Origin of the sequence: Moorella mulderi DSM 14980, from assembly GCF_001594015.1 — a bacterium.
GTDB classification, from domain to species: Bacteria; Bacillota; DSM-521; order Neomoorellales; family Neomoorellaceae; genus Neomoorella; species Neomoorella mulderi.
Genome location: NZ_LTBC01000008.1, coordinates 1 through 98,975, shown reverse-complemented (window position 1 = coordinate 98,975; position 98,975 = coordinate 1). Strand labels below are relative to the sequence as shown.

94 protein-coding genes, 3 tRNA genes, 1 pseudogene and 2 riboswitches are annotated in these 98,975 nt (G+C 50.2%); of the genes and pseudogenes, 83 read left to right on the top strand and 15 right to left on the bottom strand.

Going from position 1 to position 98,975, the window contains the following annotated elements:
• Positions 1-93 precede the first annotated feature (93 nt).
• Together MOMUL_RS10480 and MOMUL_RS10475 are read left to right on the top strand one after the other, a co-directional pair.
• Positions 94-645 carry a hypothetical protein gene (locus MOMUL_RS10480; protein ID WP_062284733.1) on the top strand — a complete coding sequence of 184 codons (552 nt, stop codon included), beginning with the start codon at positions 94-96 and terminating at the stop codon, positions 643-645.
• 11 nt (positions 646-656) lie between these two features.
• Complete coding sequence (locus MOMUL_RS10475; protein ID WP_062284727.1) at positions 657-1,049, top strand: hypothetical protein; 393 nt, start codon at positions 657-659, stop codon at positions 1,047-1,049.
• A gap of 755 nt (positions 1,050-1,804) precedes the next feature.
• Here MOMUL_RS10475 and MOMUL_RS10470 read toward each other — a convergent pair.
• The 3 genes from MOMUL_RS10470 to MOMUL_RS10460 all read right to left on the bottom strand — a co-directional run bounded on the left by MOMUL_RS10470 (position 1,805) and on the right by MOMUL_RS10460 (position 4,612).
• Entirely contained in the window at positions 1,805-2,023 is a 219-nt protein-coding gene (locus tag MOMUL_RS10470; protein ID WP_062284726.1) for a hypothetical protein, read from the bottom strand.
• Positions 2,020-3,066 (bottom strand): mechanosensitive ion channel family protein, encoded by a 1,047-nt coding sequence (locus MOMUL_RS10465; protein WP_062284744.1) that lies wholly within the window; start codon positions 3,064-3,066, stop codon positions 2,020-2,022. The genes MOMUL_RS10470 and MOMUL_RS10465 overlap by 4 nt, the downstream gene beginning before the upstream one ends.
• Before the next feature lie 646 nt (positions 3,067-3,712).
• Complete coding sequence (locus MOMUL_RS10460) at positions 3,713-4,612, bottom strand: isocitrate lyase/PEP mutase family protein (RefSeq protein WP_062284725.1); 900 nt, start codon at positions 4,610-4,612, stop codon at positions 3,713-3,715.
• A gap of 513 nt (positions 4,613-5,125) precedes the next feature.
• Here MOMUL_RS10460 and MOMUL_RS10455 point away from each other — a divergent pair.
• The 13 genes from MOMUL_RS10455 to MOMUL_RS10395 all read left to right on the top strand — a co-directional run bounded on the left by MOMUL_RS10455 (position 5,126) and on the right by MOMUL_RS10395 (position 20,631).
• Positions 5,126-6,484 carry an MmgE/PrpD family protein gene (locus tag MOMUL_RS10455; RefSeq protein ID WP_062284723.1) on the top strand — a complete coding sequence of 453 codons (1,359 nt, stop codon included), beginning with the start codon at positions 5,126-5,128 and terminating at the stop codon, positions 6,482-6,484.
• A 279-nt stretch (positions 6,485-6,763) separates the two neighbouring features.
• Entirely contained in the window at positions 6,764-8,110 is a 1,347-nt protein-coding gene (locus MOMUL_RS10450; RefSeq protein ID WP_062284721.1) for an MmgE/PrpD family protein, read from the top strand.
• Between the two features lie 17 nt (positions 8,111-8,127).
• A complete protein-coding gene (locus tag MOMUL_RS10445; protein ID WP_062284719.1) occupies positions 8,128-9,177 on the top strand; it encodes a tripartite tricarboxylate transporter substrate-binding protein in 1,050 nt (349 codons plus the stop codon).
• A 72-nt stretch (positions 9,178-9,249) separates the two neighbouring features.
• Positions 9,250-9,690, top strand: coding sequence for a tripartite tricarboxylate transporter TctB family protein (locus MOMUL_RS10440; RefSeq protein ID WP_062284717.1), 441 nt, complete (start codon positions 9,250-9,252; stop codon positions 9,688-9,690).
• An 18-nt stretch (positions 9,691-9,708) separates the two neighbouring features.
• On the top strand, positions 9,709-11,229 hold the full coding sequence (locus tag MOMUL_RS10435) for a tripartite tricarboxylate transporter permease (RefSeq protein ID WP_062284715.1): 1,521 nt from the start codon (positions 9,709-9,711) through the stop codon (positions 11,227-11,229).
• Between the two features lie 34 nt (positions 11,230-11,263).
• Positions 11,264-13,126, top strand: a complete 1,863-nt coding sequence (locus MOMUL_RS10430) for an NAD(P)/FAD-dependent oxidoreductase (protein WP_062284714.1) — start codon at positions 11,264-11,266, stop codon at positions 13,124-13,126.
• A 32-nt stretch (positions 13,127-13,158) separates the two neighbouring features.
• On the top strand, positions 13,159-14,418 hold the full coding sequence (locus MOMUL_RS10425; protein ID WP_236713076.1) for a 3-isopropylmalate dehydratase large subunit: 1,260 nt from the start codon (positions 13,159-13,161) through the stop codon (positions 14,416-14,418).
• 3 nt (positions 14,419-14,421) lie between these two features.
• Entirely contained in the window at positions 14,422-14,919 is a 498-nt protein-coding gene (locus MOMUL_RS10420) for a 3-isopropylmalate dehydratase small subunit (protein ID WP_201786509.1), read from the top strand.
• Positions 14,920-14,967: 48 nt separating this feature from the next.
• The gene (locus tag MOMUL_RS10415; RefSeq protein ID WP_062284710.1) at positions 14,968-16,131 is read left to right on the top strand and encodes a 2-methylaconitate cis-trans isomerase PrpF family protein; all 1,164 of its coding nucleotides are present in this window, start codon (positions 14,968-14,970) and stop codon (positions 16,129-16,131) included.
• Between the two features lie 171 nt (positions 16,132-16,302).
• On the top strand, positions 16,303-18,234 hold the full coding sequence (locus MOMUL_RS10410) for a sigma 54-interacting transcriptional regulator (RefSeq protein ID WP_062284709.1): 1,932 nt from the start codon (positions 16,303-16,305) through the stop codon (positions 18,232-18,234).
• Between the two features lie 232 nt (positions 18,235-18,466).
• The gene (locus MOMUL_RS10405; RefSeq protein WP_062284708.1) at positions 18,467-18,961 is read left to right on the top strand and encodes a hypothetical protein; all 495 of its coding nucleotides are present in this window, start codon (positions 18,467-18,469) and stop codon (positions 18,959-18,961) included.
• Positions 18,962-19,252: 291 nt separating this feature from the next.
• Positions 19,253-20,143, top strand: a complete 891-nt coding sequence (locus MOMUL_RS10400; RefSeq protein ID WP_062284706.1) for a radical SAM protein — start codon at positions 19,253-19,255, stop codon at positions 20,141-20,143.
• 170 nt (positions 20,144-20,313) lie between these two features.
• Positions 20,314-20,631: a zinc-ribbon domain containing protein gene (locus MOMUL_RS10395; protein ID WP_062284704.1), complete on the top strand. Its 318-nt coding sequence runs from the start codon at positions 20,314-20,316 to the stop codon at positions 20,629-20,631.
• A gap of 70 nt (positions 20,632-20,701) precedes the next feature.
• Here the strand turns inward: MOMUL_RS10395 and MOMUL_RS10390 are convergent, their stop codons facing one another.
• Entirely contained in the window at positions 20,702-21,784 is a 1,083-nt protein-coding gene (locus MOMUL_RS10390; RefSeq protein ID WP_062284702.1) for a hypothetical protein, read from the bottom strand.
• Positions 21,785-21,929: 145 nt separating this feature from the next.
• Here MOMUL_RS10390 and MOMUL_RS10385 point away from each other — a divergent pair.
• Both MOMUL_RS10385 and MOMUL_RS10380 read left to right on the top strand, forming a co-directional pair.
• Positions 21,930-22,005 (top strand) — tRNA-Ala (locus tag MOMUL_RS10385).
• 12 nt (positions 22,006-22,017) lie between these two features.
• Positions 22,018-22,092, top strand: a tRNA-Val gene (locus MOMUL_RS10380).
• A gap of 453 nt (positions 22,093-22,545) precedes the next feature.
• Here MOMUL_RS10380 and MOMUL_RS10375 read toward each other — a convergent pair.
• Positions 22,546-22,992 carry an Hsp20/alpha crystallin family protein gene (locus MOMUL_RS10375; RefSeq protein WP_062284701.1) on the bottom strand — a complete coding sequence of 149 codons (447 nt, stop codon included), beginning with the start codon at positions 22,990-22,992 and terminating at the stop codon, positions 22,546-22,548.
• A gap of 228 nt (positions 22,993-23,220) precedes the next feature.
• Here MOMUL_RS10375 and MOMUL_RS10370 point away from each other — a divergent pair, with 228 nt between their 5' ends.
• The 16 genes and pseudogenes from MOMUL_RS10370 (at position 23,221) to MOMUL_RS10300 (ending at position 39,899) form a co-directional block, all read left to right on the top strand.
• Positions 23,221-23,493, top strand: a complete 273-nt coding sequence (locus MOMUL_RS10370) for an AbrB/MazE/SpoVT family DNA-binding domain-containing protein (protein ID WP_062284699.1) — start codon at positions 23,221-23,223, stop codon at positions 23,491-23,493.
• Between the two features lie 162 nt (positions 23,494-23,655).
• Positions 23,656-23,793 carry a helix-turn-helix domain-containing protein gene (locus tag MOMUL_RS17340; protein ID WP_330219202.1) on the top strand — a complete coding sequence of 46 codons (138 nt, stop codon included), beginning with the start codon at positions 23,656-23,658 and terminating at the stop codon, positions 23,791-23,793.
• A 46-nt stretch (positions 23,794-23,839) separates the two neighbouring features.
• Positions 23,840-23,947, top strand: a pseudogene (locus MOMUL_RS15820) (transposase); the annotation flags it as partial.
• 370 nt (positions 23,948-24,317) lie between these two features.
• A complete protein-coding gene (locus MOMUL_RS10360; protein WP_161485006.1) occupies positions 24,318-25,028 on the top strand; it encodes a transposase in 711 nt (236 codons plus the stop codon).
• 183 nt (positions 25,029-25,211) lie between these two features.
• Entirely contained in the window at positions 25,212-26,081 is an 870-nt protein-coding gene (locus tag MOMUL_RS10355; RefSeq protein ID WP_084785592.1) for a MurR/RpiR family transcriptional regulator, read from the top strand.
• A 130-nt stretch (positions 26,082-26,211) separates the two neighbouring features.
• Positions 26,212-27,255 carry an ABC transporter substrate-binding protein gene (locus MOMUL_RS10350; protein ID WP_062284693.1) on the top strand — a complete coding sequence of 348 codons (1,044 nt, stop codon included), beginning with the start codon at positions 26,212-26,214 and terminating at the stop codon, positions 27,253-27,255.
• Positions 27,256-27,291: 36 nt separating this feature from the next.
• Positions 27,292-28,965 (top strand): ABC transporter permease, encoded by a 1,674-nt coding sequence (locus tag MOMUL_RS10345; protein WP_161485005.1) that lies wholly within the window; start codon positions 27,292-27,294, stop codon positions 28,963-28,965.
• Between the two features lie 12 nt (positions 28,966-28,977).
• Positions 28,978-30,045, top strand: a complete 1,068-nt coding sequence (locus MOMUL_RS10340; RefSeq protein WP_062284690.1) for an ABC transporter ATP-binding protein — start codon at positions 28,978-28,980, stop codon at positions 30,043-30,045.
• A gap of 16 nt (positions 30,046-30,061) precedes the next feature.
• Complete coding sequence (locus tag MOMUL_RS10335) at positions 30,062-30,868, top strand: sugar phosphate isomerase/epimerase family protein (RefSeq protein WP_062284688.1); 807 nt, start codon at positions 30,062-30,064, stop codon at positions 30,866-30,868.
• 390 nt (positions 30,869-31,258) lie between these two features.
• Positions 31,259-32,320, top strand: a complete 1,062-nt coding sequence (locus MOMUL_RS10330) for an ABC transporter substrate-binding protein (protein ID WP_064774388.1) — start codon at positions 31,259-31,261, stop codon at positions 32,318-32,320.
• 19 nt (positions 32,321-32,339) lie between these two features.
• A complete protein-coding gene (locus tag MOMUL_RS10325) occupies positions 32,340-34,019 on the top strand; it encodes an ABC transporter permease (protein ID WP_062284686.1) in 1,680 nt (559 codons plus the stop codon).
• A 3-nt stretch (positions 34,020-34,022) separates the two neighbouring features.
• Positions 34,023-35,186: an ABC transporter ATP-binding protein gene (locus MOMUL_RS10320; RefSeq protein WP_062284685.1), complete on the top strand. Its 1,164-nt coding sequence runs from the start codon at positions 34,023-34,025 to the stop codon at positions 35,184-35,186.
• Positions 35,187-35,328: 142 nt separating this feature from the next.
• Positions 35,329-37,434 carry a phytoene desaturase family protein gene (locus tag MOMUL_RS10315; protein WP_201786508.1) on the top strand — a complete coding sequence of 702 codons (2,106 nt, stop codon included), beginning with the start codon at positions 35,329-35,331 and terminating at the stop codon, positions 37,432-37,434.
• Between the two features lie 30 nt (positions 37,435-37,464).
• A complete protein-coding gene (locus tag MOMUL_RS10310; RefSeq protein ID WP_201786507.1) occupies positions 37,465-38,253 on the top strand; it encodes a nitroreductase family protein in 789 nt (262 codons plus the stop codon).
• 312 nt (positions 38,254-38,565) lie between these two features.
• Positions 38,566-38,904, top strand: coding sequence for an ATP-binding cassette domain-containing protein (locus tag MOMUL_RS10305; protein WP_084785591.1), 339 nt, complete (start codon positions 38,566-38,568; stop codon positions 38,902-38,904).
• A gap of 185 nt (positions 38,905-39,089) precedes the next feature.
• Positions 39,090-39,899: a hypothetical protein gene (locus tag MOMUL_RS10300; protein WP_062284680.1), complete on the top strand. Its 810-nt coding sequence runs from the start codon at positions 39,090-39,092 to the stop codon at positions 39,897-39,899.
• Positions 39,900-40,390: 491 nt separating this feature from the next.
• Here the strand turns inward: MOMUL_RS10300 and MOMUL_RS17885 are convergent, their stop codons facing one another.
• Positions 40,391-40,690 (bottom strand): DUF1670 domain-containing protein, encoded by a 300-nt coding sequence (locus MOMUL_RS17885; protein WP_407937691.1) that lies wholly within the window; start codon positions 40,688-40,690, stop codon positions 40,391-40,393.
• A 291-nt stretch (positions 40,691-40,981) separates the two neighbouring features.
• On the bottom strand, positions 40,982-41,266 hold the full coding sequence (locus MOMUL_RS15815) for a tyrosine-type recombinase/integrase (protein ID WP_201786506.1): 285 nt from the start codon (positions 41,264-41,266) through the stop codon (positions 40,982-40,984).
• 69 nt (positions 41,267-41,335) lie between these two features.
• On the opposite strand from MOMUL_RS15815, the gene MOMUL_RS15400 reads away from it, so the two are divergent.
• The 4 genes from MOMUL_RS15400 (at position 41,336) to MOMUL_RS10275 (ending at position 44,037) form a co-directional block, all read left to right on the top strand.
• A complete protein-coding gene (locus tag MOMUL_RS15400; RefSeq protein WP_084785588.1) occupies positions 41,336-41,806 on the top strand; it encodes a helix-turn-helix domain-containing protein in 471 nt (156 codons plus the stop codon).
• Between the two features lie 170 nt (positions 41,807-41,976).
• Positions 41,977-42,351 carry a nucleotidyltransferase family protein gene (locus MOMUL_RS10285; protein WP_062284677.1) on the top strand — a complete coding sequence of 125 codons (375 nt, stop codon included), beginning with the start codon at positions 41,977-41,979 and terminating at the stop codon, positions 42,349-42,351.
• A gap of 376 nt (positions 42,352-42,727) precedes the next feature.
• Positions 42,728-43,345, top strand: coding sequence for a hypothetical protein (locus tag MOMUL_RS10280; RefSeq protein WP_062284676.1), 618 nt, complete (start codon positions 42,728-42,730; stop codon positions 43,343-43,345).
• Between the two features lie 254 nt (positions 43,346-43,599).
• The gene (locus MOMUL_RS10275) at positions 43,600-44,037 is read left to right on the top strand and encodes a GatB/YqeY domain-containing protein (protein ID WP_062284674.1); all 438 of its coding nucleotides are present in this window, start codon (positions 43,600-43,602) and stop codon (positions 44,035-44,037) included.
• Positions 44,038-44,062: 25 nt separating this feature from the next.
• On the opposite strand, the gene paaI is transcribed toward MOMUL_RS10275, so the two are convergent.
• From paaI to MOMUL_RS10260, 3 genes are all read right to left on the bottom strand, one after another.
• Complete coding sequence (paaI, locus tag MOMUL_RS10270; RefSeq protein WP_054936121.1) at positions 44,063-44,485, bottom strand: hydroxyphenylacetyl-CoA thioesterase PaaI; 423 nt, start codon at positions 44,483-44,485, stop codon at positions 44,063-44,065.
• Between the two features lie 32 nt (positions 44,486-44,517).
• The gene (locus MOMUL_RS10265) at positions 44,518-44,760 is read right to left on the bottom strand and encodes a hypothetical protein (protein WP_062284673.1); all 243 of its coding nucleotides are present in this window, start codon (positions 44,758-44,760) and stop codon (positions 44,518-44,520) included.
• Between the two features lie 61 nt (positions 44,761-44,821).
• Entirely contained in the window at positions 44,822-45,964 is a 1,143-nt protein-coding gene (locus tag MOMUL_RS10260; RefSeq protein WP_062284671.1) for a glycerate kinase, read from the bottom strand.
• 108 nt (positions 45,965-46,072) lie between these two features.
• A riboswitch (M-box (ykoK) riboswitch) is annotated at positions 46,073-46,238 on the top strand.
• 68 nt (positions 46,239-46,306) lie between these two features.
• Between MOMUL_RS10260 and MOMUL_RS10255 the strand changes: the two genes are divergently transcribed.
• Together MOMUL_RS10255 and MOMUL_RS10250 are read left to right on the top strand one after the other, a co-directional pair.
• Positions 46,307-48,028, top strand: coding sequence for an ABC transporter permease (locus MOMUL_RS10255; protein WP_062284668.1), 1,722 nt, complete (start codon positions 46,307-46,309; stop codon positions 48,026-48,028).
• An 8-nt stretch (positions 48,029-48,036) separates the two neighbouring features.
• A complete protein-coding gene (locus MOMUL_RS10250) occupies positions 48,037-48,795 on the top strand; it encodes an ABC transporter ATP-binding protein (protein ID WP_062284666.1) in 759 nt (252 codons plus the stop codon).
• Between the two features lie 167 nt (positions 48,796-48,962).
• Here MOMUL_RS10250 and MOMUL_RS10245 read toward each other — a convergent pair whose 3' ends face one another.
• Positions 48,963-50,315, bottom strand: coding sequence for a citrate/2-methylcitrate synthase (locus MOMUL_RS10245; protein WP_062284664.1), 1,353 nt, complete (start codon positions 50,313-50,315; stop codon positions 48,963-48,965).
• Between the two features lie 314 nt (positions 50,316-50,629).
• Between MOMUL_RS10245 and MOMUL_RS10240 the strand changes: the two genes are divergently transcribed.
• Both MOMUL_RS10240 and MOMUL_RS10235 read left to right on the top strand, forming a co-directional pair.
• Positions 50,630-51,112: an AAA-associated domain-containing protein gene (locus MOMUL_RS10240; RefSeq protein ID WP_062284662.1), complete on the top strand. Its 483-nt coding sequence runs from the start codon at positions 50,630-50,632 to the stop codon at positions 51,110-51,112.
• A 59-nt stretch (positions 51,113-51,171) separates the two neighbouring features.
• A tRNA-Ala gene (locus MOMUL_RS10235) sits at positions 51,172-51,247 on the top strand.
• 106 nt (positions 51,248-51,353) lie between these two features.
• Here MOMUL_RS10235 and MOMUL_RS16920 read toward each other — a convergent pair.
• Together MOMUL_RS16920 and MOMUL_RS16675 are read right to left on the bottom strand one after the other, a co-directional pair.
• Positions 51,354-51,593, bottom strand: coding sequence for a hypothetical protein (locus MOMUL_RS16920; RefSeq protein WP_169802191.1), 240 nt, complete (start codon positions 51,591-51,593; stop codon positions 51,354-51,356).
• Positions 51,594-51,865: 272 nt separating this feature from the next.
• The gene (locus MOMUL_RS16675) at positions 51,866-52,060 is read right to left on the bottom strand and encodes a hypothetical protein (RefSeq protein ID WP_161485004.1); all 195 of its coding nucleotides are present in this window, start codon (positions 52,058-52,060) and stop codon (positions 51,866-51,868) included.
• 171 nt (positions 52,061-52,231) lie between these two features.
• Between MOMUL_RS16675 and MOMUL_RS10230 the strand changes: the two genes are divergently transcribed.
• From MOMUL_RS10230 to MOMUL_RS10210, 5 genes are all read left to right on the top strand, one after another.
• Positions 52,232-52,585, top strand: coding sequence for a nucleotidyltransferase family protein (locus tag MOMUL_RS10230; protein WP_062284660.1), 354 nt, complete (start codon positions 52,232-52,234; stop codon positions 52,583-52,585).
• 108 nt (positions 52,586-52,693) lie between these two features.
• Positions 52,694-52,918, top strand: coding sequence for a hypothetical protein (locus MOMUL_RS10225; protein ID WP_062284658.1), 225 nt, complete (start codon positions 52,694-52,696; stop codon positions 52,916-52,918).
• On the top strand, positions 52,915-53,337 hold the full coding sequence (locus tag MOMUL_RS10220) for a type II toxin-antitoxin system VapC family toxin (protein ID WP_062284657.1): 423 nt from the start codon (positions 52,915-52,917) through the stop codon (positions 53,335-53,337). The genes MOMUL_RS10225 and MOMUL_RS10220 overlap by 4 nt, the downstream gene beginning before the upstream one ends.
• Before the next feature lie 459 nt (positions 53,338-53,796).
• Positions 53,797-54,534, top strand: coding sequence for a DNA/RNA nuclease SfsA (gene sfsA, locus MOMUL_RS10215; RefSeq protein WP_062284655.1), 738 nt, complete (start codon positions 53,797-53,799; stop codon positions 54,532-54,534).
• Positions 54,535-54,689: 155 nt separating this feature from the next.
• A complete protein-coding gene (locus tag MOMUL_RS10210) occupies positions 54,690-54,932 on the top strand; it encodes a sulfurtransferase TusA family protein (protein ID WP_330219200.1) in 243 nt (80 codons plus the stop codon).
• A gap of 63 nt (positions 54,933-54,995) precedes the next feature.
• Here the strand turns inward: MOMUL_RS10210 and MOMUL_RS10205 are convergent, their stop codons facing one another.
• Positions 54,996-55,889, bottom strand: a complete 894-nt coding sequence (locus MOMUL_RS10205; RefSeq protein WP_062284651.1) for a LysR family transcriptional regulator — start codon at positions 55,887-55,889, stop codon at positions 54,996-54,998.
• 78 nt (positions 55,890-55,967) lie between these two features.
• Here MOMUL_RS10205 and MOMUL_RS10200 point away from each other — a divergent pair, with 78 nt between their 5' ends.
• The 13 genes from MOMUL_RS10200 to MOMUL_RS17880 all read left to right on the top strand — a co-directional run bounded on the left by MOMUL_RS10200 (position 55,968) and on the right by MOMUL_RS17880 (position 70,126).
• Complete coding sequence (locus MOMUL_RS10200) at positions 55,968-57,155, top strand: YeeE/YedE family protein (protein ID WP_153018351.1); 1,188 nt, start codon at positions 55,968-55,970, stop codon at positions 57,153-57,155.
• 264 nt (positions 57,156-57,419) lie between these two features.
• A complete protein-coding gene (locus MOMUL_RS10195) occupies positions 57,420-59,591 on the top strand; it encodes a molybdopterin-dependent oxidoreductase (RefSeq protein ID WP_062284647.1) in 2,172 nt (723 codons plus the stop codon).
• 6 nt (positions 59,592-59,597) lie between these two features.
• A complete protein-coding gene (locus MOMUL_RS10190; RefSeq protein ID WP_064774386.1) occupies positions 59,598-60,293 on the top strand; it encodes a 4Fe-4S dicluster domain-containing protein in 696 nt (231 codons plus the stop codon).
• Positions 60,286-60,963, top strand: coding sequence for a formate dehydrogenase subunit gamma (locus MOMUL_RS10185; protein WP_062284645.1), 678 nt, complete (start codon positions 60,286-60,288; stop codon positions 60,961-60,963). Before MOMUL_RS10190 ends, MOMUL_RS10185 begins: the two co-directional genes overlap by 8 nt.
• A gap of 130 nt (positions 60,964-61,093) precedes the next feature.
• Positions 61,094-63,205: a PIG-L family deacetylase gene (locus MOMUL_RS10180; protein WP_062284643.1), complete on the top strand. Its 2,112-nt coding sequence runs from the start codon at positions 61,094-61,096 to the stop codon at positions 63,203-63,205.
• Positions 63,206-64,192, top strand: coding sequence for a glutamate--cysteine ligase family protein (locus MOMUL_RS10175; protein WP_062284642.1), 987 nt, complete (start codon positions 63,206-63,208; stop codon positions 64,190-64,192).
• Positions 64,186-64,902: a phosphatidylserine decarboxylase gene (locus tag MOMUL_RS10170; RefSeq protein ID WP_062284640.1), complete on the top strand. Its 717-nt coding sequence runs from the start codon at positions 64,186-64,188 to the stop codon at positions 64,900-64,902. The genes MOMUL_RS10175 and MOMUL_RS10170 overlap by 7 nt, the downstream gene beginning before the upstream one ends.
• Complete coding sequence (locus MOMUL_RS10165; RefSeq protein ID WP_062284638.1) at positions 64,899-65,510, top strand: DedA family protein; 612 nt, start codon at positions 64,899-64,901, stop codon at positions 65,508-65,510. The genes MOMUL_RS10170 and MOMUL_RS10165 overlap by 4 nt, the downstream gene beginning before the upstream one ends.
• A 42-nt stretch (positions 65,511-65,552) precedes the next feature.
• A riboswitch (cyclic di-AMP (ydaO/yuaA leader) is annotated at positions 65,553-65,682 on the top strand.
• A 141-nt stretch (positions 65,683-65,823) separates the two neighbouring features.
• The gene (gene eam, locus MOMUL_RS10160) at positions 65,824-67,053 is read left to right on the top strand and encodes a glutamate 2,3-aminomutase (protein ID WP_062284737.1); all 1,230 of its coding nucleotides are present in this window, start codon (positions 65,824-65,826) and stop codon (positions 67,051-67,053) included.
• Between the two features lie 246 nt (positions 67,054-67,299).
• Positions 67,300-68,523 (top strand): amidohydrolase family protein, encoded by a 1,224-nt coding sequence (locus MOMUL_RS10155; RefSeq protein ID WP_062284636.1) that lies wholly within the window; start codon positions 67,300-67,302, stop codon positions 68,521-68,523.
• A 73-nt stretch (positions 68,524-68,596) separates the two neighbouring features.
• A complete protein-coding gene (locus MOMUL_RS10150; protein WP_153018350.1) occupies positions 68,597-69,367 on the top strand; it encodes a prolipoprotein diacylglyceryl transferase in 771 nt (256 codons plus the stop codon).
• Positions 69,368-69,473: 106 nt separating this feature from the next.
• Positions 69,474-69,632: a hypothetical protein gene (locus MOMUL_RS16670; RefSeq protein WP_161485003.1), complete on the top strand. Its 159-nt coding sequence runs from the start codon at positions 69,474-69,476 to the stop codon at positions 69,630-69,632.
• A 371-nt stretch (positions 69,633-70,003) separates the two neighbouring features.
• Entirely contained in the window at positions 70,004-70,126 is a 123-nt protein-coding gene (locus tag MOMUL_RS17880; protein WP_169802192.1) for an Hsp20/alpha crystallin family protein, read from the top strand.
• Here the strand turns inward: MOMUL_RS17880 and MOMUL_RS10140 are convergent.
• Positions 70,118-72,496 carry a GGDEF domain-containing protein gene (locus MOMUL_RS10140; protein WP_062284631.1) on the bottom strand — a complete coding sequence of 793 codons (2,379 nt, stop codon included), beginning with the start codon at positions 72,494-72,496 and terminating at the stop codon, positions 70,118-70,120. The genes MOMUL_RS17880 and MOMUL_RS10140 overlap by 9 nt on opposite strands.
• Before the next feature lie 240 nt (positions 72,497-72,736).
• Between MOMUL_RS10140 and MOMUL_RS10135 the strand changes: the two genes are divergently transcribed.
• From MOMUL_RS10135 to MOMUL_RS10025, 24 genes are all read left to right on the top strand, one after another.
• Positions 72,737-74,677, top strand: coding sequence for a methyl-accepting chemotaxis protein (locus MOMUL_RS10135; protein ID WP_062284629.1), 1,941 nt, complete (start codon positions 72,737-72,739; stop codon positions 74,675-74,677).
• A gap of 159 nt (positions 74,678-74,836) precedes the next feature.
• Complete coding sequence (locus MOMUL_RS10130) at positions 74,837-76,486, top strand: alkaline phosphatase (protein ID WP_062284628.1); 1,650 nt, start codon at positions 74,837-74,839, stop codon at positions 76,484-76,486.
• A gap of 173 nt (positions 76,487-76,659) precedes the next feature.
• A complete protein-coding gene (locus MOMUL_RS10125; protein ID WP_062284626.1) occupies positions 76,660-77,358 on the top strand; it encodes a response regulator in 699 nt (232 codons plus the stop codon).
• A gap of 136 nt (positions 77,359-77,494) precedes the next feature.
• On the top strand, positions 77,495-78,613 hold the full coding sequence (gene pstS / locus MOMUL_RS10120) for a phosphate ABC transporter substrate-binding protein PstS (protein ID WP_201786505.1): 1,119 nt from the start codon (positions 77,495-77,497) through the stop codon (positions 78,611-78,613).
• A 227-nt stretch (positions 78,614-78,840) separates the two neighbouring features.
• On the top strand, positions 78,841-79,944 hold the full coding sequence (gene pstS / locus MOMUL_RS10115) for a phosphate ABC transporter substrate-binding protein PstS (protein ID WP_062284624.1): 1,104 nt from the start codon (positions 78,841-78,843) through the stop codon (positions 79,942-79,944).
• Between the two features lie 215 nt (positions 79,945-80,159).
• A complete protein-coding gene (pstC, locus tag MOMUL_RS10110; protein WP_062284622.1) occupies positions 80,160-81,104 on the top strand; it encodes a phosphate ABC transporter permease subunit PstC in 945 nt (314 codons plus the stop codon).
• On the top strand, positions 81,101-81,949 hold the full coding sequence (gene pstA, locus MOMUL_RS10105) for a phosphate ABC transporter permease PstA (protein WP_062284621.1): 849 nt from the start codon (positions 81,101-81,103) through the stop codon (positions 81,947-81,949). Before pstC ends, pstA begins: the two co-directional genes overlap by 4 nt.
• A gap of 7 nt (positions 81,950-81,956) precedes the next feature.
• Positions 81,957-82,715 (top strand): phosphate ABC transporter ATP-binding protein PstB, encoded by a 759-nt coding sequence (gene pstB, locus MOMUL_RS10100; protein WP_062284619.1) that lies wholly within the window; start codon positions 81,957-81,959, stop codon positions 82,713-82,715.
• Positions 82,716-82,796: 81 nt separating this feature from the next.
• Entirely contained in the window at positions 82,797-83,036 is a 240-nt protein-coding gene (locus tag MOMUL_RS10095) for a hypothetical protein (RefSeq protein ID WP_062284618.1), read from the top strand.
• The gene (locus tag MOMUL_RS10090; protein ID WP_062284616.1) at positions 83,026-83,457 is read left to right on the top strand and encodes a PIN domain-containing protein; all 432 of its coding nucleotides are present in this window, start codon (positions 83,026-83,028) and stop codon (positions 83,455-83,457) included. The genes MOMUL_RS10095 and MOMUL_RS10090 overlap by 11 nt, the downstream gene beginning before the upstream one ends.
• A gap of 251 nt (positions 83,458-83,708) precedes the next feature.
• Positions 83,709-84,746, top strand: coding sequence for a LacI family DNA-binding transcriptional regulator (locus MOMUL_RS10085; RefSeq protein ID WP_062284615.1), 1,038 nt, complete (start codon positions 83,709-83,711; stop codon positions 84,744-84,746).
• A 47-nt stretch (positions 84,747-84,793) separates the two neighbouring features.
• Positions 84,794-85,600 carry a sugar phosphate isomerase/epimerase family protein gene (locus MOMUL_RS10080; protein WP_062284613.1) on the top strand — a complete coding sequence of 269 codons (807 nt, stop codon included), beginning with the start codon at positions 84,794-84,796 and terminating at the stop codon, positions 85,598-85,600.
• A gap of 114 nt (positions 85,601-85,714) precedes the next feature.
• Positions 85,715-86,845, top strand: coding sequence for a substrate-binding domain-containing protein (locus MOMUL_RS10075; protein WP_062284612.1), 1,131 nt, complete (start codon positions 85,715-85,717; stop codon positions 86,843-86,845).
• Between the two features lie 192 nt (positions 86,846-87,037).
• On the top strand, positions 87,038-88,561 hold the full coding sequence (locus tag MOMUL_RS10070; protein ID WP_062284610.1) for a sugar ABC transporter ATP-binding protein: 1,524 nt from the start codon (positions 87,038-87,040) through the stop codon (positions 88,559-88,561).
• The gene (locus MOMUL_RS10065) at positions 88,536-89,507 is read left to right on the top strand and encodes an ABC transporter permease (RefSeq protein WP_062284608.1); all 972 of its coding nucleotides are present in this window, start codon (positions 88,536-88,538) and stop codon (positions 89,505-89,507) included. The genes MOMUL_RS10070 and MOMUL_RS10065 overlap by 26 nt, the downstream gene beginning before the upstream one ends.
• A 24-nt stretch (positions 89,508-89,531) precedes the next feature.
• Positions 89,532-91,481 carry an oxidoreductase gene (locus tag MOMUL_RS10060; RefSeq protein WP_062284606.1) on the top strand — a complete coding sequence of 650 codons (1,950 nt, stop codon included), beginning with the start codon at positions 89,532-89,534 and terminating at the stop codon, positions 91,479-91,481.
• 17 nt (positions 91,482-91,498) lie between these two features.
• Complete coding sequence (locus MOMUL_RS10055) at positions 91,499-92,467, top strand: electron transfer flavoprotein subunit alpha/FixB family protein (RefSeq protein WP_062284604.1); 969 nt, start codon at positions 91,499-91,501, stop codon at positions 92,465-92,467.
• Positions 92,467-93,765 carry an FAD-dependent oxidoreductase gene (locus MOMUL_RS10050; RefSeq protein WP_062284602.1) on the top strand — a complete coding sequence of 433 codons (1,299 nt, stop codon included), beginning with the start codon at positions 92,467-92,469 and terminating at the stop codon, positions 93,763-93,765. Before MOMUL_RS10055 ends, MOMUL_RS10050 begins: the two co-directional genes overlap by 1 nt.
• Before the next feature lie 3 nt (positions 93,766-93,768).
• Positions 93,769-94,038, top strand: coding sequence for a ferredoxin family protein (locus MOMUL_RS15810; RefSeq protein WP_084785584.1), 270 nt, complete (start codon positions 93,769-93,771; stop codon positions 94,036-94,038).
• 27 nt (positions 94,039-94,065) lie between these two features.
• Positions 94,066-94,893, top strand: coding sequence for an electron transfer flavoprotein subunit beta/FixA family protein (locus MOMUL_RS10045; protein ID WP_084785583.1), 828 nt, complete (start codon positions 94,066-94,068; stop codon positions 94,891-94,893).
• A gap of 16 nt (positions 94,894-94,909) precedes the next feature.
• The gene (locus MOMUL_RS10040) at positions 94,910-96,076 is read left to right on the top strand and encodes a Gfo/Idh/MocA family protein (protein WP_062284599.1); all 1,167 of its coding nucleotides are present in this window, start codon (positions 94,910-94,912) and stop codon (positions 96,074-96,076) included.
• Between the two features lie 20 nt (positions 96,077-96,096).
• Positions 96,097-97,068, top strand: a complete 972-nt coding sequence (locus MOMUL_RS10035; RefSeq protein WP_062284597.1) for a sugar phosphate isomerase/epimerase family protein — start codon at positions 96,097-96,099, stop codon at positions 97,066-97,068.
• Between the two features lie 20 nt (positions 97,069-97,088).
• Positions 97,089-98,057 (top strand): ROK family protein, encoded by a 969-nt coding sequence (locus tag MOMUL_RS10030; RefSeq protein WP_064774389.1) that lies wholly within the window; start codon positions 97,089-97,091, stop codon positions 98,055-98,057.
• A gap of 302 nt (positions 98,058-98,359) precedes the next feature.
• The coding region (locus tag MOMUL_RS10025) for a DUF1670 domain-containing protein (RefSeq protein WP_153018349.1) at positions 98,360-98,975 on the top strand (616 nt) is incomplete at its 3' end.

The following is a 98,975-nucleotide window of genomic DNA, read 5'->3' as shown; positions in this document are numbered from 1 at the left end:
GGGTTTCCCATAGTGCTTGCCGTTCGGCTTTGGTCATAACAAAAAATCCTCCTCAGCTTGTGTTCTGAAGAGGATTATCCCCTATACTTGCGATTGGTGCCAAGGTGGGCTGTATTTGACGCTTACGTTCTTATTCATTTCGAACCTTTTATGATCGAAATAAGAACACCTATGCAGGATACAAAAAAATTTAAGTCGGCTGTTTTAAAAGCCATGGGAATTACTAAAAGTACATTTGAAGAAGAAGTAACTTGGGAGCAAATTACTAAGCTTACCGATAAAGAAGCGTTGGAGTTAGCTATAATCTTAAGAGCCAAGTTACGTAATGCTAAACACCAAATGTTGGAAGGCATTTACGCAACCAAAGAAGTAACAGCTAGCCCAACGGTTAAAGACCTCAGTAAGGAGGAAGAATACCTTAAAGAATTTAAAGATATACCATGCAAAAAGAGGGTATTTAATTTTTTGTTTGAGCATAGTTATGGACTTAAAGAGGATATAAGCTATCAGATAACAGATCAGGGTTTAAATTTTATTACACCAGTCTCAGAAGAAGTAATAAGCTTTGTGTTGGACAAAATAATTCAAATAAGGAAGAAAGCTTGGGGCAGTGGTTCTGAGAACTTTCCTAAAACGGGAACTTAGGGGGATGCAAAATGAATACCTTCGAAATTGATGATGTCCTTGAAGAAATGGCATTAGAAGGTAGAAGGCATTTTGCTCCTCATTATGTTTGCCAAAGATTGGGGATATCTGAAATTAAAGGCGTTACTAATTACCTTTTGTCCCTAGTAGGAAGTAAATTAATACCATCTTTTGAGGTTGAATGTCCAAATGGGGATATTGATTTTGCGGTTAATGACCCCAGGTTGATCTCTAAAGAAACCAGAATATGTCATATCTGTGGGGAAGAATATGAGCCAGATCCGGAAAGAACGTGGTTAGCTTTTGATTTTACAGAGAGATATCTCTTACACGTAAAAAAAAAGAAAGCCCTTCGCGGAAAACGGAACTCTGTTGCTGCTCTCAATTCTTTTGTCCTAAGTTAAATCTGACTGAAGCGCAGCAACTTCCTAACTATAAAACCGTCTTTAATGTAAATATTTATAGTGATGGGGGCAATGTTAGCATAACTTATAACGAAGCTACTAGGATTGTTGAAGAAAAATATCCTGAGGTTAGTAGAATACTAGCTCAAGCACCTGAAATTAAAGAACTTAAAGAGGTAATTCACCAACTAACTTTAGGAATAGCCCAATTAGCAGCAAGTCAGGAAGAGAATAAAAAAAGGAATCCTAGCTACTTTCTAGACATTGCGAGTAAAGTTGCCACATTAATCACAGCATATCCCTACATAATGCCTTGGTATAATACTTTAAAACAATGTGCAGCAAGTTATGGTATACACCTTCCATAAAGGAAGTGGTTGGATTATCCAGCAAGACTTTCCTTCCACCCCTCCAAGCCGTGACTCTCCGGCGGACAGTTATCTGCATTATGGATTTGAAAAAGTATATTCTCTACCAGATAGTAATTCAAATGTGGCTGGTCGAAAAGTTAATGGAGCAAAAAGGACGGTAATTTTTCATTACCATAATGTTGGTTATGCCTTATGTTACTGATTTGAATTGTGGATTTGAAAGTATGCGCCCCGCCTCCACCAGCCTTATAGCATTACCTCAATCCAAACTTGATAAACCATAATTTTGTGGACCAGACGGTCCACTATTTTTTTAAATTCAATGGGGTTATCCTTGTCTATAATTATGGCCTTAATAAAATCAGAGGTTTACAATGCTGCCATTCAGTTAACATTTTTTGTTAGGGTTTTATTCTGGATACCCAATTCATCCAGCCGGTTGATCATAGCTTCCCAGGAAACATCAAATTTTTCTTTCAGCTTGTCTATGGTACCGTCGTAGAGGTTGGCCGGGGTAACCTTCCACCGTGGTGAGCCGCGGGAATTCTCCATGGCTACGGGTGTGGCTGGGACGGTGAGACCGGGGTCCGTCCCGTCATTCATGCGCCGCTTTTCTCCAGGAACAGGGTCTGGGTCGGATAGGCGAATTCGATACCCTCTTGGGCAAAGCGCCGGTAGATCTCTAGGTTGATGGCCTGCTGGACGTCCATGTAGACGTTGTAATCTGGGACTGTTACGTAGTACACCACCTCGAAATTCAAGGAGAAATCCCCGAACTCCTTGAAGTGGGCCCGGTCAAAACGGGTATGGGGCTGGGATTCGATGATCCCCCGAATGATCCCCGGGATGGCCTGCAGCTTCTCGTAGGGAGTTTGGTAGGTCACGCCAATGGTGAAGAGAATCCGGCGCTCCTGCATCCGCTTGTAGTTCCGTACCCGGCTTTGGAGCAGGTCGCCGTTGCCAAAGATGATCTGCTCGCCGCTCAGGCTGCGAATGCGGGTGCTTTTGAGGCCGATATGCTCTACTGTGCCCATCAGATCATCGACAATAATGAAGTCGCCGATAACAAAGGGTTTGTCCAGAACGATAGAGAGGGATGCAATGAGGTCGCCAAGAATTTTCTGCACCGCCAGGCCTACCACGATGCCACCAACGCCGAGACCAGCAATTAGCGTGCCCAGATTCAGATCGGCGATGTTTTGCAGCGCCAAAAGGCCCACGATGGTCCACAGCAGGACCCGGCCAATGACGCCGATGGCTGAGAGGGTGGTGGCGGCGACCGCATCTTGGTCCAGGAGCTTCCGGGCGTAACTGTTAATCCAATTGGTGATGAGAGCGTTGCCCCACAGGGCTACCTGGAGGAAGAAGGCTCCGATCAGAACCTTCCTTAGGACAACGTAAGTCTCACCCAGCTCCAAAACCTGCGATCCGGCCCAGATAGCAACGGTCAGGAGAAAAAAACCACTGGTTTTGTCTAATAGCTCTACTGCCATATTGTCCAGCTCAGTAGTGGTCCGTTCGGCTACAGCCTTAAGCCGCCGGACTGCAATCCGCAGCAGGACCCGCTGGCTCAGGAGTGTTGCTATGGTGATGCCCAGGGCCAGGCCCCAGTCCATCCAGTAATTGCCATAAATTAACCATTCCATACCGAACAAGCCGGACGCCTCCTTGCTGGTTTCCAATCCTAATTATCCAGGTGCGGTAAATTTATCATACCATATAATCACTTCAGCTAGGAAGAGGCGTTTTCCTTCCTGGGATAGAACTGGTAAAAAGGGGCGCGCTTTTTTCAACATCTCCAGGGCGGCTGTCCGTTCCAAAGCTCCATTGGCCAATGTTGCCATGGCGCCGAGAATAACACCGGAGCGAACATCGATCAGGTTGTGGGCCAGATAGCTGAGTTCGCTTCCTTACCAGGACCCTTGCGGAAGAGCCGGGCATCTCACCCAAGGGCTGTTCCGCTTCTGGCAGGTGCTCCATAACATTGCGTTTCTTATACCCGCAGTGCTGAATGAAGGCTTTGATGAAGAAGTCCTGGAACTGGCTGGCAAATATAATGCTGTTTTGGTTACGTCGGAAATCATTAGAGGAAAGTCTTGCATCGTGCAGAACTATTTTACCCTCGGTATATGATTACACCCTATAGTGGCTCTTTAGAATAAAGCCCAGCCGGAGTAAAACTAGCGCATCCTGAATGCGCTTCTCTACCAGCTGGGCTGTATCATAATTTAACGCACATCATTAAATGTAAGCACTTTATTAAAGGATTTTATGGATACAAGAACGGGGATATTAATGACCTTCCGGTATATCCGCAAAATTCCTACCGGTAGAATATTTCTTTTCTATTTTACGAATTTCCGGCAATCCGATTAGTTTATTAAACTCTTCAAAAGCAATCATTCTATCGAGGAAGTTTTTAGTAGTCCCATCAGCTTTTAAAGTCCTCATAAGCTCGGTGACAGCTTTTGCGGTTACAAAGGTAGATGCCACACAGAATATAACAAGATTATATCCTATTTCCTGTAATTCTTTTACACTTAGAAGCGGCGTTCTACCATGTTCGAGCATATTGGCAAGCACGGGGACCTTGAAGCTGCTTGTAACCATTTTCATTTCTTCTACTGATTCAACTGACTCAATAAAAATTATATCTGCTCCTGCTTCCTCATATGCTTTACCTCTCTCTAAAGCCTCTTGTATCCCAAAATTGGTGCGGGCATCAGTTCTGGCCATTATCATAAAATCAGGATCACGTCTTGCATCACAGGCTGCTTTAATCTTTCCTACCATTTCTTCTGTTGATATAACTTCTCGTCCCAACATGTGACCACACTTTTTAGGAGCAACTTGATCTTCAAGTTGAATACAAGCAACACCAGCTTTTTCATATTCTCTCACAGTTCTTACCACGTTTACTGCATTGCCATAACCTGTATCTCCATCGGCAATAACTGGAATATTTACTGCTTCAGCCATATTTCTAGCTCTTTCAACCATCTCGGTCATTGTCAAAAGCCCTACATCCGGTTTACCCAATACACTGGCAGAAGTACCGTATCCAGTCATATAAACCGCTTCAAATCCCTCATTTTCTACTATCCTAGCTGTTAAAACATCATGTGCTCCAGGTGCCACCAGGATTTCATTTCTTTTTAAGAGATTGCGTAGCCTTGTAGACATTTTTTCCATATTTATAACGCCTCCATATATGTTGTTTTTAGATTTCGGATATTTCTTATTGCAAATTCTGTGCCAACCTGTAAGTCTGCAATTGTACTCATTTTCGCATAAATTTGTTTCAAAAAATGTTACAATTGTGCTTAATAGTCGGTTTCGTTTGTTACATACACCGGTGAGCTTGCCACAAAAAATCACGCTATGCAAAACAAAACTTGGCTATATAGGCCAGAGGGTTTTGACGAAAGTGTTACAAAAGGCCACTTAACTTTGTGAGGAAAAATTAGCAAGAACCCAGAAGAATAATTAGGTACACGGTAATATCAATCAAAGACTTGAAACTCATGAAACATATTAAACATTTCCTGAAACGTTTTTGTTTCTTATGAACTACATAAAAAGACTTTCTCTTTAAATTATGGGTTGGTACGCTTTTTGCTAATGCATTATTTTAGGGCGCCCTTATATGATTAGCTAAGTGAAAATCTTCTTGATGTATAAATCAATAATGAAAGGGGATTTAAGATGCCTTTCGATCATAGTATTGAGGTTATGGCCGATTATGCATATTCTTTGACCTATGAAGATTTACCCGAAAGTACAGTCAGAAGTGCAAAGTATAAGTGGATCGATTCTATAGGTTGTGCCTTGGGTGCTTTTCATGCGGAACCTTGCAAAATAGTCCGTAGGCTCTGCTTTGATACGGGAAACCCGCTTACTGCCCGTGTTATTGGTACTCTAACCAGAACCTCCCCGGAAATGGCTTGCTTTGCAAATTGCGTTATGGTGCGGTACCTGGACTTCAATGATTCTTTACGCATTAAAGATGCTGGTCACCCAAGTGATACTATCCCGGCCGTCCTGGCAATAGGCGAGGCTCTCCACGTGGATGGCAAAAGCCTGATAACGGCAACTGCATTGGCTTATGAAATATGTTACCGCTTCATTGCCCAGACGCCGCTGGATAAACTAGGTTGGGACCAGACCAATTATATTGGTGTCGGTAGCGCTCTTGCAGTGGGGAAACTTATGGGCCTGAACAAAGAGCAATTAGCCAATACTGCTGCCCTCGCCTTGACAAATACCGTTGGAACATACCAGTGCCGCGTGGGCGAACTCTCAATGTGGAAGGCATGTTCTGCCGGCATGGCTTGCTATCAAGGCATCCTGGCAGCCATGATGGCTCGCGAGGGCATGACCGGGCCAGAGGAAGCCATGGAAGGCGAGTATGGAATGATGAATATGGTTACTGGTAAAATTAGCATAGAACCCTTAAGCAAGGGGACACCATTTGGGATAGAAAAGTTTATGCTAAAGAAGTATCCAGTGCGGGATTCCTGCCAAATGCCCATTGACACTGCTCTTGAATTGAGAAAAAAGGTAAACCCGAACGAAATCAAGTCTTTGAAAGTAGAGATGTTTGAATCGGCTATGCGGACGGCAGTAAACAGGAAGCAATTATGGCAGCCTAAGACCCGCGAAACAGCTGACCATAGTATTCCTTTCTCAATAGCTGCAGCACTCCTTGACGGTTATGTTACGCCTGAAACCTTTGCCCGGGAAAGGTTCTTAGATCAAGATGTGCTTGATTTGTTGAGCCGTATGACCATTGAGGAAAACCCGGAATTCACTAAGCAAACTCCGGGGAAACGGAACATACGTATGGAAGCTACTACGTATTCCGGCGAAAAGATAGTTGTCCACAATTGCTGGACTCTAGAAGACGTTGGTCGGGAGTGGCCACCTGAGCAACTTGAGGCCAAGTTTGAGGGTTTGGCTCGCGACATCTTAACGCCTAAACAGACGAGGGATACCCTTGATATGTTGTGGCATTTAGAGGACTTGGATGATGCTGCCCGTATCCTAGATAACCTGCAGGCATAAGTTCACCAAAATTAATGCGGTTACCTGGGAACTTCACAAATCAGTGTTCTTACGGAAATAGCACCCGGAAGGCTAGCAGCCTGTGTGAATAAACCTTGTAAAATTTTTGTTATAGAAACCTCTTCTCTTAGTAAGGGATAGAAGGAAGATTGCTCGTAGCAAAGGTGCCCTAACTCAAATCTTGTTACTCATACAGGCTGCTAGATTATTATAAATCGTTTTGCGTCCTTAAAGACTTTTTCAGGAGCAAGACCTATTAAAAATATTAGGTGGGGGATTATGGGTACGCCTGGAGAAATTATTGCGGAATATGTTTACTCCGTTAATCTCGACGCTATACCAAAAGAAGTAGTTGAAAAAACTAAAGCTTGCTTACTTGACACCCTTTGCGTAGCGGTCGCCGGTTCGCAAAGTAAAGAGGCACTAATCGTCCAAAAAGTAGTATCGAGATTAGGAGGAATACCTGAGGCTACGGTAATAAATTCTCATGTTAAACTTCCGGCTCCAAATGCAGCGTTAATAAATGCTACCATGGCTCATTCTATTGAGCTTGATGATACCGATAGGTTTACATATTTTCACCCAGGCGCACCGATTGTAATGGCTGCATTGGCGATGGCAGAGGCTACGGGGTGTAGCGGGAAGAAACTGTTAGAAGGAATTTTGGTTGGTTATGAAACATCCATTCGCATTGCCGAAGCCATTAATCCATCCCATCGCTGGAGAGGTTTTCATACTACGGGAACGGTGGGTACTTTTGGTGCCGGTATCGCCAGTGCTAAAATTTTAGGTTTGGAGCCCCCCAAAATAGAGAGCACATTGGGTATTAGCGGCACACAGGCGGCGGGGTTATTTGAATTTCTTCAAGACGGCAGTATGATTAAGCGTTTCCATCCTGGTAAAAGCGCTTGGAATGGTATTATGGCTGCTTATTTAGCCGAAAGCGGGTTTACAGGACCGGCATCAATCCTGGAAGGAGAAAACGGTTTTCTGAAGGCTACTAGCGATAGAGCCGATGTTGCTAAGCTGACAGAGAATTTGGGGAAGTTTTATCGAATTTTGAGGGTAGGAATTAAGCGTCATGCTGCTTGTCGTTACTGCCATACTGCGATTGACGCAGCCTTAGAAATCAAATGTTGCAATGACATCAATATAAAGGAAATTGACAAAGTTATTGTCTATGTAAGTAAGCTTTGTGCTAAACAAACAGGTAACACCAACGTTTCAACTTTATTGGGAGCACAATTGAGTACGCCTTATGCAGTTGCCTTAGCATTGGTAAAAGGTGCAACCAGCATCAACGCATTTATTGAGGGACTTTCTGATCCTGAGGTTCTTTCTTTTATGCAAAAAGTGGAGGTTAAGGAATATGAAGAATTTGGCGAAACCGGCCGCCAGGCCGTAGTAAGCATTAAGACTAAAGAAGGGAGGTCGATGGAAAAAAAGGTAGATTTAGCCAAAGGGGAACCGGAAAATCCATTAACGCCTATGGAACTGAAGGAAAAAGCTACAGAACTATGTAAAAGTGTTTTAGGTAAGCAGAGGGCTGAACAACTATTAACCAGTATTGGGAATGTGGAGAAAATGAAATCTATAGATGGAATATGTGGGATACTAAGGGCTTAACTGAAAGGAGGCTGCTTATGGTTCGAGAAATTAAGAAACCCTCGAAACTACTTTTTTTAACTATAACTTTCATAATGTTACTAAGCTTGTTCTTGTGGGGTTGTGGACAAAAGAAGACAGAAACGGGTGGCCAGGAAGCTAAACAGGGAAATGAAAAATTCCCGGAAAAAGATATTACCATGATTGTCCCCTGGAACCCGGGTTCCACCAGTGACCGCAATGCCAGAACCATGAAACCTTACTTTGACAAGGTGGTAGGCAGGCCGTTATTAATCGAAAATATCCCCGGTGGCTCCGGTCTTGCCGGCTGGACTGCCTACATGAATAAACCGACAGATGGTTATACCTTTGTCTTTACCAACTGGCCGGTTCTCTACCAGCAAATTGTTATGGGCGAGGCCAAGTATAAACTGGACAACTTTTATAACCTGGGCGGCATCAACGACGATCCTATTCTGTTTCTGAAAAGGAAGGACGACAACCGCTGGAAAAACTTCGCCGAATTTATCGAAGACTGCAAGAAGAACCCCAACAAATACAAGGTGTCAATGACCGGCCCCAACTCTTTTCAGAATCTCGTGGCTTACTATGTTATGGATGTCTTTGGGATTAAATTCCAGATAGTAAACTCCCCCGGGGGTGCCAATGAGGCCAATCAGCTCCTTGCGGGGGGCCATGCAGATCTTTGTCTTACCAACTCCTACTCTGGTTATTTAATCCGTGATGTTGCATACGCTTTAGGCCTGATGGCCAATACCAAAGTACCCAATATGTGGCCTGAAGCCACACCTATTTCGGAGCAGACCGGCAAAAGTGACCTGGCCGAGCTTACCGTTCTTCGCGCTTTCTCAATAAACAGTGAAGTCCAGGAGAAACACCCGGAAAGGGTAAAGTTCATTGAGGAAGCGCTGGCCAAAGCTTGTACTGATCCCGAATTTGTTAAACAGTTAAAGGACAACGGAGAGGCTGATGTGAGCTTCTGGATACCCAGGGAACAATTTGAGAAGAAGCTCAAGGGTTCTCTGGAAATAGTAGATAAATATAAGCAGTTCTTAGTTAAAAAGTAATATAATCGTTCCCCCGGGCAAGGCTAGCTTACCTGGCCAGCCCGGGGGAATAGAAATGGTGAGGTGATGAAAATGAAAGACTGGGCATTTGTAACAGGTTTTCTAATCTTCGCCCTATTTCTCACCATAAGTTCATGGAATTACCCCTTTGTTTCGGCAATTTACCCGAGACTGCTGCTCATCTGTGGCTTTGTTTTAAGCATTATCAAGATTGTAATCAAATTAAGAAATAGGGCTCCAGAGCAAGTTCCTGAGGAAACCGGGACCTCTAAAAACCTGAAAAAAATGTGGATTTATCTTGGAAACGGTATCCTGTATGTACTTTTGATGCCTGTTCTGGGTTTTACCCTAAGCACTTTTGTTATTTTGATTGCCCTTTTGAGCCTGTTTGGCATCAGGTTTAAAACTACCCTTGGAGTAGCCATATGCAGTTCCGCGATCCTCTATATCGTATTTGTTGTTTTGTTAGGGATACCCTTGCCCCGGGGCATATTTGAAGAACTGCTAAGTTAAAGTTGGGGGAGAAGAAGCATGATTTTAGATGTTTTATTAATCGGCCTTAATCATTTTTTTACTCTAAACAACTTCATAGCCGCTTTATCGGGTTGCTTTTTAGGGATGATTTTTGGCGCTCTTCCGGGCTTCACCGCCTCCATGGGTGTAGCCATACTCCTTCCTGTAACTTACGGGTTATCACCCGACACCGGGCTGGTTCTTTTGGCCAGTGTGTATGTGGGGGCCATGTACGGCGGCTCTATTCCCGCCATCCTTATGCATACACCGGGGACACCTGGGGCAGCAGCTACGATCCTGGACGGTTATCCTATGGCCCAAAAAGGCCAGGCGGCAACGGCCATCGTAACCAGTGCCACTTCTTCCGCTGTAGGTAGCTTTTTGGCAGGACTTGTTCTCGTTGTTACCGGACCTATACTGTCTTTTTACGCTGCCAGGATCAGCCCGGCCGAGATTTTTCTGGTGTCTATGTTGGGGATTATTGTTCTTGGCAACCTGGCCGGCAGTGATCCCATTAAGGGATTTCTGGGGGGGATAACCGGGTTGTTACTGGGTACAGTGGGCGCCGACTTTGTTATCGGGTATAACCGCTTCACGTTTGGTTTTTACCAGCTATACGAAGGTATCCCACTGGTACCGGCCCTGGTGGGGCTTCTGGCGCTGTCAGAGTGTTTTGTCATGGTCCAGCATAAGAGTGGTGAGATTTTAGCTACCCAGCAGGTGAAGTTTACTTTAAAAGGCGTATTGGTAGATATATGGGAGGTAATCGGCAAGCGTTTCGGTGAAGTTATACGAGCCTCAGCCATTGGCGCCGGGATAGGTTTTGTACCGGGCGAAGGTGCGGCGGTAGCCAATTTTGTGGCTTATGACCAGGCCAAACGCGCTTCACGTAACCCCAAATTATTCGGGACAGGGATTCGCGAAGGCGTTATTGCTTCCGAGGCCAGCAACAATGCTGTAGTGCCAATGGCTCTTTTGCCTGCACTTGCTTTGGGTATTCCGGGCAGTTCTACCGCGGCCCTTATTTTATCAGGTGTCATGATGCACGGGCTACGTCCCGGGCCCGGAGTTTTTGAGCGCAGTCCAGAGGTAATGGGCACCTTTCTAGTAGGGCTTCTGGCTTCCAGTTTGTTAATTGTGCTGATAGGTATAATTATCGTCGGTCCCGCCTGCCAGGTGGCTAAAGTTGATTGCTCTGTCCTTGCCGGCGTCATACTGGTCCTGGCGGTTATAGGAGTATATGCAGTACGGAACAGCTTCTTTGATGTAGGTGTGATGCTCGTATTCGGCTTGTTGGGCTATGCCTTGAAATACTGCGGTTGTCCCCCGGTTACTGCCGTCGTCGGCTTCGTCCTGGGCCCGATATGCGAGAAATCATTTACTACTGCGATTTCTGTTTCAGGCGGGAGCGCAGCTATATTTTTCTTCCGCCCCGTAGCGGCAGTGTTATGGGTTATAATCATCTTTTCTCTCTTCTTGCCCCGGTTGATGAGTCAAAGGCAAAAGAATGCTACCAAGGAAAATGCAGAAGCGTTGTAAGAGATTTTTATAAAGGGAAGGGTCGGTTTAAAAGATGGTCTCGCTGGGCGATAAAGGCGAAATTGGCGGCTTAAAAGTCAAAAACAGGATAATCATGCCTCCCATGGGTACTAATCTAGCCCACGCCGACGGCAGCGTTTCACCAGAAATGTTAGCTTACTATGGCCGGAGGGCAAGAGGGGGCGCGGGCCTGGTAATAGTTGAGAGCAGCGCTGTTGATTATCCCTGGGGCTCCGGTGGGGCGGCCCAGCCACGCGTTGATGAGGATAAGTTTATACCAGGTCTATGTCGCTTGGCAGAGACAATCAAAAAATACGGCGCCAGGGCAGTGATACAACTCAACCATTCCGGGCGGAACAGGTCAGGGGGCTGGGCTCCGTCAAACATGGATCAGGCTGAACTGAAATTACTGGCCGGCAAGTTTGCTGAAGCTGCTGCGCGGGCAAAAGAAGCAGGCTTTGATGCAGTTGAGATTCACTCTGCCCATTCCTATTTGTTGGCCAGGTTTCTAAGCCGGGCGTATAATTACCGGAACGATCAATACGGCGGTTCTTTGGAAAATCGACTTCGTTTTCCATTAGAGGTGTTGCAAGAGGTTAAGCAAAGAGTTGGGTGCTATCCCATTATAGTTAGGATTAATGGCAAGGAATTCCTCGAAGGTGGTATTGAGTTAGAGGAAAGCAAGGTGATAGCATGTGCCCTGGAAGATGCCGGTGCACATGCTATCGATGTAAGCTGTGGGCCGGGCAAAACACGTTATAGCCTGGAGCCCTGGGACGCACCCCAGGGATGGCGGATACCTTATGCTGCGGCTATAAAAGCTGCTATTTCCATCCCGGTAATAGGTGTGGGGTGTATCCGTGAACCAGCATTTGCGGAAAAGATCCTAAATGAAGATAAAGTGGACTTTATAGCTGTAGGCCGGGGTATGATCGCCGACCCTGATTGGGCGCGGAAAGCTTTACAGGGGGGGAAAATCAGGCCTTGTATCGGCTGTAACTCGGGATGTGTCAAGAGGAGGGTCTTTGGCAAGCTACCCATCCGCTGCGCCGTCAATCCCGAGGCTGGCAATGAAGCGCAAGTAGAATCTAGAATGCCTGGGAAAAAGAAAAAGATTGTCATAATAGGTGGGGGTCCGGCAGGAATAACTGCTGCCCTTGCAGCAAGAAAGGGTGGCCACGACGTAACCCTATTTGAGAAAAAAGATTACTTGGGCGGAAAGGCCCTGCTAGCTTCAATTCCTCCAGGTAAAGAGAGGATTAAGCAATGGGTAGATTACCTGAAAAACGAAATAAAGGATAGTGGAGTTCAAGTTGTCTTTAACGCGCATCAAAATAGATACCTTGATTTAAACGCTGATGTCCTGATTATAGCAACAGGAGCAATCACGCTCCTCCCTGAAACTTTGCTAGTAAAAAAGGAAAAATTAGAACTCGAAATCTTAACTGCGGAAGAATGCTTTAGGAAAATAAACGCCATGGCGGGGAAGAAAATCACGGTTGTGGGCGGAGGGGGTGAAGGATGCGAATTATCCCTGGCTCTTAGTGAGAAAGGTGCTAAAGTTACCTTAATTGAACTGTTAGACGACGTTGCCAGTGACCTTGATCCCATAACCCGGCAGGCGTTAAAGGAGATGATGCTTACAGCGGGTATTTTACTAAAGACTAGTACAGCATTTAAGGATTTAGAAGCAAACAGGGTAATTGTTACGAGTAAATCGGGGCAGGAGTTTTGGGAAGCAGAGGTGGTGGTATTCTGTTGGGGACAAAAATCTTGTATCCATAACGGGGTTAACCCGGGGAAAAATGCTGAAATTTACGTTATTGGTGATGCTGAGGAGCCTGGCAACTTTATGAAGGCTACATGTCAGGGTTACTGGGTGGGTAAAAGTTTGTAGGGATTAATCCGGGGAGGTGTGGTAGCGTGGGAATGACGCTAACAGAAAAAATTCTTGCTGCAGCAGCTGGAAAAGAAAAGGTTACACCGGGTGAAATAGTAAGTGTAAAAGTAGATGTAGCCATGATGGATGATATCCTTGGCCCGCGGATTGAAATTGCGGAAAGGTTGGAGGAGTTAGGTGCTAAGATATGGGATCCAGAAAAAGTAGTAGTAATATCTGACCATTATACACCCCCGGCCACAATCCGTCAGGCAGATATCGTCAAATTTACTCGAGAATGGGCCCGAAGTTGCGGTATCCGTAGATACCATGAATACGAAGGGGCTTGTCACCAAATATTGGCAGAAAAAGGATACATTAGACCAGGTATGATTGCCGTAGGTACGGATTCACATACCTGTATGGGTGGCGCAGTAGGGGCTTTTGCCACCGGCATAGGCTCGACTGATATGTTGGGAGTTTTGGTTACTGGCGAGATCTGGCTTAAGGTTCCGGCCAGCATCAAGGTGTTTTGGGTAGGAAAGCTTGGTCCAGGAGTGATGGCCAAAGATATAATCTTAAAGACTTGTGGAATAATCGGCCATGCTGGAGCAACATACCGGGCTGTAGAATTCGTTGGTCCGGCGATAAAAGAACTTCCTATGGATGAACGCTGGTGTATAGCCAATATGGCTGTAGAGATGGGGGCTAAAAATGGCATCATAGAAGCCGACGCTATTACCGATGCTTTCTTGGAAGCGTTAGGTTTAGATAAAGGCAAGCATTTCTCTAGCGATCCTGATGCCGTCTACGTACGTGAAATTAGCTTGGATGCTAGCCAGCTTGAGCCCCAGGTGGCTTGCCCGCCGGCCGTAGATAAGGTTTGTCCTGTGAATGAAGTGGCAGGTGAGAAGATTAATCAGGCATATGTCGGTTCTTGTACCGGCGGACGGATTAACGATTTAATGATGGTTGCAAGGATTCTTCGCGGCAGGAAGGTAGCAAAAGATACCAGGCTTCTGGTCTCCCCGGCCTCGAGGGAAGTTTATCAGCGTGCCCTGAAAGCCGGCTTCTTGGAGACGATAGCTGACGCCGGGGGAGTTATTTTGGCTCCTACATGCGGGGCCTGCGTGGGCGCGCATAGCGGGCTTCTGGCCGGTGGGGAGCGCTGCATTTCCTCTACCAACCGCAATTTTGTCGGGCGTATGGGAAGCCCGCAGGCAGAAATATATTTGGCTTCGCCGGCAACGGTAGCAGCATCAGCACTAGAAGGCCGCATTGCTGACCCAAGACCGTATTTGGAGGGATGACAGATGCCGCATGGATTGTTGCGGGGAAAAGCATGGAAGTTTGGCGATAACATAAATACTGATCTCATATCTCCAGCTCAATATATGGAGATGAATTACGAAGAGATAGGCCGCCATGCCATGGAGGGAGTGATGCCTGGATTTAGCGATCGTATTTGCAAAGGAGATTTTATTGTTGCCGGGGAAAACTTTGGTTCGGGTTCTAGTAGGGAGACGGCCCAAATTGCTTTAAAGTACGCGGGTGTGGGGGGTGTTATTGCTAAGTCTTTTGCCCGTATCTTTTTTCGAAATTCCATTAATACGGGATTACCAGTCCTGGAACTAGAGGAAATTAATAAGATTGAACAAGGGGACGAATTGGAAGTAGATTTGGGAGCTGGTATAATAAAAAATTTAAGTAAAAATGAGAGTTATGTTGTGCCGCCGTTACCGGCCAACGTTAAAGAATTGGTAGAAGCGGGAGGGCTTATTCCTTATCTTAGGGCAAAACATAAAAAATAAACTTATGATCTCCAGCAATTTTAGAATGAGACAAAGGAGGATAATAAAATGCATCCGGAAATGGTTTCCCTTCATTGCACAATTATGCGGGGCGGCACAAGTAAAGGGATCTTCCTCTTGAAAAATGAGCTCCCCAAAAACCCTGATTTAAGAGATAAGGTTATTAGAGCGGTTTTTGGAAGTCCAGATATTCGCCAAATTGATGGGCTTGGTGGCGCTGATATTTTGACAAGTAAGCTGGCAATTATTGGACCGCCAACACGAGGAGATGCAGATGTTGACTACACTTTTGCTCAAGTAAGTATCGATACCAGCAAGGTGGATTTTAAAGGTAATTGTGGCAATATCTCTTCTGCTGTAGGACCTTTTGCTATAGATAAAGGGTTTGTCCAGGCCACTGAACCTATTACAACCGTCCGCATTCATCAAACTAATACCGGCAAAATAATTATTGCCGAAGTTCCTACTAAAGACGGGAAAGCCTTGGTAGATGGAAACTATGCGATAGATGGCGTTCCCGGCAGCGGAGCTAAAATTAACCTGGACTTTTCGGATTCAGAAGGTTCAGTTACGGGCAAGCTTCTGCCAACTGGCAATGTAAAGGATAAGCTTGACGTACCTGGCCTGGGCAAGATTGAAGTTTCAATAGTTGATGCCGCCAACCCTGTAGTTTTTCTTAAAGCCCAGGATGTAGGGATGAAAGGCACGGAAACACCACAGGAAATGGATGGAGATAAAGAACTACTTGACCGCATTGAAAGAGTACGAGGGAAGGCCACAGAGAAAATCGGTTTGGTGAATAATTGGCAGGAGGCAGCAACGGAAAGCCCTTATATCCCCTTCATTGTTATGGTAAGTCCTAGCGCCAGCTATGAAACCTATAACAAAAAATTTATAGATGAAGATGAAATTGATTTTGTTGCCAGGCTTTGTTTCATGCTTAAAACCCACAAAGCCTATGCTATCACCGGCACAATCTGTACTGGAGTGGCAGCCAAAATTCCAGGAACAGTTGTCTATGAAGTCCTTAAAGAAGAAGCTAAGAAGCGTAAAGAACTGGTTTTCGGCCATCCAGCGGGAAAAATAGACGTTGAGGCTCAGGTGGACGATAGTGGCGGCAAGTATGTAATACGACGGGCTGCTGTTGGACGTACAGCGCGAATGATTATGGATGGCTGCGTTTATATAAAGAAAAATATATTGTCGCAATAGGTAGGGCTGAATTTTGAGAAAACTTGAGTTTCGGCGAAATCCGCATTCAAAGCGCGGATTTCGCCGAAACTTTGTGTACACAAATAAGAAGGAAATTCCATGTTTAGTTGGAAAATATTATATATAGGTTAACCTTATCTTACTTTAATAAATGAGGATAGGGTGGAAGTTATGAAGCCAAGAGTTGTTGCTATTAGTTATGGAAAGTTGACGGATATAATAAAGGGGATGAAAAGTGTTTATGAAAGTATAGTCGAATTACATGTAATTGATTCTCAGTTAGAGGAGGCTTTGAACATTGCCCGCCGTTTAGAACGAGAGGAAGAAGTGGAGGTTTTTGTAACAGGAAATAGTAACGCCAGGCTTCTGAATAATAATTTAGAGACTCCTATTGTCGCCATCAACGCTGGTGCAAGTACGGTGTTAGAACTAGTTTACCAGGCTGCTAAAGCTTACGGTGAGCCGGTTGCTGTCATGAGTTTCCGTGAACCAATTTCCAAACTCAAAGCACTTTTACAAATAGTAAAAGTGCAAGCAGAGGAATTCATTTTTAACGATAGTAGCGATGCTGAAGAGTGCATCAAAACCCTTCAGAGCCGCGGGTTTCAGGTTGTAGTAGGGGCGGGGCGAGTATGTAAGCTTGCTCAAAAGTATAACTTTCCTTTTGTTTTTAGATATCCCCGGGAGACTGTCCGTGAGGCCCTGGATATTGCAGTCCAGCTGGCCGTTTCCCGCTGGCATGATAAATTAAAGAATAACCAGCTTAGAGTTATTTTAGATAATATTCAAGACGGTGTGATAGCCGTCGATCGTTCAGATATGGTAAATCTCTTTAACACTTCGGCGGAAAAGATATTAGGAATTGCAAGAGGGGTAGCAGTTGGAAGAAATGTAACTGATGTCTTGCCGGGAGAAAAATACCATGAAGCAAAAGAACTCAAAAAACCTGAGATAAATTGTGTTAAACGTTTAAACCATAACGAACTGGTTTTCAATTATATTCCGATTATAGAAAAAAACCAAGTTGAAGGGATGGTCGTTACTTTTAATAATTTAACCCACCTTCAGGAGTCAGAGTATGAAATTAGGAGAAAGTATAGAAATAAAGGGTTTGTCGCCCGGGCAAGTTTTGATGATATAATTGGTGAAAGTACTTCCATAAAACAGGCCAAAAAGTTTGCGGAACGATTTGCTAACAGCGAGGGAACCGTACTTATAACCGGCGAGTCAGGCACGGGTAAAGAGCTTTTTGCCCAGAGTATACATTTGGCAAGTAAACGTTCAAACGGTCCTTTTGTGCCTATTAATTGCGCTGCGTTACCTGAAAATTTACTTGAAAGCGAGCTTTTTGGTTATGAAGAAGGTGCTTTTACCGGTGCTAAAAAAGGCGGTAAGGCCGGGTTATTTGAGCTTGCTCATGGTGGCACTTTATTTCTTGATGAAATTGGAGAGATATCCCTAAATTTACAAACGCGTTTGCTTAGAGCTTTACAAGAGAGAGAAGTTATGCGGGTGGGCGGCTCAAGGGTAATACCAGTAGACGTGCGAGTAATTGCCGCCACCAATCGTAATTTAAAACAGGCTATAAAAGAAGGTCGTATGCGGGAAGACTTTTATTATCGTATAAATGTCCTCAATCTGCATATTCCTCCTTTGAGGGCAAGGCTTGAAGATATAGTTTTATTATCAAAGCATTTTATGTTAAAATTATTTAACAAGATGGAACTTCCTGCCAGGTCTCAAAGAGCGATATTGAATTACTTAAAAATAGTGGAGCCTAAACTTAAGAAATATTCATGGCCGGGAAACGTACGCGAACTAGAAAATTTTTTAGAGAGATTTGTTATTATGGTTTTAAACGAAGAAAAGTTAGAACCAAATGAGATATTATACCTGGCAGAAAAGCTACTTGACGTAGAGGTAGACATTTCCACATCTCAGGATTTAATAGAGAACAAGGGAAATAGTACCTCGGTTGAAGAGCGAGAATATATATTAAGGGTATTGAAGGAATCCGGGGGTAAAAAGAAGCTGGCAGCAGAGCGCCTGGGTATAAGTCGGGTTACCCTTTGGCGCAGGCTTAAAGATTTTAAGGTTATTTAGGCTTTGATTTGAAGGATTTCTCACAGCACTTCCAGGAGGCGTGTAAGGTAGCAGCCATATCGGTTAAGGTAGTGAACAGAACTTTATATCCAGTCTGGCAGGCTTTAAAACCCAGGCCCAGGGATATATAGTTTTACTCACCTGCAAACTACCATGAGGATTACGCTGCCAGCTGAAACAGCTTTGTATATTAATAGATTTTCCGGGGAAAATATCCTTGAGGTGATGGTAAATGGTTTTAGAAGGTCTGGCGGGACCAATTGTTTTCCTGGGCGGGTTGATTCTCATGTTCCTGGTTGTGCCCTGGGAGCGAGTTAAGGAACTGGCCCTCGTCGGGCTGGTGGGCGGATTAGTCCTGGCTTTCGTGGTAGTTTACCTGATGCAGAACTACTTTGGTTTCTGGGCCTTCCGCCGTGTCGACCTGGTTAGTATCAGCGGGATACCCCTTTTCCTGGCGGCAAGTTGGTTTCCCCTAATAATTGTCTTCAGCCATCTCCTGGCCCAGTACAGGAGCATCCTGCCGGTGGTACTTATCTTGCTTGCTTTTCCTCTGGGTGCCACCTTGCTCCATTTACTCCTGCGGGCCAATGGCATGCTGTTTTATCGCAACTGGAACCTGCCCTTAACTTTCATTCTCTCTTTAGGCATCCACCTGGTGATCATGTTTTATCTTTATGCGACGGGCCGGCTGGAGAACTTGCGTGGACTCGCCCAAACTCAAACTTAAGGAGAGCCTGGTATTTTCACCATAACCGACCCCCCAGAAAAGCAGGGCATAATTTCCATCCTGCACTGGTAAATTAAAAGGTCAGCCCGGGTAGAAAGGCTGACCTTATTTTATCCTTTTCAGCTTAAGCAGCAAACCTTTAGTTTGATTGCATACCCTGGCTAGCCGGGAAGCTGGAAAGAGGATTCCCCTGTGCTGCAGCGAATATAAACTGCAGCAATACTTCCGCGATGGGCAACAGGTTCCACTGGCAACCTGCTCCGCTCTTATTTTGCCTCAACCGGAGGAGAGATGCGGCAGGTGGACGTGTTAAAACATTGCAATCTCTGTCCCCGGGCCTGCGGGGTTAACCGCCTGGCCGGCGAACGCGGTTTTTGCCGGGCTGGAGCCCGGCCAAAGGTAGCCAGAGCAATCCTGCATCACTGGGAAGAGCCCTGCCTGAGCGGCAGCCGGGGATCCGGTACAGTCTTCTTTTCCCACTGCAACCTGCGCTGTATCTTCTGCCAGAACTACCGCATCAGCTGGCAGGGCAGGGGCCAGGAAATGGCGGTGGAAAGCCTGGCGGCCCTTTTCCTTGATCTCCAGGCTCAAGGGGCCCATAACATCAACCTGGTATCTCCGACACCCTACAGCCCCTTTTTAGTTCCCGCCCTCCGGGAGGCAAGGAAACAGGGACTACAGATCCCGGTAGTCTATAACTGCAATGCTTATGAAAGCATAGACTCCTTACGGTCCCTGGAAGGCCTGGTGGACATTTATTTGCCGGATCTTAAATATCCAGATCCGGAACCTGCCGGGCGTTACAGCCATGCGCCTGACTATTTTAATGTAGCTACGGCAGCCATCCTGGAGATGCAGCGCCAGGTAGGCACTCTGGACCTCGATGATGACGGCCTGGCGCGGCGGGGTCTTTTAATTCGCCACCTGGTTTTACCCGGCCAGGTCAGGGCTGCCTGCCGGGTGCTGGACTGGATAAAGGCCACTTTACCCCGGGAGACGCATATCAGCCTGATGGCCCAGTATGTGCCCGTCTGGCAGGCCGGGCGCTGCCCCGAGATTAACCGCAAGCTTACGGCTGCCGAGTATGAAACTGTCCTCGATTACTTTGAAAACCTCGGTCTCGAAAATGGCTATTATCAGGAGCTAGAGGCAGCTACAACGGCCTATATCCCTGATTTTTAAGATTACAGGTTTAAATGGAGTTGCAAAATTTTAGGAGGTGCGCTATACTAAAAGAGCCTCTAAAGAACGTTGGCCTGGCCTACTACTAACTATCTCCCCTGGGATAGCCCTGGTAAGTATGGTACATGCCCCGTTGGCTTTAGGGAGACTATCTTGTGGGGAGAAGTAAGATGTTTTACCAGGACAAAACGTTAACGTGCAAAGAATGTGGCAGAGAGTTTATCTTTACGGCCGGCCAGCAGGAATTCTTCGCTGAAAAAGGTTTTACCAACGAACCGTCCCGGTGTCCCGATTGCCGGGCCGCCCGGAAAGCTCGCCAGGGCGGTGGCCAGAGGCGCAACGATTTCCGTTTCGGTCCCCGGCAGATGTATAAGGCCATCTGCAGCCAGTGCGGTTCCGTGACGGAAGTGCCCTTTGAGCCCCGGGGCGACCGGCCGGTATACTGCCGGGATTGCTACAGCAGCATGAAGGTCAGGAATTACCGTTAGCTTGGGAAGCCTCTTAAGGGGCTTTATCTGAAACCCGGCTTAGCACTTAAGCCGGGTTTCGTGCTGGTTGCTATCTTTCCAGGACCAGAACCATCTCTCCCGGTTCCAGGGATATATTTTTAAACTTTAAACCATAATCCGGTGGCGGTAAATTGAGGACCAGCTTGTCCCGCGGCAGGAGTTCAGTCCAGGTGGAGGGGTCAAGGGGCAGGCCGGCGAAGGCCACATTTTGCGGAATAAACAAGAGCTGGTGGGGGCCATAAACCTGGAGGGTACCCTGGACCTCAAAGTCAGGTCCCAGGATTTTTATAACTCCCCCTGGCAGGACCAGGCGGATGTCCCGTAGTTGTGCTTGCGAACTCAACAGGGTTGTATTGAGGTTTTGCTGGCTGAAGGCAGCTACTACCTCTCCCCGGATTAAATCAACCTGAATGGAATCCGGCCGTAACTTCTGCCAGGGCAGGGCTGGCAACTGCTGCAAGAGATACTGCAAAGCCGGCAGGGCGCCGGACCAGGCCTTTTCCAGGGCCAGCAGGTCCCGGGCCCAGGTGGTATTCTGCTGGCGCAACGCATTAAGCTTCTTTTGCTGTTCTTCCTTTAGCGCTGCCAGGATTTTCTGAGCCGCCAGGCAGGCTTCCCGGGCCTGCTCCAGTTCCTTTTCTTTGGCAGCCACCAGGTTGCTTTTTTCGCGGGCCAGCCTGGCCAGGGCCAGGTTATGACGGACGATACCGTAGAAATGACCGGCCAGGTGCTTTAGTAGCTCCCAGCGTATAAAGAAATCGGACCAGTTGGTACTAAACAAGGCGGCCGTTATAAAAGGGGAAGAGCCATAGGTGTAGAAAAAGCGTAAACTGCGGCCAAAATCTTTGCGCCCGGCAGCCAGATCAGCTTCCGCCCTGGCCTGTACCGCACGGGCAGCCCGCAATTCTTCCTGGACAGTTTCCAGGCGTTTTACTAACTCCTGGTTCTCGGCAGTGGTTTTTTGTAACCTGGCATCCAGGCGCAGGATATCCTGTAGGATACGACTTTCCTGGTTCTGGCTGTCCTGGAGGCGCTGCCTCAAGGTATCTTTAATATCCACGGCCCTGGAGGTCGGGATATAAACGGCCATTAAAAAAAAGAAAATCGTAAGCCAAGCAATCTGGCGGCGCATTTTTTTCCCTCCCCGGGCATAATATTCGCCAGGGAAGGGTTAAATCCTGCTGGTAATGGTAAAAGATGTAAAATTTAGCATCGATTCAGCTTCGGCTTGACAGGCTTATGCTAAAAGATTATAATAAAATCTGCATCAAGGGGAAGGGCGTGTAGCTCAGTTGGGAGAGCGCTAGAATCGCACTCTAGAGGCCAGGGGTTCGAATCCCCTCACGTCCACCAAAGAATTCTTATGGGCGCGTAGCTCAGTGGGAGAGCGCTTGACTCACATTCAAGAGGTCGCAGGTTCAATCCCTGCCGTGCCCACCAGGATAGTTAAGCAGTTGCAAGGGTTTAAAATGCCGTGAACAGCTTCCTGTAGGGAGAAACAGGAAGCTGTTCGCATTTTGTTCACCTGCAACCTCCAGGGCCGGTAGTCATGAATTATAGACACTAGAACAACCAACATTTGGTTATTAGAAACGACAAGAGGCTTTCATAATTATATAAACCCTTAACTCGGGGAATTTTTGAGTAATTTTCACCGGCAATTCTGTTGAGGCAAAGTGGGACTTCGAGGGGTAAAGTTTAATTTGATGGCGTAAGCAGAAGTATCATGTTGTTAAGTATGCTGCACAACAAAAAATATACTACCTGGCTTTATTGATAAAGACGCTCTCAATAATGTATAATACTAGAGGCGGTTCCCTTATTGAAGAGAACCGCCTCTATATAAGAAAATGAAGAGCTTAGGGAGTTGTACCCCACATTAAGTCATGGGTATCAATCTTCAATAGGAATATGTTTGCCGCGTTTTAACCCTGCTTCTTTCTTTGGCAGTTTTACTGTTAACAGGCCGTTTTTGTAAGTAGCGGAAATTTTTTCTTCTTCCACGCCTTCCAGGAAAAATCTGCGCTCAATGCTGCCACTCCTCCGCTCTTTGCGAATGAAGTTTTCCCTTGTTTCATCGATAATTGTATCCTGTTTGACAGAAATATTGAGCGCACCATCGTCATAAGTAATTATAATATTTTCTTTTTCTATTCCCGGCAATTCAGCTTCCACAATATACTCATGTTCTGTTTCCTTGACGTCTGCCTTAAAGGGTTGTCCGAATACAGGGACCCAAAACAAGTCTTCGTTAAACACCCGTTCCATGAAATTCTCGACATCAGAGAATATTGGCCTCAAGCTTTTTCTCCTGCCATAAAAAGGTATCAGCCCAAACATTGTACCATACCCCCTTTAAGTTTTATTGTAGTTTCACTTTTATTTTAAGAAGATAGTCAGGTAAAGTCAAAGTCAAATTTGGTCAAAATAAGGTCAAATTTTGTCAAGAATTTAATGTTATAGCTTATTGGCGCCAAATTTAACAGTAATTAGCATGTTTTTACACGCCATTATTGCTTACGGTAAGTATTCCTAGTATCATATTTAAAGAAGAAAGGAGGCTTACTTATGGAAGAACAATTCATCAAACCTACTGAACGCAGCCAGGTAACTATACCCAAAGAAATGCGGGAAAAACTCCAGATCAACCAGAATACCAGACTGCGTATTTATGTCGATGGTAACAAAGTCGTCTTGGAACCGGTTTCCCCTTTAGACCTTATTTTTAAGGAGCTTGAGGTTGAGGCCCGGGAAAAAGGGTTTACCAGGGAGGAACTGGATGAACAAATAGCCACAGTACGCGAGCGCCTTGTGAAAGAGCTTTATGGTGAAGGCCAATGAGGATAATGCTCGATACTAATATCCTTATATCCGGGATGGTCTTTGTAGATCGTAAAATAGAATTGACCCCCAATCGTCAAGTAAAACTGACCCACCTTATGATAAAATCTCCCTCGAGAGGGGGAGACAAAAGAGGTAGTCAGCATGTACAAATGGTAGCCCATCAAGGCACTGCATGCCCAGAGGGTAAGCATCAAGAAAATAGCCTGGACAGTGGGTGTATCCAGGAATACCGTCAGGAAGTATCTTAAAGAGACCAATCCACCACAGTTTAAAGCCAGGGAGTACGAAAAAATATAATGGACCCAGAAAGCTAGACACAAAAACAGGGGGTCCTAAGCGTCAAATGAGCGTACGGAAAAAATATCCAACTGATTTTAAAGCAAAAGTTGTGCTGGAAATTCTTAAAGAGGAGGAGTCTGTTTCCCAGTTATCCTCTGAATACGGTATTCACCCATCCTTAACCGCTGGAGAAATATGGTGGTAGAAAAGTTGTCATCCTTCAAAAAGGGCCTGACCGTTTTCATCAACAAAGTCTATGACTTGAAGGTGGCAACTGGACTTAATTACCTTCTGGAGAAACTCCTTTCTTTCTAATAACGGTTTAGAGGTGAGATTGGCTTTACTGGCGTAATGCCATTAGTAACTCGGAGAATTGGCTACGGCTTTCCATGTGCCGCTTTTTGTGCGTCTCGTGTTGGCATACCTTTTCCCTCTTGCCTTCTTTCCTCCTGCCGTATTACCAGTATTCCCTAAGATTTATTCTCGAGTGCCTCTGGAATTTTTTCTCCCAGGCCCACCTCCTTATTTACTACCATTTTTCTTTGCAGAACACCTATACCCTTATTCGTACCGCTATCCGCAAGTTGCTGCACTCCCTGACCAGGAAAGCCGACTTTGATTCCCAGCTTCTTGCCGGGCTGAAACTGAATTACCAGGAGAGGAAGAAACCGGCCATTGACTGGAGTAATGCTGAGGCCCGGGAAGCGCTTCTCAACGATTTAGTTAACGATGCCCTGCGGGTGCTGGAGGTGACGGCCACCCTTCCCCTCACGGAAACCGAACCAAAGCTCCGGACTATCTTAGAAAAGGTCACCTTCCAGGATATCGACCCCAAGGCAGACGGTAAAGAATTTCAAATCAAAATGGGTGTAGCTGAAGATCGGCTCATCTCCACGGTCGATCACGATATGCGCCATGGTAGAAAATCAGCGGCCCGTACCTTCAACGGGTATAAGACTCATATTGCCATGGTTCAGGAGTTCGAGTTCATTGGCGCGGTGGAAGTAACCCCCGGTAACATCTACGACGGCCAGGTGGCCAAAGACCTCATTGACCAGCAACCCGAGGACCGGCGGCCCCAGCGTATGATAGGGGACCATTGCTATGGCGCCGGCCCCATCTGTAAAGGCATGGAAGAACGCCACATTGAGGTGGTGGACCCAGTAACCGAAGCCAGGGACCCCCGGTGGTTCTCTTCAAGAAAATCGACTTTCAAATGGACCTTGAGGCCGAACCCTGCCGTCTCCTTATAACGTTCATCGCGCCTTCCTCAAGGCTTCGCGTAAGCATCCCACGCCTCGCGATTATTTAATCTTCTTTTACCTAAAATTAACCTTGGTTTCCTAATTTTTTAACATGGATATGCTATATTCTTTTATGAAAAAAATTTTTCATAAAGTATTTGGTCGTGAAATACAGGGAGGACAAGTTTAAGTATGGCTCAAGATCAACTAGATTTGGAAAGATTGTTGAAAAGCCACTACGATGAGCTAAGCCCCAGCGAGCAGAAGATAGCGAGGTTTATCCTGGACAATTATGAGGACGCCGCCTTTTTGAGTATTTCCCAACTGGGTGAGGTCATACAGGTGAGTGAGTCCACTCTGAGCCGTCTGGCCCGTCACCTGGGATATGCCAGCTATGCCCAGTTCCAGCAGGGCATCCAGCAAATCCTGCGCCGCCGTCTCACGCCCCAGGTTAAGATGAGCCAGACCATTACTAAACGCAGCACCGATGCCTTTTCCTTAGCCATGGCCGTCCAGGAAGATGCCGAGCACCTCCGGGCCTTCGTAGGGGTGAATGCCGAAGAGGATTTTAAGAAGGCCGTGAATTTTGTTAGCAGTGCCCGCAAGGTATTCCTGGCCGGAATGGGCATTTCTAAGAGCTTGGTTTATTTTTTGGAGTTCCGCTTGCGCAGGAGCGGGCTACTGGTAGAGAGTCTGACTGCGGGCGGCAGTTCCATGTTAGAACAACTGGCAGGCCTGAAAGGAGAGGATACCCTGGTGACCCTCGGCTTTTTCCGCATCTACCCGGAGCTTGTTGCCGCACTGGAATGGAGTCGAGTGCAAAACGCTCCTTCGGTGGCCATAACCGAGAGCCTGGCGTCTCCCCTGGGAAGGCGGGCTACCGTAACCCTGGTAGCTAAAAGAGGACCGGTGGGGGAACTCAATTCTCTGGCGCTTCCTATGGTGGTAGCCAACGCCCTAGCCGTAGGAGTGGCCCTAGCCCGTAAAGAAGAAACATTGGAGCACATGGAGCGTCTGGAAAAGCTGCATAACCTGCATCAAGCCATACTCTTGGAAGAGTAAAACGAAGCTAATAAAACTAAATAGGAGGAGGTGTTGGCGAAGGCGAGTTGGCGGTAATCGGGTTGCGCTTAGGGAAAGGGAAAATATTGTCTAGTACTAACAAAAATTTTTTGAAACGGAGGAAGAGATCATGTTTAATAAAATGAAGTTTTTTCTACTGGTTTTGGTTTTAAGCCTGCAACTGGCAGCCTGTGGCGGCCAGCCGGCCCGGGAGCAGTCTAAGCCTAACAGCAATGCCCTCGAAGTGGCGGAAGCCAAAGGTGTAGTCAATATCTATACTTCGGTACCGGAAGACCTGATCAATGAACTGGTGTCGCGCTTTCAACAAAAATACCCGCAGCTTACGCTAAAAATTTACCGAGCTGGTACCCCTGAAGTCATTGCCAAAATCGAAACCGAGGCCAGGGCCGGTGCCGTACATGCCGACGTGGCCTGGATAGCGGAAACTACAGCGGCTGAAGACTTAAAAGAGAAGGGTTTGCTCCGCACCTATAACTCCCCGGAAGCGAGCAACATTCCAGCTAACCTTAAAGACCCCAGCGGCTACTACTACGGCTCCCGCCTGATAAACATGGTTCTGGCTTATAACACCAAACTGGTAAGTCCACCACCCACCAGCTGGAAGGATCTGTTAAGCCAGGCCCATAAGGGCAAGATCGGGATACCCACTCCGGCCAGTTCCGGCTCCGCCCTCTATGCCGTAGGTTCCCTGGTCAATCACTCAGATTTTGGCTGGAAGTTTTTTGAGGATATGCGGTCCAACGGTGGTGTGCAATTGAAGAACAATAGCGAGGCGGTGCAAAAGGTGGCTACGGGTGAATTGCACTTGGCGGTAGCCCTTGATTATCAGGTCAAGAACTTGCGCGATAAGGGTTCGCCCATCGACTATGTGGTTCCGGCGGAGGGCCTGGTAATGGTAGCCAGCCCCGTAACCCTATTGAAAGATTCTCCTAACCCCCGAGGCGGAGAGGTTTTTCTTAACTATGTAATTTCCAGGGAGTGCCAACAGTTTATGGCCGAGAACCAGAGCGTGGTGCCCGTGCGCACGGATGTAAAACCCCCTGCTGGTATACCTTCTCTCTCAGAGCTAAAAGCCATGAAAAGCGACCCTGTTTTTATTAAAAAGAATAAGACCCAACTAGTAGAACAGTTTACCAGGATCTTTACGAATTAAGGTAAGTTGCGGTGATGAACTTTGCGCTGGAAAAACTTGTTACGAGGACAGCCTTTAAAAGGCCTCATCCTCATTCTCATTCTGGGTTTGATGGCCGGTTATCCCTTGCTGCGCCTTTTGGGAGAAAGCTTCATCTATGATGCCCATCTCTCCCTGGAGAACTATCGCCAGATTGCTACCCAACCCGCCAACTATATAGCCCTGGGTAATACCCTGAGTGTTGGTATTGTGGTTACCGTCCTGGCCACCGCTGTCGGCACTATTCTCGCCTGGCTGGTGGCCAGGACGGACCTCCCTGGCAAGGAGTGGTTTAAACCCTGGTTATTGCTTCCTTACTTGATCCCTCCCTTTATCGGCGCCTTTGCCTGGACCCAGCTTTTGGGGCCGGTTGGCTACCTTAATAAACTCTACCAGGCTTTTAGCGGTAGCGAAGAGCCCATTGTCAATATCTATGGGTGGGGAGGGATAATTTTGGTGCTGGTTATGCACAGTTACCCCCTGGTTTATCTCACTTCCATTGGGGCTTTTGGTCGTATTGATACTACCTTGGAAGAGGCAGCCCGGGTTGCTGGAGCTACCCACTGGAGGGTGCAGCGGGACGTTACCCTGCCGTTGATGACGCCTGCCATATTAAACGGGGCAATTTTAGTCTTCTCCTACACGATCTCCAACTTCGGGGTGCCAGCTACCCTGGGTTTTTCCGAGGGGTGCTATGTACTTACTACCTGGATCTATGACCTCATCAAAAATGCCAGCCTTAGCAATCACTTGGCCCTGGCAGCGGCCCTTTCCGTAATCTTGGGCCTCCTTGCAGGGGCTAGCCTGTTGGGAGCCAACCTGGTGATGCGGGGCAAGAACTACGCCGTAATCATCGGTAAAGGTGGGGGTGCCAGCACCATCCCCTTGCGCTGTTGGCGTCGGCCCCTTGCCTTGGCGGTTGCCCTTTTTGTTCTATGTTTTTCCTTGGCGCCGGTCCTGGCTATTTTGTTGACTTCCTTTATCAGGGCCTATGGATTAGAACCGGTGCCGGACAATCTGACCTTGGAGCACTATCGCTATGTTCTCTGCGGTATGCCGGTGGCGCAAAGGGCCCTTTTCAACAGCGCTATTTTAGCCCTGGCCGGGGCTACCCTGGCTATGATCCTAGGCGGGATCACGGCCTATGTGTCCTTAAAAAGCGGGTGGCGGCAGCGGTCTTTTCTGGAATTTCTCTCCAGCCTGCCCAATAATGTACCTGGGACAGTAGTGGCCCTGGCCATGATCATAACTTACAGTCAGCCTTTACCCCTGACAGGCTGGCGGCTCTACAACACCCTCTGGATTATCCTTCTAGCTTATATAATTCGTTATCTTATTTTCCCAGTCCGTAGCACCGCAGCCACCCTCAGCCAGGTAGCTGGTAGCCTGGAGGAAGCTGCCCGCCTGAGCGGGGCGCGCTGGTGGCAGGCCATGCGAGATATCATTGTGCCTTTGGCCTGGCCGGGGCTGATGGCGGGGTGGTTTTTGGTGCTGATCCCGGCCATGCACGAGCTTACTGTTTCCGTGCTTCTCTGGTCAGTGGGGAACGAAACTCTGGGGGTGGCGGTATTTAACCTCCAGGAGGCTGGCAGCGTCCCAGCTACTGCCGCCCTGGCGGTAGTGACTATCGTCCTGGTGCTCACTGTCTACTTTTTGTTCCGACGGATGGCCAAGGTGGATACTGGGTTTTGAGGTGAGATAGAAGTGGCGCAATTGGTTTTGGAAGGGGTAAGTAAAAACTTCGGGCGCACCCCTGTGCTTGAGGGCCTCTCCCTGGAGGTGGCCAAAGGGGAGTTCCTCTCCTTTCTCGGACCATCGGGCTGCGGCAAGACTACGGCCCTGCGGCTCATTGCCGGGCTTCTCGAGCCGGACACCGGTAGTATTGCTATTGGCGGGCGGTGCGTCTGCCAGGCAGGGCGAGGTTATAGCCTGCCGCCTGAGGAACGACAGGTAGGTATGGTGTTTCAGTCCTATGCTCTCTGGCCGCATATGCGCATCCGGGAGAACGTGGCTTATCCTCTAAAGCTCAAGGGCTACCCCCGTAAGGAGATCGAGGAACGCGTACAAAAAATGCTGGCTTTGGTGGATTTGCAGGGGCTGGAAGACCGCTATCCCCATCAGCTCTCCGGAGGGCAACAGCAGCGGGTGGCCCTGGCCCGCGCCCTTATTGCCGAGCCCCTGGTCTTACTTCTCGATGAACCCTTGAGCAATCTGGATGCTAAGCTCCGTGAAAAGATGCGCTTGGAGATAAAGGATATCCAGGAGCGGGTAGGGGCCACTGTTATTTACGTAACCCACGACCAGGTTGAAGCCCTCACCATGTCTGACCGGATAGCCATTTTATGCCAGGGAAGGCTGCAGCAGTTGGATACGCCGGTAGCCATCTACGAACGACCTGCAAATACCTTCGTGGCTGATTTTGTAGGCAGCAGTAATCTCCTGCCGGCTCGGGTGGTAAATACGGATGGCCGCCTGCTTTTGTTAAACGGCCATCCCGACGCCTTTCTCCAGTTGCCCTTACCTGCAGGCATAAGCAGCGGGCAGGAGGTGAAGGTGGCTTTGCGTCCAGAAGCCCTGCTGCTTAAACCCTGGCGGGGCAACGGCGGACTTCAGGGCCGCGTGCTGCGCAGTTTTTACCGGGGCCGGGAGGTAGAATGTTTTGTAGCCGTAGGCAATCAAACCCTCCGGGTGCTGATGCCGGGGAAGACAGCCTGGGTCCCAGGGCAAGAGGTTGAAGTAGAGGTTAAAGAGGGATTGGTGTTGGTAGCTTAAAGAGAGGTGGAGAAGGTTGCAGATTGGTGTGGCTTCGGAATTATTACGTTCACTTAGTTTGCCGGCAGTTATTGACCTGGTAGCAGCTACGGGATTTCAAGCCATAGAGGTGTGGCTGGATCACTGGCAGCGCAACGGCTTGAAACCAGCACAGCTTTTGCGGTACTTGTGTTCTAGCGGCCTAATCTGGACCGTACATGCTGACATGCGCGATTTAAATCTTATCTCAACCAACACCGGCATCCGCCAGGAATCGCTTCGTCAGGTTAAAGAAGCTATCCACCTAGCAGCGGCCATTGAAGCCCAAGTACTAACCATCCATCCAGGACGATTGAGCTCTAGTAAGGACCGGCCGGAAGATTTCTGGCCGAAACAAGTTGAGGTTTTTCATCATTTAGCGGAAACGGCTGCCGTTGCCGGCGTGCAATTAGGAGTTGAAAACATGGAGCCGCGCGCAGGTGAGTTTGTGGTTGGCCTGGACGATTTAGAGCGCCTGCTGGCGGCGGTGGACAGTCCTAACCTCGGAGTGACCTTGGATCTTGCCCATCTCTTCGGGCAGCCAGAGGCGAGAGAGTTCGTTGGCCGGGTACCGCACCTAGTTAATGTCCACTTGAGCGACGCCGCGCCAGGCCGTTGCCATCTTCCCCTGGGCCAAGGAGAGTTAGACTATGAGGGGCTTTTGGATACCCTACGCCAGCGCTACGATGGCCTGCTAATCTTGGAGGGCTATACCCCTGGTCCCCTTGGCCGGGAAAGGGAAATTCTCGCTTACCTGTATGGGAAATGGCAAGAATATATGGTTCAAAAGATGATACCTCAATAGCCATAGGAGAAGGTTTGGCTTTTTTAATTAAAACGATTTCCCCGCCTGCGTTTATAGGGTCCAGAATTTAGCAGGTGTTTACACAAACTTTAATCTTCTTTTAAACCTGGCTAACCTGCCCTTAACTGTATGGCAACATTTTTACCGTAAAATAAACCAGTAAGCAAAGGCAGTAGAATAAAAAAGTGAGCAAGGAGGGAGAACATGATAAATTGCAAGGAACATTAAATCTGGCAAGGAAACTGGGACAGGTTGCGGCTCAGGCAACCTGGCGCAAGGAGCCGGTGGAGGAGCTCCGACGCAAAGTAACCCCAATTGAATAGTTGTATATCAACTCGAAAAACCTTGGCGGACGGCCGCCGGCTAAGTGATTTAGTAGGAGGATGATCCATGGCTAATGTTTTTAAGTACGGCAAGAAGGCTCTAATGGCAGCTCTCTTATTAATCCTGATAGTTGTCACTTCTGCCTGTTCAAGTAAAGTTCCGGCCCAAGGAGAAAATAATAACCCTGGCATGGGGGATTCTAATTCTTTCGGCAAAATGGTTCTCTATACTTCACAGCCCCAGGATGATGTTACCAAGTTATTAGACGGTTTTAAGGCCAAATACCCGGGGGTCGACGTGCAGGTGTTCCGTTCCGGCACTGAAGAGGTGATCTCTCGCTTTACTATGGAAGCCCAGGGCGGCAAACCCCAGGCCGATGTCCTGTTCCTGGCCGATGCCCCCACTTTCCAGCGCTTAAAAGACCAGGGCTTCCTGGAAGCCTACACTTCCCCCGAACTGAACGAAATTAACCCGGACTTTGTGGATCCAGACCATATGTATACCGGCACCAAGTTGATAGCTACCGGCATTGTTTATAATACTTCAGCTCCCAAACCTGAAGCCACCTGGCAGTTCCTGCTCTCGGAGCAGGCTAAAAACAAGGTAGTTATGCCCAGCCCCTTTTATTCTGGTGCGGCTGCCTTTAACCTGAGTGTTCTTACCCGGGAAAGTTTCGCGGGCTGGAATTTCTTTGAGAAGCTAAAGGCTAACGGGGTGCAGATTGTTAAAGGCAACGGGGATGTCAAAAAGATGGTAGCTAGTGGTGAAAAGCCTTACGGCATTCTCATTAACTTTGAAGCCCTCAAAGCTAAAAAACAGGGATCACCCGTGGATTTTGTCTACCCCAGGGAGGGCCTGCCGGTTATTACCGAACCGGTTGCTATTGTCAAGGGGGCACCTCACCCGGAAATGGCCAGGAAGTTTGTTGATTTTGTACTTTCCAAGGATGGGCAACAATTAGCAGCGAAGATAGGTTTTTACATGCCTGTTCGTAAAGATGTACCACCTCCGGAGGGTTACCCGCCACTGAGTGAAATTAAGTTTTTACAACGGGATCCTAAAGAACTAGCCCTGGTCCGGGAGGATGACAAAAAGAAATTCGCCGATCTCTTCAATCTACCCAAATAGGTGGGGGTAATAAATTGTGATGCGCCTTGCAACTGAAGAAAAGCCGGTTACCCTGGCTGTGGTGGGCGCTGTTCTGGCCCTCACCACAGCTTACCCTTTAATCCGTCTCCTTTTGGCCGGTTTTTTCACACCTACTGAGGGGTTTACCTTGGCGCCCCTGCTTCAGGTAGTGTTTCAAAAAGCCACCTGGACGGTTCTCTATAACACGGTGGTGGTTTCCCTGGCAGCTACAGCTATTTCCTCGATCCTGGGGATAACCCTGGCCTGGCTGGTGGTTAAAAGTGACTTGCCCTGTAAAAGCGTGATTAATATTGCCACACTGCTATTTCTTTTTTTGCCGCCGTACGTTCAGGGTTTAGCCTGGCTCCAGCTCTGGGGTCCCGTGGGCTGGTTTAACCAGTTAGCAAGCTTTATCGCAGGTAAAAAAATAGTACTCTGGAATGTCTATGGCTTGGACGGTACGATTCTTCTCTTGGGACTCCTGCATTACCCCTTTGTTTACATGTCGACTGCCACCGCCTTGGGGAATATTCCCCCGGAAGAAGAAGAGGTGGCCTTCACCTACGGGGTAAGCCGGAGTCGCGTTGTACGACGGGTTACATTACCCCTGGCCCTTCCCGGTATTGCCGCCGGGAGTATACTGGCCTTTGTAAGCTCCGTGGGTAATTTCGGTATCCCCGCCCTGGTTGCCCTGCCTGCCGGCAAAATACTTCTTACCACTTATATTTTTCAGCAGGTAGTCGGTTTTAGCAGTATTTCCTTTGCCAGGGTGTCTCTACTGGCTACCCTGGGAGCCATGCTGGCGATAACCGGTATAATGGTGCAAAATTTGTTTTTAAAACACCAGCATTTTACAGTTTTGACCAAAGAGACAGCCCCTTTGTGCTACTCCCTGGGGCGGGTCCGCATTCCCCTGGCGGTATTCCTTTATTCTTTTCTGGCCTGCGCCACAATAGCTCCTTTAATAGCCATGTTTTTAAACTCCCTTCTTCCTGCTTATGGCGTACCCCTCACCCTGAAGACAATCACTTTAAAAAATTACCGGTTTATTCTGGCCGACTTGAATGCTACCCGGCGGGCCATTGCCACCAGTTTTATCCTGGCAGGCGGAACTACCTTAATAACTATACCTCTAAGCTTTGTTGTAGCCCGGGGAATAGCGGAAAAGCGAAGTAAATTCTATCTCTGGGTGGACAGGTTGGGAACAATACCCTATACCCTGCCTGGTACAGTACTCGCTTTGGCAGTAATACTGGCCTGGGTGGACCCCTGGATCCCCATTCCCATTTACGGCAGTATAGTAATGATTTTGCTGGCTTATATAGCCCGCTTTTTTACCCTCGCCGCGCGTAACCTGACCGCCGGTTTTGCTCAACTCAACCCTTCTTACACCGAGGTTGCCCGGGTCCTGGGTATCCGGCCCTGGCAGTGCTTGTGGAAAATTTCCCTGCCCCTCCTGCGACCCAATATCCAAAATGCCGCTCTGCTGGTTTTCATTACTGCCCTTACCGAACTGACGGTGTCAAGCCTGCTCTGGATATCAGGCTCGGAGACTATTGGAGTTACGATTTACAACCTTGAAGCGGCGGGGTATACCACTTATAGTACCGCCTTTGCCACCCTGGTGGTCCTCTTTTTTGGCGTGTTCTTCCTGCTGTTAAAAAGAACCAGGCTGCAGACTTTTTTACCCGGGAGGTAACTCATGTCTAAACTTATAGTTGATGGTATTCATAAAAACTTTGGTAGCGTGACGGCCTTGCAGAAGATTAGCCTGGAAGTGGCTGAGGGGGAGTTTATCTGCCTCCTTGGTCCCAGTGGTTCCGGGAAAACAACCCTTTTACGTATAATTGCCGGCCTGGAGCAGGCTACTAGCGGTAAGATTATCCTCGACGGTAAAACCATTACTCGGGGAGGGTGGCACCTGCCGGCAGAGCAACGCCAGGTAGGCCTGGTGTTTCAAAATTATGCCGTATGGCCTCATATGACGGTGGAGGAAAATGTGGCTTTCCCCCTGGCAAGTCTCCCTTTGAACCGGGGGGAGAAAGAAGAAAAGGTAAGGAGAACTATCCGTGCAGTTGGTCTGGCCGGACTAGAAAAGCGCAGCCCCGCCCAACTAAGTGGCGGGCAACTTCAACGGGTGGCCCTGGCCCGGGCTTTAGTTACCAATCCGCGGGTAATGCTCTTTGACGAACCCCTCTCTAACCTCGATGCCAGGCTGAGGGATGAGATGCGCTCCCAACTCCGCACCTGGCATCAGGAGTTAAAGTTGACTACTGTTTATGTAACCCATGACCAGGCTGAAGCTATGGCTATGGCCGACCGCGTGGCTGTTATGGCGGAAGGCAGGCTCCAGCAGATAGGCGGCCCGACCGAGATTTATCGCGAGCCGTGCAACCATTTTGTGGCCCGGTTTCTTGGTAAGGCTAATTTTAGTGCGGGAATGGTTCTTCGAAGTGTTGGCAGCGGCGAAAACCACAGCTACTTGATAAAGAGCTTAATGGGGGAGATAATTGCCCAGAGCAGAGAGCCCCTAACCCCTGGCACGCAGGTGGAGGTTGTAATCAGGCCTGAAGATGTGGAAATACTTCCTCCTTTTGCCAGGCAAAAGGGCGGTAACTGGCGAGTAACGGAGGTTGAATTTGGAGGTCCAATGACTACTTATCGCGTAAACTTCGAGGAAAGCGGGGTAAGCTGGTATGTTATGGCCCTGGGACAGCCCCGGTATCCGGTTGGTAGTGAAGTTGCATTAAAGGTGCGGGATGCCTGGGTACTGCCCACGGCCGTTGAGCAGGGGCAAATCATGGAGGATAGAAGAAGCTCAGGCATTTCCCCCAGGCCTCAGCCGGTAGCTGTTGGTTCAGCGTAATAACTGCGACTATATTAATCAAAGGCCGTGTGGAGAGCCCATGTTTATTTTTGTTCACAAAGCAACTCCCTCAAGAATAGTGTAATTGCAGCCCCTTGTATACGGGAAGAAAGTGAAAGAAATGGCCCTACGGCTACCGGGAATGGTCTGGATCTTCTTCGCCTTTGTACCCTGGATCCTGTACTGGGCGCTGTCCGGCCTGGGGCTTTGGACGGCGGCCATTACGGCCGGCCTGGCGTCGGCTCTGGCCTTAAACGCCTTGCGCCTGGCGCGGCGGCAGGGGAAGACGATGGAACTGGTGACGCTTGGTTTCTTCGCCGCCCACTTCGCGGCGACCGTCGTCCTGGGGTCGCCCTTCTTCAAGGTCTACGACGCCGTGCTGGTCGGCGCCACCCTGGCGGCGATGGCCTGGGGGACGCTCCTGGCCGGCAGCCCCTTCACCCACCAGTACGCCCGCGAGGACTGGCCGCGCGAAAACTGGCGCCATCCCCTCTTTTACCGCACCAACGCCCTGATTACGGCAGTCTGGGGTGCGATTTTTACCTTCAACGCCGCGCTGGGTGTGCTGGCGCTTGCCTGGCCGGAGGCCCGCCTCTGGCTCACCGTGGCCGTCCCCAACGCCGCCATCGGGGCCGGCATCGCTTTTTCCCTTTTCTTCCCCAGCTGGTACCCCAAGCACATTCTGGCGCGGGAAATAGCCGTCCGCGAGCCGTACCGGTGGCCGGACCCGGTCTTCGGCCCCGCGCGGCCGGCCGGTGAAGCCGAACACGACGTCATCGTCGTGGGCGCCGGCATCGGCGGCCTTACGGCGGAGGCCCTCCTGGCGCAGCGGGGCCTGAAAGTGCTGGTGGCGGAGCAGCACCACCGGCTGGGCGGCTTCTGCACCTCGTGGGAGCGGCACGTGCGGCGGGACGGCGAGCGGCTGCGCTACGTTTTCGATGCGGGGGTGCACGACGTCAGCGGGCTAGGACCGCGCGGCCCGGTGACCAATCTTTTGCGCCGGCTGGAAATCGGCGACCGGCTGGAATGGCGGCGGGTGGGCCACGAATACGTGCTGCCCGGCTTCCGGCTCAAGGTGCCCGGCACGGCAGAGGAACTGGTCAGGGCTCTGCAGGCGCGCTTTCCCGCGGAACGGGAGGCTATAGCTGCCTTTTTCGCCGAGATGGAGGGCGTATACCGCGACCTCTACGCCGGCGTGGAGCGCACCGGCGGCGTGCCGTGCCCGCCGCGCACGCCGGGGGAGATGCTGGCCTACCCGCGCACCCACCCGTATGCCTTCCGCTGGATGGATCTTCCCTACACGGTCATGCTGGAGCGGTTTTTCCAGGATGCATCTCTGAAACGGTTCCTGCTCCTCCTGACGGGCTACCTGAGCGACCGGCCGGAAACGCTCACCGCCGCCCAGATGGCCCCCCTTTTCGGCTACTACTTCGACGGCGGCTGCTACCCTGTGGGCGGCTCCCAGGCCCTTGCCGACGTGCTGGCAGACGTGATCGAGGCGCACGGCGGCCGGGTACTCCTGCGCGCACCCGTAGAGCGCACCCTCATCGAAGGAGGCCGGGCCGCGGGCGTAATCCTGGCCGGCAGACAAGTCTACCGTGCCGGGGCCGTCATCTCCAACGCCGACGTCCGCAAGACCTTCCTGGAACTGGTGGGGCGGGAACATCTACCGACCGACTTTGTGCGACGCATTGAAGACCTGGAATTCTCTACTTCGGCTTTTGCGGTCTTCCTGGGCGTCGACTTCGTGCCGGACCTTGAGCCGGTCACCCTGGTTCACACCGAAGACGGCCGGGGGCTTGGCATAATGACCCCCTCCAGGGTCGATCCCGGCCTGGCGCCGCCCGGACACGCCGCCATCACCCTGCTGACCCTGGTTCCCCGAGCAAAGGCAACAACCTGGGACCGCCGGATGCCCGATTATGCCCGGCGCAAAAGAGAGTTCGGCGACACGTTGATCACCCTGGCGGAACTGGTGCTGCCCGGCCTGCGGGAGCACATCGTCTTCCTGGAGGAGGTCAGCCCGGCCACGTTCGCCCGCTATGCCTGGACGACGGGCGGTGCCATCTACGGCCCCGCCGCCGGTCAGTGGCGGCCGCCGGCCAAAAGCCCCGTGGAGCGGCTCTACCTGGCTGGCGCCGGCGTTTTCCCGGGGGCGGGCATCGAGGCGGTGGTCATCTCCGGCACCCTGGCTGCCGACGCCCTATATCCTGACGTCAGAGCCAGAACTCCCGGTACAGGCACCTGAAAACGCGTGCACAAGAAGGAGGCTTACATGGTGACCCTTTTAAACAGAGAATGGTACCAGACCATTGCCAGGCGCCGGTCGCGCCGGCTCTATGAGGCGCGGCCGGTGGCGCCCGCCACCCTGGAGCAACTGGACAGGTTCTGCCGGGAATTCAAGCCCTTCCCCGAGGCGCGAGCGGTACTGGTGTCCGCCCCGGGGGAAGAGCTTTTCCGGGGCATTCTGGGGCATTACGGAAAGATTAAGGGCGCCCCCGCGTTCATCGCCTTTATGGGTCAGGTGGAAAGTCCTTACCTTTACGAGCGGGTAGGGTACCTGGGCGAGGGCGTAATCCTGGAGGCAACCTGCCTCGGCCTGGGCACCTGCTGGGTAGGTGGCTTTTTCCGCCCGGAGGTGGCGGCTCGCCTGGTCGGCGCGCGCCCCGGCGAAAAGGTGGTGGCCGTGACACCCGTAGGGTATGCCGCCGGTAGGTGGTCGGCTGAGGAAAAGCTCATGACCGGTTTCGGGCGCAACCACTGGCGTAAGCCCCTGGCGGAACTGGTCACCGGGCTTGACCAATCTTACTGGCCGAACTGGGTCAAAGTGGCGCTGGAGGCGGCCCGCCTCGCCCCCTCGGCAGTGAACCGGCAGCCCTGGCGGTTCGAGGTGGGGAAAAACACTATTACGGTGGCCGTGGACAACCTGCACGACACATACAATATTCCCAAGCGCCTGGACTGCGGCATCGCCATGCTGCACCTGGACCTGGGCGCCCTGGCCGTAGGCGTTACCGGCACCTGGGAGTTCCTGCCGCCGCCCCGGGTAGCCAGGTTTGCCTTGTAATCATAAATGGGACGTGTGGGCTACCCGCTTTCTCTCCTGCGGGAGTGCCGCTTCGCTGTGGTATGGTGGCGCTTGGCGGTGGCGGCGGTGGCTGACGGCCTCGCTCTTTTGCCGGCCGCGCGTCCCTGGACGGAGGGATCCGCACAACAGTCGTCAAGGCCGATTCGAAATCGCGTCTCGGGGCGCACCAGAAACACTCCTTCAGGCCCTTCCCCGTAAAGGGCGATGAGGGTAGGCTGGTCTCAGACCACGGTCACGCGCGGGAGAACCAGGCGTGACGTAGACTCTAGCCCAGAGGGGAAGGAGTGATATGTGAACGTGCTGACCTTGGACCACACGACCCAAATCGTGCCGCAAGCGGAGGACCCTGCCTTGGAAGTGGACGGGCTGGTGAAATCTTACGGAAAGGTTGTCGCCGTCTGCGGTATTAGCTTTCTGGTACCAAAAGGCCAGGTTGTGGGGCTGTTAGGCCCTAATGGGGCCGGAAAAAGCACCACGATTAAGGTTTGCCTTGGGCTGACGCGCCCCACCCAGGGCATTGTGCGGGTGTTCGGCAGTACGCCCGTCACCGTGGAGGCCCGCCGGCGCATTCACCGCCTGGTTCCCCGACTGGTACCCGGCATATATCGCAGCTGGTGGGAACAAGCATAGATAAAAATCGTTGCATATTTCAGATCCGCTCCGAAGTATTATGTGCATGAAACCTGAAACAGCTTAAACTGGTCTCTCATTAATTTGTTGCTACCTAGGCTGAATGTCGCTTGTGAATCCGGGGGTTATGAGTATGTTTTGCGGAGCGCGCAAGACAATATGCTTGTAGATAGAGGGAGGAGAAAATGTTGGATACTAAACTAAAACCTGCTTATGTTCTGTCGATCTTTATCGCAGTCTTAACTTTGGTTGCATCCGCAGGAGGGCTTTTCATCAGCAATCTGTACCGGGACAACTCCAGCTTTGTTCTGATAGGATGGTATGGAAATGACTTGGTCACACTCTTTGTCGCTTTCCCACTGTTGGTTATAACGTTGATTATGTCGATACGCGGTTCGCAGCGAGCACAACTGGTCTGGCTAGGGATGCTAGATTACACCCTTTACAATTATGCCTTTTACCTTTTCGGCGCTGCTTTAAATCGATTTTTCTTGATTTATGTTGCATTGTTCACGTTGTCGATTTTGGCGCTTATCTTTGGACTGGCGAACATCGATGTCAACTCAATCAGCCAGAAATTCCAGGCGAGGACGCCTGTCAATTGGGTTAGTAGTTACATGATGTTATGGGCTATTTTACTAGGGATAGCGTGGATCGGTCAATGGCTAAGTTTTGTTGTAACGGGACAGCTTCCGCAGAGTGGCTTAGATATGGATGGTTTCAAACTGGTGGCTACACTGGATTTATCACTTGTAGTGTCGGGTCTTGTGCTGGGAGCGATCTGGCTGTGGAAGCGCCGCCATTGGGGATATGTACTGGCAGCGATGTTCAATGTCAAGGGTTTCACTTACACACTGGTTTTAACTGTCGGTTCTTTGTTGCAGGCTAATGCTGGTATGGAGGGAACCGCAGCACTGGTACCGTTATGGATTTTTCTTGGTATGGCCTGTCTGATTTCTTCCCTGATTTTATTAAGGAATATGAAAAGGGAGTAGCAAAGTGATTTTACTCGTGTGGAGGGTAAGGGTTTCATCCTGTGATACGATATATTAAGGAATGTTTAAGTTATCCTAGCCGTCTGTGCATTGGTAAGCCTGTTTGTTGCCGCACTTCGTATAACGCTGTATTCCCGCAAGGGCGCGGGAGAGAAGGGACCGGGGTGGGCCGCGCCACACTCACCCAGCCTAAGTCAGGCATGACCGGGCTCGGTCAAACCTAAGATAAGAGTAATCTAAGGTTTGACCTTCACCTTAAGGCTGGGTGTCGACGGGAATCCTCAGGATGTTATACGCCATGCAATGCAGGACGCCCGCCATCCGTGGCGGGATTCCTTGGGTGCGCTTTTTGGAGTTTTTTTAGGGCGTATTTCCTTGTCAACCGCTATTTGATACATTAGCAGGCATTTGCACACCACGCTTTCGTAGGTAGTCACGTATGGTGTTGATGTCTTTTAGGTATGTCCCAATAAGGTCCAGGTACTCGTAGATTACAGATTCCCCCGGCTGAGGACAGTGGCCATTAGCTTGGGATTTAAGCCGTATAGATGTAGTATCAGTACGGAGTCGAACGCCTTGATGTAGACGTCCGCTGACCTTGGACTGTGATAAGTCTGCCGGGCGATTTCCAGAACAGAGAGGCCCTGCATGTGGAGACGTATCACCAGGTCCTTGTGGGTAAGCATACGGCCCATGTCCAGCACTGTTCCGGCGGTGGGCAAGAGGACACTGAAGCGTTCGTGGTAGGCCTCCAGAAGCTGCCGGAAAAGGCTGGGGGAGATGCCCGGCAGCCATTCAAAATCCAGGGAAGCCGGGCAGTACTAGGCTGTAGCCCAGGGCATGATAAGCCAGGATGGGGCTAACCAAAGTTCTTAAGGAAGTTTTTACTTGCGAGCGGGCTATTTCGATGATTGTAAGTGAAATAGTAGTCTTGGAGGGGGTAAGGGTTTTGAGCAAGCAATTATGACTCACATTCAAGAGGTCGCAGGTTCAATCCCTGCCGTGCCCACCATGATAGTTAAGCAGTTTTAAGGGTTTTAAGCATCGTGAACAGCTTCCTGTTGGGAGAAACAGGAAGCTGTTCACATTTTGTTCACCTGAAACCTCCAGGGATGGCAGTCATGAATTGCCGGCCTTTTTTGTGTCCCCGCCGCCGAAGAGGAAGGAGTTGAGCCGCTCCGCCTCCCGGTTGTCGAGTTTTTCCGGCAGGTAGTGGTGGTACACCCGGTAGGTGAACCGGCATTGGCGTGGCCCAGCCAGGCGCTCACCGTTTTTATATCTATACCATTGTGCAAAAGCGAAGTGGCAAAGGTGTGGCGCAGGGCATGGAAGTGGGTGTCCCAGGGAAGGCCGGCCTTATCCAGCACAGGCTTGAAGTAGCGGTTGCACAGGAAGATTTAGGGCCTTTCAAGAAAAGGCGTTAAGGGGTACTAGTTATGCAATGTTATATCTGCGGTGGCGAAATGAAAAAAATCAAGAAAGACGTGGAAGCTACCTGGAAAGGCCGCGCCATCACCTTTCGGGGTATGGATGCCTGGGTATGTGAAGACTGTGGGGAGCAGGCTTACGAACCGGAAGACGTGCGCCTGATGCAGGGCCTGATCCAGGGCACCCTTAAACAGCACGAGTATCCGGAAATTATGAATGTCGAGGAAGTGGCCGACCTGCTGCGGGTAAGCAACCAGACAGTCTACAATCTGGTTAGGAGCGGCAAGTTACCGGCCACTAAAATCGGGCGGGAGTGGCGCTTTTCCCGGAATCAAATCCTCGCGTTAGTTAAAGGTGAAAATTTTTTCGAGCAGGCAGCAGGTTTAGTAGCTCGCGAGGTGGAGGGAAGCGGCATCTCTACCAATGACACTGAAATTATTCAAAAACACCTGGCCGAGATGGGTCAGGTAAGGGGGTAGGCGTCCTGTCCTTACCCCCTTTTCATTATGCACGGGAATTGCGTTTCCAGCTCAAGCTTTCCGTTTTATTTAACTATAGGGGTATACTGTGGTATACTTAAATTAGTGGAACTGCGGGAAAGAGAATGGGGGACGAGGCTGATAACGCTGTTTTAGCAGGGGGACTAAATATGGGTACCCAACCTGACGAGCTGGCTGCTTATTACGCCAGGAAATACCCTTTGACTTTTACCGACGATTTTTCGCCAACTGACCCGTCCCTGACCGAGCGTTATAAGGAAGCCTGGCAAGTTGCTGTCATAGCTGCGGCCATCTTAAAAATGAGATATGGTGCCCCAAAAGTGGTAGCCTTCGGCTCCCTTGTTGACCGTTCCCGCTTTACGCGCTGGTCCGATGTTGATCTGGCGGCGTGGGGCATCCCGGACGACCGGTTTTACGCCGCAGTAGGGGCGGTAACGGGTCTAAGTGAAAAGTTTAGAGTTGACCTGGTTGACCCGGAAGCCTACCGGGACTCTTTACGCAGGGCTATTGAAACGTGGTGGTGAGCATATCTTCTTGCCGAAATATGGTACAGGTCTCCAACTGCATTCCTTGCCCTGTGACGGTGCGGCAGCTAGAGGATGTTTAATCTCACTTTATGAGACATTCGTCCATAAAACGGAGAGGAAGCGGCGAGAATGTGGAGAGGGTCTGGAGAGGCAAATTAAGTTATATTAAACCTGAGAAGTAAGGGCAGGTGCGATTGAAGTGCTTAATCTTTTTTGAAACCCTCTTCTTAAGTATTTCTTAAAGTGTTCTCATATAATTTTAATAAAAGGCGGTTATAGTATAAGCTGAAAGGAGGAGATCAATATGGAAGATGTAGTTACATAAGCCTCGCCTTACCATACTTTATAAAATAAAAAGTGAGGAGACGTTAATATGAGCAAATTCAAAAAATATCTAAGCTTAACTCTAGCCGCCGCGCTGATAATGGGTTTAGGCGTGACAGGCATTGCCCTGGCCCAGGGAAACGCTTCCGCCAAACCTAAGGCGAGTTTGCACCAGATTTACCTGGAAAAATTAGCCGGTGTATTGGGCATCAGCCAGGATCAGCTGGTGAGTGACTTAAAAACAGCAGGACAACAAACTGTTGATACCGCCGTTTCCGAAGGGTTAATTACCGCCGACCAGGCTCAAAAAATGAAACAGGCTATTGAACAGGGACAATTTCCCGGAATGTTTGGAGCAGGAATGTTTGGAGGAAAGGGTCATCGCCCTGGTGTTAGAGGTTTGAATAACCTGGATGCCGTTGCCTCAGCATTGGGAATAACTCCCCAGCAGCTTATGCAGGAATTTAAAAACGGAAAATCGTTACAACAGCTGGCCGCAGAAAAAGGCGTAAGTTTAGACCAGATTAAAGAAAGTATAATCAATGCCACGAAGACCAAACTGGACGAGGACGTAGCCCAGGGCAAGATAAGCCAGGATAGAGCCAACCAGATTATAGAACGCTTACAGCAGCTTGATTTGACTAAATTTCATAGCCGGGCAAAGTAAAATCTCCGGTTCTCACCTGTATAATTTTGGTAAGCAAAGGACGCCCGTACAGGGAAAGACCCGCCTCCTGTATTTAAAATAAAAGGGATAGACCTTGTAGTATTCTACGAATGGGTCTATCCCTTTTTTATAAAAACTATGGGGCTTGTTAAAGGGGAAGTTGCTGCGGTGTTAGCCCTCCATAAATTGACTTCCAACGGGCGATGGTTTACTATAATAGGCGAACTACCAGGAACTTTTGGGAGGATTAAATAATGAAGGCCAGGCTCCAACAAGACATGAAAGAAGCCTTGAAAAGCCACGATAAAATCCGGTTGCAGACTATCCGTATGGTCTTAGCCAGTATCAAAAACGCCGAAATTGAAAAAATGCATCCCCTTTCGAATGAAGAAATGGCTACCGTTATCCAGCGGGAAATAAAAATGAGAAAGGAAGCTTTAGAACAGTTCGCCCGCGGGGGACGGGAAGACCTGGTCCGGCAAACAGAGGCCGAGATCAAGGTCCTGGAAGACTACCTGCCCCAGCAGCTGAGCGATAGCGAACTAAGAGACATCATCCAGCAGACTATCAGCGAAGTAGGGGCCCAGTCGAGCAAGGAAATAGGGAAAGTAATGGCCGCCTTGATGCCCAAAATCCGCGGCCGGGCCGACGGCAAGAAAGCTAACGAAATGGTAAGGCAATTACTCGCTTAAAAGCCACCTGGCCATTACGCACCATTTAACTGCTTTGTTCAGGAACCCGTTTTTTAGCCTGCCGGTAAACGGTACCCCGGGCCAGGGCAATGTTTTCGCCGGTACTGGTAGTAACCGTCAACCGGTAGACCCCGGTGCGCCGGGTAAGGTGTTCTTCCTCGGCAGTAGCTACCAGCTTTGTTCCTACCCGGGCCGGGCTGAGATAATTGATAGTTACCGACAGGGCTACGGCCGGGTCACCGTGGGAGTTGCTGGCTAACCCTAAGGCCGTATCGGCCAGGGTAAAAATGGCGCCCCCGTGGCCGATGCCGTGGAAGTTGGCCATGTTTTCTGTGAGGGTCATGGCCACCCGGGCATAACCGGGGGCCAGTTCCAGGAGTTCAATTCCCAGAGAGCGGGGAAAGGTATCAGCAGCATACCTTTCTTTGACTGCCTGGAGGGAATCCATCGAGTCGCCCTCCCCCGAAAATAGTGGTTTTTTCAAGTCGTTTCCTGCCGGCAGGCTATGATATGATAGGTCCTGCCGTCGCTGTCGCCGCGGCTCTGGTAGTCGAGGCCGTGGTCCTCTAAAAGCTTTAATAACAGGTCGGCCTGGTGGGCATCGGCGGCCTCCATGGTAATGGTAAGGTGATCTCCGGGCTTCAGGCGCGGCAGGACGTCCCGCACCCGGGCCAGGTCGTTGCTGGTAATGGCGGTACCCATCCTTAAGGCAATATCAGGCATCAAAGGGCCTCCTCCCTGATTTTTTCCTTAGTTTTGCCAGGGAGAGGGCCTTTTAATGCTTTTATTTATTCATCACAGTCAACAGCCGCACCAGGCGTTCGGCAGCGTCGGCCAGGAGGGAGGCGGCGTTTTCCAGGCAGTAGGCCAAAGGCACCGGCCGGGGGACGATGCTCATGAAGCCTTTAATGCCATGGTCATAAACGGTGCTGGCGCCTTCGCCAATGGAGCCTACCAGGGCGACCACCGGGATGCCGTATTTCCCTGCTACCCGGGCGACGCCGGCGGGAACTTTACCATAAGCTGTCTGGCGGTTGATTTCTCCTTCGCCGGTGATGACCAGGTCGGCGCCTCTGGCCAGGATGCCGTCGAGGTCCACCGCTTCTATAACAAGTTCAATACCGCGGCGCAAATTAGCGTCCAGGAAGGCTACCAGGCCGGCCCCCAGGCCGCCGGCAGCACCGGCTCCGGGCAGTTCCCGGACATCTTTCCCCAGGTCACGTTCAATGATACCCGCCAGCCTGGCCAGGGCGGCATCCAGGCGGGGGACCATCTCCGGCGTGGCGCCCTTCTGGGGACCGTAGACGGCCGGCGCTCCCCGGGGGCCGCACAGGGGGTTATCCACGTCACAGGCTACCAGGATTTCCGCTTCCTTTACCCGTGGATCCAGGCCCTGGATATCAATGCGGTCCAGTTCCTCCAGCCCGGCGGCACCCGGCCCGATATCCTGCCCCTTAGCATCCAGGAGCTTCGCCCCCAGGGCCTGGGCCATGCCGGCACCGCCGTCGTTGGTGGCACTGCCGCCAATGCCCACAATCAACCGCCGGCAGCCGGCGTCCAGGGCCTGGCGGATGAGCTCACCGGTACCGTAGGTGGTGGTAAACAGGGGGTTACGCTTTTCCCGGGGTACCAGGGGCAGGCCCGAGGCCTGGGCCATTTCCACCACGGCGGTGGTACCATCCCCCAGGATACCCCAGGCGGCCCGGACCGGTTGCCCCAGGGGACCGGTTACGGTGGTGGTGATTTCCCGCCCGCCGGTGGCGGCTACCAGGGTGGTCGTTAAACCTTCACCGCCGTCGGCCATGGGCACGGTGACGGTTTCTACCTCCGGGAAAACCCGTTTGATACCTTCAGCTATAGCCGCCGCAACTGCGGGCGCGTCCAGGCTTTCTTTAAAGGAATCCGGGGCAATGACAATGCGTTTCATTTTTTTACCTCCAGTCGCTAGAACCTCCCTGTAAATATTCGCCGGGAAAATAAAAATACCTACCTTACTTCAACCTTGACACATAAAAAAGCCCAATTTATAATGAAATTAGACCTTCGTTAGGTGAGGCTTCTGCATAGACAGACGCCACTGCCCGGAAACGTCGAAAGACGCCAATGGGTCAACAGGTATTACCGGCTTAAGGTTCTACCTAATGTGGCTGAGAGTTATCTCTAGCTATGCACGTGCCAAAGCTCAACGAGTGGGGGTATATAGGGCTATTTATGAACTCTATGTCTTCCCACTTGGGAAGACTATTTTATTGGTTGGGAGGTGAACCCCGTGGCGCGGGCAACGAACCTGGCTCTGACCATGATTATGGCCGCCCTTTTAATCGCCTTTGCCTACTTTGCCTACCAGGGCCACCGGGCTGTTACCCTGGCAGGAGGGACAACAGTTGTTACCAGTATCGGTATCCTGCCCTATTACGCCTTCCGGTCTTTTGTGCGGATGCTGGGCGCCTATATCCTGTCCTTTATCTTTACCCTTACTTATGGTTATAAAGCCGGGACAGACGAACGAGCCGAGCGCTGGCTCATTCCCATCCTGGATATCCTGCAGTCGGTGCCCATCCTGGGGTTCTTCCCTGCTGCCGTTTACTTTTTTGTCTCCCTTTTCCAGGGCCGCCTCCTGGGGTTTGAACTGGCATCCATCTTTCTTATCTTCACCAGCCAGGCCTGGAATATGACCTTCGGTTTCTATGAGTCCCTGACGACTATACCCAGAGATCTCCGGGAAGCGGCTGATGCCTACCGGGTAAGGGGTTGGCGCCGTTTCCAGAAAATCTACTTACCCGCCGGTATACCCAAGCTGGTATATAATAGCATCATGTCCTGGGCCGGTGGCTGGTACTTCCTTATTGCCGCAGAAATTATTGCCATCGGGCCGGTAGAGTATTCCCTGCCGGGCCTGGGGAGCTACCTCATCAGGACCACGGAGAAGGGCGAGCTGATGCATACAGTGGCCGGCCTTTTAACCCTGATCATGTTAATTACCTTTATGAATATTTTTATCTGGCGTCCCCTTTCCGCCTGGGCGGAAAACTTTAAATATGAATTTGGCAGCGGCGGTGGTAACCATATCCCGGGGGGCTGGGGTTACCGCCTCTGGTGGCAGGCGCCGGGCTTCCGGGAAATCAGGTTGCTGGTGGTACAAGGCGGCGCGGCCCTGACCCTTGCTTTAGAAAGTTATGCCTCTAAACTTGAAAGGAAATTAGCAGGATGGGATTTCTGGCAGCGTTTGGTGGGGATCACCCGGCGCCTTATTTCCTGGGGCCTGGCCTTGTTGCTGGCTTACGCCCTGATGCGCGGCCTGGTGGCCCTGGGCACCCTTTTCCTGATGCCCTGGCAACCGGAGGTCTTCAGCATCCCCAGGGCCATCCTGTTTTCTTTCCTGCGCTTGCTGGCAGCATACCTCCTGTCCCTCACCTGGACGGTTCCGGTAGCCATCTGGATTGGGCACAATAAAAGGGCCTATGAAATCCTGACACCTGTGTTTGAAATACTGGCTTCAGTGCCGGCAACAGCTCTATTCCCCATTATTGTTTTTATCCTGGTAGGCCTGACGGGGGGCATGAACCTGGCGGCCGTACTGCTGGTGTTGACGGGTATGCAGTGGTATCTCCTTTTTAACCTCATCGCCGGGGTGAAAAGCATTCCCCGGGATTTAAAGGAGGCGGCGGCAGCCTTTGGCCTGAAAGGTTTCGGGTACCTGCGCCGGGTAGTCCTGCCGGCCATGGTGCCGTCCTTGATTACCGGCAGTATTACTGCCTGGGGTGGCGGCTGGAATGCCCTGATTGTTGCCGAATATGTGGTCTATGCCGGCCAGACCTATACGGCCTTTGGTATTGGCTCCTTGCTGGATACGGCTACTTATAGCAGCGGCAGCTTCCAGTTGATCTGGTCCAGTCTAATAGCCATGATGGTGACTATCGTCCTTATGAACCGTTTCTTCTGGCGGCGGCTCTATGAGGTGGCTGTCCAGCGGTTTAAAATAGAAGCCTGAAGGGGGTGGTGTCCCTGGCCTTACTGCTTGAAGTCAGTCATGTTTTTAAAACCTATACCGATGCCAACCGGTCCCTGACGGTCCTTAATGATATTTCTTTTACCATAAATAAAGGTGAATTTGTCTGCCTGGTAGGCCCGTCGGGTTCTGGTAAGAGCACCCTGCTGAGGATGGTTGTCGGCCTGGACCGGCCGTCCCGGGGGCAGATTTTTTACCGCGGCCAGGAAGTTAACGGCGTCATGGACAAAATGGCCATGGTCTTCCAGTCCTTTGCCCTGTTGCCCTGGCTGACGGTCATGGGTAACGTAGCCCTGGGCCTGGAAGCTCAAGGTATACCCCGGCCGGAAAGGGAGGCCATTGCCAGTAAATATATTGATAAGGTGGGCCTGGATGGTTTTGAAGAGGCTTACCCGCGGGAGCTTTCCGGCGGCATGAAACAACGGGTGGGCATTGCCCGGGCCCTGACCATGGAACCGGAACTCCTCTGCATGGATGAACCCTTTTCCGCCCTTGACGCCTTTACGGCCCAGAACCTGCGGGAGGAACTACTGGACCTGTGGCTGGATGTAACGTTGCCCGTCAAGTCGGTCTTCATGGTGACCCACGGCATTGAGGAAGCCGTTTTTATGGCCGACCGGGTGATTGTGTTATCGAAAAGGCCGGCCCGGATACTGGCCGATGTCAGGGTAGACCTGCCCCGCCCGCGCAATATGAAGGATGAAGCCTTCGCCCGGGTTACGGATAAGATATACTCCCTTTTATTCTAGGACCGGGTATAGGCTTTGCTTTGGATGGCGCTATTGGAAAACGCTTGAATGGCATTCAAGAGGTCAAAAATTAAAAAAAGGGGCCGGATCACCACCGTCCCCTTTTTAGTTGTTAGACGGATAAAAAACCCCCTAGCCACCTTAAAACCCTTTCTAGCAAAGGCAATTTACCTTTGCTCCAGGGGAATATACTTTCTTTTACCTATCACATTTTTGTAGGCGGGCCTGATAATCCTGCCCCCGCTCACCAGCTCTTCCAGCAGGTGGGCACACCAGCCGGAGATTCTGGCTATGGCAAAAATTGGCGTATAAAGTTCGACGGGAATATTTAACATCTTATAGACAAAGCCGGAATAGAAGTCCACATTGGGAGCGATAATCTTTTCGGTACCCTTTTTCGCGGCAAATAATTCCGGCGCCACCTTTTCAATGGTCAAGTAGAGGCCAAATTCTTCTTCCATGTTTTTCTCTCTGGCCAGTTCAGCAGCCTTGTTTTTCAATAAAACAGCCCGGGGATCAGACAGGGTATAAACAGCATGGCCGAGGCCATAGATCAATCCCTTTTTATCAAAGGCTTCCTTATTTAGAATTTTAGTCAGGTAGTATTTGATTTCCTCCTCATCGGCCCAGTCCCTCACATTTGTCTTTATATCATCGATCATTTCCATTACCTTAATATTGGCGCCGCCGTGTTTTGGACCCTTTAAAGAACCCACTGCTGCCGCAATAACCGAATAGATATCGGTTCCCGTTGAAGAGACCACATGGACGGTAAAGGTCGAGTTGTTGCCGCCGCCGTGCTCGGCATGGAGCACCAGGGCCAGGTCCAGCAGTTCGGCTTCCAGGCGGGTGTAGTGGTTGTCAGGCCTGATCATGTACAGGAAATTTTCGGCCGTGCTCAGTTCTTTTCGCGGCAGGTGAATATACAAACTTTGATTTTCATAAAAATGGACTTTAGCCTGGTAACCGTAGGCCACCATGATGGGGAAGCGGGCAATCAGCTCAATACTTTGCCTGACGACGTTTTTGATACTTAAATCATCCGGGTTTTTATCATAGGAATAAGAAGCTAAAACGCTCCTGGCTAATTTATTCATGATATCATTGCTGGGGGCTTTTAAAATCATGTCTTCAACAAATCCATCAGGGAGGCACCGGTTTTCAGCAAGGAGATTTGTAAATTCCTCCAGCCATTGCCGGTCAGGTAACTCGCCAAAAAGCAATAGATAACAAACTTCCTCGAACCCATAGCGCCCTTCCTTCTGGAAACCTTTGACAATATCCCAGATGTCGATGCCCCGGTAGAGCAGCCGCCCCTGATCGGGGATTCTCTCGCCCTCATCGAGAATGTAGCCGTGGACTTCGCCGATCTCGGTCAGGCCCACCAGGACACCGGTACCGTCGCTGTTACGCAGGCCCCGTTTGACATTATACTTCTCATATAAATCCGGCTCGATGTAGTTATTTTTTTCAGCCAGCAGGGCAAGTCGATCCAGGTAGGTCAAGCCATCTATTTGCATGTTAAAACATCCTTTCTACTAAACGGGTAAAGTTATTTATCCTCTTTATATTCTTCACCAAAGCTTATTTTCCTTTTTTGGATGGAGAAAAATTAGTCATACGTTGCCCTGTAAGGCAAAAAGCTTGTTTTGTTGATCCCTCCTGGCAGAACCTGGGGGAGAAATACTTTAAGCTGTCGCCAGGAAGCAGTTTTTATAGCTGTATCCCAGGCATAAAAGTTCTTATTAGGTGCTGAATTCTGTTCTAAGATCTGGTATAATATGATAAAATAGTGGTACCTGAAGTTGGTATCCAATAGGGGGTCATAGCCACGGTGGACGCTGGGCCTTTACCCCAGGTAGGTATAGGGATGGTCATTGGCCTGCTCGAAATGCTGGAGGATGTCCGGGGGAGGGAAGATATCTTTAAACTGGCCAGCAGTCTTTCGATGGAATTGGATGATATCGGACCGGTCATAGAGGCAGCTAAGGTGCTGGGCCTTATTGAAACTACCAATGGCGATATTACCCTGACCGGTCTGGGCACCCAGTTGCTCAATGCTGACATCAACGAACGGAAAAATATAATTGCCGGCCGGTTGCAGCAGTTGCCGGTCTTTAGAGAGGTCCTGCAGCTAATTAATTCCAGGCGTGGCCGGCAGGTGCGGCGGGATCAGGTTATCAGCCGCTTTGCCCGCCGGATGTCTGATGAGGATGCCGAACTCCTGTTTAAAACCGTCGTCGACTGGGGCCGCTTTGCCGAGATTATCGGCTATGATACCAAGGGAGAAGTTTTATACCTGGATGAGGGAGAATAAAGATTATCCAGCTGGCCCTTGACAAACAGGTCAGGGGCCAGTATAATTAACAGTGCCGTGGGGCTATAGCTCAGTTGGGAGAGCGCTTGAATGGCATTCAAGAGGTCAGGGGTTCGACTCCCCTTAGCTCCACCAGAAAAGGAAAGCAATGCAAGGGTTTTCGGAACCGTGAACAGCTTCCTGTTGACAGAAACAGGAAGCTGTTCACATTTTGTTCACCTGCAACCTCTAACGCTGGCAGTTACGAACTGCCGGCCTTTTTTGTGTCGCCGCTGCCGAAGAGGAAGGTGTTGAGCCGCTCCGCTTCCCGGTCATCGAGCTTTTCCGGCAGGTAGTGGTGGTACACCCGGTAGGTGAACCCGGCGTTGGCGTGGCCCAGCCAGGCGCTCACCTTTTTTAGTCGGCCGCGCCCTCCCGACCCTTGATCCGGGCGACAGGTCTGGCTGGCCCTGACAATCGGCCTGCCGCAAAAGAACCCCAACCCTCCCACCCATTGGCGCCGGGGAGAGCGTTTCATGTGTTAGGGAATTAATGCTGCAAGTTTTCTTCCTTTTATCGGGCGCCTTACGGCGCCCAGACCCCTCCGCCCGCGCTCCGCTGCCGCCGGCCTCCACCCGGCCGGGCCTGCGGCCCGGCCCCCGCTCCGGCCCGGCTCTGCTCCGCGCCGGCTCCGGGGCAAATATACGCGCCCACTCCCTTCGCGGCCCTGCGGGCCGCTTCGGGAGAGGGCGCAGGTCAGCTACCCATAGCCCGTTAGTTATGATAGGGCATGACGCCGTTTTTTGACCGCTGGTGCCACCCGGCCTTCCGGCCGTCAGCCGTCGGCCGGGATCCGCCAGCTGCCTGAGGGGGTGGCTGATGACCACAACCCTCCGGCACGCGGCGGTAAATCCTTAAAGACCTTTCCCGGCCGGCTTTTTTGTAGATCCCTGTTTCCTTATGGTTCATATACTCGCTTAAAATGGACAGTTTCTGGATCCCGTTTGCGAGATAACCGGTTCAAGCGGTGGAAAATAACTCCATAATATAATTAACCTGTGGTATACTTAAATTACTAGATTGCGGGAAAGAGGATGAGGGACGAGGCTACATAAAGCTATTTTAGCAGGGGGCTAAAATATGGGTACCCAACCTGAAGAACTGTCTTTTACCGACGATTTTTCAAAACCTGACCCCTCCCTAACCGAGCGTTATAAAGAAGCCTGGCAGGTTGCTACCAGAGCTGCGGCCATCTTAAAAGAGCGATATGGTGCCCAAAAAGTGGTGGCCTTCGGCTCCTTGGTTGATCGTTCCCGCTTTACACGCTGGTCCGATGTTGATCTGGCGGCGTGGGGCATCCCATACGACCGGTTCTACGCCGCAGTGGGGGAGGTGACGGGTCTTAGTGAAAAGTTTAAAGTTGACCTGGTTGACCCGGAAGACTGCCGCGAATCTTTACGCAGGGCTATTGAAAGCGAAGGGGTCGAGCTATAATTTTTCTGTATTTGCTTGCGTTTTTTAAAGAGCTATGGCAGATGGCTGTATAGAGGAATGAAACGTGATATATTTAAAGTAAAGTAATGTGCCAAGGGGGGAGTGCCAGTGGGCCTCGAGCAAAGGCTTAATGAGCTGGAAGCAAGGGTAAATAACCTGGAAAGAAAATTTAATTCTGAAATGGAAGTGGATCTCTTAAGAAAAGAATTATCTCAACCTGTGGACAGAAGTGCAGAGGATATAGAGCAGGCCTTAAAAATAATAGGTATAGGCGCAGGCCCGCGGGATATGGCGAAAAACTTTCGCCGTTATCTCTATGAGGGGAAACGATGAGCAGGGCCGTTTTTGTTGATGCCTCGGCTTGGATTGCCATAACCAACCGAAGGGATGATTATCACTTTGTTGCTCAAGAACTTTACCGCGAGCTTTTAGCCGGGAAAACCCCTTTATTTACGACTACTTGGGTAGCCTATGAAGCTCTTTCTTTGATAAAAAGCCGGATGGGTTTAAAAAAAACATTGGAGCTCTGGGGAGTATTGAATAACCAGCGGTTAGTTAAACTTGTAAGGGTTAGCCGGATAATGGAGAAAGCCGGGCTGAAAATATTCTTTGATTACCAGGATAAGACCTGGGGAGTGGTGGACTGTATTTCTATAGCTACTATGCGCTTATTAAACTGCCGGCGGGCTTTTGCTTTTGATGAGCATTTTCGTGAGGCGGGCAGGCAAAGCGGGCTGGAAATTTTACCTTGAGCCTTAGCTTATGCGGGTTCTACCCGTCTGCCGGCCGTCAGCCGTCGGCTAGGACCCGCCATGTGACTGGCGGTGTGGCTGATAGGAACGCGGCGGGAAATGATTAAACAGGTTTCGGTCCGTCAAAAAAGTTGTTCACATTTAGTTCACATACTTACCGGATCGAGCGGGATTTTTGTGGACGTGACAAAACGTCCCTGGCTGGGGAGCCTTGTAATTACTAGGTTTTGCGGTACCAAGTAAATCCTGGTGGACATCTTGAAATGGCCGTAGTCTGAATGGCATTCAAGAGGTCAGGAGTTCGACTCCCCTTAGCTCCACCAGAAAAGCAAAAGTGCCGCAGAGTGATGTGGCATTTTTATTTTTACCACCGGGCTTGACGTTTTTTAGGTGCGGTATGGGTAGTGAGCAAAGGGTAAGAGCCAGAGCAGCATAGCTTCCGGAGGGCAGGGATTTTTTATGGTCAAGTTGCCTGAAAACCTGACTAAAGCCCGTTTCCTGGCCCGGCCCAACCGCTTTACCGTAATAGCGGAAAAGGCCGGGCAACAGGTAACGGCCTTCCTGCCCGACCCGGGGCGGCTGGCTGAATTGCTGCTGCCCGGGGCCGAGCTTTACCTGGCTCCGGGAGGGCCCGGCGAGGGGCGGAAAACTGCCTACGACGTGGTCCTGTTACGCCGGGACGGCACCTTTATTTCCCTGGACAGCCGCCTGCCCAACCGCCTTTTTGCCGCCGCCTTCCAGGCCGGGAGGCTTGACCCCTTCAAAGGTTACCGGCAGCTGGCGTCTGAAGTCCGGGCCGGCTCCAGCCGCCTGGACTTTTTATTATCGGTGGGCGGGGAGAAGCAGGAAGAGAGACCGCATGGTGAGGGGCTACCGCCCTGTTATGTTGAGGTCAAATCAGTAACTTTGGTGACCGGTGCAGGGGTAGCCCTTTTCCCCGATGCCCCTACTAGCCGCGGCAGCCGCCACCTGCAGGAGTTAATGGCTTTACGGGCCAGGGGTTACCGGGCGGCGGTGGTATTCATAATCCAGCGGGAAGATGCCTCGAGTTTTACCCCTAATGAAGCCACCGATCCCCTTTTTGCCCGGGCTTTGCGGGAGGCGGCAAATGCCGGGGTCGAAGTTTACGCCTACCGCTGCCGCATCAGTCCAGCGGCGGCCCGCCTCAGCGATCCCGTGCCTGTAGAGCTAACCTGAAAATAGCCTGGACCGGGTCATCTTCGTCCACATTTCCATGCTTGTCAGAATAATCTAAGAAACGTCATAGGGGAATTTAGAGTGGCCTTAACTGGCGGCAGGATTCAATGGGTCGGTAGCGAATTTAATTTTAAGCTGAAACGTATAAAAACATTATGGAAGCAGGAACTGGTATGGCTGTTTACCGGTTGGATACATGCGGGGAAATGTGCCCGATACCGATTGTGCGCACAAAGGTCAAGCTCAAACAACTGGCCCGGGGCGATATTCTCATTGTTACCAGTGACCACAGTTGCACCAGCCAATCCCTGGCCGAAACAGTGCAAAAAATGGGGTACCGCGTCGAGGTCAGGGGGGTGGCCAACGGCATCTGGGAAGTTGTAATTGAGAAGGGTTAACCTGACTGGCCCGGGTTCAAGGTAGGGAGAAGCAGAAGAGATACATGGGGGCTGGCTAAAGGTTTAACAGAAAGCCTTCTTATTAGTTAACAGGAAACGAAAGAACTTCTTTTGCAAACTTGTGGCCGGTTTGCCGGCCGGGTAAACAATATTAAAGGTGCTGCGGAAGGAAATGCCGTCCACCTGCAGGGCCTTTAAAGTGCCGGTTTGGATTTCCCGCCGGATGGCCAGGCGGGAGAGGAGGGAAACCCCGTGGCCGGCGGTAATGGCTGATTTAATGGCGTCGTTAGAATTTAACTCCAGGACAACATTCAGGTTGGCAATGCTTAGACCCTGCCCGGCCAGGGCGCGGGCAATCACCCCGCGGGTACCGGAGCCCTCTTCCCGCAGGATTATGGGCAGGCGGCAGAGTTCTTCTAAAGTCACCCTTTCCTGGCCCTGCCAGCCGGCAGGTACAATTAAAAGGAGTTCATCTTCAGCTACACCCCGGGTGGCCAGTCCGGGCTGGTCGACAGGTCCTTCAATGAGGCCGATATCAATAGTTCTATCCAGCAACTTCTGGATGGTTTCTTCCCTGTTGCCGACCAGTAATTTGATATTGGCATCGGGGTATTTTTCTTTAAAGCTGTAAATGGTGCAGGGCAGGGCATAGCTGCCGATGCTGCTGCTGGCGCCGACAATGAGGCGTTCCTGGCCGCTTTTCCAGTTGTTGAGGTCGCGTTTTAGATTCTCAGCCAGCTGGAGGAAGGTCTGGCCGTATTCGTAAACGATTTCCCCCAGGGCCGTTAACTCCACCCCTTTGGTAGTGCGGGTAAAGAGTTCGACGTCCAGGTCATTTTCTAACAGTTGGATTTGATAGCTCAGGGAAGACTGGGACATGTGCAGGAGGCGGGCTGCTTCGGAAATGGATTTTACCTGAGCTACCGTGCAAAAGGCCTGCAGGTGGTTGAGGTTCATGACCAGACCTCCCTGATGGATGGTTACGATTTTATTATAACATATTGCAACTATCTGGTGGATAAGGCGGTAAGTACCATGGCAAAGGAACTGCAAATGGATAAACAGGTCAAGGTCAACCTCAGGTCCCAGGAACCTTACGCCCTTGGTTTAGCCCTGCTGGCGGCCGGTATCTACTGGTGGCTACAGGGACACGGGCCGGGACTGGGCGAAGCCTGGCTTTTTGGCCTGGCCTTTGGCTTTGTCCTCCAGCGCAGCCGGTTTTGTTTTGTGGCCGCCTTCCGCGATCCCATCATTACCGGTAACACCTCTTTGAGCCGGGCCGTGGTCATCGCCCTGGCGGCAGCCACCCCGGGGATGGCCCTGGTGACCTGGAGGGGGGTTACCCTGGCGGATGTTCACCCGGCAGGCTGGCATACCCTGGCCGGCGGCCTCCTCTTCGGGGTGGGGATGGTCCTGGCCGGCGGTTGCGCCAGCGGCAATTTAATGCGGGTTGGCGAGGGGCACCTGCTGCAATGGCTGGTCCTGGGCGCCTTTATCGGCGGTTCCCTCTGGGGGGCCCGTGATTTCGGCTGGTGGCAGCAGGTAAGCATTAGCCGTTCTCCCACCCTGTTTCTCCCCAAAGTGCTGGGTTGGGGGCCGGCCCTTGTTATCCAGCTCCTGGCCCTGGGGCTGATCTACCTGGGTTTAAGGCACCTGGAAAACCGGTCCTTTCCTGATTTTACTCCCGCCAGGAGGCCGCGGCAGCCCTTTCACCTGCGTCGCCTGTGGACCCGTCCCTGGCCTTACTGGACTGGAGGACTGGCCCTGGCGGTCCTGGATGTGGCTTTAATTTGGCGCGGGGGCCAGCCCTGGGGTATTACCACCGCCTTTAGCTACTGGGGCGCCTGGCTCTGGGAGGCTTTTACCGGAGCGCCGCCGGGCTGGTACTATTATTCCCTGCCGGCCCACAGCCGGGCTTTGAGCCTGGGGTTCCTGGCCGAGCCCCGTACGATCCTGGACCTGGGGATCATCGGGGGGGCCTTTTTAGCGGCCCTGGCAGCTTCGGAATTTCGCTTCCACTGGCCGCGGCGCTGGCCCCTGGTGCCAGCCGCCTTAGTAGGCGGGCTGTTGATGGGTTACGGGGCCAGGATTGCCATGGGGTGCAATATTGGTGCCCTTTTCAACGGCATCGCTTCCTTCTCCCTCCACGGCTGGCTCTTCGGTTTGGGCCTGGCCGGCGGCGCTTACCTGGGGAGCAAGCTCCTGCTCCGTTTCCTGGTATAAATCTGCAACCTATCGAAAGGTCTGGTGGCCGTCGAAGATACCGTTAGACAATTACTGAACCAAAGGGCTGTCAGGCCGCATGATTCCTAGCCAAGGGGAGCTTTTGCAGCTCCCCTTGGCCTTTACCAGGGCCATTCCAGGGAGGCAGGAGAAAGGGATGTTAACTAGTAAAATATATTGTGAAAGTAACATTGAGGGCAAATAGATGCCTGAATACATGTGTTAATAGCAACAGGTTACTTAATTGATAACGGAGGTGAGGGCATGTTAGAACAAAGAATAAGCCGGCGAACCTTCCTGAAAGGATCCCTGGTGGCCGGGGCCCTGGCCACCTTTGGCGGCAGGCTGGTGCCCCTGGGGCAGGCGGAGGCGGCAGAGGCAGCAGCCCCGGCGGCTTCCCAGGTCATCCCCACTATTTGTGAAATGTGCGGGGTTAAATGCGGTATTCTGGCCCATGTCCGGGAGGGCCGGGTATGGCGCCTTACCGGTAATCCCCAGGACCCCCAGAGCAATGGCCGTTTATGTGCCCGGGGCAATGCCGGAACCAAGACCCTCTATGACCCCGACCGCCTGAAGCAGCCCATGAAGAGGGTGGGAGAAGGGAAGTTCCAGCCCATTAGCTGGGAGCAGGCCTTTAAGGAAATTGGAGCAAAGCTCCAGGAATTGAAAGGCCGTTATGGCCCCCAGACCCTGGTCTGGCTGGCGCACCCGGAGCTTATTGCACCCCTGGAGAAGCATTTCATGGCCGCCTTCGGCTCTCCTAATTATACCGGCCATGGGCCGACCTGCTACAGCAGCCGCAACGTGGCTTTTGAGCAAATGTACGGCGGTGTCCCCGGGGTGGACTACCGTAATGTGAAGTACTACATTGCCCTCGGCCGCAACCTCACGGGAGGCATTAAAAACCCTGACATTCAAAAGATAGTTGCCGCGAAGGCAGAAGGCGCCCACCTGGTGGCCGTAGACCCGCGCCTGAGTGATTTTGCTTTCTTTGCCGATGAGTGGCTGCCCATCAGGCCGGGTACCGACCTGGCCCTGGTTCTGGCCATGATTAACGTTATCATTAATGAAAACCTCTATGATGCCGCCTTTGTAACGGAACGCACTGTGGGCTTTGAAGAATTAAAAGCCGGGGTGGCTACTTATACCCCGGAATGGGCGGCTAAAATCACGGGAATAGACGCGGCGACCATCACCCGCCTTGCCCGGGAACTGGCAGCGGCCAAACCGGCGGCAGCCATCGATCCCGGCTGGCATGCCGTTACCGGTTCCCAGTATTACAACAGCGTCCAGACGGCCCGGGCCGTAGCCGCCCTCAACGCCTTGCTGGGGAATCTCGGCGCCAAAGGCGGCCTGGCCTTCCCGCCTGGGATTAAATTTGGTGATCCCTCCGGTATCATGGGGCCCAAACCGCCGGCGGCAGCGGGGCCACGCTGGGATGGGGCCGGCAGCGAGAAATGGCCCCTCAATAAGGCCCACGGCATGATCCAGATTTTCCCTGAGAGGGTCAAAGAAGATAAACCCTACCCCATCAAAGCGGTAGTGATCCAGCACCTGAACCCGGTACGCTCCAGTACGGATTCCGGGGCCTTCATTGAGGCGTTGAAGCAGCTGGAGCTGGTGGTGGCCATCGATATCCAGATGAACGATACGGCCTACTATGCCCATTATGTGTTGCCGGAATCCACCTACCTGGAAAGGTACGACCCCCTGATGACGGCGGGCAACAAAGTGGTGTTGCGCCAGCCGGCAATAGAGCCCCTTTTTGATACCAGAGGCGCTGAAGAAATCATCACCGGCCTGGCTAAAGCCGCGGGCTTAAGCGAGTACTTTAACTTTACCCTGGAACAATATAACGACGCCCTGCTGGCTCCCCTGGGCCTGACCCAGGCGCAGCTGGCCCGGATAGGAGTCGCCGAAGTAGAAGCCAGGAAACCCGATTACACCAAACTCAAGACTCCTTCCGGCAAAATTGAGCTGGCCTGCCAGGCCTTTGTCAAGGCCGGCAGCACCCTTACCCCGGCCTGGGAGCCGCCCCTGGTGGAACCCAAGGGAGACGAGTTCCGTTTCATCCAGGGCCATGTACCCGTGCACACCCATACCACTACTGACAACAACGCCTACCTGCACGCCATCATGCCGGAAAACGAGCTGTGGATCCATCCCGGCCGGGCCGGTAAGCTGGGTATCAAGACGGGGGATATGGTTGAAGTGGCTTCCAAGGTAGGCAAGGTCAAGGTGAAGGCCCGGGTGACGGAGGGCATCCACCCCGAGGCCGTTTTCCTGGCCCATGGCTTTGGCTGCGGTGTTCCTTTAAGAAAGCTGGCCTATAACAAAGGCGCCAATGACAGCGCTTTGATACCGGTTATTACGGCGCCTGTCTCCGGGGCGGCGGCCCAGTGTGAGACCCTGGTGACGGTACGGAAGGCAGGGTGAGTTTAGATGGCTAAGTTTGGTATGCTCGTAGACCTGACGCGTTGTATAGGCTGCCACGGCTGCACCGTGGCCTGCCAGGCCAGGTGGGACTTATTACCCCAGGTGCAGTTTACTAAAGTCCACCGTTATGAGGTGGGTACTTTTCCCAGGGTCAAAGGCGGGGTGGTAACCACCCAGTGCATGCACTGCGACGACCCGCCCTGTGCCCGCGTCTGTCCTACCGGAGCTACCCGGAAACGTGCCGACGGTATTGTTGTAGTTGACGAGCAGGAGTGTATCGGCTGCCGTTACTGCCAGTCGGCCTGCCCCTATGACGCCCGGGGCTTTAACCCGGAGCGGAATATCGTCCAGAAGTGTTATTTTTGCTATGACTTTGTAGAGAAAGGGGAAAAACCGGCCTGCGTGGACACCTGTATGGCCGGGGCCAGGATTTTTGGCGACCTGGAAGATAAAGGGAGCGAGTTATCCCGGGCCATAACAGCTAAAAAAGCCGTCCAGATCAAAGGAACTTCTATCTTTTACGTACCGCCGCGGAACCTGGATCCTTCCTTCCTGCCCCCCGATCTCAAGGAATCCAGTGCCGTGCGCATCTGGCAGGATATTGTCCACCCGGGCGGGAAGACCGTCATGGGCCTGGCCGCCGGCGCCGTAGTTGCCGGTTTAGTGATCAATAATATTAAAGGAGGCGGCAACAATGCCTGAAGAAAGGGTGGAGCGCTTTAACCTGGCCGAGCGCCTGGGTCACTGGAGCCACGGCATCACTTTTGTCGTCCTGTTGCTGACGGGTTCAGCCCTGGTCTTCCGCAGCTACGCCGGCCTGATAGGCCCCGGGGGGTTGCGTCTCTTTCGCAGCATTCATCACGTAATGGCCTATCCCTTTACTTTCCTGACGGTAATTATCCTGCTGCTGGGCACACCACGCACGGCCGGGCAATGGCTCAAGGAGTGCCTCACCTGGGGCCGGGACGACCTCCGCTTTATAGCCGCTTTTCCCCGGGAATTTTTCGGCCTGAAGGTGCAGCTCCCGGAGCAGGGCAAGTTTAACGCCGGCGAAAAGCTCAATTCCCTCCTGACCATAGCCGGCTCTATCTTAATGGTTGTTACCGGCTGGATCTTGCTCCTGCGGGATAGCGTTGCCCCTGCCCTGGTGGCCTGGGCCCTGCCCCTGCACTCGGCCGGGGCCCTGGTCATGGGCGGGGTCATCCTGGGCCATATTTACCTGGCCCTGGGTCACCCCAATTCCCGGGAGTCCATCAATGGTATGCTTTCGGGCAAGGTATCCGCCAGGTTTGCCCGTGAACACCATGCCCGCTGGTACCGGGAATTAAAGGCAGGAGGAAATCAGGGGAAAAAACAGCAAAAAATCGCCTGACAGGACATGCCAGATGTTGCCCTGGAGCAATTCCAGGGCAATAATATTGTCAGAGGAAGGAAAAGTTTATTCTATGGCGAAATAACTAGCAGCTATGATCAAGCCAAGGCAGGTACAGGGGAGAAAAATAGTGACAGGTGCAGGATTCTATGCAAGGGGCGTCAGCGCCGTTATCCCGGCCTACAACGAGGCAGCTACGGTGGGTAAAGTAATTGATACTTTAAAAGAAGTGGCCAGCATCGCCGAAATCATCGTAGTCAGCGATGGTTCGCAAGATGCTACGGCCAGCGTTGCCCGCCGCCATGGTGCCCGGGTAATCGAGCTGGCTACCAATGGGGGTAAAGGGGCGGCCATGACCGTTGGTGCCCGTGCGGCCCGGGAGGATATCCTGCTTTTCCTGGATGCCGACCTCGAGGGGTTGACGGCAGCCCATGTTGAAGCCCTGGTTGTTCCTTTACTGGCCGGCAGCGCCGATATGACGGTAGGTATTTTCAGCCGGGGACGATCGCTCACGGACCTGGCCCAGGTGGTGGCTCCCCACCTTTCCGGGCAGCGGGCCATCCGTAAAGAATTGTTCCTGGCGGTGGGAGCAGAAAAAAGCCGTTTTGAGGTCGAAGTATTGCTTACCAGTGAAGCCCGCGCCCGGGGCTGGCGGGTGCAAAAAATACCCCTGGCCAATATGACCCATATCATGAAGGAAGAAAAGCGGGGGTTGTACCGGGGCATAGTCGCCCGTATGGGTATGTATAAAGACATCCTGGGCTACATCTTGCGCTTGACGCGGAAAAAGATAAAAGCGCGGCCGGTAGCCCTGTTGCTTTTACTGCTCGTGCTGGCGGTAGCCATGAATTATGATGTCCTGGCCCTGCGGGCGGCGGCAGCCGCCGCCGGGCGGATGCCTGATCTGGAACTCCCCGCTGGAGGCCACCGGATTTTGGTCATTTCCCCCCACCCTGATGACGAAACCCTCGGAGCCGGGGGCCTCATTGCTGAGGCCAGAGACCGGGGGGATGCCGTAAAGGTAGTTATTATGACCAACGGCGATGGTTTCCGGCGGGGAGTGGAAAAGTTCAACGGTCCTTTGCCGGCAGGGGCCAGTGACTTTTTGCAATACGGGCAGGTACGGCAGCAGGAAGCTATCACTGCCCTCGGGGTCCTGGGAGTTAAATCTAGTGATATCATTTTTCTGGGTTATCCCGACGGCGGCCTGGCCCCCATCTGGCTGGGTTACTGGGGGCAGGATAGGCCCTTCACCTCCGTTTATACCCGCCAGGCGGCAGTACCCTATAAACTGGCCTTTGCTCCGGGTGAGCCCTATACAGCCCCGGCCTTATTACAAACGCTGGTAGAAATCCTCAAAGATTACCGGCCCACGGATATTTATGTAACTGATACCAATGACAGCCACCCTGATCACTGGGCCACGGGGGCTTTTACCCTGGCAGCCACAGGAAAAGCCAGGGAAGAAGACCCGTCCTTCAGGCCGAATCTTTATACATTTGTTATTCACACCGGGACCTGGCAGATGTTGCCTGTAATTGAGCGGAAGGCCAAACCCCTGCTGCCACCCGGCTATTTCCTCAGCCGGGGCACGCCCTGGTATAAATTGCCCCTCTCGCCGGAAGCCATGGACCGGAAAAAGAAAGCCATTGCCGCTTATAAAACCCAGGAACTGGTCATGCCGACCTTCCTGGCCAATTTTGAACGGCCCAACGAAGTTTTCTCTCACCTTGTAGACCAGCAGATGGTACAGGCTGATAGCAGTGCCGGAGGAGACGGCGAACCCGCTTACTGGCCGGAGTCAGCCCGGGTAGCTTTAGATCCGGCCGGCGATCAGCTGACCAGGAAACTGGAGAAGGGTGGCGATTTAAAGGCAGCTTACCTCTTGCAGGCCGGCAACACCACCTTTGTACGCCTGGATACCTGGGGCCGGCCGGGCTTTCCAGTAATATATACGGCCAGCATCTACCTGTTGCCCGGTAAACCTGCAGGCCAGGTCCAGCGCTTCATCTTGCAGGTAGCCCCCGGTGAAAGGCAAGCCAGGTGGCTGGCCCGGCCGGCCGGTTATAACCCGGGGCCTGTCCGGGTAATCTACCGGGAGCACAGTGTTGAAATGGCGCTACCCGGCCTGGTACCGCCAGGAGAGCATCACCTGATGTTTGCCGCCGCCACATCTATCAGTAAAATACCCCTGGACCGGATACCCTGGCGCCTTTTACAAGTAAATGGGGGCGATATATAAATGGCGCCCCTCCTCTTTGGCCTGGAAGAAGAAGTCTTTATTACCGAACCGGGCCGGCCTACCCTCCAGTCGTTGTATTACCTGGCTCGCCTCCTCTGGCGGGACCCGGCCGATTATTATACCCATACCGCCTGCAACTTTACCAGGGGTAAGGATTTACGTTTTGGCCTGATGAGCGGTATAGAAATTTCTACCAGGGCCTTTACGGAAATCCCAACCCTGCTGGCCGATCTAGAACGCCGCCGCCGGGAGCTGGCGGCCGTCTGCTCCGGCCTGATCGTCCCGGTGGGGCACCTCTTCGACCGGGAGGAGCCTACCAATATCTGCGGCATGCACGTTCATATCAGTGGTTTCCCGGATCGCGAGCGGGCCTACCGCAACCTGGTCTACTTTTTACCTCTCCTGGCCTTACTGGTAATCAACTCTCCCGTTGCCGGCAACCGTTATTACGGCCGGTCCTACCGCTGGGCGGAGGCCTTTGCCATCGGGCCTTTAAGGGGGGACAGGCGTTACCGTTTCCAGGACCTTATCGAATCCAAACGCCTGGGTACCCTGGAGATCCGGGTTTTTGACCCGGTGTGGGACCTGGCACGCATCCGGATTCTCCTGGAGTGTATCCAGGCCATCCTCATGGCTGATGCAGATTATCCCGGTGATATAAAGGTTTACAATAGCCTGCGCCTGAAGGTAGCCAGAGAGGGTTACATAGAGGAGTTACGCCCGGTTTACCGTGACTTAACCCGGCTCCTGCCGGTGCCGGAAGACCTGTTCCGCCGTACCCCTGCCGACACCGTTAAGGAACTCTGGCTCCAGGAGGGAACCCTGGCCACCTATGCTGCCCTGGATAATGCCTACCGCAATGGGATTTTAAAGCCCCGGCCCCTGCGACCGGGAAAGGTCAGCTGGCCCTTGATGCTGGCGGGCTTTTGCGGTTATTATTTACCCAGGATGCCCTATAATATCAAGAAAGTGTGGTCGGAATGGTGACCTTTTTTAAAATCCTGGCCGTCCTTGCCGCCATTAGCGGGGGCATCTTCTGGTACCTGCGGAAGATATGGTTTTATCGCGACCCGGTGCGGGTGGCACCGCAAGAAGAAGGGGCCATCCTGGCCCCGGCCGACGGCAAGGTGGTCTATATCAAGCCCTTTCGTCATGGCGAAGTGGTAGCGGAAAAACTGGGCCGGCCCATTCCCATTGAAGAAATAATGAAGGCGCCGGGCTTTGGCGACCGGGGCTGGGTCGTGGGTATCTACATGTCGCCCCTGGACGTCCATTTTAACTACGCTCCCATTGATGCCCGGGTGGAGAATATGGTCCATACCCCGGCCAGGGTTAATTTACCCATGGTTGACCTGTGGGAATATATCCGCCTCACCTATCTCCGGCGGGCAGTAGATCTCTTTAGCCATCGCTATCGCCTGGTAAATGAACGGTTGACCATTTTTTTAAGGGGCCGTGACATTCAGCTGGCCATAGTCGAGATTGCCGATAAGTTTGTCAATAAGATCAACTGTTTTATTTCTCCCGGCCAGGCCGTTACCCGGGGCCAGAAGGTTTCCTTTATCGAACGGGGTTCCCAGGTAGACCTGGTTATCTTCAGGGAGGATGTCGAGTTTGCCGTCCGGGTAGGCCAGCAGGTTTACGGCGCCCGGACGGTGGTGGCCCGTTACCGGCCGGCAGGCGGGGTAGAGCAGTGACAGCCGTTCACGTCTATGTAGTCCTCTTTGGCCTGCTGGTCATCGAAGGCACAGGTGTGCCGGGTATCCCCTTTGAACCGGCCTTCCTGGCCGCCGGTTATTTAATTGAACGCGGGGAGATGAGCTTCTGGGGGGCAGTAGTGGTTGGGACCGCCGGCAATCTCCTGGGCAACTTGCTGGGCTACTGGCTGGGGGCCAGGCCGGGGCGCGGTCTAATCGAGCGTTTTTTCCACTGGGGTTGGGGTCAGGATGGCCTTGCTACAGCCCGTTACTGGTTGGGCCGCTATGGAGCGGCAGTGATTATTTTCGCCCGCTGGTTCGGTCCCATCAGGACGCCTACCATCCTGGCGGCGGGAGTCCTGGGGATGGAGGCCGGCATTTATACCCTTTATTCAGCCCTGGGGGCCTTTACCTGGACCCTGGCCTGGCAGTATGCCAGCTGGAAGGGGGCCCATTATCTCCTGAGGTGGTGGTACTTTTACCGCCGCTACGCAACCTGGTGGATGGATATCCTGCTGATCCTGGTACTGCTGGCCATTACTGCCGGTTCTATCTATTATTGCTGGCGGCGCCGGCGTATGGGAAGAAATGGAAAAAAATTAGGTTGACAAATCCTTGCGCCTTATGTTAGAATTATCTAGAACAACTTAATAAAGCGTGCGCTGAATCCCTTTTAAGGGAACGGGGGAACCAACTTTTTGGGGTGAATCCTTGTACAAGGTAGGGTTAGCTTTCGACCCGAACCCGGCAGCTAACTTCGTAAGCGTGGAAAGTGTAAGAGGTAGAATACCCCTTTAATCTCGTGTACACAAAACCCCGGTTCAGGCCGGGGTTTTTATTTTACCTCAGGAAAGGAGGCGGCCTGTTGTGCATATTTATCCAAACAAAGGGAGGCTGGTGAGCAGGGAAGCGAGGAGGGAAATGGCCCTGCAAAGGGCAGCTGAGTTAAAGGCCAGGATTATTGATTACCTGGATGCCAGGGAGGCCATCCCCAGCGGTTTGGAAGCCGCAGCGGAGATTGAAGCCAACCGGCAGCGGATTATGGCCTATTTTGGTGCCGGTGAAGATGACTGGCAAGATTGGCGCTGGCAATTGCAACACCGGATTACCTCGGTTGCCGTCCTGGAGGAATTAGTTCCCTTAACTGAAGCGGAAAAGGAAGCCATCAAGCGGGTCGAGCGTACCTACCGCTGGGCCGTTTCGCCCTATTACCTTTCCCTCATGGGCAAGGATGCCGCCTGCCCCATCCGGCGGCAGGCCTTACCCAGTGCTGCCGAACTGGAGGATAATACCGGGGTACTTGACCCCATGGATGAAGAGTTAACGTCACCGGCACCGGCCATTACCCGCCGTTACCCCGACCGCTTGATTATTAACGTCACCAACCAGTGTGCCATGTACTGCCGGCACTGCCAGCGGCGCCGCAATATCGGTGAAGTTGACCGGGGCCGCAGCCGCCGGGAGTTAGAGCAGGCCCTGGAGTATATCCGCCGCAATGAAGAAATCCGTGATGTCCTGATCACTGGCGGCGATGCCTTAATGCTGAGTGATGCCATGATCGACTGGTTGTTAACAGAACTGGATAATATCCCCCATGTGGAAATCAAACGCCTGGGCACCCGGGTGCCGGTTACCTTACCGCAGCGTATTACGCCGGCATTGTGCCGGGTACTGGCCAAGCACCCGCCAATTTACCTCAATACCCAGTTTAACCACCCGCGGGAGGTTACGGCGGCGGCGAAAGCGGCCTGCGACCGCCTGGTGCAGGCCGGGGTGGTCCTGGGGAACCAGGCGGTTTTATTAAAGGGCATCAATAACCATCCCTTTATCATGAGGAAGCTCAACCAGGAACTGCTGAAAATCCGGGTACGGCCCTACTATATCTTCCACGCCAAGCCGGTTAAAGGGACGACCCATTTTATCACCTCCATTGATGAAGGCGTGGAAATAATGGAGAAGCTGCGCGGCTATACCTCCGGGCTGGCCGTACCTACCTATATAATCAACGCTCCCCACGGCCTGGGCAAGACGCCTATCTTACCCCAGTATGTGCTGGCCCGCAATGATAACCAGGTTGTCCTGCGCACATGGGAAAAACGGACCCTCTTTTACCCCAACCTGGGATGCCAGAAAGAGCAGGCTGAGGCTTAAAACAAAAGCGCCGGGCGTTTCCGGCGCTTTTTACATGCCCTCTCCCTGATGGGGCTCGGTGACACATTAAGATCTAAATAAACATAACACCTTTCCTGATACCGGACCATGATTTACCATAATCTCATAGCAATATTCGACATGAAATAACAGAACCCTTGTCCATTGACCATTAAATTTTCCTGTGGTAGGATTAAGATTAGGTTAAATATAAACCAATGTAATTATCAGGAAGGAAGATAAAAAATGAATGATCTGTTAATCAGGCGTGCGCGGCTCATGGATGAGCCGGGGACTGTTGATGTAGCCATTAAGGACGGGTATATTGTTGCCGCCGGGGGAGGGGTGGCCGGTTCGGCCCGGCAAATGGTAGATGCGGCAGGGAGACTCCTGATACCGGCCTTTGTCGATGCCCACACCCACCTGGACAAGGCCCTGATGGCGCCCCAGGAAGGCGCGGGCTCCCTGGCAGAGGCCATCGAGGATTTCCAGAGGCGCAGCCGGAATATGGATAAAAACGATTTTGTGGATCGCGGCCGCCGGGTGCTTTTAATGGCCCTGCGCCACGGCACGACAGTCATGCGCACCCATATTACCGTTAACGAGAGCCTGGGCCTTAAGGCTGTAGAAGCTGCTTTGACCCTTAAAGAAGAATTCGCCGGGAAAGTCGACCTCCAGGTATTTGTCATGGCCAGCGAACTGGAACCGGCACCGGCACCCCCATTGCGGGAGCTTTTCGAAGAGGCCCTGCGCCTGGGGGTAGACGGCCTGGGCGGTGCCCCCCACCTGTCCGAAAGGATGCAGGAATGGGTAGATTATATCTTTGACCTGGCCGTGCGCTATAATGTCTTGATTGATTTCCACGTTGATGAGACTGATGCCCCTTCGGTTGCCTCCCTGGAGTATATAGCGGCTAAAACCATCCAGACCGGCTTCCAGGGCCGGGTGGTGGCCGGTCACTGCTGCGGCCTGGCGGCTGTGGATGAAGAGAAGGCCAGCCGGACCATTGCCGCAGTGAAAGAGGCAGGCATTAGCGTTATTACTTTACCGTCCTGCAATCTCTATCTCATGGGCCGCCGGGATAAGGGTCTGGTCCGGCGGGGGGTCACCAGGGTCAGGGAGCTCCAGGCAGCGGGAGTAAATGTAGCCTATGCTTCCGACAACATCCGCGATGCCTTCCGCCCCTTTGGTAACGCTAATATGCTGGAGGAGGCCCTGATTACCGCCCAGGTACTGCAAATGGGAACGCCCCTGGAGCTCAAAAACGTTATGAAAATGGGCACCTATAACGCCGCGGCCGCCATTGGCCTTAAAGCTTACGGTGTTAAAGCCGGTGACCGGGCCGACCTGGTTCTCCTGGATGCTACCAGCCCGGCTGAAGCTATCATTGGGCAGGTTGAAAAGGTCTGTGTCATAAAGGGCGGCCGGGTAGCAGTGCGGAACGACAAAAAAAGCGACATCATTATTTAGCGGTTGCGTCAGGGAAAAGCAGCGGTTATACTACAAGTAGCAAGCACCATTTTTTTACTGTGGAGGAATGAACTTGTTAGTAGATCTCAATCCAATTGCCTTTCACCTGGGACCTATAGCGGTGCGCTGGTACGGCATCTTTATGGCCCTCTCTTTCTTGGTGGGTTCCTGGTACCTGTACAGGGAGGGCCTGAGGCGGGGCCTGGAAGAAGACTTCCTCCTCAACCTGGCCATTATTGTCATTATCTCCGGCGTTATCGGGGCACGGTTGATGTTTGTCCTGGCCAATTACCCCACCTGGTTCCTGACAGACCGCATCCAGATACTTAAAATCTACGAAGGTGGCCTCTCCTGGCACGGCGGCCTCCTGGGAGGCTTCCTGGCCGGCTGGCTTTATGCCCGCTGGAAAAGGCTTGATGCCAACCAGCTGGCGGACCTGGTGGTGCCGGGCCTGGCCTTCGGCTATTTCCTGGTGCGTATCGCCAACATCTTTAATCAGGAAGTATTGGGCCGGCCCACGGATTTCTGGTTTGGCCGCTGGCCGGCCCAGGTTATCGGTTCGGCTATTGGCCTGCTTCTCCTGGCCCGTTATTTTTATGTCCAGAGCAAAAATCCACCACCCGGCTACCAGTTCTGGTCCTTCATCTTCTATCACCAGGTTTTGCGGGCCGTTATCGAGGAAACAGTACGGGATAACCCGCTGGATGTGTGGGGTTATATTGTTCCCCACTGGGGCCTAGGTTTCTTTACCCTCACCCAGATTACCACACCCCCCATACTCCTTTTAGCCTACTACTTCATGCGGCGTTCCCGACTGGCGACGCGGTTGAGGTATCGAAGATAAGGACCTCAAAATTTTAAACAAAATATAACGCAGACTTTATTTGTCTTTAACCTGGGAGGGTTACAATAAAAATTGCCAAGAATAAATTGCCAGGGAGGTAATGAATATGCGGCAAAAACTAGTAACCCTCCTCAAAGATTGCCTGTATGTGTTGGAAAAGGTGATAGATGCCCCGTATGAGCTGCGGCAGATGCAGGAGCAGGTTGAACGCAAGATTGCCGAAATGAGGAAGGAGCAGCAAAGCGGGGGTAAAAAAGTTGCATAAAAAAACATAATGGCGGGGTCCAGCTTCAGAGCCGGGACCCCGCCTTTAATTTTACGGCGGTATTACTTTTGGAACGGGCCTGCCAGCCCCGCACGGTATTTTCGCCGTAAAAGACGCTGGCATTATTTTTAACGCTGGCCAGATTAATCTTCCCCAGGTATATTTCGTTTTCATGCTGGGACTCCTTTCTTACTCCAACAGTTTACGCAGGGAGGGTTCAGCCAGCCATTCATAACAATGATGTCCGGGTGGAACTACAGGGAAACATTTTGCAGCTGGAAGGGGAAATTAAACCTGACTCCCAGTTGTTGCCGGCAATCATGGTGCACAGGCAGGAAAGGTGACGGGGCAAATTCAGCCGCTCCCTTACCCTGCCGGCAGTAGTAAATATTAAAAGCGCCCGGGCTACCTACCAGCGCGGCATCCTGGAGATTCGCCTGGCTAAACTTCCCGGCCATCAGGGCGAAGCTTTGACTATTGATTTTCTAAAATAAAACAGTTTGATGTGGTACGGCCCAGGACCCTGGCCCGGTGGAGCGGCGGTCGCGCACGTAGATGCTGCCCGGCTGAAGTTTGGCATATTGTTTAAGTTCGGCCGCCACCGCCGCCATTTCCAGGTGATTTTTAAAAGTGCGCTGGCGGCTGTCCACAAGGGCCAGGGAGACGGTCATGAGGGGGAAACACTGCTTTTTTCCCTGGCGGTCGTAGGAGCAGATATAGCCCTGGGAGCGGTCGGCAGGGTCATAAAGATAAGGGGTGTGCCGGTCGAAGTTGGCGATTATCTCCTGGCAGACGGCGTCCGCCCGGCCGGGAACGGTAATAATTACAAAGTCATCCCCGCCGATATGGCCCGTAAAATCCCCGGGAGCTCCATGCCGGGTTACAGCCTGGGTAATAATGTCTGCCAGCAGGCGGATTGTTTGATCGCCCTTTTCGAACCCGTATTTATCATTAAAGGCCTTGAAGTTATCGATATCGATGTAGATTAAGGTAAAGTCCTCGCCGTCTTGCAGGCGGGCGTTAATTTCTTCTTCAATGCGCCTGTTTCCCGGCAGGCCGGTGAGGGGGTTGGCACCCCTGGCCAGCTCGATTTGCGTTTGGGTGATGGTATCCAGGAGCCGCTGGATGGAGATGATGCCGGCGTATTTTTTATCCTGGACCACGATGATATCGTCATAAAGGCGTTGCATGGGACGATGCATGGCGAGTTGAGAGACGTTTTCCAGGGGCAGGTCGACATCTACGATGAGAGGATTGGCATCCATGACGGCCGTGAGCGGGCGCCCCAGGTAGAGGGCGACGCCGTAATGAGAACCCAGGTGATAGTAGAGCCTGTCCCGCGTTAAAAGGCCAACAGGCCTGCCGGCGTCGACAACGGCTACGCTGCGCACGTGTTCATTAGTTTTAAAAAAGGCATCAACTTCATGGGTTAAAGTCCCAGAGGTAAAGGTAATGCCGTGCTCCATAATTTGCCTGGCCACGTGTACTCCCCTGGGCAGGCGGCGAAGTTCCTTACGCTCGCGTAAAACGGCCTGGACCTTAATGTTGATTGTTGGGGCCGGATAGGACGGGCAGGCGATAAAGAAGCCCTGACCGTAAGGCACGCCGAGTTCTGCAAGGGTAGCCAGTTCGGCTTCGGTCTCGATACCCTCGGCGATAATATTGGCCCCTATTTTACCGGCAAAAGCCAGGAAGGTTTCTATCAGGGTCCTTTTTATGGAGGAAAGGTGAATGTCCTTGACCAGGGACAGGTCGATTTTGATAAAATCCGGTTGTACTTCGGCCACTGCCTGGAGGCTGGAATACCCTGCCCCGGCGTCGTCGATGGCAATGAGGTAACCCTGGCTGCGGTAATGGTCTAAGGTTTTGGCGAAGCTAGAAAAGTTTTCAATTGAGGTGCGCTCGGTGAGCTCGAAGACGATCTGCCGGGGCGATAAACCCACCGAAGTTAAAAGTTTTATGGTCTCGCCCCGGCGGAAGAGGGGGTCGTCAATGACACTAGGGTTGACATTTAAGAAAAGATGGCCATGTGATGGCAATATGGGGGCTTTCTGGAGGGCAAGTTGACGTACAATTCTTTCCAAAAGGTAGAGGGAGCCATTTTTCACGGCGAAGTTAAATAAATTGAGGGGAGAGGCAAAGTAACTTCCTTCCGGGCCGCGGGTCAAGGCTTCATAGCCGAAAATTTCTCCCGTATGTAAGGAAACGATGGGTTGATAAACTATTGCCAGGCGACCATGAGTTAAAATGTCTTTAAATTCTTCTAAAAGCTCCAGGATCTCCACTTCCGGCATATCTTTAGCAAATTGCATAGCCTCTTTAATACCTGCATAAATCCGGCTTTCAACTTCCTGGCCAGGACCAGGAGCAAGGTGGGCGTAACCGGCGTGCAGCTTAATTTTTACTTCCCGGCATCTATGGTTCAGTAATTGTTGGGCCTTCTCGCGAAAAGCCTGCGTTTTTTCAAAAAGCTCGCGTGTCGAAGGGTTTTTATCTTCAGGTAGCGAGAAATAGATGATAAAATCATCGCCGCCTAAAGATTCCATCCCCAGCATAGCTCCGATAGAAATATCTCCGGCTGCTTCCTTCAGGACAGCAGGGAGGAGGCGTAAGATGCGGCTGCAGGTCTGGGGGCCATAAATAGACTCCACTTCATGGAATTTAACGATGTCTACATAGATTAAGCAGATCCTTTCACCATTTCTCAAACGGCCGGCAATCTGGCGGAATAAAGGGTTGTCCCTTCGCCAGAGAGTTTGGCCGTCAAAATTTTTGCTGGCATGGGGGTATACTTTTTCGCCCAGCCGGTGCAGGCAGTCGGCAAAAGTGCAGATTTGAGCAGCTAAAAACGGGCGCCAGGACAAAGCCTACCCTCCCACGGGAGTATTGCAACTCTATTTTAAAAGGACAATTTTAGCTAGAAGTTAAGCTCAACTTATTTTAAGGTTAAAATTGGCGGCTCCAGGTATTGATTTTTTATTAACAGTAATTTAAACGGGCCTTAGCCGTAAGTTTATAAAGCTCTAGTAAAATAAAAACTTGAAGAGAGAAGGAACGCCAGGTTCATTTTAATGAGGCTAGAACAGGTAAGGGGAGGACCCGGGTTGAGGCATAGTTTAAAGCAAAGGTTAATATTTTCATTTTTATTGCTCTCCCTGCTGCCGCTGGGCCTGTTGGGAACCGTAGTTGTTTATATATTCAGCTCTGCCCGCGCCGCCGAAGTGCAGCAGCAGCTGCAGGGCACAGCAGCTGTTCTCCGGCGGCAATTGGAGATGGAAATTCAGTCCTGGGTGGGTGAAATCAGGGAACTCGCCGTTTCCCAGAATGTACGCTCTCTGGATCCCCGGGGAGCGAAAGACGTTTTACTGTATAAAAAGTCGGTCACCCCGGTCCAGGAGGCCCTGACCCTGGTAGGGGGCGATGGTTCGATTATAGCGGCCACAGACAGATATGATGGGGCCAGCCTGGCGGGAAGAGATGAGGTAGAGCAGGCGTTAAAGGGGGAAACGGTTATCAAGGAAACGACCGCTGGCGGGACAACTTTTCTTACTATAGCCGTACCCGTTAACCCTGACGGCGTGAAGATAAAGGGTGTACTTCTGGGCGACTTTGCCCTCAAGACGCTGGAAGACGTGTTGAAGAGCGCCCATACTGATATATCTTCGGTCTACCTTTTAAATGGACAAGGGAAGTTATTGATCTCCTGCCAAGAGGAGGCAGATACCAATTTCCAAACCTTTGCCGCTCGTGAAATTGCCGCCGGTAGAGGTGGGACGGGAAGGTACCGTGATTACAAGGGGCAGGAAGTGTTTGGCGCCTTTTTACCCCTGCAAGAAATCGGCTGGGGTGTGGTGGTAGAAAGAAAGGTAGCGGAAGCTATGGCTGCTGCCAAGGGTATAAGCATTTTTCTGGGGAGCGCGCTAGGTTTAATTGCTATTTTTGCCTTCTTGCTGGCCAGGAGCCTGGCCGGCAGGCTGATGCGCCCCCTGGAAAACCTGGTGGAAGTTTCGAGCCGGGTAGCCCGGGGAGAACTAAATGTCGAGGTTAAAAGCAGGGGGCAAGACGAGATCGGGAGACTCAGTTCTACTTTTGCCCTGATGGTTGGAGGTTTAAAAGAGATTGTTGGGAAAATTACCGACAGTGTCGCTGAGGTAACCGGTGTGGCGCGGACACTGGCCAGCGGCGCAGCGACGGTCCAAAAGGCAAGCGGTGAAGTAAGAGCGGCTCTGGCCGGGGTTGCAGCAGGAGCAGAGAAGCAGGCTGAAGGTGTAAACGTAGTTGTAGAGACTTTAAATCAAATTGCCGCCGGCATGGAGCAGATTGCCGGCCGCGCCCTGGCCATAGCAGGGGAAGGTTCGCAGATGGGTGATATTGCTGCCCAGGGGGCAAGGAGCATGAACCAGGTAACCAGCCAGATGGATGCCATTCAGGCGCAGCAGGACAACCTGGGGCAATTTATCACCAGCCTGACGGGCAGGGTGGAAGAGATCAGCCATTTAGTCGGCGTGGTTGGCAGTATTGCCGAACAGACCAACCTCCTGGCCCTGAATGCCGCCATTGAAGCAGCACGGGCAGGAGAACTGGGACGGGGTTTCGCCGTGGTGGCCGCAGAAGTAAAGAAGCTGGCCGAGGAAGCGGGGCAGGCAGCCCGGGATATTACGCGTAAGGTCCAGGTAATTCAGGAGGAATCTGGTAATACGGTAAATGCCATGGCGGAAGCCAGGCGGCAGGTGGAAATTGGTGGCAAGGTAGTGCGGCAGGCAGAAATTGATTTTACCAACATTCGTTCCGCCCTAGGAAGAATCCTGCAGCAGGTAGAAGATATATCGGCTTCCATCCAGGAGATTTCGGCCGGCAGCCAGGAATTAAAACAAGCAGTGCAAGAAATAGCCGCCATCTCCCGGCAAACAGCCGGGTTAACTGCCGGCGTAATGGGGGCTCTGGAACATCAAGAAGAAGCTGTACACCAGTTACATACTGAAACCAGTACCCTTGAGGAAATGTCCGCCGGGCTGCAACAGGCGGTAGCCTCCTTTAAAACCTGAACTGGATTTAACTAATTTTAACCCGCAAGCGGGCTGTAAGGCTGGCAATTAACAAATATTTTACCTTATTTTTAAAACGGGGCAACCTCGGCTTTACTCCATCTTAAACTCCCTTTGCTATGATATAGGCACCAAATCTTAACAGGGAGGTTTTTGTCAATGCCCTTTTGCGGCTCACGGGTTACCCGTAGTTGTTACCAGAAATTGTTATCCCTGGTCCTGGTAGTTACCTTGCTTGCTGCTGCTTTCCTGCCCCTGGTGCCGGCTGAAGCAGCGGCAACGGCCAAAAACGTCATTATCCTGGTTGGGGACGGCATGGGTGCCAGCCATACGACCCTGGCCCGCTGGTACAAGGGTGGTCCCCTGGCCCTTGATGAGATGGTCAGCGGTGCGGTCCGTACTTATTCAGCGGAATCTCTTATAACCGACTCCGCCCCGGCAGCCACAGCCTTTGCCACCGGCTATAAGTCAAACGACAAATTTATCGGCATTGCCGCCGCTAGTGTTACCGTCCCGGGAGCGGCCTCCCTCAACGCCGGCGACCAGTACAGGCCCCTGGCTACCGTTCTTGAGGGAGCCAAACTCCTGGGCAAAGCGACCGGTCTAATTGCCACCTCCAACCTGCAGCATGCCACACCGGCAGCCTTCTCTTCCCACTGGCACAGCCGCAGTAATTACGAAGAAATTGGGAAACAGCAGGTTTACGAGCAATTAGATGTTGCTCTTGGTGGCGGTAAAAAGTACCTTTTACCTAAAGAGCAGGGCGGTACGCGCAAAGATGGTTTAAACTTGTTAGATGAGCTGAAAAATATGGGTTACACCATTGTCAGCAATACCCAGGAACTACTACAAACTAAGGCCTCTAAGGTGTGGGGCCTCTTTGCCGACGATGCCATGGCCTATGACTTTGACCGCGACCCGGCTAAAGAGCCCAGCCTGGCCCAGATGACCCGCAAGGCAATCGAAATTTTGTCCCAGGATCCCGACGGTTTCTTCCTCTTTGTCGAAGGTAGTGAAATCGACTGGGCCTCCCATGCCAATGATCCTGTAGGCGTCATCAGCGAAACCCTGGCCTTTGATGCCGCTGTGAAGGAAGCCCTGGACTTTGCCAAAAAAGACGGCCAGACCCTGGTGGTGGCCTTTACCGATCATGGTAACGGCGGGATGAGTATTGGTAATAAAGCCAGCGATAATACCTATTCCAAGCTCAGCTTTGAGCAGGTCATTGAACCCCTGCGTAAAGCCCGCCTGACTGGCCAGGGAGTGGAGGCCAGGCTGAATGCCGGCCGGAGTAATGTTGTAGAAGTCATGGCCAAGTACTATGGGATAACTGATTTAACAGAAGAAGAGATTGCTGCCATCCGCAAGGCCAAGCCCGGTTCTCTGAATTACGTAATCGGCCCTATGATCAGCAAGAGGGCCTACATCGGGTGGACTACCAATGGCCATACCGGCGAAGATGTCTTCCTCTATTCCTACGGGCCGGGGAAATTAACCGGTACGGTTGAAAACGCAGAAATCGGCCGGAAAGTGGCCGCAGCCATGGGGCTGGATCTAACCTGGCTGAACAAGGAATTATTCATACCGGTGCGCCAGGCCTTTAAAGATGCCGCCATCACCTGGGACAACAGCAACCCCAACCTGCCCAAAGTAATAATTGAGAGGGGCGGGAAAAGGGCCGAGTTGCCGGTAGGAACGAACCTGATGCGCATTAATGGCCAGAAGCATTACCTGCCCGGGGTGATAGTTTATAGTGAGCCGAAAGGCGTTACCTATATCCCCAGGGCGGCAACGCAACTGTTAAACTAGGGTTTCCTGATATAATATCGGCCGGGGTTATTTCCGCCCCGGCTATTTTAATTTGAGCTTCCAGCGGGCGCCGGCCATAAGGACTTTTAACAAAATTTTAAGTCAAAACTAACGTTACTTTAACCCCGAGATTGTACAATTTTCTTAAAAGCACTGGTAGCGAGGGGATATTAATGACTAAAATTCTAGTGGTGGATGATGAAGTGGCGATTCAGGAACTGGTACGCTATAACCTGGAACGATCGGGGTTTGAAGTACTGACGGCCCCGGATGGGCCTACAGCCCTGGCGAAAGCTGAACAAACGCTACCGGATCTCATTATCCTGGACTTGATGCTACCGGGTATCGACGGCCTGGAAGTATGCCGCCGTCTTAAGGCCAACAAGGCGACGGCAGCTATACCCATAATTATCTTGTCAGCTAAAAATGATGAATTAGACAAGGTTCTGGGACTGGAACTGGGGGCCGATGATTATGTGACTAAACCCTTTAGCCCCCGGGAGTTATTGGCCCGGGTTAAGGTATGCTTACGGCGTTTGACTTTACCTGACGGCATTGACCAGCCCCGGCTGCAAGTAGGACCCTTCTTAATGGAGGTTCAGGAATATCGTTTTTACATAGCTAATACAGCTATCAAATTAGCACCTAAGGAATTTGAACTGATGCATTACTTTCTCCTTAATGCAGGCAAAGTACTGCGCAGAGAGCTGTTACTGCAAAAAATTTGGGGTTACGATTACTCTGCAGATACCCGGACGGTAGATGTCCACGTCCGCCACTTGCGGGAAAAAATAGAACCAGATCCGGCCAACCCCATCTATATAGAAACCATTCGCCGGGTAGGGTATCGTTTCCGGGAAATTGTTGATTAAAAGTTTACGATTATTTTATAAATCCTTAACCAGGGATTCATTAAGGGATAATTTAGCCATAACATCAACCTTTTATAATTATATTAGCCTGGTAGTTACCTGCTGGCCATCTTAATTCAAAGGAGGAGAATACTTAGTGCTAAGTAAAAAGAGCAAGTGGGTAGTCCTGCTGGTAATGGCCCTGGTAATGGTACTGGTAGTGGCTGGTTGTAACAGCGGTAAGGGCGATGCTGGTAAGACGCAGGGAAGTGCTGACAACAAGCAGGCCCAGGAAACTAAAACCGTAACCTTGAATGGCGCCGGCGCGTCTTTCCCATATCCCCTTTACAGCAAGTGGATTGCCGAGTATCGCAAGGTGGCTCCTCATGTAACCATTGACTACCAGTCCATCGGCAGCGGTGGTGGCATCAAGGGTATCACCGAGCAGACAGTTGATTTCGCTGGCAGTGATGCCCCTATGAAAGACGACCAGCTGGCCAAGGCCCCTGGACAGATCTTCCACATTCCCACGGTTATGGGTGCCGTCGTAATTACTTACAACCTGGAAGGCGTCAAAACGGGCCTGAAGCTGACCCCGGAAGTCATCAGTGACATCTTCCTGGGTAAAATTAAGAAGTGGAACGACAAGGCCATCAGTTCTTTGAACCCGGATTTAAAACTGCCTGACAAGGACATCACCGTTGTTCACCGTTCCGATGGCAGTGGTACCACCAACATTTTCACCGATTACCTGAGCAACGTAAGCAAGGAATGGAAAGAGAAAGTAGGGAAGGGTACTTCCGTTGAATGGCCTGTTGGCATTGGTGCCAAGGGTAATGAAGGCGTAGCCGGTACCGTTAAGCAGACGCCGGGCGGTATTGGCTATGTAGAACTCGCCTATGCTGTCCAGAACCAGCTGCCTTACGCTTTCATCAAGAACCAGGCCGGTAAATTTGTTGAGCCGACCCTTGACACTACCACTGCTGCTGCGGCTGGCTCCGCTGCCAATATGCCTGAAGATATGCGGGTTTCCATCGTCAATGCCCCCGGGGAAAACTCCTATCCCATTGCCGGGTACACTTACCTGCTGGTATATAAAGACCAGAAGGATAAAGACAAGGGCACGGAACTGGTGAAGTTCCTGTGGTGGGCCATTCACGATGGTGAAAAATATGCTAAAGACCTGCTCTATGCGCCGTTGCCCGACAACGTCGTTAAACTGGCGGAAGCCAGGATCAAGCAGATCAATTACCAGGGCGAACCTCTTTATAAGTAAATCCTCAGGCAATATTGCCGGGGATGAATGGCAGTAATTACTGGACGGGCTGGAAGCTGAAACTTGATCCATACCAGTTGGAAAAGCCGCGCGTGGCGCGGCTTTCATAATCCTTAACATGATATTAACCTGGAGCTAATTTAAACATAACACCAGTTTTTTATAATATCCTGTGGACAGGCAGCAACCTGCTGGTGGTATATTAAAAAATAGGAGGAGAATTTTAAGTGGCGAAGAAAAGCAAGCGGGTAGTTGTGCTGGTAATGGCGCTGGCATTGCTGATGTTGGTAACCGCTTGCGGCAAGAGCGGTGAAACCGGCAAAGCGCCGGCGGGTAGTACCGACAGCAAGACTAAAACTGTAGCTTTGAATGGTGCCGGCGCGTCTTTCCCCTATCCCCTTTACAGCAAGTGGATTGCCGAGTATCGCAAGGTGGCTCCCAATGTAACCATCGACTACCAGTCCATCGGTAGCGGGGGCGGCATCAAGGGTATCACCGAGCAGACAGTTGATTTCGCCGGCAGTGACGCCCCCATGAAAGACGACCAGCTGGCCAAGGCCCCGGGGCAGATCTTCCACATTCCCACGGTTATGGGTGCCGTCGTAATTACCTACAACCTGGAAGGCGTTAAGACGGGCCTCAAGCTGACCCCGGAAGTTATAAGCGGTATCTATTTAGGCAATATTAAAAAATGGAATGACCCGGCTATAACTTCCATCAACCCGGAAGTCAAGCTGCCTGATCAAGAGATCACTGTCGTCCATCGCTCTGATGGCAGCGGTACCACCAACATTTTCACCGATTACCTTAGCAACGTAAGCAAGGAATGGAAAGAAAAAGTAGGGAAGGGTACTTCCGTTGAATGGCCTGTTGGCATAGGTGCCAAGGGTAATGAAGGCGTAGCCGGTACCGTTAAGCAGACGCCGGGCGGGATTGGCTATGTAGAACTCGCCTATGCCGTCCAGAACCAGCTGCCTTATGCTTTCCTTAAGAACCAGGCCGGTAAATTTGTTGAGCCGACCCTTGACACTACCACTGCTGCTGCGGCTGGCTCCGCTGCCAATATGCCCGAAGATATGCGGGTTTCCATCGTCAATGCCCCCGGGGAAAACTCCTATCCCATTGCCGGGTACACTTACCTGCTGGTGTATAAAGACCAGAAGGATAAAGACAAGGGCACGGAACTGGTGAAGTTCCTGTGGTGGGCCATTCACGATGGTGAAAAATATGCCAAAGACCTGCTCTATGCGCCGTTGCCCGACAACGTCGTTAAACTGGCGGAAGCCAGGATCAAGCAGATCAATTACCAGGGCGAATCCCTTTATAAGTAATATCCTTATTGTTTTTCAGGGGAAGGAACCTTGGAAAACAGGCAGCAGGGGAATTCATGAGCCTGGCTCATGATTTCCCCTATCTTTGCTTGCGGAAAGAATTTACCCTGGCAACATGTTTAATTTAGAGGAATTCAGACTGCAAACAGCGAATATCAACATTATTTACATTGGGTCTCCATGGTATTATCTAGAAAGTTGGCGGAGGATTATAAATGCAAATGCCAAGCCCTAAAAGCAGGCGGTGGGGAGACAGTCTCTTTCGCGGCCTTACCTTCCTGGCGGCCCTGGGAATGATAGGCCTGGTGATGGTTATTGCCGTACAATTAATCAGAGGGTCCCAGCTCGCTTTTACACACTTTGGGCTGGGGTTCGTTACCGGTTCCAGGTGGGACCCGGTCCACGGCGCCTTCGGGTCTTTACCTTTAGTTTACGGCACAATAGTCTCCTCCTTAATTGCCCTGCTCATTGCTGTACCCTTGAGCCTAGGAATTGCTATTTACCTCGCTGAACTGGCCCCCCACTGGGTGCGCACCCCCGTTTCTTTCCTGGTCGAACTCCTGGCAGCCATCCCCAGCGTTGTTTACGGCTTATGGGGCGTATTTGTCCTGGTACCCCTGGTACGGACAGCCTTAGAGCCATTTTTGCAAAGAACACTGGGCTGGCTGCCCTTTTTTCAAGGCACTTATTATGGTTTCGGCATGCTGGCGGCCGGCATTATCCTGGCCATCATGATTATCCCTACTATTTCTGCAGTTTCCCGGGAAGTTTTACTGGCTGTGCCAAACTCCCAGCGGGAAGCCATGCTGGCTTTAGGTGCCACCCGCTGGGAGACGATTAAGATGGCTGTCCTCCCCTATGGCCGTTCAGGAATCCTGGGTGCTGTGATTCTCGGGCTGGGACGAGCCATTGGCGAGACCATGGCCGTGACAATGGTCATCGGCAACCGGCCGCAGATTTCCCCGTCGGTTTTTGAATTGGCCCAGACCATCGCCAGCATTATTGCCAATGAGTTTAGCGAGGCCTTTGACGAACTGCACCTGTCGGCCCTGGTGATGGCGGGGCTGGTCCTCTTTGTTGTTACCCTGCTGCTGAATATCCTGGCCCGCCTGCTGGTCTGGCGAGTGGCCAGGGCACCGGAAGGGGTGACCAGGGAATGATTGCTGGGCGCGATCAGCGGCGCAAGTTTAGCAACAAGCTGATGTTGGTGCTGGCCGCAGCTGCCACCGTACTGGCCCTCCTTCCCCTGGGCAGCATTCTGCTTTATGTAGCCACCAAAGGCCTGCTGGCCCTCAACTGGGACTTCTTTACCCAGCTTCCTAAACCTGTAGGAGAACCCGGCGGCGGCCTGGCCAATGCCATTGTTGGCACCTTAATTTTAGTTGGGCTGGCCTCTGTAATGGGGATACCCCTGGGCATCATGACAGGTATCTACCTGGCGGAGTTCGGCCGGGGACGGCTGGCCTGGCTGGTACGGTTCACCTGTGACGTGATGACAGGTATACCTTCGATCATCGTAGGCATCGTCGTTTACGGGACCATTGTCGTGGCCATGAAACGTTTTTCCGCCATTGCCGGTGGGGTGGCCCTGGCCATAATTATGCTGCCCCTGGTAACCAGGACGACGGAAGAAATGCTTAAACTGGTGCCCAACAGCCTGCGCGAGGCCTCCCTGGCCCTGGGGGCCTCCCAGTGGCGCACTACCTACAGTATTGTCCTGCGCAGCGCCATGGGGGGGATAATCACCGGTTCTCTCCTGGCGGTGGCCCGGGTTGCCGGCGAAACGGCACCCCTGCTGTTTACGGCCTTGAGCAGCCGCTACTGGCACACCGGCCTGGACCAGCGGATTGCCTCCCTGCCGGTGTACATCTACACCTATGCCACCACCCCCTACGAAGAAATGCACCGGCTGGCCTGGGGGGCCGCCCTGGTGCTGGTGGCTATGGTCCTGGTGACCAGCATCGCCGCCCGGCTGGCAGGTCGCCGGGCCGGTGGAGGGAGGTAGTTAGCAAATGGATACCAGGTTACTGGTGGAAGATTTCAGCGCCTGGTATGGCCAGACCCAGGCGGTAAAAAACGTTACCCTGCCGGTATATGCCAGCCAGGTGACCGCCATTATCGGGCCCTCGGGATGCGGGAAGTCTACCTTTATTCGCTGCCTGAATCGCTTGCACGAGGTAATCCCGGGAACCCGCACCAGGGGCAGGGTACTTCTGGACGGCCAGAACATCTATGACGATAAAGTCGATCCGGCGGAAATCCGCCGGCGGGTGGGCATGGTCTTCCAGAAACCCAACCCCTTTCCTACCATGTCCATCTTTGATAATGTAGCGGCTGGGCTGCGGGTGCACGGCCTGCCTCCCGGGACTACCGCTGAGGAAGTGGTGGAGAAAAGCCTGAAAATGGTAGGGCTGTGGGACGAGGTTGCGGACCGCCTCCAGGATTCGGGCGTCAGCCTGTCCGGGGGCCAGCAGCAGCGCCTGTGCATCGCCAGGGCCCTGGCCGTGGAACCGGAAGTTTTGCTCATGGACGAACCGTGCTCGGCCCTGGACCCTGTTTCCACCCTGAAAATAGAAGAATTGATTAAAGGCCTGAAAGAAAAGTATACAATTGTAATTGTAACTCATAATATGCACCAGGCTGCGCGGGTAGCCGATTATACCGCCTTTTTTCTTAACGGCCAGCTGATAGAGTATGGTGTCACTTCGGATATCTTCACCAACCCCAGGGACCAGCGGACCGAGGACTATATAACCGGTCGTTTTGGTTAAACACCCGGTCGCGCTTTAATGTACGACGGTTGCTTTCCACGTAAAAACGTGATATGCTAATTTACGTGGAGGCGGTTGCCTGTGGAAAATCAAAACGTTACTATATCATTGCCTAAAAATCTGTTGCGTCAGGCAAAGCACCTGGCTATTGAGCAGGGCATTTCCCTGTCCGGCCTTCTTGTACAATTATTGGAAGAAGCAACAAAGAAGGATGACGAATACAAAAAAGCCAGGGAGCGTCATCTAGCCTTGCTGGATACCCTGGACCTCGGTAGCATGGGAAAAGCGCAGTGGAGCAGGAGCGAACTGCATGAGCGTTAGCCGGGAAAAACAGTTCGTTGATACGAATATACTGGTTTACGCCCATGACATTTCCGCCGGCACCAGGCACGTAAAGGCTAAGGCCCTGCTTACGGAGCTCTGGAATTCTGGTAATGGGTGTTTAAGTATCCAGGTGCTACAGGAGTTTTATGTTACGATAACCCAGAAGGTATCGCGGCCGCTGGCGCCAGAAACGGCCGCCAGCATCATCAGGGACCTTGCCTGCTGGCAGGTCCACACGCCTAAGCCGCCAGACGTCCTGGAAGCGATTGAAATCCAGATGCGCCATAAAGTGTCCTTCTGGGATGCCATGATTTTACGCAGTGCCCAGGCCCTTGATTGCAGTACCCTCTGGTCCGAAGATTTAAACCCGGGGCAGCATTACGGTGCAATACGGGTTTTGAATCCATTTTTAGAGTAATCGTGTAGCCCGGGTTTTTAACCCGGCCGCCAAAATTGTAATAGGCCGCCTATCGGGCGGCTTTTTTACTGCCTTAGTTATTAACTGGTGCCTAACAAAATAGTCATATTACTTTTGTAGTGTGAAAGAAAAAATTTTTTTATGAAGCAGCAGGAATTTAATAAAACACGTCGAATAAGTCTATTAAAATCGATTGCAGAGATATCGCTGAGATATACATATTATGTCGAGAAAAGGATTTCAGATGCTTTATGGTAAAAATGATTGAGGTTGCTAAACTGGCGCGGGTTTCACCATCCACAGTATCCAGGGTATTGTCCAATAGTCCTTACGTTTCCGAAGAGACACGGCAAAGGGTTCTGGAAGCGGTTAAACTTTTAGAGTATAAACCCAATAGATTGGCCAGTAACCTTCGAAAAATGTCATCTAAAACAGTAGTAGTAGTCTTACCTGATATTACCAATCCTTTTTTCTCTAAAATACTTCAAGGGCTTGAAGATGTAGCCCGGGAAAACGGCTATCACGTTCTCCTTGGAGATACGGGTAATAGCCTTAAACTTGAAAAGGATTTCATCGATCTGGTCAGAGAGAGGTTTGTTGACGGGTTGATTTTAGCCACGGCTAGAATCCGAAAAGAAGAGATATTGGCTATCAGCCAGGAAATGCCGGTGGTTTTAGCCTGCGAGTATGTAGAGGGTTATGATATACCTACTGTTTCTATAGATAATATCAGCGCTGCCCGCCAGGCTACAGAACATCTTATAAATCTAGGACACCAAAGAATTGGATTTATTACTGGACCACTGGGGGTTATTCTTAGCAGGGATAGACTAAAAGGCTATCGTCAAGCATTATTGCTTCATGAAATTCCTATTGAAGAAGCTTTAATCCAAGAAGGAGATTTTTCTGTAAAATCAGGGTATGACATTATGATGAAATTTCTAGCGGTAAATCCGCCGCCCACAGCGGTGTTTGCTTCCAATGACGAAATGGCTGTGGGGGCGATGAAGGCAATTAAACATAAAGGAATGCGTGTTCCTGACGATGTGGCGGTAATCGGTTTTGATGATATTCCCTTGTGTACCCTTGTGGAGCCAGAACTGACAACGATTGCACAGCCGAAATATGAGATTGGTATCCAGGCAATGGAGATGTTGCTTAAAATAATTAAAGGGGAGATGCTTGTTAAAAGACAGATAGTCCTGGCTCATCAATTGGTGGTACGTGAATCTTGCGGTTATAATTTATATAGGCAGGGAGGTGAAGTTGAAACGAATATTCATACTTAAAATAACAAATTTGTGCAGAAGACTTTTAAGGGGAGGGATATATTAGAATGAAATTGGGTTATCAAACAAATACGTGGGGGGGCGTGATCGGACACCCTGCAGGAGTGACATCTGTAAAAGATGCATATTACCTTGCTAACGGTTCTACAGAAAAAGCAATCACAGAAATAGCTGAAGTGGGGTTTGAGGGGGTTGAGATTTTTGATGGAAATTTAATACAATACGAAGCGGAAACGGAAAATTTAAGTGTAGTTTTGAAAAAGAACAATGTAAAACTTGTAGGTGTTTATTCAGGTGCTAATTTTATTTATAAAGAAATTTTACCTGATGAACTGAATAAAATCAAGGCAGTTGCTAAATTAGCGAGCTTATTTGGTGCCGAACATTTAGTAGTTGGAGGTGGTGGAATAAGAACAACCGGTCCCCAAAAAGACGACTATCTCTTATTAGCCGAAGGGTTAGATAAAGTAGTTAAAATAGCTGAAGAATTTAATCTCGTAGCAAGTTATCATCCACATTTAGGAACACTTTGTCAGTTTCCGGAACAATTAGATATCCTTATGCCGCTTACAAAAATAAATTTATGTCCTGACACAGCTCATTTAGTAGCTGGAGGGGGAGACGCATTAGCGATTGTAAAAAAATATATTGATAGGATTAAATATATTCATCTTAAGGATTATAGAGAAGGAGTATTTTTGCCCTTGGGGGAAGGGCAAATTGACATTCAATCAATAATAAAAGTTTTAAAAGATGCTATGTACGAAGGATGGTTAATTGTTGAACTAGATGCCTACGATATTCCTAAAAAGGGCGCAGAAATTAGCTATCGATATCTTAAAGATTTAATTTAGCAATAGAGGGGTGGCAATATTTACTTTTAAAATTATATATACATGTTATCGAGATTTCTTAATTAACGATTTCAAGATTAACTTCAAACTTCAGAGATAGGAGGATATTTATCTATGAAAAAGAGAAACGTACTAGCTTTATTTTTAGTGATGTTTATACTTAGTATAGCTATAAGTGCATGCGGTCAACAAAAAGCCCAGCCTAATAAAGACCAGCAGCAAGCAGCTACTCAAAGTAAAGACAGTGAAGACAAGGGTTTACCGCCTTTACCGCCTTTAAAAGAAGAACAAGTTTTAGGAAAACCTGCAGGACCACAAAGTCTTGAACTTACTCCGGAAGAAGTTGCCAAGTTAAAAGAAATGAAGCCTTTCGTAGGTTACTCTGTACATTACGGAGACATTGCTTCTGAGAAAGTAATAGGTCAGGCTATTAAGGAAACCGTGGAATCCTTTGGTGGAAAATATATTATGACAGACGCCCAACGCGATCTGAATAAACAGATGTCCGATATCGAATCGATGATATTACAAAAGGTGGATGGGGTGATAGCTATTGGGGTTGATACTGCTGCATTTGGACCTGCGGTAAAAAGATTAAATGAAGCTAAAATCCCGGTTGTTCTTGGTGGGGGGCCTCCTAATCAGGGAGAATTTGTAAGTTTAGTTGACCCTGATGGTTACGGCGGTGGTTTTACGGCTGGAAAAATGTTAATCAAGACATTAAAGGAAAAAGGGATACAAAGCAAATCATTGGCGACGATAGGACTAAGGGCATATATTTTGACATGCGAACAACGAGCTCGTGGCTTTGAGGATGCTGTAAGAGAAGAAGGATATAAAATAGTTGCAAGGGGTCAAGCTGATACTGCTGATCAAGCACAACAGGAATTTGAAAATATATTAACTGCTCATCCTGATGTTGTAGGTGCCTTTGGAGTATATGAAACACCTGCCCTTGGAATGGAAGCTGCAGTTAGGACATTGGGTCGAAATGATGTCTTTATAGTTACCCATGATCTAAGTGAACATCTAGCACAACAATTTGCCCAGGGGAAAGGTGCAGTGATATTCACCTCCTCTCAGGACCTGTATGCTGAAGGTAAATATAAAGCTCTGGCATTATTAAAAGCGCTGGCAGGTGGCAAAGTACCTAAATATGTAACCATACCAACCCTGCCTACTTCCCCATCTAACGTTAAAGAAATGTATCAGAAAGTATTTAACAAGCCCTGGCCATATAATTAATTGTTATTGAAGTTTATTAGGCAAACTTATGTAGGTTAGCCCAATTATGGGCTAACCTACATAAAGGTAAAAAATACAAGAGTTACTCCTCGTGTAGCCTATCATGATGAATGAAAAACCGTTCATATAGATTCACATAAAATATTGGAGGAGATTTATACTCCTTGGGCATCAGGGGGTTGGTGAGATATTTTGCAAGACTATGTATTAGAGATGAAAAATATAACAAAAATTTTTCCAGGGGTAAAAGCAATAGATGATGTTACTTTTTCAGTAAAAAAAGGTGAGGTTCATGCCCTATTGGGGGAAAATGGGGCTGGAAAAACAACACTCATGAAAATTCTTGCCGGAGTGTATCGGCCTGAAAAGGGTACTATTTATTTAAACGGGCAAAAAGTTCAAATAAACTCGAGGAAAAGGGCTCAGGAATTAGGAATCGCAATGATTTTCCAGGAGCTAAGTGTCTTACCTAATCTTGATATTGCAGGGAACCTGTTTTTAGCTAGAGAAAAGAAGAAAGGAATACTATTAGATAACAAACAAATGGAAGATGAGGCTAGGAGTATATTAGAATATCTAGGCTTAAAATTAAACCCTAAAACTATTGTAGAGAATTTAAGTGTTGGTGAAAGGCAGCTTGTTGAGATAGCAAGGGCTATTACAAGTAATGCAAAGATCATTGTAATGGATGAGCCAACTTCAGCTTTAACGCAGGATGAACAAGAAAAGCTTTTTGGCGTTATAGATAAATTAAAAAAACAAGGTACGGCTATAATATATGTTTCACATCGTATGGATGAGATTTTTAGAATAGCCGATCGTATAACGATTCTAAGAGATGGCAAGAAAGTTAACACAGTATTAACTCGGGATGTAAATAAAAAAGAAATTATTAGTATGATGATAGGTGAAAAAGAAGTAGTTGATGAGCTATCTAAACGTAAACAGCATAGTAAAAAATTTGGGGAACCATTATTAGAAGTAGAAAAGCTTACAGGGAAAAAAATCAATAACGTTAGTTTTAAAGTACGTAGCGGCGAAATTTTAGGTTTGGCAGGACTTTTGGGAAGCGGAAGAACAGAAATTTTAAGGGCAATTTGTGGGTTAGATAACAATATCTCTGGGAATATTAAAGTGGATGGTAAGAAATATAATATAAAATCCCTCCAGGATGCATTGCGCCTCGGAATTATTTTAGTTCCAGAGGATAGAAGAAATGAAGGCATAATTCCTGGGATGTCCGTAATGGCAAACTTAAGTCTAACCGCACTTGCAAATATATTTCCCAACGGGATTATAAAATTTAAAACTGAACATCATATCGCCAGCAAAAATATCCAAGAGTTAAATATACAACCTTGTGATCCATATAAATTAGTTGGGAAATTAAGTGGTGGTAACCAACAGAAAGTCGTTATAGGGAGATGTTTAAACCATAACCCTAAAATTTTATTATTAGATGAGCCTACCCAGGGGATTGACATAGGAGCTAAAGCTGAATTGCATGCTTTGTTTCGTACCCTTGCGGAAAAAGGAATGGCAATAATCATCGTTTCATCAGAGTTACCAGAACTAGTATCTATAGCCGATAATGTTTTAGTTTTATATGAAGGACAGGTGAGAGCTTTCCTTAGTGGGGCAGATATAGAAGAGAAAAAGATTTTATATTATGCAACTGGAGGTTTTGAAAGTGAGTCTGGTGCAAGAGGATTATAAAACAAAAATAGCAAAGTTAACAGCTCAATCACAAGTAATTATTTTTCTGGGGCTTATTATTGCGGTAGCTATTTTTAGTTATTTATCTCCTTATTTTTTTAGCGTAAGGAATTTCATGAACATAATCCGGCAAATGTCAATGATTGCAATAGTGGCTTTCGGGATGACTTTTGTAATCATTGCAGGAGAAATTGATCTTTCCGTAGGGTCTATTATCGGTATAACGGGAATGGTAGCAGCTATTAGCATGAAAAACGGATTAAACCCAATTATTGTTATAGGAGGGGCCCTAGTATTAGGGGCTTTAATTGGTCTTTTAAATGGATTGATGGTAGTAAAGGTAAAAATCACGGCTTTTCTTGCCACTTTAGTTACAATGTCCGTTTTACGAGGGTTATCATTAGCATCTACTCCTGGATCTGCACCAGTAACAATAAGTTCCTCATTATTTGTTGAGATTACAACTGCTAATATAGGTTTAATACCCATAGTTTTAATTTACCTGATTACTATTTTGTCCATCCTACATTTTGTTCTAAATAAAACAGTTTTTGGTAGACATATTTACGCAACGGGAGGTGGTGCAAATGCAGCAGCCCTGGCAGGTGTTAATATTCAATTCATCAAGACGATGGTTTTTGTTATTAGCGGCCTACTAGCTTCATTTAGCGGTCTCGTTTTAGCTGGTCGTTTATCAGCTGGAGTCCCTGATTCTGGGACAGGCTGGGAACTTGACGCAATCGCGGCAGCAGTCTTAGGTGGAACCAAATTTAGCGGTGGACAAGGTTCAGTGATCGGAACTTTAGGTGGAGCGTTAATTATGGGTGTTGTAAGCAATGGATTAACATTGCTTGGCATGACTTATGCCTACCAATTAATAATTAAAGGGTTAATAATAGCCCTGGCAGTTATACTAGATATTTGGGTTAGACGTACAGAGGTTTAAATTACTATATGGAGGTAATTAAACATGAGTCAATTTGAATATCTTTTTACTCCGTTTACTCTTGGTAACGTTAAGTTGAAAAACCGGATAGTTTTTGAACCCCATTTTAATGCTTTAAGCAGTGAAGAGGGTATGCCCACCGAAAGAGATGCTTTATATTTTGCTGAACGTGCAAAAGGTGGAGCAGGTTTAATTATTATGTACGCAGTTGCCTGCACTCAGTCGGGGAAGATGTCAACTCGTTTCATCCACGGTTGGGACCCGGAAATTATTCCTAGTTTAAGTAAATATGCCGATCTTGTTCATAAGTATGACAGCAAAATCTTTGGTCAAATTAACCATGGTGGACATACAACGTTAATGAATCCTCCACAACTTTTATTTGCTCCAACACAAATGCCAGAACCATCAAGCCAATTTAACACGAAAGAAATGGAGATCGAAGATATAAATGAAGTAATTGATGGTTTCGTTAAAACCGCACAAAATTTTAAGAAGGCAGGGTTTGACGGGGTTGAAATAAAAGTCGCCCATGACGGACTATTGCGCTCTTTTGTTTCGGAGTTTTTTAACCGACGAAAAGATAAATATGGTGGATCATTTGAAAATCGTTTAAGACTGCCTATGGAAATTATCCATGGAATTCGTATGGCTGTTGGTCCCGAATACCCAATTGGTATACGCCTTTGCCTAGATGAATTTACACCATGGGGATATAACCTTGATTATGGAATTGAACTGGCCAAGGCTTTTGAAGAAACTGGTGAAGTTACCTACATTAATACCGATGCTGGTACTTTTTCTAGTTTCTATATGGAAATTCCACCTGCCGCAGTTCCCGCAGGGTTTGCTGTCTATATGAGTGCAGCCTTAAAAGAGAACATTAAGTTACCTGTTATAGCATTTGGGCGTATCAATGATCCAGTTCAAGCAGAAAAAATCCTAGCCGACGGGCATGCTGATTTAATTGGTATGGCCAGGCAATTAATAGCTGATCCTGAATTTCCCAATAAGGCTCGCGAAGGTCGTTTAGAAGAAATTCGTCATTGCATAGCTTGTAACGATGGTTGCATATATCAGGTGATGCAAGAAAAGCCGATACGTTGCATCCAAAACCCAGCTGCAGGGCGAGAAAAAACCCTAGGTATAGGAACCTTAAAACCTGCTGAGATTAAAAAGCGAGTTGTTGTCATTGGTGGTGGCGTTGCCGGGCTAAAAGTAAGTGAGATAGCGGCCTTGCGTGGGCATAAGGTTATCCTATTTGAAAAGAAAAATGAATTGGGAGGACAAGTACTCCTTGCCAGTAAGTATCCCCTGAGAGACCAGCTTATAGAAGTTACTTCTTATTTAATTAAGCAAATAAATCGTCTCGGAGTAGAAGTTAGACTTAATACCGAAGCAACTCCCGAAGATGTATTAGCTTTAAAACCCAATGCTGTAGTAGTCGCAACAGGTTCTTATTCACCCAGATTGGATATACCTGGAGCAGAACAAGAAAATGTTTATAGTGTTTACGATGCCCTTAAAGAGGATGCTTCTATTGGTAATAGAGTAATGGTAATTGACCTTAATGGTCATTGGAAAGCCGCGGGGTTGGTTGAATATCTGGCAACGCAAGGCAAACATGTGAATGTAGTAACACCTCTAGTGTTTTTTGGACAAGGTTTAGAGCCCAGTAATAGAGTTATGCTTTATCAAAGGTTATTCACAATGGATGTTATAATGACGCCACATCATGAGGTAACAGCTATAAAAGGAAAGACCGCGACACTAAAGAATGTTTATTCGGGTCAAGAAGTCGAAATGAGTGATTATGATACTTTTATATATGTTATTCACAACCGTTCCCATGAGGAATTATATTACGCCCTAAAAGGTAAATGTCCGGAGCTTTACCGCGTTGGCGATTGTGTAGCACCACGTATGATTGAACAGGCCATTTGGGATGGAGAAGAAATCGGGCGTAAATTGTAAACAGGAGTGAACATGAGTTGAGTAATAATGTCCTTGCCTTTATAGAAGGAGAAGAAGGACACATCTCAGAAGACAGTAAAAGTATTTTAAAGGAAGGTAGACGTTTAGCCGACGAAATGGGTGGCACCTTAGTGGGTGCCACCCACCGTGGAAGTATATTAAAAGATCAATTGAATAACACTGGGCTGGATGAGTGCTGGGAATTGCCCTTAGGAATTACTGATGATCCCTGCGGGCAATTAGCAGGTCTAGCATTAGCAGAGTTAGCAAAAGATATACAGGCCAGGCTTATACTAGCAGCACATACTATGCTTGGGGAAAGTGTATTGGCTACCGCAGCAGCCTCTTTGGGAGGAGCATTTTTCAGTTCATGTAGGGAAATTTCAATTAAGGATGCCAACTTTAATATCCACCGCATAACATGCGGAGGCAAAGTAGATGAGATACGCACCCTTATTTCAAGCGTTTGTTTGGGAACTGTCATTCCAAGTGGTACAGGTCGTAAGCGTTTTACGGGAAATAAAAGTGTAGAATACCGAGAGATGTTGACTTTAATAAAGGGCGCGGTACCTGAAATAACTGGAGAATTCAAAGCCCATCCTGATGAAATTGATCTGACTGAAGCCGAGTTTATTGTAGCTATTGGAGGTGGCGTGGGAGATCGAAAAGGATATGAAATGGCAGCAAGATTTGCAAGTCTTATAGGCGCTACCCTTGGGGGAAGTCGAATTGCTGTAGATCGAGGCTTTCTCCCTAACAGCCGTCTTATCGGCCTTACCGGGCATGAGGTAGCACCCAAGATATATATTGGTATAGGTATTTCAGGCGCTCCCCATCATCTAAATGGTATTCGAGATGCCAAGGTAATTATCGGGATAAACAAGGATCCAAACGCTCCTTTACTAAAAGCTGCGGATATTGCTGTTGTAGGTGACGCTTATACAATACTACCCGCACTAATCGAAGAATTGGGAGGAGAACTCTGATGGTAAAGCATTTCGATGTTATTGTAGTTGGTGCTGGATTAGCGGGTAGTGCTGCAGCGTTGACAATGTCACGTTCGGGTTTAAATGTATGTTTAATTGAACGTGCTACATCCCCTGGAGAAAAGAATGTAACTGGCGGCGTGTTATATGGAAGAGTACTTGATGATTTGATTACAGATTGGCAAAATAAAGCTCCCGTTGAGCGATGGATTGTCAAGAATGGTATCGGAATGATTACTTCTAAATCCTTAACCTTATTTCAGTTTGAGACAGAGGACTTTTATAATCCACCTTATAACTCTTGCACCATTAATAGGGCCAATTTTGATCTTTGGCTGGCTCAACAGGCGGAGGAAGCGGGAGCTACCTTAGTAACAAATACTTTAGTTGAAGATCTTATTTTTAAGGACGGTTATGTGAAAGGGGTAAAAACACAACGGCCAGATGGTGAGTTGGAAGCGGATATCGTTATCTGTGCCGATGGTGTAAATTCTTTATTAGCTCAAAAAGCTGGTTTGCGCAAAAAAGACATTTCACCCCATGAGGTTGGGATAGGGATAAAAGAAGTATTGTTACTACCTATTGAAAAAATTAATGAACGCTTTGGGCTTGAGGAAAATCAGGGTAGTGCCTATGAATTTATTGGGACCTTTTTAAATTGCGTGCATGGTGGGGCTTTCCTTTATACCAACAAAAAGACTTTATCCTTAGGAATCGTTGTTAATCTAGGTTCATTACAAAAAGCAGCCGTGCAACCTAGTATGCTTTTAGAAGAATTTAAGGGTCAACCCCAAATACAAAAGTTTATAGAAGGCGGAACGTTAGTGGAGTATTCTGCTCATATGGTACCGGAGATTGGTTTAGAAATGGTGCCTAAATTATACGGTAATGGTGTTATGGTAGCAGGGGATGCTGCAGGTTTTGTTGTTACTAATGGTTTTACTTTTGAAGGGATGAATTATGCTCTTGCCTCTGGTAAAGCTGCAGGCCATACTGCTGTACTCGCTATGAAGAACGGTGACGTATCAGCAAAAGCTCTGGCTGCATACCAGGATAAAATTAACGAATCATTTATTGGTAAAAACCTTGAAACATACAGGAAAGTTTATCATGTTTTAGGTAACCCCCGCTTGAGACAGGAATACCCTCAAATTATTGAAGAGATAGCAAAAGAGCTATTTCTCTTTGACGACAAACCGCGCATCAAACTAGCAAAGATGGTTAGAAGCGTAGTGGGAAACAAGGTATCAATGTGGCAAGTTATTAGAGATGGTATTGACATGTGGAGGTACATGTAATCTATGGATATACTGGAAAAGCTCATGCGTGTATATTTTATTTCAGATGAAAGACCCCATATAACGGTTAATAAATCTATCTGCCAATCATGTTCCAGTAAAGAATGCCTTTATGTTTGTCCGGCACAACGTTATACTATGGAGGCTGAAGGTATTCAATTTGTTGCCGATGGTTGTTTGGAATGTGGTGCGTGTCGTATCTCTTGTAAATCAGGAGCCATAACCTGGAATTATCCTCGAGGCGGCTTTGGTGTTCGTTTCCGTCTAGGATAAAGAAGTTTAGCGAAAGGGCGACAAGAAGTGAGAATTGCCGTTTTAACTCGAGAACAAATAGTTCCTGTAGGGTCTCCAATTTTTGCTGATGATAATAGAAATTTGAGTGATGTTAATGTAACTACATTTACAGATGTCTCAGATCTTGCAGCCATGAGAACAGCTGTTTCTATAAAAGAACAAGTACCTGGAACGACGATAAGCTTATATTACCTAGGTAAAAATATTTACACCCTGCGCCACATTATGGCTGTGGGTGCAGATGAAGCGACAATGATACAAGTTGATGATGATTTAGATGCATTAACAAGTGCTCAAATGGTTACCGAAGCTCTACAAAAAGATAAATTTAATTTGATATTGACGGGCCAACACGGGGCTGGAGGAGATGGTACCGGGCAGGCTATTGCCAATTTCATTGGCTTAACACTAATAACAGCGGCGGTCTCCATTGAACCATCTTTTAAGGATGGAAAATGTATAGCAGTCCGGACACTAGGTCGCGGTCGCCGTCAGAAGGTTGTATTTAATTTACCTGCTTTAGTTATGTGTGATCGTACTATGGGCACTATTAAGTATTCTTCTTTACCTGAAATAATCCGTGCTGCCAAGTTACAAGTGAAAGAATTTAAACCAATGGTGAAACGTTCTAGCTCTGAACGTATCAAGCTTCAGATGCCAACCCCAAGGCCAAAGAAGATTTTTACCCCCGACAGTAATCTTAGTTCAAGTGATCGAATAAAGCAGATACTTTCGGGCGGGATTTCCAAGCGGGCTACAGACCGTTTAGAAGGACCACCAAAGGATGTGGCTAAACAGCTGTTAAGTCTTTTAAAGCGGGAAGGTTTTCTATAAGTTGGAGGGGGAAAACATGCAAAAAATTAAAGTTGGAGTTATAGGTACCGGTTTTGTTGGGCCAGCGCATATTGAAGCTGTGCGCCGTTTGGGTATTGTCGAAGTCGTAGCCCTGGCAGAAGCAAACCAGGAACTGGCCGAAAAAAAGGCGGCTGAACTAGGCATTGCCAAAGCCTACGGCGATTATCGAGAAATGCTGGCAGACCTAGACATAAAGGTTGTGCATAACTGCACACCCAACCATTTACATTATAAGATTAACAAAGATATCATCATGGCCGGTAAACATGTCTTATCTGAGAAACCCCTGGCCATGACCAGCAGCGAGTCTGCCGAACTCCTACAATTAGCACGAGAACATAAAGTAGTTCATGGCGTTAACTTTAACTACCGGCAGTATCCTCTAGTGCAACAACTAAGGGCAATGATCAGAGAGGGTACTTTAGGAACAGTTAACCTGGTTCACGGCAGCTACCTGCAGGATTGGTTACTCTATGATACAGATTACAACTGGCGCCTTGAACCGGAAGTCGGGGGCAGTTCCCGGGCGGTGGCCGATATCGGGTCTCACTGGTGTGACACCGTACAGCACGTAATCGGACAGCGTATTACTGAGGTATTTGCCGACCTGGCCACGGTAATTCCTGTAAGAAAAAGGCCCAAGCAAGGGGTAGTAACTTTTGGGGTTCAGGAATTACAGGCAGGGCAGTATGAGGAAGTACCTATAAAAACAGAGGATTATGCGACCGTACTCTTGCGTTTTAGTGGTGGCGCCAGGGGGGTCTTTACCGTTTCCCAGGTAAGTGCAGGGAGGAAAAATAGGCTTAGTTTTGAAATCGATTGCAGTAAATCGTCAGCCTTCTGGAACCAGGAGGAACCTGAGCACCTCTGGATTGGCCACCGCGAACGGCCCAACGAGATCCTTATGGCCGACCCTGCCTTACTTTTACCGGAAGCAAAAAAATATATCCATCATCCCGGTGGCCATAACGAAGGGTGGCCTGATGGTTTAAAGAATATGATGCATAATTTTTATAGCTTTATTTTAGAAGGGAAAGACCCGCTGGCAGATACCACCAACTTTGCCACCTTTGCCGATGGGCATGCGGCTATGTGCATTATTGAAGCTATTTTAGAAAGCAATGCCACCCAGAAATGGGTGAAAGTAAATAACAACTTTTAGTGTTCCTGGGAGGGAGTAATTTGAAGTTAGGGGTATTGACTGTCCTTTTTCAGAGTAAACCGTTTGAGGAGACACTGGATATTGTAAAAAGTTATGGCTTGGAAGCTGTGGAATTGGGTACTGGTAATTATCCCGGCAACGCTCACTGTAATCCTGAAGAGCTACTTACAGATGCTAGTAAGCTAAACGCTTTTACTAAGGCTCTTGAGGAAAGAGAATTATTTATAAGCGCCTTAAGTTGCCACGGCAACCCCTTACACCCGCAAAAGGAGGTTGCGCGCAGGTTTCATGAAACCTGGCGCAAGACGGTCCTGCTGGCTGAAAAGTTGGGTGTAGAATGCATTAATGTTTTCTCCGGCTGCCCGGGTGACTCGGATAATTCCTTGCATCCCAATTGGGTTACCTGTGCCTGGCCACCTGACTACCTGGAAGTTTTAAACTGGCAATGGGATACCAAACTTGTTCCTTACTGGAAAGAAGAGGTGGCCTTTGCTGCCAGGCATAAAGTACGTAAAATCGCTTTTGAAATGCATCCCGGATTTATGGTCTATAACCCGGAAACTTTATTGAAATTAAGGAACCTGGTTGGACCAGAAATAGGAGCTAATTTTGACCCAAGTCATTTAGTGTGGCAGGGTATCGATCCAGTTGAAGCAGTTAAGGTGTTGGGCAAAGAAAACGCCATTTTCCATGTACACGCCAAGGATACTTACCTTGATACGAGTAATATTAAGGTAAATGGTGTTTTAGATACTAAACCCTATCACCAGGTAGCAGAGCGTTCTTGGACCTTTAGGAGTGTAGGCTATGGGCTAAGCGAGGCAGTATGGAAAAACATTATTAGCACCTTAAGGGTGGTTGGCTATGATTATGTTCTAAGTATCGAACATGAAGATTGCCTGGCATCTTCCCAAGAAGGCTTTTCTAAAGCAGTAAGCTGCCTCAAAGCTTGCCTGTTCCGCGAGCCTGCCGGTGAGATGTGGTGGGCATAAAGGTGAAAGGTAAAGATAGTATGTTGGCAGGGAACAACGCTAGATTTACTATCGGCATTGATATGGGAGGTACCAAAATATTAACAGCTCTGGTAAACTCCCATGGAAATATTGTGAGGACTACTCGGTATTCTACCGCTGTAACTGAGGGCAAGGATAGAATAATCGAGCAAATAACCCAAAGTGCTCACGAAGTATCAGCAGGACTGGATCTCGGTAGAGATATAATAGGTATAGGTGTTAGCTGCGCCGGACCGGTAGATCCGGAAAATGGCGTCCTGGTCCAGGGTACTAACCTGGGCTGGGATAACGCCCCTCTGAAATCAATCCTGGAGGATAGGTTTAAGTTACCAGTATATGTAGAGAATGATGCCAATACCGCGGCTATAGCGGAACACCGTTTGGGTGCCGGTGCAGGAAGTAAGGATATGGTGTATGTTACTGTTAGTACAGGAATAGGCGGCGGCCTTATTCTGGGAGGGCAAATCTACCGCGGTGCCAATTTTGCTGCGGGTGAAATAGGACACATTATTGTCGAAATTGACGGGCCAGAGTGCAACTGCGGCAGCCGGGGTTGCGTTGAGGCCGTGGCCTCTGGTCCGGCAACGGCAAGAAGGGCAGCTGAGCGTATACGAAGGGGGGAGACTTCAGCTATTATACAAATGGTAGAAGGTGAGCTTGACAAAGTAACAGGAGAGATAGTTTATCGGGCTGCTGCCAACGGCGATCCACTTGCTGGGGAAGTAGTCTACCAATCAGGTAGATATATTGGTGTAGCCCTGGCAAGCCTGGTGAATATCTTAAATCCGGAAATAATTGTTATTGGTGGCGGTGTGGCCAAAGCAGGAGAGCTTTTATTTAAACCCTTAAGGGAGAATTTAACTATTAGGGTAATGCGATCGCAAAGGGAAAAAGTAAAAGTAGTTCCATCAAAGTTTGGTAGTTATAGTAGTGTAATGGGAGCAGCTTTCTTACCTTATCTTCTATAACCCCTCATCTCCCTTTCCCTGGCAAGAAGAACCACGGTCAACATTGCCTTAATCAAGTCCTACCCTGCTGGCTGGAGCGGCGGCAGCCAGCGGGGTAAGAGATAAGATATTATCACCCGCCCTCCAGGTCAGGGATGAGTTATGGTTCCCGACCTATCGGTATAATTGTCCTTGCCACCCCTGACCTGGAGGGCGGAACCTGGCAATACTTACCCGGCTTAGATTAGGCTCCTGGCCAGCAGGAAAAAAAGCCGGCATGGCGAACCCTTTAGGAAAAACCTGGACAAGCGAGGGTTTAAGCCGTGGGTCGCCCCGCCTTTTTCCGCCGGCGTATTCTTACCCAGGCGGCCTCCCTGGAGGCCAAGGGCCTTTTCAACTACCTGGTCAGCGAGATCAGGACGAGGAGAGAAGTACCCCTGGAAGAGGCCGTCCTGGCGGCGCGAGACGTTTTGGAGTACCTGGAGCGAAATCTGTTAACCCGGACGCCAGGCCAGATTGTTTTTCCGGCCATCTCCGGCCGGGAGAACCACCAGAAGCGTTCCCGGGCCAACCAGCCGGAGAAGCTAATCAGTCTAACGGTGGTGGCCGAGGAAGACATCGAGTTGATGGCCGAGTTTGGGACGGTGGCTCTGCAGAGGGGCCGCCTGGCCCGCCTGGTGGAAGAGGCCTATGCCCAGGATGCCATTCTGGACACTCCCAGGCTTTGCGTCCTGTTCCCCCAGACCCACCGGGGCATTCGCGCCATCCTTCAATCCTTCTGGCAACAAGGAGTCCTGCTGCCGGTGGCCGGGATGAAGAAAGAGAACCGCCAGCTAATGCGGAACCTCCGGGCGGCGCTGGCTATTGACCGGTACTTAAGCGGTGAGGACCTCACTGCCTTGCGTAAAGATCTGGCCATCAGCACCGGCCGGTGGCAGC

What these genes read in the sequence shown, in the direction of transcription:
- MOMUL_RS10475 (WP_062284727.1), top strand. Translation starts at nt 657, where the DNA reads ATGAATACCTTCGAAATTGATGATGTCCTTGAAGAAATGGCATTAGAA.
- MOMUL_RS10470 (WP_062284726.1), bottom strand. Translation starts at nt 2,023, where the DNA reads ATGAATGACGGGACGGACCCCGGTCTCACCGTCCCAGCCACACCCGTA.
- MOMUL_RS10465 (WP_062284744.1), bottom strand. Translation starts at nt 3,066, where the DNA reads ATGGAATGGTTAATTTATGGCAATTACTGGATGGACTGGGGCCTGGCC.
- MOMUL_RS10460 (WP_062284725.1), bottom strand. Translation starts at nt 4,612, where the DNA reads ATGGAAAAAATGTCTACAAGGCTACGCAATCTCTTAAAAAGAAATGAA.
- MOMUL_RS10455 (WP_062284723.1), top strand. Translation starts at nt 5,126, where the DNA reads ATGCCTTTCGATCATAGTATTGAGGTTATGGCCGATTATGCATATTCT.
- MOMUL_RS10450 (WP_062284721.1), top strand. Translation starts at nt 6,764, where the DNA reads ATGGGTACGCCTGGAGAAATTATTGCGGAATATGTTTACTCCGTTAAT.
- MOMUL_RS10445 (WP_062284719.1), top strand. Translation starts at nt 8,128, where the DNA reads ATGGTTCGAGAAATTAAGAAACCCTCGAAACTACTTTTTTTAACTATA.
- MOMUL_RS10440 (WP_062284717.1), top strand. Translation starts at nt 9,250, where the DNA reads ATGAAAGACTGGGCATTTGTAACAGGTTTTCTAATCTTCGCCCTATTT.
- MOMUL_RS10435 (WP_062284715.1), top strand. Translation starts at nt 9,709, where the DNA reads ATGATTTTAGATGTTTTATTAATCGGCCTTAATCATTTTTTTACTCTA.
- MOMUL_RS10430 (WP_062284714.1), top strand. Translation starts at nt 11,264, where the DNA reads ATGGTCTCGCTGGGCGATAAAGGCGAAATTGGCGGCTTAAAAGTCAAA.
- MOMUL_RS10425 (WP_236713076.1), top strand. Translation starts at nt 13,159, where the DNA reads ATGACGCTAACAGAAAAAATTCTTGCTGCAGCAGCTGGAAAAGAAAAG.
- MOMUL_RS10420 (WP_201786509.1), top strand. Translation starts at nt 14,422, where the DNA reads ATGCCGCATGGATTGTTGCGGGGAAAAGCATGGAAGTTTGGCGATAAC.
- MOMUL_RS10415 (WP_062284710.1), top strand. Translation starts at nt 14,968, where the DNA reads ATGCATCCGGAAATGGTTTCCCTTCATTGCACAATTATGCGGGGCGGC.
- MOMUL_RS10410 (WP_062284709.1), top strand. Translation starts at nt 16,303, where the DNA reads ATGAAGCCAAGAGTTGTTGCTATTAGTTATGGAAAGTTGACGGATATA.
- MOMUL_RS10405 (WP_062284708.1), top strand. Translation starts at nt 18,467, where the DNA reads ATGGTTTTAGAAGGTCTGGCGGGACCAATTGTTTTCCTGGGCGGGTTG.
- MOMUL_RS10400 (WP_062284706.1), top strand. Translation starts at nt 19,253, where the DNA reads ATGCGGCAGGTGGACGTGTTAAAACATTGCAATCTCTGTCCCCGGGCC.
- MOMUL_RS10395 (WP_062284704.1), top strand. Translation starts at nt 20,314, where the DNA reads ATGTTTTACCAGGACAAAACGTTAACGTGCAAAGAATGTGGCAGAGAG.
- MOMUL_RS10390 (WP_062284702.1), bottom strand. Translation starts at nt 21,784, where the DNA reads ATGCGCCGCCAGATTGCTTGGCTTACGATTTTCTTTTTTTTAATGGCC.
- MOMUL_RS10375 (WP_062284701.1), bottom strand. Translation starts at nt 22,992, where the DNA reads ATGTTTGGGCTGATACCTTTTTATGGCAGGAGAAAAAGCTTGAGGCCA.
- MOMUL_RS10370 (WP_062284699.1), top strand. Translation starts at nt 23,221, where the DNA reads ATGGAAGAACAATTCATCAAACCTACTGAACGCAGCCAGGTAACTATA.
- MOMUL_RS10355 (WP_084785592.1), top strand. Translation starts at nt 25,212, where the DNA reads ATGGCTCAAGATCAACTAGATTTGGAAAGATTGTTGAAAAGCCACTAC.
- MOMUL_RS10350 (WP_062284693.1), top strand. Translation starts at nt 26,212, where the DNA reads ATGTTTAATAAAATGAAGTTTTTTCTACTGGTTTTGGTTTTAAGCCTG.
- MOMUL_RS10330 (WP_064774388.1), top strand. Translation starts at nt 31,259, where the DNA reads ATGGCTAATGTTTTTAAGTACGGCAAGAAGGCTCTAATGGCAGCTCTC.
- MOMUL_RS10325 (WP_062284686.1), top strand. Translation starts at nt 32,340, where the DNA reads ATGCGCCTTGCAACTGAAGAAAAGCCGGTTACCCTGGCTGTGGTGGGC.
- MOMUL_RS10320 (WP_062284685.1), top strand. Translation starts at nt 34,023, where the DNA reads ATGTCTAAACTTATAGTTGATGGTATTCATAAAAACTTTGGTAGCGTG.
- MOMUL_RS10315 (WP_201786508.1), top strand. Translation starts at nt 35,329, where the DNA reads ATGGTCTGGATCTTCTTCGCCTTTGTACCCTGGATCCTGTACTGGGCG.
- MOMUL_RS10300 (WP_062284680.1), top strand. Translation starts at nt 39,090, where the DNA reads ATGTTGGATACTAAACTAAAACCTGCTTATGTTCTGTCGATCTTTATC.
- MOMUL_RS15400 (WP_084785588.1), top strand. Translation starts at nt 41,336, where the DNA reads ATGCAATGTTATATCTGCGGTGGCGAAATGAAAAAAATCAAGAAAGAC.
- MOMUL_RS10285 (WP_062284677.1), top strand. Translation starts at nt 41,977, where the DNA reads ATGGGTACCCAACCTGACGAGCTGGCTGCTTATTACGCCAGGAAATAC.
- MOMUL_RS10280 (WP_062284676.1), top strand. Translation starts at nt 42,728, where the DNA reads ATGAGCAAATTCAAAAAATATCTAAGCTTAACTCTAGCCGCCGCGCTG.
- MOMUL_RS10275 (WP_062284674.1), top strand. Translation starts at nt 43,600, where the DNA reads ATGAAGGCCAGGCTCCAACAAGACATGAAAGAAGCCTTGAAAAGCCAC.
- paaI (WP_054936121.1), bottom strand. Translation starts at nt 44,485, where the DNA reads ATGGATTCCCTCCAGGCAGTCAAAGAAAGGTATGCTGCTGATACCTTT.
- MOMUL_RS10265 (WP_062284673.1), bottom strand. Translation starts at nt 44,760, where the DNA reads ATGCCTGATATTGCCTTAAGGATGGGTACCGCCATTACCAGCAACGAC.
- MOMUL_RS10260 (WP_062284671.1), bottom strand. Translation starts at nt 45,964, where the DNA reads ATGAAACGCATTGTCATTGCCCCGGATTCCTTTAAAGAAAGCCTGGAC.
- MOMUL_RS10245 (WP_062284664.1), bottom strand. Translation starts at nt 50,315, where the DNA reads ATGCAAATAGATGGCTTGACCTACCTGGATCGACTTGCCCTGCTGGCT.
- MOMUL_RS16675 (WP_161485004.1), bottom strand. Translation starts at nt 52,060, where the DNA reads ATGAACCATAAGGAAACAGGGATCTACAAAAAAGCCGGCCGGGAAAGG.
- MOMUL_RS10230 (WP_062284660.1), top strand. Translation starts at nt 52,232, where the DNA reads ATGGGTACCCAACCTGAAGAACTGTCTTTTACCGACGATTTTTCAAAA.
- MOMUL_RS10220 (WP_062284657.1), top strand. Translation starts at nt 52,915, where the DNA reads ATGAGCAGGGCCGTTTTTGTTGATGCCTCGGCTTGGATTGCCATAACC.
- sfsA (WP_062284655.1), top strand. Translation starts at nt 53,797, where the DNA reads ATGGTCAAGTTGCCTGAAAACCTGACTAAAGCCCGTTTCCTGGCCCGG.
- MOMUL_RS10210 (WP_330219200.1), top strand. Translation starts at nt 54,690, where the DNA reads ATGGAAGCAGGAACTGGTATGGCTGTTTACCGGTTGGATACATGCGGG.
- MOMUL_RS10205 (WP_062284651.1), bottom strand. Translation starts at nt 55,889, where the DNA reads ATGAACCTCAACCACCTGCAGGCCTTTTGCACGGTAGCTCAGGTAAAA.
- MOMUL_RS10200 (WP_153018351.1), top strand. Translation starts at nt 55,968, where the DNA reads ATGGCAAAGGAACTGCAAATGGATAAACAGGTCAAGGTCAACCTCAGG.
- MOMUL_RS10195 (WP_062284647.1), top strand. Translation starts at nt 57,420, where the DNA reads ATGTTAGAACAAAGAATAAGCCGGCGAACCTTCCTGAAAGGATCCCTG.
- MOMUL_RS10190 (WP_064774386.1), top strand. Translation starts at nt 59,598, where the DNA reads ATGGCTAAGTTTGGTATGCTCGTAGACCTGACGCGTTGTATAGGCTGC.
- MOMUL_RS10185 (WP_062284645.1), top strand. Translation starts at nt 60,286, where the DNA reads ATGCCTGAAGAAAGGGTGGAGCGCTTTAACCTGGCCGAGCGCCTGGGT.
- MOMUL_RS10175 (WP_062284642.1), top strand. Translation starts at nt 63,206, where the DNA reads ATGGCGCCCCTCCTCTTTGGCCTGGAAGAAGAAGTCTTTATTACCGAA.
- MOMUL_RS10170 (WP_062284640.1), top strand. Translation starts at nt 64,186, where the DNA reads ATGGTGACCTTTTTTAAAATCCTGGCCGTCCTTGCCGCCATTAGCGGG.
- eam (WP_062284737.1), top strand. Translation starts at nt 65,824, where the DNA reads ATGGCCCTGCAAAGGGCAGCTGAGTTAAAGGCCAGGATTATTGATTAC.
- MOMUL_RS10155 (WP_062284636.1), top strand. Translation starts at nt 67,300, where the DNA reads ATGAATGATCTGTTAATCAGGCGTGCGCGGCTCATGGATGAGCCGGGG.
- MOMUL_RS16670 (WP_161485003.1), top strand. Translation starts at nt 69,474, where the DNA reads ATGCGGCAAAAACTAGTAACCCTCCTCAAAGATTGCCTGTATGTGTTG.
- MOMUL_RS10130 (WP_062284628.1), top strand. Translation starts at nt 74,837, where the DNA reads ATGCCCTTTTGCGGCTCACGGGTTACCCGTAGTTGTTACCAGAAATTG.
- MOMUL_RS10125 (WP_062284626.1), top strand. Translation starts at nt 76,660, where the DNA reads ATGACTAAAATTCTAGTGGTGGATGATGAAGTGGCGATTCAGGAACTG.
- pstC (WP_062284622.1), top strand. Translation starts at nt 80,160, where the DNA reads ATGCAAATGCCAAGCCCTAAAAGCAGGCGGTGGGGAGACAGTCTCTTT.
- pstA (WP_062284621.1), top strand. Translation starts at nt 81,101, where the DNA reads ATGATTGCTGGGCGCGATCAGCGGCGCAAGTTTAGCAACAAGCTGATG.
- pstB (WP_062284619.1), top strand. Translation starts at nt 81,957, where the DNA reads ATGGATACCAGGTTACTGGTGGAAGATTTCAGCGCCTGGTATGGCCAG.
- MOMUL_RS10090 (WP_062284616.1), top strand. Translation starts at nt 83,026, where the DNA reads ATGAGCGTTAGCCGGGAAAAACAGTTCGTTGATACGAATATACTGGTT.
- MOMUL_RS10085 (WP_062284615.1), top strand. Translation starts at nt 83,709, where the DNA reads ATGGTAAAAATGATTGAGGTTGCTAAACTGGCGCGGGTTTCACCATCC.
- MOMUL_RS10080 (WP_062284613.1), top strand. Translation starts at nt 84,794, where the DNA reads ATGAAATTGGGTTATCAAACAAATACGTGGGGGGGCGTGATCGGACAC.
- MOMUL_RS10075 (WP_062284612.1), top strand. Translation starts at nt 85,715, where the DNA reads ATGAAAAAGAGAAACGTACTAGCTTTATTTTTAGTGATGTTTATACTT.
- MOMUL_RS10060 (WP_062284606.1), top strand. Translation starts at nt 89,532, where the DNA reads ATGAGTCAATTTGAATATCTTTTTACTCCGTTTACTCTTGGTAACGTT.
- MOMUL_RS10050 (WP_062284602.1), top strand. Translation starts at nt 92,467, where the DNA reads ATGGTAAAGCATTTCGATGTTATTGTAGTTGGTGCTGGATTAGCGGGT.
- MOMUL_RS15810 (WP_084785584.1), top strand. Translation starts at nt 93,769, where the DNA reads ATGGATATACTGGAAAAGCTCATGCGTGTATATTTTATTTCAGATGAA.
- MOMUL_RS10040 (WP_062284599.1), top strand. Translation starts at nt 94,910, where the DNA reads ATGCAAAAAATTAAAGTTGGAGTTATAGGTACCGGTTTTGTTGGGCCA.
- MOMUL_RS10030 (WP_064774389.1), top strand. Translation starts at nt 97,089, where the DNA reads ATGTTGGCAGGGAACAACGCTAGATTTACTATCGGCATTGATATGGGA.